Source organism: Aeromicrobium sp. 9AM (assembly GCF_902506105.1).
In the GTDB taxonomy this organism is placed as follows: Bacteria; Actinomycetota; Actinomycetes; order Propionibacteriales; family Nocardioidaceae; genus Aeromicrobium.
Genome location: NZ_LR733303.1, coordinates 337,228 through 449,955, shown reverse-complemented (window position 1 = coordinate 449,955; position 112,728 = coordinate 337,228). Strand labels below are relative to the sequence as shown.

The following is a 112,728-nucleotide window of genomic DNA, read 5'->3' as shown; positions in this document are numbered from 1 at the left end:
GTGGGAGCCCCCGGCCGCCTGATCTGTGGTCGACGGCCGGCTATCGCTGCACGCGTGCGCTGCCGCCGCGGACCAGCGCCTCGACCTCGGCAAGGGTCGCCATGGAGGTGTCGCCCGGAGTCGTCATGGCGAGCGCGCCGTGAGCCGCGCCGTACTCCACCGCCTCCTGGAGAGGACGCCCGGCAAGCAGGCCGTACGCCAGACCTGAGGCGAAGCTGTCGCCGCCACCGACGCGGTCGAGGATCTCCAGGTCGTCGCGCTGCGTCGCCCGTACGATCCCGGTCTCGTCCGACCATGCCAACGCGCCCCAGTCGTTGCGGGTCGCCGACCTGACGGTTCGCAGGGTCGCCGCCGCGACCTCGAGGTTCGGGAGGTCGGCCGCGACGGCGCCGAGCATCTCGGCATAGCCGGCGAGATCGAGTGTGGCGAGGTCTGTCGAGCCGCCCGGCACCTGATAGCCGAGGGCTGCGGTGAAGTCCTCCTCGTTGCCGATGAGGACGTCGACCAGGCCACAGATGCGGGCATTGACCTCGCGTGCGCGGTCCGCACCGCCGATCGACTGCCACAGGCTCGGTCGGTAGTTCAGGTCGTACGAGACGACCGTGCCGTGGCGTCTCGCTGCCTCGGCGGCGGCGACGACCACGTCTGCCGTGGTCTCGGAGAGACCGGCGAAGATCCCACCGGTGTGGAACCAGCGCACGCCTGCTGTGCCGAACAGGTGGTCCCAGTCCACGTCGCCGGCACGCAGCTGGCTGGCCGCGGTCCAACCTCGATCAGACACCCCCTTCGCACCACGGACGCCGAACCCGCGCTCGGTGAAGTTCAAGCCGTTGCGGACCGTACGGCCGATCCCGTCACTCGGCGCCCACACGATCCCGCTGGCGTCGACGCCGCCGGCCATAATCAGCTCCTCGACGAGATGACCAACCTCGTTGTCGACCAGTCCGGTCACCACGGCCGTCCGCAGCCCGAAGCACCGCGACAGCCCTCGCGCGACGTTGTACTCACCGCCACCCTCGCTGGCCCGGAACTGCCGGGCGGTGCGGATGCGGCCCTCACCGGGATCGAGGCGCAACATCACCTCGCCCAGGGACAGCGCGTCGTACCGGCACTGCTCGGCCGGCTTCAGGACGAGGGGCATCGCATCTCCTTCGCGAGCGCTGTCGCACCGGCCGCCAGCTGAGCGATCTGGTCGAAGGCAGCCGATCGAATCATCGCCTGCGGAGCGATCCAGGTTCCGCCGACGGCCAGGACCGAGGGGATCTCGAGGTATTCCTGCATCGTGGCGAGGCCGATGCCTCCGGTCGGGACGAAACGCACGTCCGGGAACGGCGCAGACAGTGCCGAGACCATGCGCGCGCCCCCGGCCGCCGCAGCGGGGAAGAACTTGAGCACGGACCAGCCGGCATCCCGGGCTGTCTGGATCTCGGTCGCGGTGGCCACGCCCGGAATCAGGGGGATGCCCAGCGTCGCGCACTCCCGACTCACGGCGGGCCCGAAGCCCGGCGACACGACGTAGTGGGCCCCGGCGGCGATCGCGTGCTCGACCTGGCTCGGGTGGACCACGGTCCCGGCGCCGACGACGAACCCCGGCACCTGTGCCATCTCCCGAATCGCACCGAGGGCGGCTGCGGTCCGCAGCGTGACCTCGCCCGACGGGAGTCCGCCGGACGCCAGCGCCTCCGCCAGCTGGTGCGCGTACGCCTCGTCATCGATGACGATGACCGGCAGCACGCCGAGGGCCTGATGGAACGCCGGCACGTCGATCATCGGCCGAGCCATCCCCCGTCGACGGGGAGCACCGTGCCGTGGACGTAGTCCGACGCCGAGCTGGCCAGGAACACCGCGGCGCCCTTGAGGTCACGGGCTTCGCCCCAGCGGCCGGCCGGGATCCGGTCGAGGATCGCACCTGATCGCGCCGGGTCGTTGCGCAAGGCCTCGGTGTTGTCGGTGGCGATGTATCCCGGCGCGATGGCGTTGACGTTGACGCCGTGCGACGCCCACTCGTTCGCCAGCGCCTTGGTCATCCCGGCGATGGCGCTCTTGGCCGCGGTATAGCCGACGACGTTGATGCCGCCCTGGAAGCTGAGCATCGAGGCCGTGAAGATGACCTTGCCCGATCCCCGCTCCACCATCGCTCGCCCCACCTCGCGAGTGAGGACGAACTGGCTGGTCAGGTCGACCTCGATGACGTGATCCCAGGCCTCGTCCGTGTGGTCGACGACCGGGGCGCGGGCGATCGTGCCGGCGTTGTTGACCAGGATGTCGACCGGACGATCGGCGCCGACCAGCCTCTCCGCGAGGGCCTTGACTGCCTCCCGGTCGGCGAAGTCGACCTGGTGGGCGGTGAACGTGCAGCCCGCGTTCTCGACGGCGCGCTGGACGTCGCTGCCGTCGGGCTCGAGCGAGGCGCTGACCCCGACGATGTCGGCACCGGCCTCGGCAAGGCCCGTCGCGATGGCGAGCCCGATGCCACGCCGGGCACCCGTCACCACGGCCAGCCGGCCCTTGAGGCTGAAGGCGGCAAGGCTGGTGCCGGGGATGCCGATCGTCACTGGGGCTCAGCTCCACCGCAGTCCACGAGCACCTTCATGACGGCCCCACCGAGGTCGAGGATCTCGAACGCCTCAGCGGCCGACTCGAGGGGAACGACCTTGGAGATCAACGCCTCCACCGGAATCGTCCCGGCCGCAAGCGACGCGACCGCGTCGGCGAAGTCCTGTGACTCGTAGACACGAGCGCCGACGATCTCGAGCTCTTTCCAGAACACCCGCTTCAGGTCGAGCTCACGGCGCTGGGCGTGGATCCCGACGACGACGAGCCGGCCACGAGCGCGCACCAGGTCGACCGCCGAGTCCAGGCCACCTTGAGCGCCTGACACCTCGAACACCACCTCCGCACCGGCTCCGCCGGTCCACTCCTCGACGAGGGCCGCAATGTCGACAGGGTCGACCACGTCGATCCCCAGGGCCGCGATCACGGAGCGCCGGAACGGATTGGTCTCCAGGACACGGACCTCCGCGCCCTGGGCGGCGGCCACCAGCGCGATCAGGAGACCAACAGGGCCACCGCCCACGACAGCCGCCCGTTGCCCCGGCTCCAGCCGGGCGCGTCTCACGTCGTGGTGCGCCACGGCGACGGGTTCGACCAGGGCGGCGTCCCGCAGCGAGAGCTCGGCCGGCAGGCGTACGAGCAGGTGCTGCGGCAGGGTCCACATCTCCTGCAGGGCGCCCGTCGAGTCGATTCCCACGAAGTTCAGCCGGTCGCAGATGTGCCGGTGGCCGGCGACGCAGGTCGGGCAGGTGCCGCACCACTCGAGCGGCATCACCGTGACGTGGTCGCCGACGGACCAGGCCGTGACGCCATCGCCCACCGCGTGCACGCGGCCGGCCGTCTCGTGCCCGATGACGGCCCGGGCTCCGACCCGCTCGTCCATCGCGCCGTGCAGGATGTGCAGGTCGGTGCCGCAGATGCCGACGTAGGCGACATCGATCTGCACCTCACCCGGTCCGGGCCGGCGCGGGTCGGCCTCGACGACCTCGATGCCGCCGCCACGGACGTACTGTGCTGCCAGCATCACGCCTCCAGCCAGACCGGGCCGTCGGGGAATCGGTGCGCGGCGAGCGACTCGGCCCGCATCTGGGCGCTGAACCCGGGCATCGTCGGCGCGAGATAGCGACCGCCTCGCACGATGGCGGGGTCGATGAAGTGCTCGTGGAGGTGGTCGACGTACTCGATGTACCTGCCTTCGGTCGTGCCGCTGACCGCCACGAAGTCGAACATCGACAGGTGCCGGACGAGCTCGCAGAGGCCCACGCCGCCGGCATGGGGACACACCGGCACGCCGAACTTCGCCGCCAACAAGATGATGGCGATGTTCTCGTTGACCCCGCCCACGCGGCTGGCGTCGATCTGGACGACGTCGATCGCGTCGGCCTGCAGGAGCTGGCGGAACATCACCCGGTTGTGCGCATGCTCGCCGGTCGCGACCTTGACGGGTGCCACCTTGGCCCTGATGGCGGCGTGCCCGAGGATGTCGTCGGGATTGGTCGGCTCCTCGATCCAGGTCGGGTCGAACCTCGCCAGTTGAGTCACCCAGGCGACCGCCTCGTCGATCTCCCAACGCTGGTTGGCGTCGATCGCGATGCCGACGTCAGGGCCGACCGTGGCTCGGGCGATGCCCATCCGACGGATGTCCTCATCGAGGGAGGCACCGACCTTGAGCTTGATCAGCTCGAAACCGTCCGCCACGGCGTCCCCCGCCAGTCGAGCAAGCTTGGCGTCGTCATAACCCAGCCAGCCCGGCGTCGTGGTGTACGCCGGATAGCCCTGCTCCAGCAGAGCGGCCCGGCGGTCGTCCCGCCCCGGCTCGGCGGCCCGCAGGATCGTGAGCGCGTCGTCCCGGGTGAGGGCGTCGGAGAGGTAGGTGAAGTCGACCAGGTCGGCGATCTCGTCGGAGGTGAGCCGGGAGAGCAGATCCCACAGCGGCAGGCCCTCCCGCTTGGCGCGCAGGTCCCACAGGGCATTGATCAACGCCCCGCAGGCCATGTGGATGACGCCCTTCTCCGGTCCGAGCCAGCGCAGCTGTGGGTCCGTCGTGAGCTCGCGGCCGAACGGGCCGAGGTTGGCCAGCACGTGATCGACGTCGCGACCCACCAGCCACGGCGCAAGGCTCGAGGCCGCAGCGGTCTGCACCTCATTGCCCCGGCCGGTCGTGAACGTGAAGCCGTGACCCTCGATCCCGTCACCCGCATCCGTGGTGATCACGAGGTAGGCCGCCGAGTAGTCCGGCTCAGGATTCATCACATCCGAACCGTCGAGCTCGCGGGATGTCGGGAACCGTACGTCGGCCGTGTCGATCGAGACGAAACGTGCCACCGTCGCTCCCTTCGTCTTAGCAACCTGTTCAATTCATCGGATGTTATAGCCATCATCTTGCCGTACCGGCACGTTTCAGGCAACAGATTGGATTATAGATCCGATGTTTATGGAGATGTGGGATGAATCAGCGAGTCAGCGCGCGCGGCGCAGCCACGCCTCGACGCCCGCCACGTGAACCACCATCGCGGCGTGCGCGAGCTCGGGCTCACCTGCCGCGAGGGCATCCAGGATCGCCTGGTGCTCACGCCTCGTACGTTCCTGGGCGCCGACTTCGGTGCGGCCTCGCCAGATCCGTGCGCGATTGGTCGGGCTGGAGAGCCCTTCGATGAGCGATGCCAGGACCGAGTTGCCCGACGCCACACTCACCATCCGGTGGAAGTCGATGTCGAACGACAGCAGGTCCTCTGGCAAGGAGTCCTTGCTCGAGGCATCGATGACGTCCTGCATCCGCTGCAGCTCCTCGGGCGTCACGCGCGGCGCTGCCATGGCTGCGGCCTCGGGCTCGAGGATCCGGCGCACCCGCAGGAACTCCAGCACACTGTCGTCCTGGTGGAAGTCGACGACGAACGTGAGGGCATCCAGCAGCACGTTCGGATCGAGGCTCGTCACGTACGTGCCGTCGCCCTGTCGCACGTCGAGGATGTTGATCAGGGCGAGCGCTCGCACGGCCTCCCGCAGCGAGTTGCGGGACAGGCCCAGCGTCTCGGACAAGTCGGCTTCGCGCGGGAGCCTGTCGCCCGGCTTCAGCTGGCCGCTCACGATCATTTCCTTGATCCGGAGGATGGCCTCGTCAGTCAGAGCCACGGCAACGGATCCTTCGCTCGAGCAGCACGGTTGAGAGGATCATAGGTGTCCTCGGCAGTCGCGGTGAGCACGCGGGTCCGGTCGCCTGCAGACAGCTCGTCCAGGACCTCCAGCACGACCTCGAACCACCGGCCGTACGTGCTCACGGAGGTGACGACGGGCCAGTCGCTGCCCACCATGCATCGGTCGGGGCCGAACACCGCCAGTGCGTGCTCCAGCCACGGGCGCAGCGCTTCGGTCGTGCGCGCATCGTCGGCGGCCTCGGAGGCGAGACCCGAGAGCTTGCACCGTACGTTCGGGAGTGCGGCCAGGCGGACCAGGGCGGCGGCCCATGCTGCGAAGTGGTCAGGACTGATGACGGGCTTGCCGAGGTGGTCGAGGACGAACATGACCTCGGGACACGCTGCGACCAGACGGGTCACCTCGTCGATCTGGTGCTGGCGGACGCAGAGGTCGAACGAGAGCCCGTGCATCGCCAGCAGCCGGACGCCGTCGATGACCTGCGGTGACGTGGCGAATCCCGGCGGCTCGTCCTGCAGCAGCCGTCTGACTCCGGTCACCAGATCGGTCGCCGCGAGCTCGGCCAGCTTGCCCGCACAGTCGGTGCCATGCTCCACAGGCGCGTGGGCCACGATCGCGAGCACCGGCGCCCCTGCATCGGCGAGCTCGTGCACCCACGCGACCTCGCGCATGCCCTGGTCAGCGCGGCAGTCCGCCTGGACGAACACCACGCCCACGAGGTCGAGTCGGTCCAGCTGATCCACGTCTGCGCGAAGGTGTCCCGGCAGGCGATCTTGCTGAAGCACGTCACTCTCGCCGGCCAGCCACTCGTAGTCGAAGCGCGCAAGGTTCCAGAAGTGGACGTGGCTGTCCACGAACGGGTCGTTGCCTGCTCTCACGTCGACTCCTCTCCCTTGGGTTCACCGGAACGCCTGCGCGTCGTCCCGCCGGCCGGTCGGACTGGAGGAGGTCCGACCGGCGCGGCGCTGGCTACTGCAGCTGCCAGATCACTGGAACTCGGCGACGTTGTCCTTCGTCACCATCTCGGTCCCGGTGTCGATGTTGGCCGAGACGTCGTCTCCGTTGATCGCGTCGAGCGCGGCCTGGAGGCCCATGCTTCCCATCTTGGCCGGGAACTGTGCCACTGATCCGGACTCGGTGCCGCCAGCGATCGCGGTGAGCTCGTCAGGCGAGGCATCGAAGCCGACCGTGATCAGCTTGCCCTCCTTGCCATCGGACTTGATCGCCTCGAGCGCGCCGAGCAGCGGCGGTCCGCACGCTGCGTATATCGCATCGACGTCAGGATTCGCGGTGAGGATGTCCTGGGCGGCGTCCAGACCCTTGGTCTGGTCACAGTCCGTCGGCGCCTTGGCGACGACCTTCGCGGCGTCGCCCAGCGACTCGAGCATCCCGGTCACGCGCGCATCGAGGGAGGGGTTGCCGAGCACGCCTTGGAGGACGGCGATCGATGCACCCTCGGGCAGGTTCTCGGCGAGCCACTTGCCGGCGAGCTTGCCGCCGGCCAGGTTGTCGGTCGCGACGACGGACGTCTTGCCGTCCCAGTCCGGGATGTCGTTGTCGACCAGGATCACCTTGATCCCCGCGTCAACCGCCTTCTGCAGGTCGTCCTGCACGTTGGGGCTCGTGGGCGTGATGACGATGGCATCGACCTGTTGGGTGACCATCGCCTGGATCGCCGCGATCTCGCCCTCGTCGTCGGTTCCGCTCTTGCCCTGGGCGTAGACGACCGTCGCGCCGGACTCCTTGGAGTCCCAGTCCTTGGCTGCGTCGACCATCGTGTCGTAGAAGTCGACGGGGAACTTCGTGATGAACCCGATCTTGACGGAGTCACCCTTCTTGTCCTTGGACCCCTTGTCGCCCGGGCTCGAGTCACTGCCGCAGGCTGCCAGCATCAGGGTCATCGACGCCGCAAGAGCGGCGAGAATCTGTGTCCTTCTTTTCATGTTCCTGTGATCCCTTCGGAAAGCAAGCCGTCAACGTCTCGCCCGAGCGCAATGCTGACGTGGTGGTCGGTTCGGCACGTTCAGTCAGACCTCACCTCCGACGATGAGCGAGACGAGCCGAGCCCGGTTCTCGGGAGTCGGCACTTCTTCGCCCACGGTGCGACCGCGTCGCATGACGATGGCGCGATCGGCGATCTCCATGACGTGGTCCATCGCGTGGGAGATCACGATCACTGCACAGCCCTCAGAGCGGAGCCGAAGAACGAGGTCGAGGACCTGGCGGGACTCCCGAAGTCCCAGGGCTGCTGTCGGCTCGTCCAGGATGACGACCCGCGAGGCGAACGCGGCCGTACGTGCGACAGCGATGGCCTGGCGTTGGCCGCCGGACATCATGCCGACCGTCGACGCCTTCTCGGGCAGCCGGATCTTCAGGCGGTCGAGCAGCTCGGACGAGGAGCGCGCCATGTCGCGTCGGCGCATCCATCGCATGCCGCGCGGGAGCCAGGCCGGCACCGCCTTCTCATGGCCCGCGAAGAAGTTGGCTGTCGCGTCGAGATTGTCGAAGAGCGCGAGGTCCTGGTAGACCGTCTCGATGCCGGCGGCCCGGGCCACGGCCGGGCTCGCCATGGAGGCGGGCACGCCGTCAACCTCGATCTCGCCGGAGTCGAGCTTGTGCACGCCGCTGATGCACTTGATCAGGGTGGACTTGCCGGCGCCGTTGTCGCCCAGGATGGCCAGCACCTCGCCGTGGTGCACCTCGAGGTCGACATCGTCGAGCGCGAGCACCGCACCGAATCGCTTGGTCGCTCCGCGAACCGCCAGGGCCGGGTACGCGTTCATGCCGCGGCCCCCTTCATGACCCGGAACCGGTTCTCCAGGCGCCCTCGCACCACGTCGGACTCGACCGCGAGGACGATCACGACACCGATGACGATCAGCTGGAGGTAGGCCTCGATATTGAGCAGGTTCATCCCGTTGCGGATGACGCCGATCATCAAGGCTCCGATCAGCGCGTGGCTGACGAATCCGCGGCCGCCGAGGAAGCTCGCGCCGCCGATCACGACGGCGGCGATGGCATCGAGCTCGGCGAGATCGCCGAACGTCGGCGACCCGGCATTGAGGCGTCCCGACGTGACGATCGCTGCGACGCCGGCCAGCACCCCACTGCAGACGTACACCGAGACCAGCACTGCGGAACGCGGTATGCCGAGACTCCGGGCGCCCTCGGGGTTGCCCCCGACGGCATAGATCCAGCGACCCCAGACGACCCGGCTGAGGAAGACCGACACCATGATCGCGACCAGGGCGACGAGGAAGGCCGAGTTCGGCAGCCACGAGGCGATCCAAGTGGCTGAGCCACCGCCGATGTCAGTCACGATTCCGGGCATGTTGCGGATCGGCTGGCCGTCAGAGATGCCGAGAGCCAGTCCTCTCGCGATGCTCAGCGTCGCCAGCGTGATGATGAACGGGTGAGGCAGCTTGCCGTACACGTAGACGACACCGTTGACGAGGCCGACGGCGGCGCCCGTGCCGAGCATCGCGGCCACGGTCAGCGCGCCCCCGCCCGTCGAGCCGAAGACCGTCGCACCGACGACTGACGACAGCGCGAGCGTCGAGCCCACCGAGAGATCGATGCCGCGAGTCAGGATGACGAGCAGCTGACCAATGGCGAGGATCGCGATCACGGCCGACTGCGAGAGGACGTTGCCGAGATTCTGCGACGTGGCGAACACCGGGGAGAGGCTGGACATGACCAGCACCAGGACGAGCAGGATCAGCACCGGACCGAGCTTGAGCAGCACGAGCAACGCGCCGACCAGTCGGAGCTTCGTGACGCTGACCTCGTTGTCCCGGGCGGTTGGCCCGACGGGTGCAGCCGATCCCGGATCGGCAGTCTGCTGCTGCTCCGCGCGGGGAACCTCGACGTTGCTCTCGCCGGATTCGTCTGTCGTCTGGATGTCGTGCACCGATCAGCCTCCTCGCTGTGGTGGCCGTCACACTATCCGGGAAGACATAGGATGTCTACACCCTTTCTGGAGGCTTCATGCCATCCCATGCGCTCTCGAGCCTCGTATAGGTAGGACCAGATGCGCCGTGCAACGTTCGGTCACCCGTAGCCATACGCCGTTTTCGCGCGCGCAAAGCTGCCGCAGGCGCCAGGCACCTGCGGTGATGAGCTACGCCCGCTGCTAGCCCTCGTTGGCGGCGGCCGCGCTGCGGATCAGCTCGGTGAACGCGGCATGGTCGAGCGTGTCGTCCTCGCGAATGTCGATGGCGCGGCGGGTGCCGGCGTCGAGGCTGGCGTTGAACAGGCCGGCCGGATCCGCGAGCGATGCACCCTTGGCGAACGTCACCTTGATCTTGTCCTTGTAGGTCTCGACGGTGCAGATCAGGCCACTGTGCGAGAAGGTCGGCACGCCGTCGGGGTTCGACGCCTTGCGCCACTTGGCCTCTTCCACGACGTCCGGCACCGCGTCGATGATCAGATTGCGAACGGTGTTGACGATCGTGGTGCGCCAGTCAGCTGCCATGACCGGAACTCTACTCATCGTCAGGCGTCGGGCGCATCGCCACAGGACCGTACGAAGGACCCGCCGGCCTGGCAGCCGACGGGCCCTTCGCGTGAAGCCTCGGGTTAGTCGACCTCGGCGGACGGGATGGCAGCCCCCGGAACCTCCTTGGGGAGATAGAGCTCCTTGTCACCGGGATACGGCTTGGTCCAGTTGTGCGCCTGGTACCAGGTGTACCGGTTCATCTGCTCCGGGTTGGCGTAGTCCGCCCGCGCCTGACGGCCGCTGAAGTGCTGCTTCTGCGCCCACGTGCCCCAGGCCTTGGCGAGCGGAGCCGCACTGGCCGGGACCTTCGGTGCCTCCACCTTGGAGGCCGTCGTGTCCGGGCCGCACGCGGGCGCCGGGTTGACGTTCTCGGTCAGCGGGATCTGGTTGGGCACCGCGTTGAAGGGCTTCAGGTCCGCCTTGGACCGGAACGCGTCGAACATCGGCGTCGCCGCGGCCACCTTCTGGTTCAACGGCTCGGCACCGAGGATCTGCTCGATCGTGCGGACCATCGAGATCTGCGAGTAGTACGTCGAGACCGTCTTGCCGTGAACGGCCCACGGGCTGATGACCTGGATCGGGGCCCGGTGGCCGTCCACGTGGTCCACACCGGCCTGGCTGTCGTCCTCGACCACGAAGATCGCCGAGCTCTTCCAGTACTTGCTGTGCGAGATCTCGTCGACGACCTTGCCGACTGCGAGGTCGCCGTCGGCCACCCCGGCACGCGGAGTCGACGGGCCGCCAGTGTGATCACTCGAGAGCCACAGCATCTGGAAGTCAGCCGGACCCTTCTTCTCGAAGTCCTGCTTCCAGATCTCGGACCGGTAGACGTCCGGGATCGACAGGTCGAACGGCGGCGACAGTGGATCGCTGATGGCGTTGAGCGACGGGATCACCGAGCCGTAGTCACCCTTCAGCTCCGGGGTCGTGAGCTGGGCCGGGTCTCCGCCGTTCTCGACGCTGTCGACGGCGCAGTAGTACTGCTGCCACGAGCCCGACGGCTTGCCCTCCGGGTACTCGAACTCGCCGTAGTTGCGCGCACTCTTGCGGGCCGACTGGATCGCGGTCCACAGGAAGCCGGAGCGCTGGTGGCCGAGCACGTCCTCCTCGGTGTCGTACGACCTGGTGTACTCGCCGGCGCTCGACTCGGTGTACTCCGGGTTGTCGCCCTGCATCAGCCAGTTGTGACCCTCGGCCGAGTTGGTGCCGACGTCGTACGTGTTGTCGTACAGCCCGAACTGGCGCGCCAGCGCGTGCTGGTTGGGCGTGGTCTGCTCGCCGAACTGGGCCAGCGTCGCGTCACCGTTGCCCTCGGGCATGTCCCCGTAGATCTGGTCGTACGTGCGGTTCTCCTTCACCAGCAGGAAGACGTGCTTGATCGTCGAGGGATCACCGATCCGCTTCGGCACTGGCACGGCGCGCACGTGGCGACCACCGCGTGAGTGCTTGACGTCGGTGCCAGCGTTGCCCCAGCCGTTCTGGGCGAACACCCTCTGGGTGTAGGTGTCGCGGATCTTCTGGTCACTCGGCAACGTGAACCGGGTCAGTGACGCCGTGGTGCCGTGGGTGCCCCACGCCGTCGCCGGAGTCGTGCCGAGCCCCTGGTTGGAGGTGATCTTCTGCCCCCGCGCGTCGATGCCACGGCGGTTGGCGACGACGGTCTGGCCGCCGACCGCGAAGACGTCCTCGGGGTAGTAGTCGGTCGGCACCAGGCCGACGTAGCTGACCGGGTCCAGCGCGTTGCGGCCCAGCTTGTAGACCGCGACCGCATTGGCCCGGCCCAGGGTGACCAGCAACCGACCGTGCTCGACCGCGATGCCATTCGGCTCGTAGCCGATCGCCGAGCCGCGCCACGGCTGGGTGACGATGGTCTGGACGACGTGGTCCTTCGCGGTGTCGACGACCGAGACGGTGTCGTCGTTGGTGTTGGCGACGTAGAGCACTCGTCCGCTCGCGTAGAGCGCCGTCGGGTGCAGGCCCACCTTGATCGTGCCGGCGTTGTCGCCTGCGGCGGTCGGGTCGATGACGCTCAGGGTCCCGGTCGTCGAGGTGCCGCGGTAGCCGTCGGCGGCGACGGCGGTGCCGTACGAGTCCATCGTGGTCTCGCCGGTCTTGGCCGGTCGGCCGCCCTCGTTGCTGACGTACAGCTTGCTGCCCAAGAACCGCACCTGTCGCGGTGCGACCCCAACGTTCCACGTACGGGTGATCGTGCCCGCGACCGGATCGATCGCGACGACGGTGTTCTGGCCGTTGACGGCGGCGTACAGCGTCCCGTCCGGCGCGAAGGTCAGCCCGCTGGTCAGGGCCTGCTTGGTGCCGACGGTCGGGATCGCGATCGTGGTGCCGGCTGCGAGGGTGCCGTCGGCATTGACCGGGAACCGGGTGATGCCGGTGGCGTTCGGCATGAACAGGAACTTGCCGTCCGGGGAGTAGACCGGGCCCTCCTGGCCGACGGTGTTGTCCGTCAGTTTCAGGTTGACCCCGGCGGCGGAGCCACCGCGCCAGATCAGCTGGTACGTCGAGAGGTCGTAGACCTGCAACGAGACCGAGCGGTCGTTGGACGTGGCGGCGAGGAAGCGGCCGTCCGGGCTGACGGTGGAGCCCATGATCTTCCCGTACGGCGTGGAGAGGCGCTCGCCCAGAGGCTTGAGCACCTGGTTGGAGGAGATCTGGAGGCCGTTGGCATATTCGGTGCCCACCTGGTGGTCCCCGAAGGCCGAGGTCCCGGCGACCGCCGCACCCGTGCCCACGACCGCGAGTGCCGTGGCACCGGCGACGAGGAGCGTGAGTCTGTTCTTGGTGAGGAGTCCGGATCGGACGCCCGTGACGCGAGTACGTTGACGCACCTGCATGGGTTGTTCCCTTCTCAGAGGTGATCGAGTTCAGTGCTGATCGAGCAGGTCGACGTAGCCGTCTAGCTGCCACAGGGGGTTAGGTGTGTCGCCGGTCGCGGTGCGCACCTGGAACGAGCCGTTCACCTCCTTCGGTCCGTCTCCGTCGGCGACATACCGGCCCTCGGCCGTGACGTCGAGCTGGTAGATCGCCGAACCCGTGGCCGTTGCGCCCGGGAGGCGCCAGGTCACGACGCATCGCCAGTCGTTGCCGGGGCCGTGGTCCTCGACCCTCGACCCGCCCTTGTCGCAGGTCGTGTGGGCCGCGAGCTGCGCCTCCGTCACCGCGGGGCGGTGCAGCTCGCGGGTCTGCAGCACGTAGAGGTGCGCGAACGCGGTCGACAACGAGTGCTCGAGCTTGCCCCTCTCGATGCCGGTCCCACTGGCAGGAGTCACGGCGCCGATGACCAGTGCGGTGACCCCGGCCAGTGCGGCGAGCGGCAGCGCTGCGGCGACGAGCGTACGACGACCGGCGCCGTCGTTGGACAGATCGGTGAAGTTGCGGCGTACGAACAACACGTACGCGAGCCCGGTCGCCACCGCCGCCCAGATCAGGCTGACCAGCACCCCGATCAGCAGCGGGCCGGTCGACGCCGGCTCGGTGTAGAGCCCGCGCCAGGCCAGGAACGCGTTGCTGGGCAGCGCGAGACGCACCACGACCGGGACGGGCAGCATCAGCACCAGGTTCATCGCCAGGGCGAGCGCGGCCGGGACCAGCAGGCCCATCGGCGACCGGCCCAGGACCACCGAGCCGAGCAGACCGATCGCGGCGAACGCCAGCGTCGGCGCGAGCACGCATAGCCAGGTCAGCAGCACGATCCGGCCGGCCTCCCCCGCGGCCAAGCTGTGTCCGTCCAGGCCGATGAGGGAGTGGTTCCCGACTGCCGTCAGGCCACCGACGACGCTGGACGCCACCAGGAAGACGACGAGCAGCAGGATCAGGGTCAGGCTTGCGAGCGCCTTGGCCGCGAAGATCCGGCGTGGTGAGCGAACTGCCACCAGCAGGTGGCGCCAGGTGCCCAGCCGGTCCTCGACCGCAAACACGTCGCCCGCGACCAGCGACACCAGCAGAGGCAGCCCCCAGCTGCACGCGAAGGCTAGGACCACCAGCGACCCGGCCCATCCGGTGTCGTGCATCCAGCGGCCGAACACCGTGTCGGTCGGCAACGAGCTCTGCCGACTGATCACCGAGACGAAACCGGCTGGTGCAAGGAGGCAGACCAGCAGGGCACTTCGTACGCGACCCTGGGCGAGAAGCTTGACGAGCTCGAACCTGAAGCCGGGCAGGACGCGCGCGGCTCCGACCGGCTCGGCGGCCGGTGAAAGTGTTGTGGTCACTGCGTCGGCTCCTGGCCCGTTTGTTCGTCTGCTTCGGTGCCGGTGAGGGCGAGGAACGCCGCCTCCAGCGGTGAGATGACCGGGGTGAGCTCACGTACCCCGAGACCGGCCTCGACCAGTCGTACGACGAGGGTGTCGAGCGCGAGCACCGGCCCGCGGACGATCAGGGGGTCACCGGCCTCGAGCACTCGGAGGCCTGGTGTGCCCGCTGCGACCGTCGCGGCCCGGGTCGGCTCCGACGTGACGACCCGATAGTCGAGGTCGTCGCTCTCGGCGGCCAGCTTCGCCAGCGGCCCGGTGAACACGACGCGGCCCGTGGCCAGCAGGGTCACGTCGGAGCACAGCGCGGCGACGTCATCCATCCGGTGACTGGACAGCACCACCGCGACCCCGTCGTCCGAGAGCGCGCTGATCACCCGGTGCACATGCCGCTTGCCGGCCGGGTCCAGACCGTTGACCGGCTCGTCGAGGACCAGCAGCCGTGGGCGGATGAGCAGTGCCGCCGCGAGCCCGAGCCGCTGTCGCATGCCCAGCGAGAAGCCCCGGACGCGACTGTCGGCCACGTCGCCGAGGCCGACCTGCTCCAGCGCATCGTCCACGTCGGTCGTGCCGCGGATGCCGCGCAGCGAAGCCAACGCGGTCAGGTTCTGCCGCGCGGACAGTGCCGGATAGAGGCCCGGGCCATCCACGAAGCCGGCCACACCCTCGGGGACCGCGAGGGTTCGCCGCACGGGCGTGCCCAGGATCTCAAGGGTGCCGGCGTCGGGCAGCGCAAGACCGAGCAGCAACCCGAGCAGGGTCGTCTTGCCCGCGCCGTTCGGCCCCACCAGGCCGTGCACCTGACCGGCATCGATGTCGAGGTCCACGCCGCCGAGGGCGATCACCTGTCCGAACTGCTTGCTGATCCCGCGGGCCCGAGCCGCTGGGGTCCACGTCATGTCAACGTCCTTCCCGAGGACACAGACGCTAGGCAACCGAATTGGCCGTGGGCAGACCGTCAGGCAAACAGTTGGCAAACGCAACCATTTGCCCAGATCTTTACGATACGGACTCGTTCCGTTTCGTGATACGCTCTTCGTCGTGCCAACAACCAATCCCGCCATCTCCGAGGCCCCTGCCAGGGGTCGGCCTCGCGACCCCAGCCGCGACGAGGCGATCATCGACGCAGCGATCGACCTCCTCGTACGCGACGGCTACGACCGGTTGTCGATGGAGGCCGTCGCCACCGAGGCCGGCGTCGGCAAGGCCACGGTCTACCGCCGCTGGAGCAACAAGGCCGAGCTCGTCATCGACGCGATGGCGACCCTCAAGCCTGCCTTCGAGTCCATCGACAGCGGATCTCTCGACGGCGACATCGAGCTGATGATCGCGGCCTCGTGCAGTCCGCACACCGAGCGGCTGATGCAGGTGATGGCGAGCATCTGCTCCGCCCTCCCCCGTGAGCCCGAGCTGCTCGAGGCCTTCAGGATCCGTTTCACCGAGCCGCGCATCGCGCGGATCACCGGGATCCTCGAACGCGCGCGTCACCGCGGCGAGCTCGGTCCCGACATCGACGTCGCCATGGCCGCGAGCCTCATGCCGTCACTGATGCTCCAGCGAGTCCTGATGACCGGCCAGCCGGCCGGCCGCACGTACGCCGAGCAGATCGTCAGCAGCGTGCTGCTCCCGGTGCTCGGCCGCCCCCCACGCCCCCTCTCGACCACAGACACGGAGACACCCCATGACTGAAGCACCACCCTCGCAAGCAACCCGCAACGGCGGGCTCGCCCTGGCCGTGATCTGCGTCGCGCAGCTCATGGTCGTCCTCGACGCCACCGTCGTGAACGTCGCGCTGCCCAGCATCCGCGACGATCTCAACTTCTCGCCCGACAACCTCACCTGGGTCGTCACGGCGTACTCACTCGCCTTCGGCGGGCTCCTGCTCTTCGGCGGGCGCACCGGTGACCTGTTCGGTCGCCGACGCATGTTCATGATCGGCATCTCGATCTTCGCGGCCGCATCGTTGGTCGGCGGGTTCGCCAACGGCGAGGCGATGCTCATCATCGCCCGCGCCGCGCAGGGAGCCGGTGGCGCGATCGCCGCACCCACCGCGCTCGCGCTGCTCGCCACGACCTTCACCGAGCCGGCGGCCCGTGCCCGTGCGTTCGGCGTGTTCGCGGCCATGGCCGCCTCCGGTGGCGCCCTCGGGCTGCTGCTCGGTGGCGTGCTGACCGACTACGCCAGCTGGCGCTGGGCCCTGTTCATCAACGCTCCCATCGGCGCGATCGTGCTTTTCCTCGCGCCGCGGGTGCTCAACGAGTCGCAGGGCTCGGGCACCAAGCTCGACCTGCCCGGCGCCATCTCCGTCACAGCCGGTATGTCGACGCTGGTCTACGGCCTGACCAAGGCTGCGAGCGACGGCTGGGGATCGACCACCACGCTGGTGACGCTCGCGATCGCCGCAGCGCTGCTGGTCGCGTTCGTGTTCATCGAGCTGGGCTCGACCCACCCGCTCATGCCGTTCCGGATCTTCAACAACCGCAACCGCACCGGCGCCTACCTCATCATGCTGTTCCTGGCGGCGGCAATGTTCACGACGTTCTACTTCATGGCGCAGTACCTGCAGAACGTGCACGGCTGGAGCCCGTTCCACACCGGTATCGGCTTCCTGCCCATGCCGGCGACGATCATGTTCATGTCGATCGTGGTGGTCCGGCGCCTCATCCCGAAGGTCGGCATCCGGCCGTTCCTCACCGCGGGGCCGATCCTGGCCATCGTCGCCATGATCTCGTTCGCACAGCTCGACGCGAGCAGCAGCTACTGGCCGTTCCTCGGATCGCTCCTGCTGCTCGGTCTCGGCATGGGGTGCAGCTTCGTGCCGCTGACCATGACCGCGGTCAACGGCGTCGAGCCGCACGAGACGGGCCTCGCCTCGGCGCTCCTCAACACCGGCCAGCAGGTCGGCGGGGCCATCGGCCTGGCCGCCTTCGGCACGGTCTTCGCGCACGCCGCGTCCGACCGCGCCGGCGAGCTCGGCGTGCGCGCACGCACCGCCGCAGGTCAGTCCGACATCTTCGTCGCCGGCCAGCAGCACGCGTTCCAGGCCGCCCTCGTGGTGACGGTGCTGGCGCTCATCGCGTCCCTCGCGCTGATCCGCGTCAACAAGGTAGCCCCGCCCGCCCAGGCCGCCGAGCCGGCCATGGCGGAGTGACGGCCGACTCAGCAGCGCACCGACGCGTGTGACGAAGGCCCCTGGTCAGCTTTTCTGCTGCTCAGGGGTCTTTGACGCCCCTCATGACCGGTCCTTCTCGAGGATGACCAACCCAACGAAGGTCTCCACACCGCGCGGAGGCTCCCCGTCCTCGAACTGGACGATCATCCGCCCGTCGCCGGTGGCACCCTCGTATCGTCCACTGCCGTCGAGGATCCGCCACTCGCTGGTCTGAACCAGGTGCTCCATCTGGTCAGGACCCGGTCCGAATCCGATCCGCACGGTCCCGTCCTTGCATCGCAGCTCGTTGACGGCAGGGAACCCGATGTCGGGACTCCCGCGCTCGTGGTGCAGGAGACCGCCCGGACAGAACGACGACTCTCCCAGCACCGAGCCGTCCATGACCCTGCCGTCGAAACCCGCAACTCTGTTGCGCAGCATCAGGGGTCGACCGGTTGTCGTGGCTGCGCTCGACGGGTCCGACGTCTTCGGGCTGCTCGGCTTCGTTCTCGAGTCGGTCGCTGTGGCATGGCTGTCGCAGGCGCCGAGGACGAGCATCGCGACGGCCACCGCGACACAGGCTCCACCGCGTCGCGCGCTGTTCCTCGTGGTCATCGCGACTCCTTCGCATGGATGTTGATGACTCCATGCTCGTAGCCGGGCGCGGCCAGGCCATCGGCACGCTGTCCCGATCTTCCGGGACGATCACCCGGAACCGATAGGTGCCTGTTCCCGGGTTGAAGCGATCAGGTAGTTCTTGGAACTTTGCCAACCCGTTCGTGGGTCGCATCAAGGCGACGCTCTGGACCTGGGACAGAGCGCCTTGACCCAGACGCGAGCAGGACCGCAGAGACAAGCTGCTCATGGCTGTGAGGACCGCTGGAGGTCGCAATTGCTTTGAGCCAAACCCACCCAGCTGGATTGTTCAGTAGGTCAGACCCGCCAGCAGGGGAAGCAGCACCAGCTCCACCGGCAGTGTCTTGCGCGATCCGCTCGGCCCCATGTGTGGCAGAAATGTGTACTGCGTGACGCGTCGAATGCCCAGGTGCTGGCTAGCGGCGTAGGTGGCAGAGGAGAGCAACGTCTTCGAGTCCATCCACAGGATCCAGTGCGGCGCCAAAGAAGGTCCGGGCGTGCCCGCCAACAGCTCGCCGACAACCGTTCCGGCGCCATCATGCACTGACCACGGCCCATCGTCCTCGCAGGGGAGCCGTGCCACGACTTCATCATTTGCAGCGTGCACTGCGATGGCGTCGGGGTGCTGCACCCGCAGCAGAAGAGTTTTGTCGCGGACACTTCGTGCGATCCGCTGGCCAGCGCTGTCATCGACCGTCACCGTCGCCGGCGCGGCGTTGAGAGAGCTGATCCGCGCCAACACTCGACCCTGCGCGCCGCGTAGCTCTGCATGTACGTCGTTGCCGGCGTCCATTCCGGTGACCGCCAAGACCTTCCGCATCGCCTTGGCAGCCCGGCCGCCGCGGTGAACACGGGCGGTCAGCGCGAGCAGGTCGCCGACCGACGATCGGAGCTCCCAGTGATGGCTGTCCGCATTGGCGCCGGCTTGGAAGATGGCGGTGATTCCCTCGTAGGATGCGAGCTGGTCGAGGGTGGTCGCGACGGGCTCCTCAGGCGCACTCATAGGGGAGACAATAGAGCGAACGGCGAATGCCAAGGAGTAGGCAGCCTGGCCGACTTCGGAGGCGGGGTTGGACTCGAGGTATGGCGTAAGCCATCAGCTCGGGTGGGAGTTTGCACGAGTTCTCGCAATGCACTCGGGAGGGAGTCTTGTTTAGTGCCGTCCAACCCCGCACCGCCACAGTGTCACCTTCAACCACCTGCGCGCATGACCAGTTTGAGCCTCTACCGGTCCCCTTCCGACCTACATGAGTTGCCCATTTCGCACCAACTGGAGTTGTCGTCAGAGTGGCTTGCCCTGTAGCGGCGTTCCGCTCCGACCAGTCAGTCTTGCCTTGCTCATAGAGGCTGCGCCCGGCCCGGTTTGATATCCCTTCTGCCCGCACCTCCCTCGATATCCCGAAGCTCGACGGGTGGGCGGGGCACTCGCGACGTTGAGCGCAATCGAGTCTCAGATTCGTCGCGAGCGACGTGAAGCCAGTGACATGTCGGAGCGCATCACTCATGATGGGGTGATACGTGCACCGCGTGGGCTGTCCTCTGTTCGGGATTTACGACACTTAGGACGGTTGTTTTGGGGGTCGGAGGGACTCACCAATAGAGAGGGAGCGAGATGCGCACAGGTTTTGCGTGCGCGCCGATCACAGTCGTCGCCAGAGTTATGCCCGGGGCTCGCGCCGTGAGGAGCAACTTCACGTGGAATCGATCAGTCCCGCCGAAGCCCTTACACGTGTAGTTGCCCTAACTCAGGCACCGGATGAGAGCGGATTGCTGCTGCTAGGTGAGCACGGCATCGGCAAGAGCCACCTGCTCGAACAGGTTCACTCCGCAGCATCGATCAATTCCGTCCTGATGCACGTCAACCGTTCGGAGCGGCGGTTTCCGCTCGCCGGTTTCAGGTCACTTTTCGCCGCGCTCAGTCCTGAACAGGCGTTGGAGTCGCACCGCCGTTTCACCCTGCGGTCTGAGGAGCCCGATGCCCTCTTCTCTGCCGCGCATGACTTGCTGGCCCTGATCCGCGACCTCGAGCTGCCACCGACCGTGGCACTCATCGACGACCTGGACCGGATGGACAGTGCAAGCCGCGCTGTCCTCGGAACGATCGTGTCTCACCTGGCCGGTACCTCGCTGTGGCTGGTTGCCACCGCCACCGATCCTGAGCCGGTGGAGTCCGGGTGGGGATTCGCTGCGGGAAGACTGACCCGCCTCGGCACAGACGATCTCGTCCGCCTAGCGGCCGCCGGCACTCGCCACCTCGGATCAACCCTGTACCTTCTCGCGGACTACTCAGGCGGCAATCCCCGGATCCTTCAAGAGCAGGTGGCGGTGCTCCACGCAGACCAGGACCAAGGCCAGGCTTCGCTGGTCCTGCCCCCACGCCCCACCGACACCGTGCATCTGGTGAGCGCCGCGAGCGAAGGCAGCCTGAGTGCAGGAGCCCGCAGCGTCCTTGAGCTGGTTGCGCTTGCCCCCATGTCCCATCTCGCCGCGATACGCACGCTCATTCGTGAGTCTGACGACGACGTGGAGGAGCTCATCGATGCGGGCGTGCTGCAGCGACGCGGGCAGTATGTCGTCTTCTCGGATCAGCGGCTACGGAGTCGGCTCTACTGGGATCAGGGCTCGAGGTCGCGAAGAGAACGTCACCGTGCGCTGTCGGAAGCGTGCAGCCTGCACGATGAACGATTGGCGACTTGGCACCAAAGCTGGTCGGCCGAAGGTTCCGAGAAGGTTGAGTCGCTGCTCGATGCTGCGATCACGCTCGTGCAGGAAGGGCGCGTCGGCGCTGCTGTTGAGTTCATTGAGCGTGCCCTCAGCCGAGCGGAACGGATCGAAGACCACGCCCGGCAGTTGATCGTCCTTTGCGGCCTGCTCCTGCGCGACGGCCACCCCTACCTCGCGGATCGATACACCGCCCGCGCGCACCCCACCCATCCCGAGCAGTCGATGGATCTGCTCAACATCAAGCTCATCGCCCGGTTCTTCCACCGCCAACAGGTCGTGGACGACGAGCTGCTCGCCCTCGCTCATCTGCACGCCGACGCCAACCTGGACGGAGCCTGCACGATGCTCTGCCTCGGCGCGGCCCATCGCACCGAGCGTTGGGAAATCGATGATGCACGCCGCCTCATCGACGAAGGCTTGCTACTGGCCGACAACGCCCCGAAACTCACCCAACTCAAGATGGAGGCCATGCGCGACATCATCGACGGTCTCGATGGCAGATCAGTTGAGGAGGACACGGTCCCCGACCCGGACCTCGACTCCATGATCACCGATCCGGACCTCCTACTGCTGCGGGCAAGAGGCCTGTCGGTCCGCGAGGACTATCAGGGGGCTCGACGACTCTTCACCGCTGTGAGGAACCATCCCATCGGGCACACAGGTCTTCGAGCGGATCTTGCGACTTACGGAATCATTCGCAACGAGAAGAACGCGGGCGAGTTCCGCATGGCACGCGTCGCCATCGACTCCTGGACAGCCGCAGCCGCATCACTCACCCGTGGGACCGCCACCTTCGCCTACTTCAAAGCCTGGTACGCCTACTCCCTAGGGGACTTTGACGAGGCCAACGAGTACATCGACACGTGCCTCGAACTTGCCTCCCAGGAGGCCGCCCAGGCACTGCAGGCGCGCGCACATGCGCTCCGCGCGACGATCCAACTCCTCGAAGGCGACGCCGATTCCTCCGTCACCACTCTGCGCACAGTCAGCGCAGCATCCACCCGATTCCGCAACCCGTCGCTGCTGCGCCATTGGGCCGACTACACCGAGGTCTGTGTCCACACCGGTCGCATCAAGGAAGCCGCTGCAACCGTGGCGGCCCTTGAGCGCCGGCTCTCGGTTCACCGTTCGAGGTGGGGCGATCTCGCTCTGCTTCGCTGCCGGGCCCTTGTGGAGAGCGGAGAGCCGTCTCTTCACCTGTTCGACGCCGCCGTGAAGCAGTTCGGACCTGGAGAGCTTCCCTACGAACTGGGTCGGACCCTCAGGTGCTTCGCCAATCGTCAGGATGAGCTGGGAATGAGCGCCGAGGCAATGAGGACCAGGATGACCGCCGCTGCAGCGTTCAGATCTGCCGGTGCCGATGCCTGGACAAAAGACTCCGAGGCAGGCGCCCGAGTTGCTGCGCCCCGTTCGACCCGCCAAGAGGGCGTACTCGAAAAGCTCACGGCCGAGCAGCAGACAGTCGCGCAGCACGTCGTGCACGGGTTGCGCAACCGCGAGATCGCCCAAGAGATGTTCGTATCCGTACGCACAGTCGAACTGCGCCTGACCAACATCTACCGAGCGCTGAACATCGACTCCCGGGCACAACTCGCCGCCGCCCTCACCGGCACCGCCGCCACCGCCGACGACCCGCGGAACGAAAGGTAGCCCGGCGGCGTCACTCCGCCCCGATCAATCCGCGCCTACAGGGTGAGCATTCCACTGCAGCGGTCGGCGTCGCGCAGGGCGAGGTCGTCGGGCTCGGCACGCCAGAGCAGAGCCAAGCATCACCAGCCGCAGGAGCACGATGTTCCCGATGGCTGCTGCGAGGGTTCCCCACCACTGCGGTACGCGTCGCATGCCGTGACTTGACGTCTCTTGCGGATCGGGGGACGGCGGCCTACGTTACTGGCAAGGCTGCGCACCCGTGGGACGAAGGCAGGACGAGGGATCGAACGTGGTGAAGAGGCGTCGCCGGCTGGCCTACGAGGAGCCGGTGCTGAGGGACGGGCAGAACACTGCGGTGGGTGGGCTCCCCGGTCGGCGCCTGCGACGTCGCATGGCCAAGTCGACGCGGATCGCGCAGCAGGTCGAGTCCCTAGCCCTGATCGAGCAGGCCACGGGGTTCTTCGCGGAGACCCTCGAGCTCTCCATCGACGAGGCGCGCGCTGTGCTGACCGAAGAAGCCGACGTGCTGGGCATCACGATGCGTGAAGCGGCCGAGCGGGTGCTCAAGGAGCATGACTGAGCTTTCCAGAGACGGACAACATCAGCCCGGCAATTGCGGCGGATTGCGGAAACCTCCCGAGTGGAAACGATCCCCCTTGGGGCTCAAACTCGTCCAGCGGAGGTCTGGGGCGGGCCATAGCGTACTGGGCAGTAACCGGGATACCGTTCGGCGTGCCGTCCAGGAACGCTCCGGCCTCGGCCCTCGGTTGCCAATGCCTCTCCGCTGGCATCAAGCAACGTGGAGCCCAGGCTGTAGCGGGAAACAGGATCCGCACCTTTCCCGCCACGCCAGATGCGTCAGAATCCCGACCGCATTCGCGGAAAGTCGCTGCAATTCGAGTAAGTTCGCCGACCGAACTGTCACCTAGGCTTGCGGAGCAGGTCTCTACGAAGGCTTCTTGGAGGTCACGAAACCAAAACGGCTGGAACCAGATTCCCTCTGGTTCCAGCCGTTTCCTTGGTAGCGGGGACAGGATTTGAACCTGTGACCTCTGGGTTATGAGCCCAGCGAGCTACCGAGCTGCTCCACCCCGCGTCGCCTGCTCCACTTTACGGGTCGGGGACCCACGGATCAAATCCGGGGTCCCCGCTGCCCTACTTCTTGCTGGACTTCTCGTCCGCGACGGCCTTCTGGGCGTCCTCGATCTTCTGGCCCATCTGGTTGATCTTCGACTGGTACGTCGCGAGGTCGCCATCCTTGAGCGCCTTCTGCGCGTCGTCGTACAGCGCCTTGGCGTCGTCGAGCAGCGCCGAGGCGGTCTGCTGCCCCGGACTCTGGTCGTCGGGCGTCGTCGGCGTGCCGGAGTCGTCGGGCGCAGAGCCCTCCTCGAGACCGAGCGCGACCCGCAGTGCCTCGTCGAGGGTCTGCCCGAAGCCGACGTCCTTGCCGAACGACGCGATGACGAACTGGAGCACCGGGTAGGAGCCCTCGATCGCGCTGCGCTGGATGTAGACGGGTTGGACGTAGAGCAATCCGTTGCCGACCGGCAGGGTCAGCAGGTTGCCGTACTTGATCGTCGTCGTCTTGGACTGCTGGTACTGGAGCAGTGCCTGCGAGACACCCTTGTCGGCCTGGAAGTCGTTGGCGATCTGGCTCGGACCGGAGATCTGCGTGTCGTTGGGCAGCTGCAGGATCTGCATCTTGCCGTAGTTGGCGGTGTCGGTCGCCTCGGAGTTGACCGACACGAACGCGGCGAGGTTCTGCCGGCTGTTGGGCAGGTAGACGCTGGTCACCGAGAACTTCGGCTCGTCCTCGCCGGGCCGGGCCGTCGACAGGTAGTAGGGCGGCTGCAGCGCGTTGGAGCCGGTCGGCGCGGTCGGGTCCTCGGGGACCTTCCAGCGCTGGTTGTCGTTGTAGAACGCCTGCGGGTCGGTCACGTGGTAGCGCTGCAGCACGTCACGCTGCACCTTGAACAGGTCGACCGGGTAGCGCAGGTGCTCGAGCAGCCCGTTGCTGATCTCGCTCTTGGGCTCCACGACATCGGGGAAGACCTTCATCCACGTTTTGAGGACCGGGTCCTTGGTGTCCCACTGGTAGAGCTTGACCGTGCCGTCGTACGCGTCGACGACCGCCTTGACCGAGTTGCGCAGGTAGTTGACCTGGTCGGTCGGCAGCGCGGTCTGCGAGTTGCTGCTCGTGAGCGTGTCGGCCGTGGCCTCGCGCAGCGAGCGGTGCTCGGAGTAGGGGAACGAGTTGCTGGTCGTGTAGCCGTCGACGATCCAGACCACGCGACCGTTGACGACGGCCGGGTACGAGTCGCCGTCGACCGTGAGCCAGGGGGCGACCTTCTTGACCCGGTCACGTGGCTCGCGGTCGTACAGGATCTTGGACTCGGAATTGACCCGGTTCGACAGGACGATGTTGGGCTCGGCGAACTTGAACGCGTAGAGCAGCTTGTTGAACGTGTTGCCGATCGGCACTCCGCCCTTGCCGTCGTACGTGTTCTGGGTCGCGTTCTCCTTGGTCGCCTTGTCCGACGAGACCCCGCCCTGCGGGGTGTCGACCTCGATCGGCTCCGAGCCCTTGGGCCGGCCGACGATCGAGTAGCTCGGCGACTGCTCGCCGAAGTAGATGCGGGGCGGCGTCGTGGTCTTGAGCTCGCCGACCTGCGGGATGTCCTTGGCGACGAACACCGGCTCGCCGTTGGGGCCGCGCTCGTTGCCGCGGGCCGCGACGATGCCGTAGCCGTGGGTGTAGACCGTGTGGTCGTTGGCCCAGTTGCGCTGGCTCTGCTGGAGGCCCGAGAGCTTGAGCTCACGCGCGGCGATGATGACGTCCTGGGGCTGCTGGTCGGCACCCAGCTTGTAGCGGTCGACGTCGAGCGTGGTCGGCACGGCGTAGTAGCCGCGCACCTGCTGGAGCTGCTCGAACGCGTCGGAGATCAGCGTCGGGTCGAGGAGTCGGGTGCTGACCCGCGACTCGGCGGAGTCGGCGAGCTCGGTGTCGGTGAGCTTGGTCTTGGCCGAGTAGGACTCGGTCTCGACGTCACTGATCCCGTACGCCTCCCGTGTCGCTTCTATGTTGCGTGCGATGTAGGGCGCTTCCTTGTCGGGCTCGGACGGCTTGACCTGGAAGCCCTGCATGACCGCCGGCCAGATCGCGCCGATCAGGATCGAGGTCAGCGCCAGCAGGCCGAGGCCGATCGCCGGCAGCGCCCACGAACGGATGAAGATCGCCGCGAAGAACAGCAGCGCGCAGACGATCGCGACGCCGATGAGGATGTTCTTGGCCGGGATGCGAGCGTGGTCGTCGGTGTAGGTGACGCCGTCGACCAGACCGCCCGTCGCGATGACCTGACCGAACCGGTCGAGGTAGTACGACACCGCCTTGAGCAGCACGCCGATGCCGACCAGCACCGACAGGTGCACCTGCGCGGCGCGCGTCAGCTTGGGCCCGCGACCCGCGATGCGGATGCCGCCGTAGACATAGTTGAGGAACAGCACGGCCAGGACCGTGATGACGATCAGCGCGAACGAGTACGACGCCAGGAACCGCCACCACGGGTACTCGAAGACGTAGAAGCTCGCGTCCTTGTGGAACTGCGCGTCCTTGATGCCGAACGACGTGCTGTGGCGCCACTTCTGGTACGTGTCCCAGTGGGCCGCGGCGACCGAGCCGGCGAACCCGGTGAGCACGAGGCCGAGACCGATCGCGGCAGGACGCAGCAGGGGCGTCAGGGCGAGGCGATAGCGGTAGGCCGGGTCGTCGCGCCGCATCGGAGCGGCGTCGGGACGGGTGCGGAAGGCGATGTAGAGGTTGCCGATGACGAACAGGCCGAAGATCAGGCCGAGGATGATGAACAGCGCGACACGCGTGAACAGCACGCTGCGGAACACGTCGCTGTAGCCGACCGACTTGAACCACAGGCGGTCGGTCCACACGCTCGTGAAGATCGAGCCGAGGAACAGCAGCACCGCCAGCGTGATGAGGGTCGGCACCAGCACCCGCTGACGCCGATCAGGCCCGCGCCGGGGCTCCCTGCGGGGGCGGGGGGTTCCGAAGATGTCGCTCACGTGGCTCCTGGTGACGGGGTGACAAGACTCTATGCCAGAGTGCGGCGGAGGTGTTCGATCAGGCCCGGCACGAGGTCGGGCCCCTCCAGCAGCTCGGCATCGTGGGGTTCTCTCGCGCGTACGGCGCTGTGTGCGGCACCGTCGCGCACGACGGCGGCGACGAGCCGCACCTCGCGGCGATCGGGGTGTGCGGCGACGACGGCGAGCAGCTCGTCCGGGTCGTCGGGCAGGGATTCCTCGGCCTCGGGCGGCAGCATGATGCGCTCGACGACCGCTGCGCAGCCGGTCACGGCGTCGGGCCAGACGATCTCGGTCAGCAGGTCCTCGAGCTCACGGTCGGCGGGCAGCTCCTGCTCGACCGGCGTCATGCTCGCGGGGTCGTCCGACAGCTGGTCGGCGAGGCCCGGCTCCTTGGCGATCAGGTCGGCGGTGGGCACGAGCGCGAACAGTCGCGGCGGCTGATCCCAGCCCTCGGCGGCGACGTGGGACTCGACCTCGAGGGCGGCCTGGCGCAGGGGCGAGTCGGGCATCAGCTGCATGACGGCACCTTGGCGTCGGGGTCCTTGGCCAGCTTCTCGAGCGAGGAGATGGCGTCCTTGAGGGTCGAGATCTTGACGAGCTTGAGCCCGTCGTCGTCGCCGTCCGTGGCCTCGCCGCAGTTGGCGGCCGGCACCAGGAAGATCGTCGCGCCCTTGTTGGCGGCGCCGGCCATCTTCTGCCGGATGCCGCCGATGGGTCCGACCGTGCCGTCGGGCGTCATCTCACCCGTGCCGGCGATCTTCTTGCCGCCGGTCAGCGAGCCGGGGGTCAGCTTGTCGTAGATCGCGAGGGCGAACATCGTGCCGGCGCTCGGCCCGCCGATGCTGCGGCCCACGTTGTTGTCGATCTTGATCGGGTACTGGTACGTCTCGCCGATCGTGATGCCGACCCTCGGCGTCTTCTTGTCCTTGGCATCGGCGCGTGTCACGACCGGGACGTCGACGGACTTGCCCTTGCGCTCGACCGTCAGGCGTACGGTCTGGCCCGGCTTGTGCGTGCCGACCGCCTTGACGACCTGGTCCGGCGTGGCGACCTTCGTGCCGTCGACGGCGGTGAACACGTCACCGACCTTGAGGAGCTTCTCGGCGGCGCCACCCTTGACCAGTCCGGCGACGGACGGACGGCCGTTGACGGTGTAGCCGGCGGCGCGCAGCGCAGCGACGCGCGACGAGTCCTTGGAGCCCGACAGCTGCGCGGCCGACTCGGCGGTGGACTGCTTCGCGGTCTCGTTCTCGGGATAGATCAGGTCCTTGGGGACGACTGCCTTGTCCCCGTCGAAGTACGCGACGACCGCACCCGCGAGCGAGAGGCGAGCATCGGGGCCGCCGACCCGTACCGTCGTGAAGTCGAGGGAGCCCGTCGTCGGGTACGTCTTGACGTCGTCGCCGAACGTGAACATCGGCTTGCCGTCGAAGTTGCCCAACGTGTCGTACGCCGGGCCGGGCTGCATCCGGACGTACGGGACCGGGACCATGAACGCCACGCACGTCAGCACGATCAGGGAGATCGTCGCCACGACCATCGTCGTGTAGCGAGCGCTCAGCTTCGACGGGTCGGACACATGGTGAGCCTAGTCAGTCCCGGCAACCTGTGTGCCTGCGGCCGGGGCGTCGGGCGAGCCCACCCATGCGGCATCACCTGAGGCGTACGTCTGGTGCTTCCACACCGGCACATCGGTCTTGAGCTCGTCGATCAACCGCCGGCACGCCTCGAACGCCTGCGCCCGGTGCGCCGCCGACGCCGCGACGACGACGGCCAGGTCGCCGACGACCAGGTCGCCCACGCGATGCACGCCCGCCAGGGCCACCACGTCGCACTCGGTCGCGATGCGTTCGGCGACGTCCTGCAGCCGGGCGAGCGCGGTCGGGTGTGACGAGTAGCCGAGGGCCGACACGTCCTGCCCCTCGTCGTGGTCACGCACGGTGCCGATGAACACGCAGATGCCGCCGGCCGCCGGGTCGGTCACCGCCGCGTACACCTCGTCGAGGCTCAGTGGAGCGTCACGGATGTCGAGCAGGCGTACGGCAGTCATGTCGGATTCATCGTAGGGCGAACACAGAATCCGTGGGACCCGCGCATCCGGTCGCTACTGTTGACGTATGGCCGAGAACGAGAACGAAGAGCCCGAGAACCCCTTCAAGGGCACGCCCATGGAGCAGCTGTTCGGCGCGTTCTCGGGCGGCCAGATGGACATGAACCAGATCATGGGCCAGATGCAGAAGATGTTCGCCCCGCACGAGGGCAGCGTCAACTTCGACCTGGCCAAGGACGTCGCCCGGCACACCGTGGCCGCGGCCGGCGCCGACCCGTCGCCCAACTCGGCCCAGCAGGGTGCCGTCGACGACGCCGCCCAGCTCGCCGAGTCGTGGCTCGACACCGTCACCTCGTTCCCGGTCGGCGCCACGACCGCAACGGCCTGGAGCAAGGCCGAGTGGATCGAGGCAACGTCGGGCACCTGGCAGCAGCTGGTCGAGCCGATCGCCGCCCACGTCGTCAAGGCCATGGGTGAGGCGCTGCCCGAGGAGGCCAAGGCGATGGCCGGTCCCCTCATGGGCATGCTGTCGCAGGCCGGCGGGGCGATGTTCGGCCAGCAGGTCGGCCAGGCCCTGGGTGGGCTCGCCGGCGAGGTCGTGTCGTCGACCGACATCGGCATCCCGCTCGGCCCCGAGCGCATCGCGGCGGTGCTGCCGTCCGGTGTCGAGGCGTTCGGTGAGGGCCTCGAGCACCCGGCGTCAGACGTGCTCCTCTACATCGTGCTGCGCGAGTGCGCGCACCACCGCCTGTTCCACCACTCCCCCTGGCTGCGCCCGGCGCTCGTCGGCGCGATCGAGGAGTTCGGACGCGGCACCCGCATCGACGTCGGCGCGATCGAGTCGCAGCTGTCAGGCCTCGACCCGTCGCGCCCCGAGGAGCTCCAGCAGGCGCTGGCCGGCGGCCTGTTCGAGCCCGAGCGCACGCCCGAGCAGCAGCGGGCGCTCGACCGGCTCGAGACCCTCCTGGCGTTCATCGAGGGCTGGGTGGACGAGATCGTCAGCCAGGCCACCAAGGACCGTATGCCCGCAGCCGCGCCGCTCGCCGAGGCGATGCGTCGCCGCCGTGCGGCCGGCGGTCCCGCCGAGCAGACGTTCGCGTCGCTGGTCGGCCTCGAGCTGCGGCCCCGCAAGCTCCGCGAGGCGACGACCCTGTGGGCGGCGCTCCGTGACCGTCAGGGACCCGACGCCCGCGACGCCGTGTGGAGCCACCCCGACCTCATGCCGTCTGCGGCCGACCTCGAGGACCCGCTCGGCTTCGCGCAGGGCGAGCACCGTACGCAGAGCGACGACGACTTCGACGCCGCACTCGGTGAGCTGCTCGACAACGACCCGGGCGACGCCGGGCCCGACAGCGGCTCCGACAGCCCTCGCGAGTGACGCTGCGCGACGACGCGCGCGGCGTGCTGAGCGGTTGGTCGGCGCCCGACGACGAGCAGGACCGGCTGCGCCGGCTCTACGTCGCGCACACCGAGACGTACGCCGACGCCATGAGCCGCGAGTGCCATCCCGATCACCTGACGGCCAGCGCCATCATCTTCTCGGCCGACCACGAACGCGTCCTGCTGACCCTGCACCGCGTGATCAAGCGGTGGCTGCAGACCGGCGGTCACTGCGAACCCGGTGACGCGACGCTCGCGGAGGCCGCGCTGCGCGAAGGCCGCGAGGAGAGCGGCATCGGCGACCTCGTCATCGACCCCGTGCCGGTGCTGCTGTCACGCCACGAGGTGCCCTGCGGACCGATCCGGCCGGCGCATCATCTCGACGTGCAGTACGTCGCGGTGGCTCCTGCGGGCGCGCGGCACGTCATCAGCGACGAGTCGGACGACCTGGCGTGGTTCGACGTCGACGCGTTGCCCGCCGACACGGACGACTCAGTCAGGGCGTTGACCGCTGCTGCCAGGACACGCCTTCGAGGAAGCCCTTAGCCTTCGCCGTCTCGGGATAGGCGTCGACCAGCGCCCAGAAGCGCTTGCTGTGATTGGGCTCGATGAGGTGCGCCAGCTCGTGCAGCAGGACGTAGTCGATGACCCACTCGGGCATCCCTTTGAGCCGGTCGGACAGCCGGATGCTGCGATCGACGTTGGTGCACGAGCCCCAGCGGCTGTTCTGGTTGCTGACCCACCGCACCGAGAGCGGCACGGCGCGGCCCTCGAGCCAGGCGATCGACAGCTGGGCGGCGCGCGCCTGGAGGTCGTCGTCGCTGGGGCGTACGCGCTGCTCTCGGCGATCGAGGCGCTCGACGAGGCTGCGCACGTGGCGCTCCTCCTCGGCCTTGGAGAGGTGGGCCGGCATCAGCACGATGGTCTTGTCGCCCTCGCGATAGGCCCGCACCGTGCGCTTGCGGCGTGCACTGCGCCGGATCTCGACCTCTCCCATGACGGGAAATCTATCTCGTGGTGACGATTTTTTGTCCGTCCACAACGTCGCCTGTGCAAAGCGGCTGGTCACACAGGGGCATCCGCTGCTCGTACCGGGACGACCCACAGGTTGTGCACCGCGTCGTCCACATGCCTCCTCGGCGTTCCCCACAAGTTGTCCCCATTGTTATCCACAGGCGTGGACAACAGTTGTTGGAAACCGGTTGCTGGCGTGGCCCGGCGGGCCTAGCCTGAACGCCATTCGAGGCTCCCGGCGGAGCTCGCAAGGGGAAGGCAGGCTCCGCCGGGGGCCTTTGATTTCCTCTGCGGTTCCTAGCGAGCTCTGCGAGCGGGAGCGAGCTCTGCGAGCGAAGGACAAGCATTCCGACGCGCCGAACGCGTTTACGCTCAGCTGAGCGTGAAACAGGCCTTCCACGCGTACGCTGAACGTGACTAGCACCACATCGGCAAGGAGGCCGCAATGTCGGAAACATGGAGTGGCGAGTTCTACTGCGTCAAGTGCAAGGAAAAGCGCGAGGCGACTGGAGAGGTCCACGTCAGTGACAAGGGCACTCGTATGGCCAAGGGCGTCTGCCCGGTCTGTGGCACCAAGCTGAACCGGATCCTCGGTAAGGCCTGAGCCACCAGCGGGGATCCGGGCCCCGCACTTCCCCAGGTTTTGCGGAGGATCCGACACCATGTCGGGTCCTCCGCACACTTTGGTGAGACCGAGCGAGCTCTGCGAGCTGGGGGTACCCTCGCGAGCGCAGCGAGCAGGGGGCGCGTCGAAGCAGGTTGAGCGATCGCGCCGAAGGCGCCTGATGACGAAACCGCTCGAGTCAAGCACCCAACTTGTGGATGACCTGTTCGTCATCGATGCAAGCAAGAGCAACGCTGACGGCATGTCCTTCCGACCCGCGCTCCGCCCGGGCGCACCGCTGCTGCGCCGGGATGCCACGCACCTGCAGGTCGGCACCTCCCCCGGCATCGTCATTCCCGACCGTCCGGGGCTGGTCGACCTCCTCCGCCTCCTCGACGGGGCGCGCGACGTCGATCGCCTCGTCACGATCGTTCGTACGACGATCCCCGAGCTCACGATCCCGGTGGCCGATGTTCTCGCCGAGCTGCGCGCCGCAGGCGTGGTGTTCGACGCGACGCGGTGGAGCGGTGCCGGGCGACGAGGCCTCGACGCCGAGGCGCGCCACGCCGACTTCGGCGGTGACGACCCTGACCAGCTGCGCCGCCGGCCGCCGTACGCCGTCGCCGTTCACTCCGACGCCGGCAGCAGCCGCCTCGCGACCATCGTCCAGTCTGTGCTGGCCGATGCAGGCATCGGGAACGTCGACGCCCACGATCCGGACCTCCTGGTCATCGTGTCGTGCGGCGAGCCGTCGCGCGCGGTGTTCGAGCAGCCCGTCCGCCTCGGCCTCGACCACCTGCCGGTCGTGATCGACGAGGACCGGGTGCGGATCGGGCCGCTCGTACGCCCCGGGCTGACCCCGTGCGTGTCCTGTCATGACCTGCACCGCGCCGACTGGGATCGCGCCTGGCCCGCTCTGCTGCACCAACTGGGCCGGCACACCGTGACCATGACGCCGCCGGCGATTGACGCGGCGACGACCCACGCAGCGGCGCTCGAGGTCACCGTCGAGGTGCTGGCGCACGCCGACGGCCGACCGAACCGCACGCTCGGCCGGTGCCTGGTCGTCGGACCTGCCCACGACGACCGGACGACGTGGCCGCTGGCGTTCCACCACGCCTGCACGTGCGACCTGCTTCGAGCCGCCTGACCGTACGCTCCCGACTATCCTGACGAGGTGCCCAATTCTCCCGATCGGCCCGACCAGTCCGGCTCCACCGGCAAGGACGAGCCCAAGGGACGACCGCTGACCGGCAGCGCGTTCCTCCGCACGGCACGTCTCGCCTCGCTGCCCGTCGGGTTCGCCGGGCGTACGACCTTGGGGCTCGGCAAGCGCATGGTGGGTGCGCCGGCGAACGTCGTGCTCAACGAGGTGCAGCGACGTACGGCCGACCAGATCTTCTCGGTGCTCGGGCAGCTCAAGGGCGGCGCGATGAAGTTCGGGCAGGCGATGAGCATCTTCGAGGCCGCGTTGCCGGAGGAGTTCATCGGGCCTTACCGCGAGACGCTCGTGAAGCTGCAGGACTCGGCGCCGCCGATGCCGCCCGGCACGGTTCACCGCGTCATGGCCGAGGAGTTCGGCGCCGGCTGGCGCGAGCAGTTCATCTCGTTCGACGACAAGCCGGCCGCCTCGGCGTCGATCGGCCAGGTGCACCGCGCGGTGTGGGCCGGTGGGCAGGAGGTCGCCGTCAAGCTGCAGTACCCCGGCGCGGCGAAGGCCCTGACCGCCGACCTGCGCCAGATCGCCCGGTTGGCCCGGCTGTTCGGGACGCTGGCACCCGGCCTCGACGTCAAGCCGCTGGTCCAGGAGCTCCAGGACCGGGTCGTCGAGGAGCTCGACTACAACCTCGAGGCGGGCGCGCAGAGCGTGTTCGCGGCAGAGTTCGCCGACGACCCCGAGATCGTCGTGCCCGACGTGCTGGCCTACACCGAGCGCGCCCTCGTCTCCACCTGGCTGGAGAGCGACCACTCGCTGGCCCAGGTCATCACCGACGGCACCCAGGAGGAGCGCGACAGGTACGGCCTGGCGTACGTGAGGTTCCTGTTCGCTGGGCCGGCCCGGACCGGGATGCTGCACGCCGATCCGCATCCGGGCAACTTCCGCATCATGCCTGACGGCCGCCTCGGCGTCGTCGACTACGGCGCCGTCGCGCGGCTGCCCGACGGCCTGCCCGAGCCCGTGGGCCGGTTGCTGCGCTACGCGGTCGCCGGCGACTACGACCTGGTGCTGGAGGGGCTCCGCGACGAGGGCTTCCTCAAGCGGACGACCGACCTGGACGCCGACACGATCGCGCGCTACATCGGCCCGTTCGTCGAGCCGGCGAGCGTCGAGCGCTTCACCTTCAGCCGGGAGTGGATGCGGGCACAGACGCTGCGGGTCAGCGCCCTGACGTCGGAGGGCATGGGCACCGCGATGAAGATCAACCTGCCGCCGCAGTACCTGCTGATCCACCGGGTGTGGCTCGGTGGGGTCGGCGTGCTCAGCCAGCTCGGCGCGACCGCCCCGTTCCGCGAGATCCTGGAGGACTCCCTCCCTGGGTTTGCCGAGGGTTGAGGCCGCCCGCGGCCGAACGCCCGAGGCAGGTTGAGCGATCACGCCGAAGGCGTCAGGTGACGAAACCTCGCGAGATCAGCACCCAACGCACGTGAGCGTCCCTTCGACAAGCTCGAGGAGCGTGGGCCCTACCGCGCCCTGATCAGCTCGAGCACCGAGTCGGCGTACTTCTCGAGCTTCGCCGGACCGATGCCGGGCACCTTGGCGAGGGCGTCCGGGTCGGCCGGCTTGACCTCCGCGATCGACTGGAGCGTCGCGTCGGTGAAGATCACGTAGGCCGGCTTGCCCTGCTCGGTCGCCTGCTCCGTGCGCCACGCCCGCAGCTGCTCGTAGAGCTCCTCGTCGTACGTCGCCGGGCAGTCCTCGCAGCGACCACGCTTGCGGTCGGCGACCGCCAGGACCGTGTTGCAGACGCGGCACTTGGCGACCTTGCGCTCGCGAGGCTGGCGGGCGGTCTGCCGTGCCTCGTGATCGGCCGGCAGCAGCGGGTCGAGGAAGCGGGTCGGCCTGCGGTTGCCGCGGCCACCCCGGTTGCGGGTGACGGCCCACGAGATCATCAGGTCGTGCCGCGCACGGGTCAGGCCGACGTAGAACAGCCGGCGCTCCTCCTCGACTGCCGCCGGCGTGTCGGCGTGGACGCTGGGCATCATGCCCTCGTGCATGCCGACGCAGAACACGGCGTCCCACTCCAGGCCCTTGGCCGAGTGCAGGGTCGCCAGGGTCACGCCGTCGGCAGCCGGCGCGTGCGCCTGGTCGGCGCGGCGGTCGAGATCGGCGACGAGGGCCGTGAGGTCGGCGGCCGGATCGGACTCGACCAGCTCGGCGGCCATCGAGACGATCGCGTGCAGCGACTCCCAACGGTCACGCACCGCACCGGCCCCGTTGGGCGGCTCGTCGGTGTGCCCCATCGCGGCAAAGATCGCCCGCACCTCCTGGACCAGCTCACCGCCGCCCTCGCCACCACGGGCTGCGCCACGCAGCAGGGTGACCGCCTGGCGTACCTCGGCCCGACGGAAGAACCCTTCGACACCGCGCAGGACGTAGGGGATGCCGTGCTCGCCGAGCGCCTCCTCGAACGCCTCGGACTGGGCGTTGATGCGGAACAGGATCGCCATCTCCTTGTAGGAGACGCCCCGGCGGTGCAACAGCGCGATTTCGCTCGCGACGGCGGCGGCCTCGGCCTGCTCGTCGGGGAACCCGATGTAGGTCACCGGGTCGCCGGGCCCCTGCTGCGACTGCAGGCGTACGCCGTCGGTGCCGTTGGTGCGACTGAACACGGCGTTGGCCGCGGCGACGATCTGCGGTGTCGAGCGGTAGTTGCGGACCAGCTCGATCCGCTGCGCGCCCTCGTGGCGCCGGCCGAACGAGGTGAGGATCTGCGGCGACGCACCGGCGAAGGAGTAGATCGTCTGGCGCGGGTCGCCGACGACGCAGATGTCGTTGCGACCACCGAGCCAGAGCTCGAGCAGGGTCGACTGGAGCGGGTTGACGTCCTGGAACTCGTCGACCACGAACCAGCGATATTGCTGCCGCACCTGGGCGGCGATGCGCTCGTCGTCGGCGAGGATCGCCGCGGTGATCAGGAGGATGTCCTCCATGTCGATGCGCCCGCGATCGCGCTTGACGTCCTCGTAGGCGGTCATGATGTTGCCGACCGTGGCGTGGTCGAGATCCGCGACCTCACGACGCGCGGGACCGGCCGATGCGGCATAGGCAGCTGGACGGATGTTGGACACCTTGGCCCACTCGATCTCCGACGACAGGTCGCGCAGCAGCGGGGTGTCGGTGCGCAGGCCGAGGCGCCTGGCGGCTTCGGCGACGAGCGCGAACTTGGACGCCGTGACCTCCGGGAACTCGCCGCCGTAGACCTGCGGCCAGAAGTAGCGCGCCTGCCGCAGCGCCGCCGAGTGGAACGTGCGGGCCTGGACCCCGTCGGCGCCGAGCTGCCGGAGCCGGGTGCGCATCTCTCCCGCCGCGCGAGTCGTGAAGGTCACTGCCAGGACCTCGGTCGGCTTGTAGATGCCGGTCGCCACGCCGTACGCCATGCGGTGCGTGATGGCGCGGGTCTTGCCGGTGCCGGCACCCGCGACGACGCTGACCGGTCCGCGCAACGCCTGCGCGACCTCACGCTGCTCAGGATCGAGCCCCGTCAGCAGGTCGTCAGCTTCGGGCACGCAAACTCCTCAAGGAATGGTTGAATTGGCAATGACGTTGACATCATCAAGCACTGAGATGATCCAGCCTAGTCGTCGAAGGAGACACTCCATGTCCGGCACGTTCACGATGTACTCCACCCCGTGGTGCGGGTACTGTCACCGGCTCAAGGGCCAGCTCAAGCGTGAGGGCATCGCATTCGACGAGGTCGACATCGAGCAGCAGCCTGACGCCGCATTCATCGTCGAGCAGGCGAACAATGGCAACCAGACCGTCCCGACGCTGGTGTTCGCCGACGGCACGGCACTGACCAATCCCTCCCTCGCGCAGGTCAAGGCGCAGCTCGCGTCAGTCGCCTGATCACGCGGTCCGTTCCGGTCTGGTCCACCCAGTCCAGCCGCGCTCAGCGATCAGCTCCAGCAGCCTCTTCCCTTGAGGCGCGGACTCGGCGACAAGGCCGTCGAGCAGCTCGACGAACGGCTGGTCGTCGAACGCCTCGTCCGGGGTGTCCAGCTCACCTCTTGCGGATGCCCGCTCGATGATCTCGACCATGAGGTCCGCGGCCTCCGCCAGCATCACGTCGTCCCCGCCGGCGTCCAGGACCTTCCCGAGCACCCGGTAGAGCCGGACCACCAGCGGATCCTCGAGCTGTGCGAACTTGTCCGGCATCCACTCTGCGATCCGGTCGGGCCAACGAGCGGCGACCAGGATCCAGCCGTCGCGTTCGCCGTCGATCATCCGCTCCGACACCCCGAGCTTCCGCAGCCGGTCGAGGTACGCGACCACCTCCGGCGGGACGACGAGGCTGTCGCCGGCAGCGAGCTGGGCGATCTGCGCGCGGTTGGCCTGCAGACGCTTGATCTCCTCTCGCAGTGACCTGTCGATCTCCGTGACGGCTTCGGCGAACGTCGCGTCGTCGGCCTCGAGCAGCTCGGCCACCTTCGACAAGGGCACTCCGGCATCGGCGAGCGTACGGATCTTGGTGAGCTCGACGACGGCCATGGCGCCGTAGCGTCGATAGCCCGAGTGGTCGCGCTCGGGTTCGGGCAGCAGCCCCACCTGGTGGTAGTGGCGCACTGCCCGAACCGTGACGCCGGCGTAGGAAGCCAGCTGGCCGATCGTCAACATGGACTCAGTGTGCCCGGACCTTGGTGTACAGGCTGCGCGCCCACAGGAAGCACCCGATACCGATCAACCCGCACCAGCCGATGGCCAGCCAGGCGTCAGAACCGGCGCCGGCACCCGACATCCAGGCGCGCAGCGTGTCGATCATCGGCGTGAACGGCTGGTACTCGGCAAACCAGCGCAGGCCGGCCGGCATCGAATCGGTCGGCACGAAGCCGCTGGACAGGAACGGCAGGAACATCAACGGCATCGGCGTGTTGCTCGCCGTCTCGGCGTTCGGCGCAGACAGGCCGAGGGCGACGGTTGCCCACGTCAGGGCCAGCGTCATCAGCAGCACGAGGCCGATCACACCGAGCCAGCCGAGCACGGTCCCATCACTGCGGTAGCCCAGCACGACTGCCACCGCGATGACGACGACGAATGCGAGGACGGTGAAGACGATCGCACCCAGCACCCGCCCGGTGAGGACTGCCGACTTGGCGATCGCCATGGTCCGGAATCGGTCGACGATCCCCTTCTCCATGTCCAGGGCGATCGTGTACGCGGTGCTCAGCGAGACCGAGACGACCGTCATGACGACGATCGCGGGCATGATGAATGCCATGTAGTCCGAGCGACCGTCACCGCCGGGGAGGCCTGCGCCCATCGTGCCACCGAAGACGTAGACGAACAGCAGCAGGAAGATCAGCGGCTGGGCGATCAGCATCAGCGTCAGCGACTTGTAGCGGACCATCTGCAGCAGGTTGCGGCGCAGCATCGTCCAGCTGTCGAGGACCGCGTTCGGGCCGGAGTTGACCGGGGCTGTGGTGGCAGTGACTGCACTCATCGGGCGACCTCCTCGGTCATCGGGGCTTCGGTGGTGTTCTCGGGGCGTTCTTCCGCAGGCTGAGGACGGTGACCGGTGAGGGCCAGGAACACGTCGTCGAGGTCGGGAGTGTGGACCTCCAGGCTTGCGACAGCCTCGCTGTCGAGGCGGCCGACCAGTTCCTGCAGGGCGCCCAAGGTGCCGTCGTGCGGGACGCTCAGGGTGAGCGACTCCAGGTCGGCCGTGGCTCCGGCGATGGCGCCGGCCGCCGTGCTCAGCGCGACCGGATCGACGTACGTGACGTCGACCCGTCCACCCGGTACGCGGCGCTTGAGCTCGGCCGGGGTGCCCTCGGCAACGAGCGTGCCGCGGTCGAGAACTCCGACCTTGTGGGCGAGCTCGTCCGCCTCCTCGAGATACTGGGTCGTCAGGAAGATCGTGACCCCCTCATTGATGAGCTCGCGAATGATCTGCCACAGCTCTCGCCGGCTTCGCGGATCGAGGCCCGTGCTCGGCTCGTCGAGGAAGATCAGCCTGGGTGAGGAGACCAGAGTCATCGCCAGGTCGAGTCGACGCTTCATTCCGCCGGAGTACGTGGCGGCGCCCCGATCAGCGGCATCGACCAGGTCGAAGCGCTCGAGCAATTCCTGGGCGCGGGCGCGACCCTGCCGGCGCGGCAGGTGGTTGAGATCGGCCATGAGCTGGAGGTTCTCACGGCCGGTGAGCAGCTCGTCGATCGCCGAGAACTGACCCGTGACCCCGATCCTCAGGCGGATCGCGTCTGGTTCGGTGCTCACGTCATGGCCGAGGACCGTCGCAGTGCCGGCGTCGCCGGAGATGAGCGTCGTGAGGATGCGCACGGCGGTCGTCTTGCCCGCCCCGTTGGGACCCAGCAAGGCATAGACGGTGCCCGCAGGGACGGTGAGCTCGATGCCCTGCAGCACGTGGTTGTCTTCGAATGATTTGCGCAGGTCCGTGACCTCGATCGCGGGCGCCTGCGCGGCGGTGTGTGTCGTCATGACCCCACCATGCAAGGTTGACGCTACGTCAACGTCAAGCCCACTTGCCGTGGATGGTCCCTCCGTGCCATTGCTGCAGGAGCCAGCGGGAGATCGAGACGTTGGGCGGCAGCAGCATCTCGCTGGCCGCCGTCATCTCGGTGACGTCGTCGCGCGTGAACCAGCGCGCCTCCGCGATCTCGTTCTCGTCGATCGTGATGTCCGTGGTCAGCGCCTGGCCGAAGAAGCCGAGCATCAGGCTCGACGGGAAGGGCCACGGCTGGCTTGCCGCGTAGGTCACCTCGCCGACCTGGATGCCGACCTCCTCCATGACCTCACGGCGTACGGCGTCGTCGAGCGACTCCCCCGGCTCGACGAAGCCCGCCAGCGTCGAGAACCGGCCCTCGGGCCACTGCGGCCCCCGGCCCAGCACCGCGCGATCGTCGCCGTCGGTGATCAGCATGATGACCGCGGGGTCGGTGCGCGGGAAGTGGTGCGTGCCGCACGCGGGGCAGATGCGTACGTGGCCGGCCTCGGCCATGTCGCTCGGCTGGCCGCAGTTGGCGCAGAAGCGGTGGTTCTCGTGCCACCGGGCGATGCCCACGGCGTGCACGCCGAGCGACGCCTCGTCGGCCGCGATCGTCGGGCCGAGGACGCGCAGGCTGACCGGCTCGAGCTCTGCGGGGACCCGGTCGACCATGACGGCTGCGTAGCGGATGCCGTCCTTGATGCCCAGGAAGATCCACTCGCCCTGCGGCGCCTCGTCGAGGCTGATCCACCGGATCCCGGTGCCGCCGACGGTGGCGACGTGCTCACCGCCGATGACGAGGACGCGTACGTCGGGCGTACGCCAGGCGTCGTCCTTGCGGAGGTGTGCGGCTCGGTCGTGCTGGGTGCGGTCGAAGGCGTAGTCCACGTCTCTACGCTAGTCCGAGCCTCCGCTCGAGCTCGGTGCGGCCGGGCAGGTCGTCGAACCGCTTCACCTCGCCGAGGCGTACGTAGTAGAACGCCCCGGTGACGGTCGCCGGGTCGATGCCGCGCAGCTCCGCCCAGGCGAGCCGGTAGATCGCGAGCTGCAGCTCGTCGGCGGTGGCCTGCTTGTTGGTCTTCCAGTCGACCACCTCGAAGCCTTCGGGCGTCTGGAACACCGCGTCGATGCGACCCACGAACTGTTGCCCGCCGAGCACGAGAGAGAACGGTGCCTCGATCTGCGCCGGCGTCAGGTCCGCATAGGGACTGCGCCGGAACGACTCCTTCACCTGCTCCAGCTCCTCGTCGGACTCGAGGTCGACGTCGCCGCGTCCGGGCAGCTCGGTGGGATCGAGCAGCGTCTGCTGGCCGTAGTGCGCCTCGACCCACGCGTGGAACCGGGTGCCGAACCGCGCTGCGCCGGAAGGACGTCGCGGCATCGGCCGGGCGAGGTCCTGGGCGAACTGGGCCGGATCCTTCTCCAGTGCCATCGCGGCCGTCGCCGACATCGTCGACGGCCACGGCACGGTCTGGACCGGCGAGTCGTCAGCGGCGGCTTCGGCGACCAGGAGCTCGATGTCGTTCTCGAGCTCGCCGAGGCGCCGCAGCTCCGGAGCCTCGGGATCGGTGGGCTCCGGTACGTCGAGCGCGCCCGCGAGTGCTGCCCGGACGTCGCCGGCCAGGGCATGCCTGCCGCCGAGCGCCGGCAACCCGGCCGGCCACGGGATGCCGTCGGCGAGCACGAGGTGCGGGTTGGTCTCGTCGTCGTCGGGCTGGTCGGCCCACACCGATGGCTTGACCCCTTGGCCCTCGAGGAAGTCACGGGTCTCGATGAGGAACGGCGACGGTCCGAGCGGCTTCTGCTGCGTACGGCCCCACCAGTGCCCGCTGACGACGAGCCGCCGGGCGGCGCGGGTGTAGGCGACGTAGGCCAGACGGCGTTCCTCCATCAACGCATCGGCCCGGTCGGCTGCCATGAAGTCCTTGTTGGCGGCGGGGGTCCAGTCCTCGATGTCGGGCAGGCTGGCCGCATCGCCGCGCAACGCGACTGGCAGGGTCTGCGCGCTGGTGGTCCACCGGCCGCGGCCGCGGGTCGAGGGGAAGATCGTGCCGGACACGAGCGGGACGAAGACCGTCGGCCACTCGAGGCCCTTGGACTTGTGGATCGTCAGGAGCTTGACCGACTCGGCCTCGGACGGCGTCGAGACCTCCATGCCTTCGTTGTAGAACTCCTCGGCGGCCAGGTAGGCGACCAGGCCGGACAACGAGGCATAGCGATCGGTGCCGGCGTAGGACGCCACGGCCTCGAGCAAGAGGGCGACGTTGTCGGCGCCGCCGGACACGTCACCGGCCTCGAGCTCGATGTCGAGGTCGAGCGCGCGCACAGCGCGACGGGCGAGGTCCAGCAGAGGATCGCTGACGTGCGCGCGTACTGAAGCGACCAGGTGCGCGATCTCGGCGAACCTGGAGCGTGCCTCGTCGGAGTAGGGCAGGTCGCCGGGATCGTCGACGGCGTCTGCGAGCGACACGATCTCGGTCGGGTCGGTGCCCTCCACCGCGCGGGCCAGCTCATCCGCGAGCGTGGGGTCAGCGCTGCCGCGGGACGCCCGACCGCTGAGCGCGGAGGCGCGGCGACCGAGTAGGGCAAGGTCGCGCGGGCCGATCCGCCAGCGCGACCCGGTCAGCAGGCGCAGCATCGCGGGATTGGCCGTGACGTCCTCGACCACCTCGAGCAACGACAGGACGTCGAGCACCTCGGGCTGGGACAGCAGACCGGCGAGTCCCACGATCTCGAACGGGATGTGCGCCTCGCGGAGAGCTTGCACGATGGCACCGTTCTCGCGACCCACGCGGACCAGGATCGCGATGTCGCGCAGGCGTCCCGGGGTGTTGCGGATCCCCTCGACGAGGGCGCGGACCTCGTCGTCGACCGTCGCGTGCAACGAGATGTCGACCGTACCCTGCGCGTCGACCGCCGACTCGAGCGGCTTGACCGAGGACGACGAGGCGTAGAAGGGCGCCGCGAGGTGGTTGGCCACGGCGATGATCTCGGGGGCACACCGCCGGGTCTCCACGAGTGAGAACAGCCTGCCGCGGCCCCCGTCAGTGGCCGGGAAGTCGTCGAGGAAGCCCTCGAGGTTGCCCGTCGCAGCGCCGCGCCAGCCGTAGATGCCCTGAGCAGGGTCGCCGACCGCGGTGACCGGGTGACCGCGGCCGCTCGCCGGGTCGTCACCGGAGAACAGCGCCTGGAGCAGGTCGCGCTGCGCGACCGACGTGTCCTGGTACTCGTCGAGGAGCACGACGTCGTAGCGCTCCCGCAACGCCTCACCCACCTGCGGCAGGTTGGCGAGCCGGGCACCCCAGGCCATCTGGTCGGAGAAGTCCATGACCCCGTCGTCCACCTTGGCCTGCTGGTAGCGGTCGACGAGATGGCTGAGCTCGATGCGCCGCAGCGCCGCTGATGCCGCATCGCGCAGCACCGCCGGCGGCTTGTCGGCGGTCTCGTAGGCGTGGATCACGTCGAGGTCGTGTGCGCGCAGCTGATCGGTGCTCACGAGGTGCTCGGAGAGCTGACCGTCGAGCCCCATGACCTGCCCCACGAGCGACGGGACGTACGTCGTGATGGCGCCGAGCGAGCCGTCGAACGACTCGATCGACCTCGCCATGCGCTGGAAGCGCGATGCGTCCGAGACGATGCGCAGATCGGGTTCCACGCCCAGCCGCAGGCCGTGCTCGGCGATCAGGGAGCCGGCGAATGCGTGATAGGTCGCGGTGGTCGGCTCACCGTCGAGCTCGACCCCGAGCCGCTCGAGGCTCGCGCGGATGCGCTGACCGAGCTCTGCGGCGGCCTTGGTCGTGAACGTCAATCCGAGCACGCGCTCGGGCGGCGCGCCCAGGTGTCCGACAAGCCACACGACACGAGCCGCCATGACGGTCGTCTTGCCGGACCCCGCGCCCGCGATGATGGCGCTGGGCCGGTCGGGACCCGCCGTGATGGCGTCCATCTGCGGCTGGGTGAAGGGGATGCCGAGGATCTCCCGCAGGTGGTCCTCGTCGCGTACGAGTCGGGTGGTCACGTGATTCCCTCGCTCATGCGCGCTCCGTGAGAATCGAGGCACCCTCGTCCTTGGCCGGGCACACCCGGGCGAACTCGCAGTACTGGCACGCGTCGAGCGAAGCCGTCGCCGGGAACTCCTCGGCGTCGACCGCATGCACGGATCGGCGGAGCTGCTCGACGGCGAAGAACGGCTCGTCACCACGAGGAGCGTCCTGAGGCTGCACCTTGGGATAGCCGGGTACGCCCTTGGTGTCGTTGCGGAGCTGGACCAGCTCGGCGCCTGCGGCCGGCGCGCCGGAGGCGAGGTCTTCGGTCGCGCCCTGCGCGACCGCGAGCTGGTAGAAGCCGAGCTGCGGGTGCTCGGCGATCTTGGGCCCGGTGGGCATCGTGCGGGAGGTCTTGAGGTCGACGACGTGGACGCCGTCGTCACTGAGCTCGACACGGTCCATCGAGCCGTTGAGCACCACGGGGCGGCCGTCGACGTCGGTCGTCACCTCGAACCGGTGCTCGGCGGCCAGGACCTCGCGGCCGTGCTCGAGGTGCCAGCGGCAGAACCGCTCGATCGACTCCTTGGCGGCAGCGCGCTCGCGGGCGCCGACCCACGGCGCGTACTCGAGCTGGTGCCACACCCCGTCGAGGTGCTCGGCGAGCCGATCGGGATCGGGATCGAGGCCGGCGGTCACCACCTCTGCGGCGATCGCGTGGACGATCGAGCCGAATCCCTGCGCCGCTGTGGTCCCACGTTCGCCGCGGGCCTCGTGGCCGAGGAACCACTTGAGCGGGCACTCGGCGAGGGTCGACACCGAGCTGCCCGACATCCGCAAGGGCTCGGCGGGGTCGTGCATCGGTGTGTCGTTGGTGGTGATCTCGCGCAGGCCCCACCACTGGTCAGGGTGCGCCGAACGGGCCCGCGGGTGCTCCGCGAGGCGTGCCAGCAGCTCGGCGGCCCGCGCGCGTACGGCCGGGTCGTCGGTCGACTCCCCGAGTCGGCGCAGCTCCGCCACGGCGCCGCGAAGGTTGAGTGCGCGACGTGGACGGTGGCGCGTGCCGGGCAGCACGCGACCCGTGGCGCCCATCGTGTGGGCGTGCAGCTCGCCGACGAACCGGGACGGCTGGGCACCGGCGTCGTCGCCGCTGGCCACGGCGGTCACGACGAGTCGCGACCGGGCACGGCTGCAGGCGACGTAGAACAGCCTGCGCTCCTCTGCAAGTGCCTCGCGCGCCGCGGGCGGAGGCAGCAGGCCGTCCGGGCCGAGCCGGTCGCCTTGCAGCAGGCTGCCGCGCATGCGGACGTCGGGCCACTCGCCGTCCTGCACACCCGCGACGACCACGAGCGGCCACTCGAGACCCTTGGCGCGGTGCGCCGTCATGAGCTGGACGGCCCGGGCTCCCGTGCCCTGCTGGGCGAGGTTGTCGGCCGGGATCTGCTGGGCCTCGAGCCGCTTGACGACCTCGGCGATGCCCAGGCGTGCCTGCTGCTCCTCGGCGCGCGCCGCCTCGACGAACAGGGCTACGAGCGCGTCGAGGTCGTGGTTGGCCCGGGCAGCGCCCTCGCCACCTCCGGTGGCCTCGGCCTCGAGCCGCCGGTTCCACCCGGACTTCTCCCAGATCGTCCAGAGCACCTGCTCGGCGGACTCGCGAACGGCGATCTGCTCGGCGGCGACCTTGAGCAGCCGGGCGAGCCGGGCGGCAGCAACCACCGCGTCGCCCTCGGGGCTGCCGGGTCGGGCGAGCGAACTGAGGTGAGCGGGGTCGGACAGCGCCTCGGCGACGAGGACACGAGACGGCGGGGGGTTGCTGCCGTCCTTGGCCGCGTCACGTCGGAGGACCCGGCCCAGTCGGCGCAACGACGCAGCGTCGAGCCCGCCGAGCGGCCCGGTCAGCAGGGCGGCAGCCGAGGCGGGATCGAGGGTCTGGCCGGCCTGCATCTCGTCGGCGGCGTGCACCGCCGAGAGCAGCGTGCGCACTGCGGGCTCGACGGCCAGCGGGATCTCGTCGCCGGCCACCTCCACCGGCACGCCCGCCGCCGTGAGGGCGCGCTGGAGGCGGCCGACGTGGATCCCCGAACGCACGAGGACGGCCATGTCGTGCCAGTCGACCTCGTCGTGGAGGTGGGCCTCGCGCAGCAGCAGCGCGATGTGCTCGGCCTCGGCCGTCGGCGACGAGAACGTCTGCACCGTGACCTCACCTTCGTCGCGTGTGCGAGAGACCGGAGACCGCAGTGCGGCGTATGCCTCGCCGTCGACCGCGCCGAGGACGCCGCGATTGTCGATGATCGAGCGCACGGCGGCACCGATCGTCGGGCCGTAGCGGTTGGTGTGGCGCAACGTGATGATCGGGACCCGCGCCGCGGGAGTCGAGAACCGGTCGGCGAAGTCGAGGATGCCGCGGACGTCGGCGCCGCGGAACCCGTAGATCGACTGATAGGGATCGCCGACCACGACCAGGTCCCTCGCGTCACCGGCCAGCGCCTCGAGCAGCTGGACCTGCAGAGGGTCGGTGTCCTGGTACTCATCGACGACGATCAGCGAGAACCGATCGCGCCAGCGGGCCCTGCGCGCGGCGTCGTCGAGCAGTCTGACGGCCTGGAAGATCAGGTCGGTGTGGTCGATCGTGTTCTGCAGCGCCGCGACCGAGGTGTACTCGTCGAAGAACTGGCCGGCGGCCACCCAGTCGTCACGCCCCGTCGCCTCGCCGAGTCGCTCGAGGTCGTACGCGTCGAGGCCGCGCGAGCGAGCCGTCGCCATGAGGCGTTGGAGCTCGGTCGCCATGCCGCGCGTCTGCAGTGCCTGGCGCAGCTCGACGGGCCACGTCGCGGGGTCGGCGCCGGCGAGCACCTCGCTGATGACCGCGTCCTGCTCCGGGGCGCTCAGCAGCCGCATGGGACTGGCGTAGTCGCCGGGATCCTGCTCGGCGCGCAACATGCCGTAGCAGAACGAGTGGAACGTCATGGCCGGCGTGGTCGCCGTCGTGCGGTCGAGACGGCGCGCGATGCGACTGCGGATCTCAGCGGCTGCCTTGCGGCTGAATGTCAGGACGAGGATCTCCTCGGGAGCAAGGCCTCCGAGCTCCCCTCGATCGCCCCGCTCGACCCGGTCGACGACCAGCTCGACGAGCGTCGTGGTCTTGCCCGTGCCCGGCCCGGCGAGCACGAGCAGCGGCCCGCCGAGATGATCGACGACCGCTTGTTGGTCAGCGTCGAGCACCGGAGCGACGAGCGGCTCGACGCTCGGCCTCTCCAACACGTACTCCACCGGCATACCCCCCATCCCACCAGACGGGGGTGACACTCAGCCGTCGAACCGCCAGGCCGCGTTCTTCATGTCGACCCGGCCGTTGCGGACCGGCGTGCCCTCCTCGAGCCAGTGCAGCTGTGCCTCGGCCATCAGCGGCGGAGCCATGGCCCCATCTGCTCGTACGACGCGCCACCAGGGCACGGCGTGACCTTCCATCGCCATGACCCGGCCGACGTAGCGCGGGCCGAAGCCGGCGGACAGGTGCTCGGCGATCGCACCGTACGACACGGCCCGGCCGATCGGGATCCGCTCGACCAGGTCCAGCACCCGCTCCACGAACTCACGATCCATGGGACCACTCTGCCGTGGGCGGGGCTGGATCAGTACGAGGGCTGGCTCGGGTCGATCTGGTTGACCCAGGCCACGACGCCGCCGCCGACGTGCACGGAGTCCTTGTAGCCCGCGCCCTTGAGCACGGCCAGCGCCTCGGCCGAACGTACGCCGGACTTGCAGTGCAGCACGATCTGCTTGTCGCCGGGCAGCTGCTCGAGGGCCTTGCCGTTGAGGAACTCGCCCTTGGGGATCAGGATCGAGCCGGGGATCTTGTTGATCTCGTACTCACCGGGCTCGCGTACGTCGACCAGCACGAAGTCGCGCCCGCCGTCGTTGCGCTCCTTGAGCCAGCCGTCGAGCGTCGTCACCGAGATCGTCGAGTCGGCTGCGGCCTCGGCCGCCTCCTCGCTGATCGCGCCGCAGAACGCCTCGTAGTCGTCCATCAGGCCCGTGATCGGCACACCGGTCGGGTCGCGGCGGATGTTGAGGGTCGAGTAGCGCATCTCCAGCGCGTCGTAGACCATCAGCCGGCCGATCAGCGGGTCGCCGATGCCGGTGATGAGCTTGATCGCCTCGGTCACCATGATCGAGCCGATCGAGGCGCACAGGACGCCCAGCACGCCACCCTCGGCGCACGACGGGACCATACCCGGCGGCGGCGGCTCGGGGTAGAGGTCGCGGTACTGCGGGCCCTCCTGCGCCCAGAACACCGACACCTGGCCCTCGAACCGGTAGATCGAGCCCCAGACGTACGGCTTGCCGAGCAGCACGGCCGCGTCGTTGACGAGGTAGCGCGTCGCGAAGTTGTCGGTGCCGTCGACGATCAGGTCGTACTGGCTGAAGATCTCGAGCACGTTGTCGTTGTCGAGCCGCTCGTTGTGCACGATCGTCTTGACGTACGGGTTGGTCTCGGCGACCGATGCCGCGGCCGACTCGGCCTTGGGCTTGTCGATGTCGGACTGCCCGTGGATGATCTGGCGCTGCAGGTTGGACTCGTCGACGACGTCGTCGTCGATGATGCCGAGCGTGCCGACACCCGCCGCGGCGAGGTAGAGCAGCGCGGGGCTGCCGAGGCCGCCGGCGCCGATCACGAGCACCTTGGCGTTCTTGAGCCGCTTCTGGCCCGTCATGCCGACGTCGGGGATGATCAGGTGCCGGCTGTAGCGGCGGACCTCGTCGATCGTGAGTTCGTCGGCGGGTTCCACGAGTGGGGCGACCACGGGTTCTCCTCTGTGCTTGCGGTGCGGTGCAAACGGATCTGGCGGCATAACACCGCATCCACCGTCCATTGTTCCCCGGCGACGCAACGCCGCCGGTGGGCGTCCGGATGTCGGGCAGCACCGACTACTCTGGGGCGCGTGACCGAAACCACCCCGCTGCGTCCGCGCACGAGCCGCCTGCCTCGCACGGCACGGCGCGCCCAGCTGCTGGAGGTCGCGCTCGAGGTGTTCGTCGAGCAGGGCTACCACTCCGCCTCGATGGACGAGATCGCCGAGCGCGCGGGCGTCTCCAAGCCCGTGCTCTACCAGCACTTCCCCGGCAAGCTCGACCTCTACCTCGCGCTGCTCGAGACCTCGTGCGACACGGTCATCGAGGGCGTCCGGACGGCGCTGGCCTCGACGACGGACAACCGCAAGCGCGTCCGGGCCACGATGGAGCTCTGGTACGACTACGTCGCCGACCAGGGTGCCGCGTTCCGCCTCGTCTTCGAGTCCGACCTCACGAGCGACCCGTCCGTACGCGAGCAGATCGACCGCGTCATCGAGGAGTCGGCGTCCGCGATCGCCGAGGTCATCCGCGAGGACACCGGCCTCCCGGTCGCGTCATCGCACCTGCTGGCCGTCAGCCTCGTCGGCATGGGCCATGTCGGCGCCCGCAACTGGCTGTCGCAGGACTCGAGCCTGACCCGCAGCGAAGCCGTCCAGCTCGTCGCCGGCCTCGCCTGGCGCGGCATCGGCGCATTCCCCCGCAACGAAGATGACATCAAAGGAGATGAGTGACCGTGGAGGTCAAGATCGGCGTGCAGCACGCCGCGCGTGAGCTGTCAGTGGCAACCGAGTCGACGCCCGACGCCGTGCTCAAGGCGCTCGACACCGCGCTCAAGGACGACGCGGTGTTCACCCTGACCGACACCAAGGGCCGTACGGTAGCGGTGCCGGCCAGCAAGGTCGCCTACCTCGACTTCACGTCAGACCTCGGACGCAAGGTCGGCTTCGGCCTCGCCGCGAGCGAAGCCGTCACCGCCGCCTCGAAGTAAGCGCGTGACCGAGTACGTCCTTCCGCCGACGCGGGTGGACGGCTCGATCGTGCTGTCCCCGTACGACCCTGCCTGGGCGGCGACGTACGAGACGCTTGCAGCTGGCATCCGTACGGCGTTGGGACCCGTCGCGACCGCGGTCGAGCACGTCGGCTCGACGTCGGTGCCCGGGCTGGCCGCCAAGCCGATCATCGACATCAACCTGCTCGTCGTCGACAGCGCCGACGAGTCCGCGTACGTCCCGGCGCTCGAGGCGATCGGCTACGTCCTGCATGTCCGCGAACCCGGCTGGCACGAGCACCGGCTGCTGCGCCTCGAGGAGCCACGGGTCAACCTGCACGTGTTCACCGACGGTTCCCCGGAGCACGACCGGATGATCATGTTCCGTGACCGGCTGCGCGCCGATCCGGCCGCGCTCGAGCTCTACCTGACGACGAAGCAGCGCCTCGCCGCGCAGCACTGGGAGCACGTGCAGGACTACGCCGACGAGAAATCTTCGGTCGTCGAGCAGATCCTGTCGGATTCGTAGGTGGCCCGTTCGTCGTGCCTGTGTACGACGATGAGATCCGATCGAAGGAGCAGGCATGAAGTACATGATGTTGATCGTGAGCGACCCCGAGGCCGCCGACCGCCCCAGCGACCCGGCGGTCGACAAGGTCGAGGACTGGGTGGCCAAGCACGACGGCAGCGGCAAGCGGCTCGACGGCCAGCGGTTGCGGCCGCCCGAGTCCGCCACGACGATCCGCCGGCGCGGTGGTGAGCTCCTGATCACCGACGGCCCGTTCACCGAGACCCGTGAGTGGATCGCCGGTTTCGACATCCTCGAGTGCGACGACCTCGACGAGGCCATTGCCATCGCCGCGACGCACCCGATGTCAGCAGCCGGCACCATCGAGGTGCGTCCGTTCTGGCCGTTCGAGGGCTGAGCGCATGACCGACGGTGGGGGCGCGGCGGACGACATCCGTCGCGCGCTCACCGAGGCCATGGCGGAGCAACGGCTGCGCATCGTCGCCTCCCTCATCCGTACGACCGGCAACTGGGACCTCGCGGAGGACGCGGTGTCCGACGCCGCCGAGCGTGCCCTGGTGACCTGGCCCCGCGACGGCATACCCGACAACCCTGCCGCGTGGCTCACGGCGACAGCCAGGCGCCGGGCGATCGACGTGCTGCGCCGCGCCCAGGTCGAGCGCGGCAAGCTCGCCGACCTCGCCGAGCTCGAGGAGCTGACCGGGGAGGGACCCGAGGCCTCACCGATGGGCGATGACCGCCTGCGGCTGGTCTTCACGTGCTGCCACCCGGCGCTCGCTCTCGAAGCCCGCGTGGCCCTGACGCTCAAGGTCGTCTCCGGACTCTCGACAGGCGCGATCGGGCGGGCGTTCCTGACCTCGGAGGCGACGATGGGACAGCGCCTCCTGCGGGCGAAGCAGAAGATCGCGCATGCCGGCATCCCCTACCGCGTACCGACCGACGACTTCGCCGAGCGCGTCGACGGCGTGCTCGTCGTGGTCTACCTCGTGTTCACCGAAGGCTACGCGACCGGCGCCGGCTCGCTCGCCGACGAGGCGATCCGGCTCGCCCGGCTGCTGGTCGGGCTCATGCCGAAGTCGGACGAGACGCGCGCCCTGCTGGCCTTGATGCTGCTGCAGCACGCACGGCGCGACGCGCGCGAGGTCGCGGGCGAGCGGGTGACGCTCGAGCACCAGGACCGGTCGCGGTGGCGCCACGAGGAGATCGACGAGGCGGTCGCCCTGCTGCGCCGCCCATGGACGGTGCGGGGCCCGTACGCCGTGCAGGCCGACCTGGCCGCAGCTCATGCGACGGCGCCGTCGGCGGACGAGACCGACTGGGTGCGGATCGTCGCGCTCTACGACGAGCTGCTCGACATCGCGCCGACACCCGTCATCGCGCTCAACCGGGCGATCGCGGTCGGCATGAGCGACGGTCCCCTCGCCGGCCTCGCCGCCCTCGAGACGGCGGCCGACGATCCCCGGCTGGCCGGGCACTACCTCGTCGCCGCCGCACGCGGTGACCTGCTGGGCCGCGCCGGCCTGCGCGACGAGGCGCTGATCGCCGTCGAGCAGGCGATCGAGCTCGCGCCGACCGAGCAGGAGCGCCGTCAGCTCGAGCAACGCGCGGCCGAGCTGCGCGAGTCCTGAGCCTGGGCGGTGACTTAGGGCCCACGCGCATGCTCGGCCTGGGCCCTAAGTCACCGCTCCGACGGTCAGGCAGCCAACCCCAGCTTTTCCATGCGGGCGGCGTGGGCCTCGGTGAGGCGGGTGAACATGCGGCCGATGCCGGCCAGGTCCATGCCGGGATGGTCGACGCCGCCGACCAGCACCGTGCTCAGCGCATCGCGCTCGGCGACGACGGTCTGCGCCTGGCTGAGCGCCTCGCCCATGAGCCGCCGGCCCCACAGCGCCAGCCGGCCACCGACTCGCGGATCCTTCTCGATCGCACCACGCACGGCGTCGACGACGAAGTCGGAGTGCCCCGTGCCGCTCAACGTGTCCAGCACGAGCGCCCGGGTGTCGGTGTCGAGGTAGGCCGCGATCTCGCGGTAGAAGTCTGCCGCCAGGCCATCGCCGACGTACGCCTTGACGAGGCCCTCGAGCCAGTCCGACGGCGCGGTCTGCCGGTGGAACCGCTCGAAGATCGTCGAGAACTCCTGCATCGTCTCGTAGGGATCCTCGCCGATCTCGACGAGCCGGTCACGGAGCTTCTCGAAGTGCCCGAACTCGGCCGTCGCCATCGCCGCGATCTCGACCTTCGTCTTGAGGTCGGGCGCCATCTTGGCGTCCTCGGCGAGCCGTTCGCAGGCGCTGATCTCGCCGTACGCCAGGATGCCCAGCAGCTCGATCACGCCCCTGCGGTAGACCGGATCGTCCAACGTCGAGGGCGGCGGAACGTTCTTGGAAGCCATGCTCCGCAGCGTAGCGGGAAGGCCGGGCGCTCCAGACGATAGACTGGGCCCAGAAATCACACGAGTCTCAAGAATTCGAGAAGACCCTGACTACGTTCAAAGATCTGGGCGTCATGCCCGAGATCGCCGACGCACTGAGTGACGTCGGCATCCAAGAAGCCTTCCCAATCCAGGAGATGACGCTCGGCGTCGCTCTCATGGGCACCGACCTGATCGGTCAGGCGCGCACCGGAACCGGCAAGACGCTGGCGTTCGGCATCCCCGTCATCCAGCGCACGGTCGCGCCCCACGACGCCGACTACGACCAGATCGTCGCCGGCAAGCCGCAGGCGCTCATCGTCGCGCCGACCCGTGAGCTCGCGATCCAGGTCGCCAGCGACATCGAGATCGCGTCCAAGCGCCGCGGCACCCGCAACCTGACGATCTACGGCGGCGTCCCCTACGAGTCGCAGCTCGACGCGCTCAAGACCGGCGTCGACATCGTCGTCGGTACGCCCGGCCGTCTGCTCGACCTCGCCAACCGCGGCGCGCTCGACCTGTCGCACGTCAAGTCGCTCGTCCTCGACGAGGCCGACGAGATGCTCGACCTGGGCTTCCTGCCCGACGTCGAGTCGCTGCTGGCCAAGACGCCCGAGACCCGCCAGACGATGCTGTTCTCGGCCACGATGCCGGGCGCGATCGTCGGGCTGGCCCGCAAGCACATGCGCCACCCCATGAACATCCGCGCCGAGTCCGGCGAGGACAACCAGATGGTGCCGGCGACGGCGCAGTTCGTCTGGCAGGCGCACGAGATGGACAAGGCCGAGATCGTCGGCCGCATCCTGCAGGCAGACGACGTCGGCAAGGTCCTGGTCTTCACGCGCACCAAGCGCACCGCGCAGCGCGTCGCCGACGAGCTGATCGACCGCGGCTTCCCCGCCTCGCCGCTGCACGGCGACATGGCGCAGCCGGCACGCGAGAAGGCCCTGACCCGCTTCCGCGAGGGCAAGATCAACATCCTCGTCGCGACCGACGTCGCCGCTCGCGGCATCGACGTCGCCGGCATCACGCACGTCATCAACTACAACTGCCCCGAGGACCACAAGACGTACGTCCACCGGATCGGCCGTACGGGCCGTGCCGGCGCCTCGGGCATCGCCGTGACGTTCGTCGACTGGGCCGACCTGGTGCGCTGGAAGCTCATCAACACCGAGCTGGGCCTGCCGTTCGACGAGCCGCAGGAGACCTACTCGACGTCGGACCACCTGTTCCACGACCTCGGCATCGACCGCGGCGTCAAGGGTCGCATCAAGGATCCGTCGCCGCGTGAGCCCAAGAAGGACGACGACCGCGGCGGACGCGGTCGTGGTGGCGGTGGTCGCGGTGGCGAGCACAGCGGTGGAGACCGCGGCGGACGCGGTGGCGAGCAGAAGTCGCAGCAGTCCTCGGGCGGCGACAAGCAGAGCGAGGGCGGACAGCGTCCCCGTCGCAACCGCAACCGCACGCGTTCGCGCGGCGGAGCCCCGGTCGCCAAGACCGACTAGTCACCTCAGCCCGACGTACGCTGAGGGGTCACTTTTGGCCCACTGACGGGTCAGTTCTTGCCCAGTTTGGGCGACCACAACCGACCCGTCAGTGGGCCAAAAGTGACCCGTCAGCCGTCGGCCCCCCACCCTCAGCCGTCGGGCTCAGGCGGTGACGACGACCTTGGTGCCCACCGGGGCGAAGTCCCACAGGGCGATCGCGTCGGGCAGCCACTGGCGTACGCATCCTGCGGACAGCCGGGTGCCTAGCTCGTCCTTGGTCTGCTCGAGGTTGCCGGAGTTGTCGCGTGGCACGGAGTGGAAGCCGATCGGCTCGCTGAAGCCGGTCGCGAAGCGTACGAAGTACTCCATCGATCCGCTGCCGTCGAACGCTCCGGCGTGGCGGGACTTGGACTGCACCGTGTAGGTCCCCGGCTGCAGGTTGTTGAAGCGGCTGCCCGAGACGGGATACGTACGCTCGACCGTGCTGTCGTCCTCGACGAGCCAGACCCGCTGATCGCTCTGGTCGAACACGATGCGTCGCCCGGTGCCAGAGCCTGCGGGCAGCGCAGCGACCTTGGTGACGCTGGCCGCTGCCGCACGCCGCTTCGGGGCGGGTTCGGGGATGACGAGCGTGTCGAGCGCTGCGGTCTCGATCGCGGCGGGTGCCAGCGCCGATGACGTGTCGGCCGCCGCACGGTCGGCCTTGAGCTGCGGCAGGATGCCGACGGCCGCGCCGCCGACGGCGATCGTGATGGCCACGGCAAGCCCCAGTGCGCCGACACGTCCCCGCCGGCGGACCATGCGATGGGAGGCGCGGTGCTTGGACACGCCCCCATCCTAATCGGCGCATCCCCAGCGGCTCGCAGACTTGCCAAACCCGAATTACTCTAGTTAGAGTATTTGTAGTCGAGTAATTCGAAGGAGAGCCATGAAGCGACCAGCCAACGCCCTGTACCTGGCGGTGCTGACGCTGCTCTTCGAGAAGCCCATGCACCCGTACGAGATGTCCACGACCCTGCGCCAGCGCAGCAAGGAGGAGAGCATCCGGCTCAACTACGGCTCGCTCTACGCCGTCGTCGAGTCGCTGCGCAAGAAGGGCTTGGTGTCGGCCCGCGAGACCCTGCGCGAGGGCAACCGCCCGGAGCGCACGGTCTACGAGCTGACCGACGACGGTGCCACTGCGATGCACGAGTGGCTCAGCGAGATGCTGCGCGACCCCACCCCGCAGTTCACCGACTTCGAGGCGGCACTGTCCTTGATGGGCGCCCTGCCGGTCGACGAGGCGCTCGAGCTGCTCAAGCTGCGGCTCAAGGCCCTGCGCATCACCAGCAACCAGTACGACGGCGTGCGCTCGCACCTCCCGGCCGGGTTCCCCGAGCTCTTCATGGTCGAGGGCGACTACTCCGAGGCCTTGCGCCGCGCCGAGATCGCCTTCGTCGAGAAGCTCGTCGGCGACATCGAGCACGACCGGCTCGGCGGCATGGAGATGTGGCGCCGCATCCACGAGCTCAGGGCGGCCGGACACTCCGGCGAGGAGGCGACGGCCAAGCTCATGGAGGAGTTCGGCCACCTGCTGGTCATCGACCCCTAGAGATTTCAGTGATCCCCGGCCGACGGCAATCGACCGGGGATCGAAAACCGAGCTGCAAGCAGCCCCGGCCTCCAAGCACAGGGTAGCGAGCAGCTCCTTCACAAGGAGACACACGTGAACACCCCTGGAACACCCAACCGCGCCATCGCGACGACCGTCCTGATGTTCGCCGCGTTCATGGACCTGCTCGACGTCACGATCGTCAACGTGGCGTTGCCGGCGATCCGCTCGGACCTCGACGCCAGCCCGGCCCACCTCGAGTGGGTCCTGGGCGGCTACACACTGACGTTCGCCGTCCTGCTGATCACCGGCGGCCGGCTCGGCGACATCTTCGGCCGGCAGCGCATCTTCGTCCTCGGCGTCGCGGGCTTCACCCTGGCGTCGCTCGCCGCGTGCCTCTCCGGCAACGGCGAGACGCTCGTCGCGGCCCGGATCGTGCAGGGCGGCTTCGCTGCCCTTATGGTCCCGCAGCTGCTGTCGACCGTGCAGGTCATGTACGCCCCGAAGGAACGCGCGAACGTCTTCGGCATCGTCGGCGCCGTCTCGGGCACCGCAGCGGCCGTCGGACCCCTGCTCGGCGGCTGGCTCATCACGAGTGATGCCTTCGGCGTCGGCTGGCGCAGCATCTTCCTCATCAACATCCCCGTCGGAATCGTGCTGATCGTGCTGGCGCTCAAGTACGTCCCCAACACCGTGTCGGAGTGGGCGACCCGCCTCGACCTGCCCGGGGTCGTGCTCGCCACTGCCGGCGCGTTCCTGCTGGTGTTCCCGCTGATCGAGGGCCGCGAGCAGGGCTGGCCCGCCTGGATCTGGGGCATGCTCGCCGCGTCGGTGGTCGTCCTTGCCGCGTTCGTCGCCAACCAGCGGCGCACCGAACGGCTCACGCAGTCCTCACTCCTGCCGATGCACCTGTTCGGCAACCGCGGGTTCGCGGCGGGCCTCGTGACCCAGGCCGCGTTCTCGGCTGCGATGGCCGGCTTCATCCTGACGCTCGTGATCTACGTGCAGAGCGGTCTGGACTTCAGCGCGATCCACGCCGGCCTCGTGCTGCTGCCGTTCAGCCTCGGCGCGTTCGTCGGCGTCGGCGTCTCCGCACCGTTCGGGCTCAAGCTCGGCAAGGTCATCCCGTTCACGGGCGCGATCAGCCAGGCCGCCGGGATCTGGTGGGTCGGCCAGGTCGTGTCGTCCAAGGGCGCCGACTTCGGCGGCTGGGACGCCACGCCGCCGATGCTGCTGGCCGGAATCGGGCTGGGCCTGCTGGTCGTGCCGCTGATCGACATCGCGCTCTCGACCGTGTCGACCGACGACGCCGGCGCCGCATCCGGGACGTACAGCACGTTCCAGCAGCTCGGCTCGGCACTCGGCATCGCGATCATCGGTGCCGTGTTCTTCCACGTCGTCGGCGACCGGTTCACCGAGGCCGGGCTGCGCGACGGGGTCGAGCACGCGGCATGGTGGGCGACCGGCGGCTACCTGCTGTCGGCGGTGGCCACGCTGTTCCTGCCCGACCGCAACGCCGTGCAGCGGCACGCCGAGGAGCAGGCGGCGTTGCTCGAGGCCGTCTGAGCTGCGAGGGCGTCGGGGTCTACTACTTCTTCTTCTTGCTGTCGGCGAGCATGCCGGCGGCGACCTGGCGGTAGGCCTCGGCGCCCTTGTGCGTACGCGCTGTGGCGAGCACCGAGCGGCCGATCGCCGGCGCCTCGGCGAACCGGATCGTCTTGGGGATCGGCGGCGTCACGACCGGCAGCTCGTACGTCTCGCGGATCGCCGCGAGCACGTTCTGGGCGTGCTTCGTGCGCCCGTCGTACATCGTGGGCAGCACGCCCATGATCTCCAGCGACGAGTTGATGAACTGGCGTACGTCGTGGATCGTGTCGAGCAGCTGCCCGACGCCACGGTGGGACAGCGTCTCGGCCTGCAGCGGGATCAGCACCTGCTGGGCCGCCGAGAGCGCTCCGACGGTGAGGATGCCGAGCGTCGGCGGGCAGTCGATCAGGATCCAGTCGTAGTCGTCGGCGACCTTGTCGAGGGCCACGCGCAGGCGCTGCTCGCGGCCCGTGCGGCCGATGAGACTCTCCTCGGCCTGGGTCAGCGTGATGTTGGCGGGCAGCAGGTGCATGCCGTCGTCGGTGATGACGATCGCGTCCTCGGCCTGCTTGGTGCCCAGCAGGACCTCTGCGACCGTGACGTCGAGGTCCTCCGGATCGATGCCGAGGGAGAACGTCAGGCTGCCCTGCGGGTCGACGTCGACCAGCAGGACCCGCTGCTTGAGCTCGGTCAGCGCGGCACCGAGCGACACGACTGTCGTCGTCTTGGCGACGCCACCCTTCTGGTTGGCCACCGCGATAGTCGTCGTCACGGTCGCCATTGTGTCATCACGTCGCCTGACCTCGCCGTTCGCGCGCTGGGCCGTTTGGCATGCTTGCTCCATGACACGTCGCGCGCTGGTGACCGGGGCAACCGCTGGGATCGGCAACGCGTTCGCCAAGGAGCTGGCCAAGCGCGGCTACGACCTCGTGATCGTCGCCCGTACGACCGACCGTCTCGAGGCCCTCGCGACCCAGATGCGCAGCAAGCACCGGGTCGAGGTCGACGTCGTGACCGCCGACCTGTCGACCACCGAGGGCGTACGCGCGACGGTCAACAAGCTGACCGACACGACCCGCCCGGTGGATCTGCTGGTCAACAACGCCGGCGCGTCCCTGGCCGGCTGGTTCGGTACGACCGACATCGCCGACGAGGACCGTCAGCTCGACCTGCTCGTACGCGCGCCGATGCACCTCATGGACGCGGCGATCAAGACCATGGCAGGTCGCGGCGGTGGCCAGATCATCAACGTGTCGAGTGTCGCCGCCTTCACGCCGCGGGGCGTCTACTCCGCGCACAAGGCCTGGCTGCTGAACCTCTCTCGCTGGGCCGACATCCACTACGCCGACGTCAACATCTCGGTGCAGGCGTTGTGTCCCGGTTTCGTACGCACGGAGTTCCACCAGCGGGGCGAGATGGACGTCTCGGGTGTGCCGAAGTGGATGTGGCTCAAGGCCGACAAGCTCGTCAAGGCGTCGCTCAAGGACCTCGACAAGGGCAAGTCCGTCTCGATCCCGTCGCTGCGCTACAAGGTGCTGGCTCTGCTGGCGCAGTACATGCCCAAGGGCCTCGTCACCCGCATCGCGAAGCGTGGGCGTTGACGTGAGCACGCCGAAGTCGCTGGTGCCGCCTCCGGGGGTTCATGCGGTCACGATCGAGACAAGCCGCGGCGAGTTCGCGGCGCACACGGTGATGACGGATGGCGCCATCGGCCACGTCCTCCTGATTCCCGGCTGGACCGGGTCCAAGGAGGACTTCACGGCGTTCCTGCCCCTGTTGGCAGCCTCGGGCCTCGACGCGACGACGTACGACCAGCGCGGCCAGTACGAGACGCCTGGCGGTGCCGATGACGACTACTCCCTGGCCGGCTTCGCGGCCGATGCCCTGGCCGTCAGTGCCTCGGCGACCGAGTCGGCCCGGTCCCACGTGCTGGGTCACTCGTTCGGCGGCCTCGTCGCCCAGCAGGCAACGGTCGCGGACCCGTCGGCCTGGCGCAGCCTGAGCCTGCTCTGCACCGGCCCGGGCGCGCTCGGCGAGACGCCGGGCCAACCGCCGCTGGGTCCGCTCGTCCAGGCCCTCGGCGCCATGAGCCTCGCGGAGATCCGCGCCCACATGCCGCGCGACGCGTCACTGGCCCCCGACATCGCGGAGTTCCTCGACAAGCGATTCACCTCCAACGCCCCGGCCTCGCTGCGGGCGATGACGCAGCTCCTGATCGACGCCCCCGACGTCATCGACGAGGTCGCCGCAACGGAACTGCCGTTCTGGGTCGGCCGTGGCGCCGGTGACGATGCGTGGCCCCACGACGTACAAGAGGCGATGGCCAAGCGGCTCGGCACCGAGATCCACGTCATCGACGACGCGGCCCACTCCCCTGCCGTCGAGAATCCGCAAGGGTTCCTCGACGCATGGCTCCCGTTCCTGAAGGAGAACAGCTGATGGCCAACTTCACCCGCGGCTTCACCGGAGGCGCCCGCCGAGGCGGCGACGATCGGCTCCCTCCCGGCCAGTACGACACCGGCGCCACTTGGCCGGTGCTCACCGCCGAGCTCACCCCGACGATCGACCTCGACACCTGGACCATGACGGTCGACGGCCTCGTCGAGAAGCCGACGACCTGGGACTGGCGCGGCATCCACGCGCTGCCGTCGTCGTCCTACTTCGGCGACATCCACTGCGTCACGACCTGGACCAAGTTCGACACGACGTTCGCCGGCGTCAGCGTCGATGCGCTGCTCGAGATCGCGAAGCCCAAGCCGGAGGCGACGCACGTCATGGCGACGGCGACGACGGGCTACAACACCAACCTGCCGCTCGAGGACATCACCGACGGCAAGGCGTGGATCGTCTGGGAGTTCGACGGCAAGCCGCTGGCACCGGAGCACGGCGGTCCCGTACGTCTGTTGGTGCCGCACCTGTACTTCTGGAAGTCCGCCAAGTGGATCACCCGCATCGAGCTGATGGACCACGACGAGCAGGGCTTCTGGGAGCGCAACGGTTACCACGACCGCGGCGACCCGTGGCTCGAGCAGCGCTACCAGGGTGATGCATGAGCGAGCGCCAGCGAGTGAACAATCGGGCACTCATGCGGTCGTTCTCGTATCGTGGGCTTCTATCGGGGACGACCGCATGACAGAGGCGATCGCGAGCTCGTGGACGACCGGCACCGTTCGCGAGGTGGAACGGTTCGGCGAGACGTACGTCCGGCTGCGGCTCGAGGTCGCCGATCGTCACGACCACGTGCCGGGGCAGCACTACGTCGTACGCCTGCGCGCTCCTGACGGCTATACCGCCCAGCGGTCGTACTCCCTCGCCTCAGATCCCGCCGACCCGCTGATCGAGCTCATGGTCGAGTGCCTGCCGCGCGGAGAGGTCTCCGGCTTCCTGCACGACGTCGTCGAGGTCGGCGACGAGCTCGAGCTGCGCGGGCCGATCGGGCGCTGGTTCGTCTGGGGAGGCGAGGTCCCGTCGCTGTGCGTCGCCGGGGGCTCGGGCGTCGTGCCGTTCATCTCGATGCTCCGGTATGCCCGACGGATGGGCACGGCATCGCACCTGACGATCGTCGCGTCGGCGCAGACCCGCGAGCGGCTGCCCTACATCGAGGAGCTCGAGGAGTTCGGCGCCTTCATCGCGCTGACCCGCGAGAACCACCGTGATCGCGTCGCGGCGCACATCTATCCCGACGAGCTGGCCGAGCTGTCCAAGGGCATCGAGCGGGCGTACGTCTGCGGCTCGGCCGGGTTCGTCAGCTTCGTCGGCCGCAGCCTCGGTGAGGCCGGCGTGCCGAGCGACATCGTGCGCGTCGAGCAGTTCGGCGCAACAGGCTAGGCCCGACCGAAGAGGCGGCGGTACTGGTCGGGCTCGGTCGTGTTGCCACCGAGCGGGAAGTCGACCTTGCCGGTGCCGTGATAGTCGCTGGAGCCCGTACGCACGAGGTCGAGCTCGCGCGCGATCTGGCGCAGTGCCGCACGATCCTCGGCTCCGTGGTCGTTGTGGTCGACCTCGAGCCCGTCGAGCCCCTGCTCCTTGAGCGCCCCGATGCGATCGCGGGTCAGCACGCGGTGGCTGCCGCGCGACCACGGGTGCGCCAGCACAGCCTTGCCGCCGGCGGCCTTGACCAGCCCGATCGCGGTGGGCAGGTCTGCGGCGTAGCGGTCGACGTATGCCGGCCGGCCGGGCTTGAGGTAGCGGTCGAACGCCTCGGCACGGTCCTTGACGACACCGAGGTCGATCAGCGCGTCGGCGACATGGGGGCGGCCGGTCGCGGCGGCATTGGCCGACCGCGCTCGTACGTCATCGGCCGTGATGTCGATGCCCAGGCCGCGCAGCCGCTCGAGCGTCGCCGGCAGCCGGGAGTTGCGACCATCGATGACCTTGCGCAGCTCGCGGAGCAGCTCCTTGTGCCTGGGATCGAATTCAAAACCCAGTAGGTGCACGCTCCGGCCGTCGAGCTTGGTCGAGATCTCGATGCCGTGCACCAGCGTGATGCCGACCCGCTTCGCGGCCTTGTCAGCGTCCTTCCAGCCCTCGGTCGAGTCGTGGTCGGTGATCGCCACGACGTCGAGGCCGGCCGCCTTGGCGTTCTCGACCAGCTCAGTGGGGCTGTCGGTGCCGTCGGACCGGTCGGAGTGGGTGTGGAGGTCGATCTTCACGTGGTCAGGCTACGGGGTCCGACCCCCGTCGCCGCAGTGTGCTCGAGCCGTACGTGCCGGTTGACCTGCAGAGACGCCCTCGGGCGGTGCGAGGTCAGAAGAAGATCTTGGTGCCGAGGAGCCCGCTACCGTGGGCCCGGCCGGAGAGCACCCGGCAGAACTCGATCGCTTCCATCTCGATGCGTGGCCCGCCAGATCCCTGTACGAACTTCCCTCCGGCAGGACCTGACAGGACTACCTCGACGGGTTGTTGGTGACGCCTCGCCCACTCCCCCACGGCGTCCTCGACGATCCGCCTGTCGTTGTCGTTGAGATGCAGATCGCGTCCCACTGCGCGCGAGATGTCGACCCTGTGCATGAAGACGTCGCGGCTGTAGATCACGTCCATGAGGTGGCCGAGATTGCCCCTGGGCGGCATGCCGTCGACGACCGACCCGTTGGCCTTGGTCGACATCGACGCCATGCGGAGCAGCACCGGCGTCTTCATGCGACCGCGTACGGCCGCCGGGGCGACGGTCTTCAGCGCCGTCAATTTGTCAGCCGGAGCAAGCGAAGCGTGCTCGGCGATCTGCAGTGCGTTGTACGCGTCCATCGCGTTGCCGTCGTGCTCCGACGCATGACGTATGCCGTAGACGTTCTGCCGGATCAGCTCACGCCTGGATGCAGCCGCCTTGGCACTCCCGATGAGATGCCCCACCATGTCCGTCACGCTCCAGCCAGGGCACTCCGTGGGCGCCCGCCAGTCATCGGCCGTGAGGGTCTCGAGCAGCGCGATGAGGCCCTCGTACGCACCGGTCGCGACGGCGGCGCCGTCGGACCTGCGGGTGACGGGAGTGATCTGGTCTGTCGCCGTGGGGCTCATGGTGGTCTCCTAACAGCGTTAGGATAGACCCGATCCGACGAGGGCGCCAGAGTGTTCCCGAACATCGTTAGGGTGAGTGCGTGGAGCAACGGAGTGAGCGGCATCTCGCCACGCGCGAGGAGATCCTGGCGATGGCGTGGTCCCTGAGCGAGGACAAGGGGCTGGCGGGCTGGTCTCTGCGCGAGCTTGCTGCTGGCGTCGGCATGCGGGCGCCGTCGCTGTACGTCTACTTCCGGGCGAAGGATCAGATCTACGATGCGATGTTCGGCGAGTCCTACCGGCAGCTCCTGGAGCGCAGCGTGGCGACGCCGCTGCCGGACGAACCCAGAAGCCGCTTGCACGCCATGGCGTCGATGTTCTTCGACTTCGCCGTCGAGAACCCCGCGAGGCTTCAGCTGATGTTCTGGCGGGTGATTCCCGGTTTCGAGCCGTCCGCGGAGGCGTACGCGCCGTCGCTCCAGGCGCTGACCCTCGGGCAGGAGGCGTTGGCCGGCATCGGCATCGCCGACCAGGCTGCCATGGACATGTGGACCGCCGTGCTCACGGGCTTGGTCACACAGCAGGCCAGCAACGATCCGGGCGGGGAACGCTGGCGGCGACTGCTCGACGAGGCGGTCGACATGTTCGCCGCGGCCTACCTCTAGGCGTTCCGCCACGCCGCGAGACGGAACACGGCGACCGACGGCTCAGGGCAGGCAGTTCCACTGGCGTACGACCTGGGTGCCCCGGTCCACGCCCAGCACCGACACCGTGGACGTGTCGAGCGCGAAGAGCCGTCCCTCGGACACGTCGAGGCCCAGCCAGCGGGCGGCGAGGGCGCGCAAGGAGTGCCCGTGGGCGAACACCAATGTCTTGCCGTCGGCGGCGCGTGCCCGGGCCACGACCCGGTCGAGTCGCTCGGCGACCTGCTGCGCCGTCTCGCCGCCGGGCGACGGGTGCGTCCAGACGCTCCAGTCCGGCACGGTCTTGCGGATCTCCGGGGTCGTCAGGCCCTCGTAGTCCCCGTACGACCACTCGGCGAGGTCCTCGTCGACCTCGGCATCCGGGAAGCCGGCGAGCTCCGCCGTGTGGACCGCACGCCGGCGCGGGCTCGTCAGGACGTGCACGAACTCGATGCCCGAGAGCGGACCGGCGAGCGTACGGGCTGCGGCCTCACCCTTGTCGGTCAGCGGCAGGTCGGTCGTCGACGTGTGCCTGCCGTTCAGGCTCCACTCCGTCTCGCCGTGGCGCACCAGCCAGAGCTGGTCCTCGACCTCCTCAGCGGGGGACAAGGGCCCACACATCCAGGTCGAGCAGCACTCCAGGAGCGTACTTCCCATCGTCACCACGCAGCGTCATGGTCTCGTCGCGCCCCTTGGTCGCCACGAGGCGCAGGCGCAGGGCGCCGACACCCGGCGCCGACGTCTCGGCCTTGTCGAGCACCTCCGACCACGCATAGACAGTGCCACCGGCGAAGGCAGGCGCCACGTGCGCACCGGCATTGATGGCGGCGATCAGCTGGGCGTTGGCGAGACCGTTGAACGACAGCGCGCGGGCCAGGGAGATGACGTGCCCGCCGTAGACGAGGCGGTTGCCGTCGGGCCGCGCCTCGGTGTTGAAGTGCACCTTGGCGGTGTTCTGCCACAGCCGGGTCGCGAGCATGTGCTCCGGATCGGTGAGGGTCACGCCGTCGACATGGTCGATCTTCTCGCCGACCTCGTAGTCGTCGAAGCGGTGCGGCTCCCCCGCAGCCTCGAAGTCGTACGTCGTGAAGTCGAGTCCGGCCGGCAGCACCAGGTCCTCGGCCGCCACGACCGGAGCGAGGTCGGGCACGACGGTCTCAGGGGCCGGTGCTTCGAGGTCTCGCTTGTGCACCATGACCCAGCGGGCCCAGTCGAGCACGACCTCGTCGCGCTGGTTGGTGGCGGTCGAGCGTACGTAGACCACGCCGGTCTTGCCGTTGGAGTTCTGCTTGAGGCCGATGACCTCGGACTGCGTGGCGATCGTGTCGCCGGGCACGACCGGACGGTGGAAGCGGCACTCGGCGTAGCCGAGGTTGGCGACGGCGTTGAGCGACACGTCGGGCACGGTCTTGCCGAACGCGATGTGGAACCCGACGAGGTCCTCGACCGGCGCCGGGCTCAGCCCGACCGAGGCGGCGAACTCCGCCGAGGACGGCACGGCGAAGCGGGTCGGATAGATCGCCCCGTACGCCGCACGGTCGCCCTCGGTCACCGTGCGCGGCGTGGCGTGCTTGAGGACCTGGCCGACCTCGAAGTCCTCGAAGAAGTTGCCGGGATTGGTCTTCGTCACGCCGTCGCCTCCAACAAGAACCAACGATATGGAGGCAACGGCGCGACTCGCTCACGGATCGCTCGCTGGCGCTCGCTCACTGTCATACGGCGAACGGGTCGCGGCCGGGCAGCTTGGCGAGCAGCTCCTGGCCCTGGGCGAGGAACTTGTGCTCGACCAGCACCTCGTACTTGGTCGCCACGACCTTCTGCACCGAGCTGAAGTCACGCTGCCCTCGCGTCGCGGCGTAGCCGGCGGCAGCAGAGATCACGAAGAAGACCACACCGAGCACGATGCCGCCCAGGATCGCGGCGCCGAACGAGCTGCCGTCGCTGAACAGGCTCAGCAGCAGGCCGATGAACAGGCCGAACCACACACCTGAACCGGCTCCGGCCAGCAGGACACGGCCCCAGGTCAACCGCCCGGTCACCCGCTCGACCTGCTTGAGCTCGGTGCCGACGATCAGGACGTTCTCGACGGCGAACTCGTTGTCGGACAGGTAGTCGACGGCCTTCTGGGCGTCGGCGTACTTGTCGAACACGCCGAGCGACTGGGGGTACTCGAGCGAGAAGATCTCTGCCATGGGTGGCTCCTAGAGCTTGTAGTCCTTGAGAAGGCTGCGTCCGATGATCATCTTCTGGATGTCGGAGGTGCCTTCGCCGATGAGCATGAACGCGGCCTCGCGGTAGAGGCGCTCGATCTCATACTCCTTGGAGTAACCGTAGCCACCGTGGATGCGGAACGAGTCCTGCACCACCTCGTTGCAGTACTCAGCAGCGAGCATCTTGGCCATGCCGGCCTCGACGTCGTTGCGCTCACCGGAGTCCTTGCCACGGGCGGCGCGGACGACCATCGCGTGGCTGGCTTCGACCTTGGTGGCCATCTCGGCGAGGCGGAACAGGATCGCCTGGTGCTGCGCGATGGGCTTGCCGAACGTCTCACGCTGCTGGGCGTACGCGATGCCGAGCTCGAACGCCCGGTTCGCGATGCCGACCGCGCGGGCGCCGACGTTGACGCGGCCGACCTCGACGCCGTCCATCATCTGGTAGAAACCCTGGCCGGGCTTGCCACCGAGAACCTGGTCGGCCGAGATCTGGTGCTTCTCCAGGATCATCTCGGTCGTGTCGATGCCCTTGTAGCCCATCTTCTCGATCTTGCCCGGGATCGTGACGCCCTGGGCGGTCTCGCCGAAGCCGGGCTCCTTCTCGACCAGGAACGTCGTCATGTTCTTGTAGACGCTGTCGTCGCCCTCGTCGGTCTTGCACAGCACCGCGACAAGGTTCGACGAGCCACCGTTGGTCAGCCACATCTTCTGGCCGGTGATCTCGTAGCCGTCGTCCGTCTTGGTCGCCTTGGTCTTGATCGCCGCGACATCGCTGCCGAGCGCAGGCTCGGACATGCTGAACGCGCCACGGACCTCGCCGGTGGCCATCTTGGGCAGGTACTTCTGCTTCTGCTCGTCCGTGCCGTGCTGACGGATCAGGTACGCCAGGATGAAGTGCGTGTTGATCACGCCGGACACGCTCATCCAGCCGCGGGCGATCTCCTCGACCACCAGCGCGTACGTCAACAGCGACTCGCCGAGTCCGCCGTACTCCTCGGGGATCATGATCCCGAAGATGCCCAGCTCCTTGAGGCCCTCGACGATGTCGGTCGGGTACTCGTCCTTGTGCTCCAGCTCCGTCGCGACGGGAATGATCTCCTTCTCGACGAACTGACGAACCGTCTTCAGGATCTCTTCCTGGATGTCGGTCAGACCTTCAGTGCGGACAAGACGACCCATTGCGGGGCTCCTCAAATGTTGCTGACGTTGACCTGCTGACTGTACCGACGGGTAACTCGTATGTCGTCCGGTGCGAGAGGTGACCTTGGTTACCTCCCGTTAACCTGCGCGGCGCGTCAGTCGGCCAGGACCTGCTCGGGTGGCGGGCGGCGCAGCACCACCACCACGAGACCACCGAGGATCAGGGCGAGCCCCACGTACACGCCGACCGGCGGCGTCTGGCCGAGGAAGACGCCCGCCAGAATGGCGGCGCCGGGCACCTCGAACAGCAGCAGGAGCGAGATCAGGCCAGGGCTCATGACCGCCAGCAGGTGGTTGAGCACGGAGTGCCCGAGCAGCTGCGCACAGATCGTCACACCCACGATCGCGAGCCACGTGTGCCCGGAGAACCCGACCATCTCGACCTGCCCGGCCAGGCAGGCGGCAGCAAGGGCCACAGCGCAGATGCCGTAGCAGGCGAACGTGTAGGTCGTCGTCGAGACGCTCTCGCGCACCCGGCTGCCCGCCATCAGGTAGAGCGCGGCGGTCAGTCCCCCGGCGAGCGCGAGCAGGTCACCGGCAACGGCCCGTGCCGACAGGGAGAAGTCGACACCGGTGATGACCAGCACGCCGGCGACCGCGATCGAGATGCCGAGGATGACGGCGCGAGGTGTGCGATCTCCGCGCAGCCGGTCGATCACGACGACGAACACGACCTGCATGCTCACCATCGCCGTCGCCGCTGCGACCGAGGTCATCTTGAGCGCGCTGCACCACGTACCGAAGTGCACCGCCAGCATCAGTCCCGCGAACACCGTCGCGGTCCAGCCCTCGCGCCCCAGTGTCGCCAGCTCCCGGCGGATCGTCGGTGCCGCGAACGGCGCGACCGCGACGGTGCCGAGGGCGTTGCGCCAGAACCCGATCGCCAGCGCCGGGGCGTTCGCCCCCGCCATCAGCGGCCCCGATGCCGAGACGCCGAGGATCGCGACGACGGCGAGGAAGGCATTCACCCGGACAGTCTGCCGGTATGCCTCTCCGGCAGGTCGCGCCCGTGCCACGATGACGCCATGACTGTGCTCGCCATCTGCCTGATCGCCCTCGGCCTGGCCGGCTCCGCGTACGGCGCTCTGCGGTTCGCAGCATCGCGTCGCCAGGTGCTGGCCCCCGGTGAGGTGGCCCGAGGCAACGGCCTCCCGATCATGATCAGCGGAGACGTCGCCCTGGTCGCCGGCATCCTCCTCCTGGTCCTGTAGGCCAGGGCCGCGTCGGCTCAGCCGCCGGCGCCGCAGTCCTCGCTGCCGCTGTAGCAGGGCGTGTAGTTCGACGGAGGGTCGTACGTCGGCGGATCCGGACGCCATCGATCGTGTGGCACGGCGAACACGCCGGCGACAACCAGCATCACGATGATGCCGCCGACAGCGCACCAGGCCAGGCGCCCGCTCCCGCTGACCAGCGAAAGCACGAGACCAAGCGCCATTGCCGACAGTCCCAACGTGGCCGTCCATACGTACCGCGTCTCCTCGGCGTGGGTCGGGACGACGGTCTCACCGAACGTGAAGTAGACCTCGAACTGTTGGTAGACCAGCGTGAGTGCGAGCAGGAATCCCGCCACGATGGCGGCGACCGCGCCGGCGCGCGGCAACGACCGTCCGGAGTCGACCGCCGCCCCCGAGGGTGATGACATGTAGACACCCTAGGTGGTCAGGCTCAACCGCCTCGTACGCAACTAGAACAAGTTCTTGTTTTCGGCACCGGCCGCTGGGATGCTTCGGGGATGGACCTGGAAGCGCTCGAAGACATCCGCCGGCTGAAGTATCGCTACTTCCGGTCGCTCGACCTGAAGCTGTGGGACGAGTTCGCCGACACCTTCACCGCTGATGCCGTCGGCCGCTACGGCACCAAGGTCTACGGCGAGCTGGACGCACTCGAGGGTCGCGACGCGATCGTCGGGTTCATGAGCGAGAAGCTCTCGAACGGCGTGATCACGATGCACGTCGCTCACCACCCCGAGATCGACGTCGCCGGCGACACGGCCGAGGCGTCGTGGGGGTTCGAGGACACCGTCATCGCGACGGAGTTCAAGGTCCTCATCCGCGGCGCCGGCTACTACCGCGACCGCTATCGCCGCGAGGTCGACGGCTGGCGGATCGCCGAGACGTCGTACGAGCGGATCTACGAGTCGATGGAGTCGCTCGACGACACGCCGAGCCACCAGCTCATCGCCAACCGCTGGGCCACTTCCGGCCCCTAGCCCGAGGAACGAGGGCGGGAGGGAGCGCCAGCGACCGAAGGGGCGTACGGCGAAAGGCTCGAGCGAGCATCTGACCTCACGACCCTTCGCGCCCCCTACTCGCAGAGCTCGTGGGGGGACCCCCAGCAGAGCTCGCTCCCGTTCGGCCGCGGGCGGCCTCACTAGGGAGCGAGGTTCTAACCCCAGGCCTTTTCGAGCTCGGCGAGGGACGCCTCGAGGTGCGTGAGCAGTCGCTGCAGCGAGCTGCAGCGATCAACCCCAGGCCTTTTCGAGCTCGGCGAGGGACGTCTCGAGGTGCGTGAGCAGTCGCTGCAGGTGAGGGACGGAGCGGCGGCAGCCGATGAGGCCGAAGTCGAGATAGCCCGCGCGGCTCGTCAGGGTGATGTTGAGCGCGAGGCCGTCGGTGACGATCGACACCGGATACATGCCGTCGAGCCGTGATCCGTTGAAGTACATGTCGTTCTTGGGCCCCGGCACGTTGGAGACCACGACGTTGAACGGCGGGTTGGTGTACTTCACGAATCCCGGGATCGGCGTCAGTGCGAGCGGCAGCATCTGGAGCGCCGAGAACGCCAGGATCTGGGTCGGTGACAGGTCGCCGAGGATCTTCTTGGCCTGACGGGACGAGTAGGCGATCTCCTCGAGGCGCGTGGCGCCCTGGTCGCGGTCCGTCGCCAGGTTGACGATGATCGCGCCGGTCGCGTTGCCGGTCCCGGTGTCCTTGCCCGCCGACTCGGCGCGCAGCGAGAGCGACACCGGCACCATCGCCGTCATGGGCTCGTCCGGCAGGGCATGCTGCTCCAACAGGTACTCCCGCAGTGCCCCCGACACCATGGCGAGCACGACGTCGTTGAGCGTCGTCGCCGACGACTTGGCCACCCGCTGGATGCGCTCGATCTCCCACGACTGGGCGGCGAACCGGCGCGCTCCCCCGATCGAGCCGTTGAGGATCGTCTTGGGCGCGCGTGGCAGCGTGATGTCACCCTCGCGGATGATCTGGTTGGCGATCTTGAGGCCGGCCGGCAGCAGCCCGGCGATGTCACCGGCCGCACCCGCTCCCGTACGTACGAGGGCCAGCGGGTCGAAGCCCTTCTTGTCGCCCGACGGCTTGCGCGCCGGCAACGCCCACGGCGGCAGGCAGTCGCGGGCATCCGGGTCCTCGCTGAGCGAGCGCTGCATGAGCCGCAGCGCCGAGACGCCGTCGACCATCGCGTGGTGGACCTTGGTGTAGACCGCGACCCGGCCGTCCTGCAGGCCCTCCACGACGTGCACCTCCCACAGGGGGCGGCGCCGATCCAGCAGCGACCCGTGCCAGCGGGACGTCAGCTGCAGCAGCTCGCGGATCCGCCCCGGGCTGGGCACGGCCGAGTGGCGCACGTGGTGGTCGTAGTCGATCGTCTCGTCACTCTTCCAGCGCGTGCCGACGGGCTCGCCCGGGCGCTTGCGGAACAGCGGCGAGACGTTGTCGGTCTGCCGGAACGCCTCGAGCATGTCCCGCACGAACTCCGGCCCCGACCCGTCCGGCGGCACGAACAGCTGCAGCCCGCCCACATGCATCGGATGGTCCCGGTTCTCTGCCAGCAAGAACATCGAATCCGTAGGCGGCATGAACGACATCGGCAATCCTCACGAAAAGTTGGACGTACTCGCAGTACGCTAACGATCCCATGTGGCGCAAGTCACTCTGTGTGAAATGCTCGTTAACGACTGTTTACCGCAGCGACGGGTAACCCGCCGTTGTACTGGTCCGAAGGGATTCCGATGGCTCCGCACCTGTCGCTGGCCGCTCAACCGCAGTTCTTCAGCGGCGCGAGCGTCCAGTCCCGGCTCCTCGGCTTCGGACTGCGCCACACCGTACGCCCCTTGCTCGGCGCGTGGGCCAGGCTCCCCTTCGACGTGTTCCCGCCGAACGTCGTCGAGCAGATCGCCAGGATCCTGCCGGTGCATGAGGGCACGATGTGGCGGTCCGTCGACCTCGCCGACTGCGGCAGCGAGTGGCTCCAGGCCAAAGGCGTCTCCGACATCCACGGCGGCGCAGAATCGCCGGGGAGGGCAGGCGCGATCCTCTACTTCCACGGCGGCGCGTTCCTCACCTGCGGGCTCAACACGCACCGTCGTCTCGTGTCCCGCATCTCCTACAGCGCCAAGCAGCCCGTGCTCAACGTCGGCTACCGGCAGATGCCGTACGAGCCGATCACCGAGTCCGTGGCTGACGGCGTCGACGGCTTCCGCTGGCTCGTGGAGCAGGGCTATGCACCCGAGAACATCACGATCGCCGGGGACTCGGCCGGCGGCTACCTCGCCTTCAGCGTGGCGCGTGCCGTCATGGACAAGGGCTGGGGACAGCCCGCCGGAGTCGTGGCGATCTCCCCGTTGCTCGACTTCGACCCGGCCGGCAAGCTCGGCCACCGCAACGCCAACCGCTGCCAGACATTCCCGATGAGCGCAGTCGCCCGGCTCGGCGACGTGACGCTCCGCATGGACACCCGGCGTGGCATCTCGGGCCATCGGGTCGACCCGGTCAACATGCCGCTCGCCGACATGCCGCCCGCACTGATCCACATCGGCTCCCGCGAGGTGCTGATGGCCGATGCGGAGCTCATGGCCAATCGCCTCGTCTCGGCCGGCGTGCCGTGCGACCTGCAGGTCTGGGACCGCCAGGTCCACGTGTTCCAGGCGGCTGCCGCCTGGGTGCCCGAGGCTCGCCTCGCGATCGACGAGATCGGTACGTTCGTCCGTGGCCTCGCCGAGCGGGAGGCCACCGGCACGGCGCCCGTCGCAGCGCCCGCCCCTGCGACTCGCTCGCGCCGCAGCCGGGCAGCCGTACGCTGAGCGGTGTGAACCGCACCGACCTCGTCACCGAGCTCGCCAAGAAGTCCGGGCTGCTCTGGATCGCGTACGGCCGGCGGGTGCATCCCGTGTGGCACGAGTGGGTCGGTGACGCGGTCTGCGTCGTCGCCGGTGGGTCCGAGCAGCCGCTGCCCGACATCGAACGGCACGAGACCGTCGTGCTGAGTCTCCGCAGCAAGGCGACCAGGGCACTCGTGGCCGAGGTCACCGCGCGGGTCGAGGTCGTCGCCCCGGAGTCCGAGCACTGGGTGACGGTCACGACCGCGCTCAAGGCCGGCCGGCTCAACCTCAGTGACAGCGACAACGCGATCGACCGCTGGGCCCGCGAGTCCGTCGTGGTGCGCCTCGTGCCGACCGACGACGTCTCGCTGCCGGACGAGATCGCCACCACGATCGGTCACACGTCGCCGCATCTGACGCGTTGACGCAGCGGCATCCAGGTAGGCCACACACGTAACGACCGAGGAGAAGCGACATGCCGGACAACACCATCGACGAGGACGAGCTCGAGGTTCACCACCCCAAGCGCACGGCTGCCGGTGTGACGGGCGTACGCGTGTCGTTGCAGCGTGCGGTGTCCCAGATGGGCGTCAAGACCACGGCCAGGACGCTGCTCAAGCTCAACCAGGCCGACGGGTTCGACTGCATGAGCTGCGCGTGGCCCGATCCCGATCCGGAGAACCGGCACACGGCAGAGTTCTGCGAGAACGGCGCCAAGGCCGTCGCCGAGGAGGCGACCAAGGAACGGGCGACTCCGGACTTCTTCGCCCGCCACAGCATCGCCGACCTCGCCGCCCACGACGAGTACTGGCTCGGCAAGCAGGGCCGCATCACGCATCCCATGGTCAAGCGGTCCGGCGGCACGCACTACGAGGAGATCGGCTGGGAGGAGGCGCTGCGACTGATCGGCGACCAGCTCAACTCCCTCGACAGTCCTGACGAGGCGATCTTCTACACCTCGGGCCGGGCGTCGAACGAGGCGGCGTTCCTCTACCAGCTGTTCATCCGGGCGTACGGCACCAACAACCTGCCCGACTGCTCCAACATGTGCCACGAGTCGAGCGGCACGGCGCTGACGGAGTCGATCGGCATCGGCAAGGGCAGCGTCAGCCTCCGCGACATCTACGACGCCGAGTGCATCGTGATCGCCGGCCAGAACCCCGGCACCAACCACCCTCGTATGTTGTCCGCGCTCGAGGTCGCCAAGCGGCGTGGCGCCAAGATCATCTCGATCAACCCGCTGCGCGAGGCTGGCCTGGTCAACTTCCGCAACCCGCAGAAGCCGCGCGGTGTGGTCGGCAAGGGCACCGACATCGCCGACCTGCACCTGCCGATCCGGCTCAACGGCGACCTCGCGCTGTTCCAGGCCATCGGCTCGCTGCTGCTGGAGTGGGACGCCATCGACCACGAGTTCGTCGAGCGTCACACCGCCGGCTTCGAGGAGTGGGCCGAGCACGTACGGGCCGTCGACTGGGCGGTCGTCGAGTCCGCGACGGGGCTCAGCCGCGCCCAGATCACCGAGGCCGCGGAGCTGATCCGCGCCTCCGACGCCACGATCTACTGCTGGGCCATGGGACTGACCCAGCACCGCAACGCCGTCGCCACGATCCGCGAGGTGGCCAACCTCGCCCTGGCCCGCGGCGACATCGGCAAGCGCGGCGCCGGGCTGTGTCCCGTCCGCGGGCACTCCAACGTCCAGGGCGATCGCACGATGGGCATCTGGGAGCGGGTCCCCGATCACTTCCTCGATGCGTTGCAGGCGGAGTTCGGCTTCGACCCGCCGCGCGAGCACGGCCTGGACACGGTCGACGCGATCCGCGCCCTGCGCGACGGCAAGGCGCACTTCTTCATGGGCCTGGGCGGCAACTTCGTGCAGGCCGCCCCCGACACCGACGTGACGGCGCAGGCGCTGCGCAACGCGGCCATGACGGTCCAGGTGTCGACCAAGCTCAACCGTTCGCACCTCGAGTGCGGCGACATCGCCCTGATCCTGCCGACGATGGGACGCACCGAGAAGCTCGTGACCCCAGCCGGCGAGCAGTTCGTCACGGTCGAGGACTCGATGTCGGCGGTGCACGCGTCGCGCGGTGTCTTGCCACCGGTGAGCCCCCACGTACGCTCCGAGGTCGCGATCATCGCGGGTCTCGCGGAGGCGACGGTCGGCAAGCGGCACGGCATCGACTGGTCCGCCATGGCGATCGACCACGACATCATCCGCGAGCACATCTCGCGGGTCGTGCCGGGCTGCGAGGCGTACACCCACAACGTCGACCGCCCCGGCGGCTTCGTGCTCCCCCACCCGCCGCGCGACTCCCGTACGTTCGAGACCAAGAGCGGCCGGGCCGAGTTCGTCCCGTCGCCGATCGAGCTCCTGCACGTCCCCGAGGGACACCTCGTGCTCCAGACCCTGCGCAGCCACGACCAGTTCAACACCACGATCTACGGGCTCAGCGATCGCTACCGCGGCATCGAGGACGGCCGCCGAGTCGTCTTCATGCACCCCGACGACATCGCAGCACAGGGCTTCGCCGCCGACGACCTCGTCGACCTGGTCTCGCACTGGGACGGCGACGACGTGCGGCGAGTCGCCGAGCGGTTCCGCATCGTCCCGTACGACACCCCGCGCGGCTCCGCCGCGGCCTACTACCCCGAGACCAACCCGCTGGTGCCGCTCGACTCGACCGCCACGGGCAGCAACCAGCCGACGTCCAAGTCGCTCATGGTGCGGCTCGAGCCGCATCCGGCCGCGGACTCCGCCGGTGCTGGCGCGGGCCAGGACTCGGTGGGCGCCGACGACTCGCACAAGACCGACCGCCAGCCCAGGCACCTGTCGTGACCGATCCGTACGACCTCCAGCGCTTCGTCGACGCGCAGGCCGGCGGGACGTACGAGCGGGCGCTGGCCGAGCTGCGTGCGGGTCGCAAGACGAGCCACTGGATGTGGTTCGTCTTCCCGCAGGTCGCCGGCCTGGGTCGCAGCGAGATGGCCGTCCGGTACGCCATCTCGGGGCTCGACGAGGCGCAGGCGTACGGGACGCATCCGCTGCTGGATCAGCGGTACGTCGAGTGCTGCGAGGCGCTCGTGGACCTCGGCGACGTGCAGATGGCCGACGTGCTGGGTGACGTCGACGCCCAGAAGCTGCGCTCATCGTTGACCCTCTTCGCCGAGGCGTCGCCGTCACCGCAGGCCGAGGCGCTGCTCGACCGGCACTTCAGTGGCGAGCGCGACCCCGCGACGCTCCGCCTGCTCTGACGCGGCTCAGCTCGCCGCGACGAGAGCCGCCACAGCCGCCGCGATCGCGTCGCGCTCCGGCCCCGGCGTCACGAGCCCGTCCTCGGCCAGGAGCGCACGAGGCACCGGTACGTCGACACACGCCTCCTCGACGATCCGGCAGTCGGTGTACTCCAGCACGATCCGCAGCGAGGCGTACGTGCCGGCTGAGCGGTTGAGGATCGCCGAGGGGTTGATCCACCCGGTGGGTTTCTGCGTGGTCTCCACACCGCCGACGGTCCACTCGAGGAGGTTCTTTAGGGCTCCCGGCATCGCACCGGCGTACTCCGGGGTGCTGATCAGCAGGGCCGACGCCTCGTCGATCAGTCGCCGCAGCTCGGTGACCGACTCCGGCAGCGGGTCGTGGTCGAGATCCGGATTGAAGTGCGGCAGCTCGCCGATGCCCTCGTACGTCACTGCGGTGACACCCTCGGGCATCGATGCGGCTGCCGTCGCGATGACCGCGGCGTTGACCGAACCCTGACGGACGCTGCCGCTGATCATGAGGATGCTCGACACCTCACCAGACTAGGACGCCGCGACATCAGCGCTGGTCGGCGACGTTGACGTGCCACGATCCGGGCGGGTCGCGACGGTAGAGTTCGAGCGTGAGCGCTACCCCCGGACGCATCTTCCTGTCCCGCATCGTGGGGCAGGCGGTCTTCGACCCCGCGGGCGACCAGGTCGGCAAGCTGCGTGACGTCGTGGTGGCCGTACGCTCCGCGCGCCAGCGCCCCCGCGTGCTCGGCCTCGTCGTCGAGGTGCTCGGCCGTCGCCGCGTCTTCCTGCCCATCACCCGCGTGACCTCGCTCGACTCTGGCCAGATCATCACGACCGGCGTGCTCAACGTCCGCAAGTTCGTGCAGCGCCGCACCGAGACCCTCGCGATCCACGAGCTGTTCGACCGCACCGTGACCTTGCCCGACGGCAGCGGCGGCACGGTCTACGACCTCGCGATGGAGCAGGACCCGCGGCGCGACTGGTACGTCAGCGATGTCGCGGTCCAGGGCGGCGGCAAGCGGTTCGGCCGTCGGGGCCCGCACCAGGTGCTCGAGTGGGACCAGGTCAAGGGGCTGACGACCGAGGAGCCCGGCCAGGGCGCGACCCACCTGCTCGCCACGATGGACGAGATGCGTGCGGCCGACCTCGCCAACGCGCTCCGCGATCTCGCGCCCAAGCGGCGCATGGAGGTCGTCACCGAGCTCGACGACGAGCGGCTCGCCGACGTGCTCGAGGAGCTGCCCGAGAAGGACCAGGTCGAGATCCTGGGCGTGCTCGACCCCGAGCGCGCGTCCGACGTGCTCACCGAGATGGACCCCGACGACGCCGCCGACCTGCTCGGCGAGCTGCCTCCCGCGACCGCCGAGGCACTGCTGGCGCTCATGGAGCCCGAGGACGCCGAGGACGTACGCCGCCTCCTGACGTACGAGGAGCGCACCGCCGGCGGCATGATGACGACCGAGCCGGTGGTGCTGCCTCCCGACGCGACGATCGCCGACGCGCTGGCGCGCATCCGCAACCCCGACCTGATCCCGGCGCTCGCGTCGATGGTCTACGTGTGCCGCCCACCCTTGGAGACGCCGACCGGCAAGTTCCTCGGCATCGTGCACTTTCAGGCCCTGCTGCGCGAGCCACCGTCGACCCTGGTCGGCGCGATCGTCGACAACGACATCGACTGGCCCCGCCCCGAGGCATCCCTCGAGCACGTCGCCAACCTGCTCGCGGCCTACAACATGGTCGCGCTGCCGGTCGTCGACGAGAACGCCCACCTGCTCGGGGCGGTGACCATCGACGACGTGCTCGATCACCTCCTGCCAGAAGGCTGGCGCGAGCAGGACGACACCGAGCCGGCTCCCGGAGAGGGATCGGAGGTGGTCACGCATGGCTGACCGCGCCCGCCTCGACCAGCCCCGGTCCGTACGACGCTCGTTCCGCTCCCGCCGCGAGGCCGATCCGGAGCGCTTCGGACGTTTCGCGGAGTCGACCGCCCGCTTCCTCGGCACCGCCACGTTCATCGCGTGGATGACGGTCTTCGTCGCGATCTGGATCGTCTGGAACATGCCGTACGGCCCCGACCGGCACCGCTGGGACAGCTACCCGTTCATCTTCCTGACGCTGATCCTGTCGCTGCAGGCCTCGTACGCCGCCCCGCTCATCCTGCTCGCGCAGAACCGCCAGGAGGCCCGCGACCGCGTCACGCAGGAGCAGGACCGCGACGCCAACGCGCAGGCCAACGCCGACATGGAGTTCCTCGCCCGCGAGGTCGCCAGCCTGCGGCTCGGCCTCGGCGAGGTCGCCACCCGCGACTTCATCCGCGGCGAGCTGCGCGGCCTGATGGCCGACCTCGACGAGCGCGACGACGAGGCCAAGGCCTGACCCCCGCGAATTGTGAGGTTGCAGGCGTCATCGACGCCCTTTGACGCCTGCAACCTCACGAATCGCGGCGTTAGCGGCTGCGCTGGACGCGGGTCTCGTCCCACACGGGCTCATCGGACTCGTAGACCCGGCCGTCAGCGCCGAACACCAGGAACCGGTCGAAGCCACGCGCGAACCATCGATCGTGCGTCACGGCGACGACCGTGCCCTCGAACGTCGACAGCGCCTGCTCGAGCGCCTCGGCCGAGTGCAGGTCGAGGTTGTCGGTCGGCTCGTCGAGCAGCAGCAGCGTCGCGTTGGACAGCTCGAGCAGCAGGATCTGGAAGCGCGCCTGCTGGCCGCCCGACAGCTGCTCGAACACCTGGTCGCCGGCCTTCGCGAGGCCGTAGCGGTCCAGCGCTTTGGCCGAGCCCTCGTGCCCCATACCCTTACGGTGCCCGTCGCCGTGATGCAGGATCTCGAGCAGCGTACGGCCGAGCAGGGAGGGGTGCTCGTGCGTCTGCGCGAACCATCCCGGACGCACGCGGGAACCCAGCTTTGCCATGCCGGTGTGGTCGACCGGCGGCGGGATGACGTCGCCGACCGGCTCGTGCTCGACGTCGGGCCGGGACCCGCCGCCGGCCAGCAGACGCAGGAAGTGCGACTTGCCCGACCCGTTGCTGCCGAGCACGGCGACGCGCTCGCCGAACCAGATCTCGAGGTCGAACGGTTTCATCAAGCCCGTGAGCTCGACCTGCTCGGCGACGACCGCGCGCTTGGCCGTACGTCCGCCGTCGAGCCTCATCCGCAGGTTCTGGGCGATCGGGACGGCCTCGGGCGGGCCCTCCCGCTCGAACCGCTCGAGCCGGGTCACCGCCGCCTGCAGGCGTGAGGCCATGTCGGCGTTGTAGGCAGCCTTGGCCCGGTACATCACCACGAGCGCCTTGAGCTTGGCCCGCTCCTCGTCCCACCGCAGCCGCCGCTCCTCGAGCTTGGCGTTGCGCTCGATCCGCGCCTGCAGGTATGTCGAGAAGCGTCCCGGATGCACCCACAGCGAGCTGCCGGCCGCACCGGGCTCGAGGGTCGCGATGCGTTGCGCCACCCGTTCGATCAGCTCGCGGTCGTGGCTGACGAACAGCACCGTCTTGGGCGACTCGACCAGCTGGTCCTCGAGCCACCGCTTGGCCGGGACGTCGAGGTAGTTGTCGGGCTCGTCGAGCAGCAGCACCTGCTCGGGCCCGCGCAGCAGCGCCTCGAGAACGAGCCGCTTCTGCTCACCGCCGGACAACGTCGTGACCTGACGCCACTGGGCCTTCTGGAACGGCACGCCGAGCGCCGAGACGGTGCACATGTCCCACATCGCCTCGTGGTCGTAGCCTCCGGCGTCGCCCCAGTCGACGAGCGCCTGCGCGTACGCCATCTGGTCGCGCTCGTCGTCACGTTCCATCATCAGCAGCTCGGTCCGATCGACCTCCGCCGCTGCCTTGCGCACGGCCTGCGGTGCGACCGAGACCAGCAGGTCGCGCACCGTCGACTCGTCGCGCACCGAACCGATGAACTGCCGCATGACCCCGAGGCCTCCGGAGATCGTGACGGCGCCCTCGTGCGGGTCGAGGTCACCCGTCGCGATCCGGGTCAAGGTCGTCTTGCCGCTGCCGTTGGGGCCGATCAGGGCGACCTTCATGCCCTCGCCGACCCGCAGGCTGACCTCGTCGAGGAGGGGTCGCCCGTCCGACAGCGTGAAGCTGATGGAGTTGAGGTCGAGATGTCCCACCACGACATCCTCGCACCTTCGGCTTGAACCGATCATCCTCGCGAGCAACAGTGGGAGATTCACCCGCCACCTACCGAAACGGGAGAAGCACGTGCTCACGATGACCGACAACGCCGCAGACGTGGTCCAGAAGATCGTCGAACAGACCGTGGCAGAAGACCAGGCCGGCCTGCGGATCAGTCAGGCGGCAGACGAATCGCTCGCCCTGACGCCCGCCCCGGGCTCCGAGCCCGGTGACCAGATCGTCGAGGAGAACGGTGCTCGCGTGTTCCTCGACGCCGGTGCCGCCGCTGTGCTCGACGACAAGATCCTCGACGCCAAGGTCGAGGCCGACGGCTCGGTGCAGTTCGCCGTCGGCGTCCAGGCCTGATGCCGACCCACCCTGGACCATTGAATTGAACACGTTCAATTCTTGGTCTAGGGTGGGGGCATGAGCCATCCAAAGCTGCAGACAGCCGTCATCGCGGGCGCCTCCGGCTACATCGGCCAGCACCTGACCCGCGAGCTCGCGGCCCGAGGCGTCGACGTACGAACGATCGGCCGCGGCGCGTTCAACGACGCGACGTGGGACGACCCGCCGGCTCTTGTCGACGTGCTCGAGGGCGCCGACCTGCTGGTGAACCTGGCCGGTCGCTCGGTGAGCTGCCGCTACACCAAGCGCAACGCCGATGCGATCTTCGCGTCGCGCACCGAGACCACGGCGGCTCTCGGCCGCGCACTCGCCGCCACCGCCCGGCCTCCGGAGCTGTGGGTCAATGCCAGCACCGGCACGATCTATCGCGACTCCCGCGACCGCCCGATGGACGAGGTCACCGGCGAGCTCGGCACCGGATTCTCCGTCGGCGTGGCCCGCGCCTGGGAGCACGAGCTGTTCGCTGCGCCCACACCGGTGCGCAAGGTGGCGCTGCGCATGTCGATCGTCCTCGGTCCCGGCGGAGGCGCGCTCAACCCGTTCATCAACCTCGCCCGCATGGGCTTCGGCGGACGGATGGGTGACGGCGGACAGAAGTTCAGCTGGGCGCACGTCGACGACGTCGTCGCAGCCGTCACGTACGCCTTCGAGCACCCCGAGATCAGCGGCCCGGTCAACGTCGCCGCACCGGAGGTCGTGACGAACGCCGAGATGATGCGCCAGGTGCGAGACGCGCTCGGCCGGCACCGGGGCCTCCCCCTCCCGGCCTGGGCCCTTGAGGCAGGTGCCCGCGTCATCCGCACGGAGGCCGAGCTCGTGCTCAAGAGCCGCTGGGTCGACTCGCGGGTGCTCCGGGAGTCCGGATTCGAGTTCGCCCACCCGTCGCTGGCAGACGCACTCGACCAGATCGCCGGCCACACGCCCCGCGGCCTGCTCCCCGTCGCCCTGGGCTGACAGGGGTGATTAGGTCACACTCATCCGCCAGCACAGGGCAGCCCCCGTACGATGGAGGCATGGCAGTGGTCACCGAAGAGCAAGTCCGTGAAGCCCTCAGCAAGGTCAACGACCCTGAGATCAAGCGGCCCATCACCGAGCTCGGGATGGTCGACGGCATCACGATCGAGGAAGCGCAGATCACCGTACGCCTGTTGCTGACGGTCTCCGGCTGCCCTCTCAAGGACACCCTCAACCGGGACATCACCGCTGCGGTCGCGACCGTCGCTCCGGCGCACGCTGTCGTCGTCGACATGGGCGTCATGACCGACGAGCAGCGCAAGAGCATGCAGGAGCTGCTCCGCGGTGGACGCACCGAGAAGGAGATCCCGTTCGCCCAGCCGGGCTCACTGACCAAGGTCTTCGCGATCGCGTCGGGCAAGGGCGGCGTCGGCAAGTCGACCGTCACGGTCAACCTCGCGCTCGCGATGGCCAAGCGCGGCCTCAAGGTCGGCATCATCGACGCCGACATCTACGGGCACTCGATCCCCGACATGCTCGGCGTCGGCGACCTGCGACCGACCCAGGTCGAGGACATGATCATGCCCGTCCCGGTCAAGGGCATGAAGGTCATCAGCATCGGCATGCTCAAGCCGCGCAAGGACCAGGTCGTCGCATGGCGCGGGCCGATGCTCGACCGCGCGCTCGTCCAGATGCTGAGCGACGTCTACTGGGGCGACCTCGACGCCTTGCTCCTCGACCTGCCTCCGGGCACGGGTGACGTGGCGATCAGCCTCGGTCAGCACCTGCCCAACGCCGAGGTCGTCGTCGTGACGACGCCTCAGCCCGCTGCCGCGGACGTCGCCGAGCGCGCCGGCACGATGGCCTCGATGATGCACCAGCGAGTCGTCGGCGTCATCGAGAACATGTCCTACCTCCAGGTCCCCGGCGGCGAGCGCATGGAGATCTTCGGCTCCGGCGGTGCCGCCAAGGTCGCCGAGACACTCAGCGCCCGCTTCGGCTACGACGTCCCGATGCTCGGCCAGGTGCCGCTCGACCAGACCCTCCGCGAGGGCGGCGACGCCGGCGACCCGATCGTCGAGACCGACCCCGACTCCGAGGCGGCCAAGGTGCTGCAGGGTGCCGCCGACCAGCTGAGCGGACGTTCGCGCGGACTGGCTGGCATGCAGCTCGGGCTCGCGCCCGCCGGACGGCTCTAGGCCCCACGATGTTCGGCATGGGCCTGCCCGAGATCGGGGTCGTCCTGGTCGTCGCGCTGCTCGTGTTCGGACCCGAACGACTCCCCGACATCGCCAAGCAGGCCGGTGGCTTCGTGCGTACGCTCCGCCAGATGGCCGAGAACGCCAAGAACGACCTGGGCCGCGAGATGGGCCAGGACCTGTCCGACCTCAACCTCCGCGACCTCGACCCGCGCGAGATCGTGCGCAAGAACTTCCTCGACGACGACACCACGCCGTCACCCACGAGGGAGCAACGGATCCTGCGGCCCGGCGAGACCCCGCCCTACGACCCGGAGTCGACCTAGCCTTCGTCGTCGCTCAGAACAACCCGTCACGAAATCGAGCCATGACCGCCGTTTGGCCACCACCTGCCCCGCGCACGCGTATACCTTGGGGCTGGACCAGGAGGTGCCCGTGCCGGAGAACGCTCCCGCAACCGAACCCGCTGCCGAGCTGACCAACCGCGCCCGGTTGATGCGCGTCCTGCGCAATCCGCAGGTCCGCAAGGTCCAGCTCGCCTTCGTCGGTTCGACCCTCGGTGACTGGGCGTTCGCCACCGCGATCGTCGTGTGGGCCTACCAGGAAGGCGGAGCCGGGGCGGTCGGCGCCTATCAAGCGGTCCGGTTCGTCTCGATGACCGTCGCCGGGCCGGTCGGCGGGGTCATCGCCGACCGGGTCTCGCGCAAGACGTTCATGATCGTCTCCGACGCGAGCCGGGCGGTCCTCGTCAGCGCGGCCGCGATCACCCTGGCCGTCGACGGACCTGCCCTCGTGGTCTATGCCTTGGCGATCATCGCTGCTCTCGTCGGGTCACCGTTCCGCGCGGCCCAGGCGGGCCTGCTGCCCGAGCTCGTCGAGTCCCCGTCGGACCTGACCGCCGCGAACGCTCTCGCCGGCAACCTCGAGAGCGTCATGATCTTCGCCGGACCCGCCGTCGCGGGCCTGATGATCGCCCAGTGGGACGTCCAGGTCGTGTTCTGGCTCAACGTCGCCACGTTCGCCTGGTCGATCCTGTTGCTGCTCGGCATCAAGACCCGGGCCGACGCGGCGAGCACCGAGGCTGACGAGGAGCCGCCCGAGGACAGTGCGGGGTTCTGGTCCGATCTCACGGGCGGTTTCGGCCTGGTCGTGCGCGACCGCGACCTCCGCAACGTGGCGCTGCTGTCCGGGGCCAACGGCTTCGCCTGGGGCGGGCTCACGGTCTTCATGGTCCTGTTGGCCACTGACGTGCTCGACTCGGGTCCGGAAGGGCTCGGCTACCTCAACTCAGTGCTCGGGGTGGCGACCGTCGTCGGCGGCCTGGCGATCCTGACTCGCCTCAGCGGCTCCCGCCTCGGCGAGGACATGATCATGGGCGCCTTCGGGTGGGGGCTGCCGCTCCTCGCGCTGGCGGCCTTCCCGTCCCCGGTCACCGTCGTGGCGGCCCTCGCCGTGATCGGGCTGACCGAGCCCTTGTATGCGCTCGGGTCCGAGACGATCCCGCAGCGGGTCGCGCCGGCCGACACGATCTCCCGGGTCTACACCGTCATCGATGTCTCCCTGGTCGCCCCGATGGCGCTCAGCTCGCTGCTCGCGCCGTGGCTCGTCGACGAGCTGGGGCTGCGCGCCGCGATCGCGATCGCCGGTGGGCTCGTGGTCGTGGTCGCCCTCAGTCGCTGGTCACAGATGCGCGACTTCGACCGACGGCACGCACCGCCGCCGGCGCTCGACCTGTTGCACGACGTTCCCGTCTTCGCAGAGCTCCCCGCCTCGGCGCTGGAACGGCTCGCTCGCTCCAGCGAACGCGTGCAGGTGCCGTCCGGGTCGGTCGTGCTCACCGAGGGCGACAGCTCGGACCGTTTCTTCGTGATCGCCTCAGGCGCTGTGGAGGTCACCCAAGGTGGCCGACTGCTCCGGACCGAAGGGCCGGGAGAGTTCTTCGGCGAGATCGGGCTGCTCCGCGACGTCCCGCGGACCGCCACGGTGACCGCCGCTGCCGACTGCGAGTTCCTCGTCGTCGAGCGTGCTGACTTCCTCGCAGCGGTCAGCCAGCTGGGTGAGGCGATGAACGGTCTCGAGGACATCGTCGTGCGTAGGCTCTACTCCTGAGATGCTGACCTCGTGAAGGACTGTGGATCGTGCGGCACCACCGGCCAGCCAGACGCGGCCAGCTTCTGCTTCGTGTGCGGAAGCACGCTTGCGGCAGCGGCCTGCATCTCGTGCGGCAGTGAGCTCCCGCCGGGCGGAAAGTTCTGCCCCACCTGCGGCGCCGCGCAGGACGGTGCCATTGCGACAGCAGTCGAGGTGCCACAGCCGAAGGGGTCCGCCCGCAAGATCACCAGCGTCCTGTTCGGTGACCTCGTCGGGTTCACGACGCTCTCGGAGAACCGGGACCCCGAAGAGGTTCGCGAGATGCTCACGGCGTACTTCGACGAGTGCAGGTCTGTCGTCGGCCAGTACGGCGGCGAGCTCGAGAAGTTCATCGGCGATGCCGTCATGGCGGTCTGGGGGCTGCCGATCACGCGTGAGGACGATGCCGAACGCGCGGTTCGCGCCGGCCTCGAGCTCGTCGAGCGTGTCACCGCGCTGGGCGAGCGCATCGGGATGCCTGGCCTCACACTGCGAGTCGGCATCACGACCGCCGAGGTCGCGGTCACCCTGGGCGCGACCGGCCAGGGCATGGTCGCCGGCGACGCCGTCAACACGGCCGCCAGGATCCAGTCGACAGCAACGCCGGGCGAGGTGTGGGTCGACGACACCACGCGAACCTTCACCTCGTCGTCCTTCGCCTTCGACGACGCCGGGGCCCACGCGCTGAAGGGCAAGGCGGAGCCGGTGCCGCTCTGGGCCGTACGAGCGGTGATCGCCGGCGCCGGCGGTGATCGCCGGGACGACGGCCTCGAAGCCCCACTGATCGGCCGCGACCGGGAGCTGCGCCTCGTCAAGGCGGTCTTCCACGGCGTCGAGGAGTCACTGCGCCCCGGTCTGCTCGTCGTCGACGGCGAAGCCGGAGTCGGGAAGACACGACTCGGCTGGGAGTTCGAGAAGTACGTCGACGGGTTCGACGCCGGTGTGCTGTGGCACCGCGGCCGCTGCCTGTCGTACGGCGACGGCATCGCCTACTACGCGTTGGCCGAAGCCGTCCGTGGCCGGTTGACGATCCTCGCCGGCCCCGACGACGCGCCCGACCTGGACAGCCGTGACGTGCTGCAGCGCGGCCTCGACGCCTGCGTGCCGGATGCATCGGAGCGAGACTGGTTGGCTCCCCGCCTGGCCGCGCTGCTCGGTCAGGAGACTGGCGCGTCCTTCACCCGCGAGGACCTGTTCGTGGCCTGGACGACGTTCTTCAAGTACGTCGGGCTCAGGGAAGGCGTCACGAGCCCGCCCGAGCCCGTCGTGCTGGTCATCGACGACGCACAGTATGCGGACGAGGGGTTGCTGGACTTCCTCGAGCACCTGCTCTCCGCCGCCGACTACGCGGTCTTCGTGCTGGTGCTGGCCCGACCCGAGCTGCTCGCCGACCACCACGCTCTCACCGGCAACCGGCGGGTCACGGTCGTGCACCTCGAACCGCTCTCGGCCGGCGAGATGAGCTCGTTGCTCGACGACCTGGTCGGCGGGCTGCCCGGCCCCATCAGGGATCAGCTCGTGAGCCGGGCTGCGGGCGTCCCGCTCTATGCCCTCGAGACCGTCCGCTCGCTGATCGACCAGGGCCTCGTCGTGTCTCGCGACGGCCAGCACCTGCTCTCCGACTCCAGCACGCTCGACCTCGACGCCCTCGCAGCCCCGACGACCTTGCAGGCCCTGATCGCCGCCCGCCTCGACACCCTGCCCACCGCCGAGCGCCGCGTCGTCGACCGGGCCAGCGTTCTCGGGCTGGTCTTCACCGACGAGGGGATCGCTGCGCTCTGCTCCGACGTCGACGACCTCGACCAGGCGCTCACCGGACTCTTCCGGCGCGAGGTGCTGCGACGCGAGACCGACCGGCTGAGCACGGACTACGGCAACTTCCGGTTCGTGCAGGGCGCGGTGCGGCAGGTCGCGTACGGCATGCTGTCCCGTCGCGACCGCAAGGCCGCCCACCTGACCGTGGCTCGTACGCTCGGAGCCGAGCTCGAGTCACGGAGCGACGCGTACGAGCTGGCCCCGATCATCGCGCAGCACTATCTCGACGCGCTCGACGCCGTTCCCGGCGACCCGGATGTACCGGAGCTCACCCGCGCCGCCTCCGAGCATCTCGAGCTCGCTGCCGACCGGGCCGCCGCGCTCGGCGCGCCACGCGAAGCGGCCGGGCACCTTCGCAGGGCCCTGGCTCGATGCGAGCCCGACCACCGGCTGGCCGTGCTCGGCCGGCTGGCGCATCAGCTGCGCATCGCCGGTGACCACGCGGAAGCGATCGAGCACGCCGCCGAGGCACTCGAGGGATTCGATGCCTCCGGTGAGATCGTCGACGCGGCGTCGGCGGCCGAGGACCTCGCCCTCGCCCTCTGCTACAGCGACGGAGACATCGCGAGGGCGGAGAAGGCGGTCCGTGACCAGCTCAGCCGCCTCCCGCAGACTCCCGACGACCCCGCACTGCTCGGCGCTCGCGTCACCCTGGTCCGCACCCTCACCTCCGTGGCGATGCGCAGCGGCGACGCGACCGGGCTGGAGGAGAGCTCCCTCGAGTTCATGCGGCTGGCCGAGCTGGCCGGCGACCCCCGATGGATCGCCGACAGCTGGACGAGCTACGCGATCAGCTGCGCCGGCGCGCTCCCGCGGCTCAGCGCCGTCCTGCTCGAGCGGGCCATCGAGCTGACCCGTGAGCACCGTGCCCTGCGCGAGCACAGCCTGGCCCTGCTCAACTCCGCAGCCATGGAGTCGTACAACGATCTCCCGCTCGCGATCGAACGCTGCCGAGAGGCGATCAGGACGGCCCACGAGATGGGTGACAACTACGTCGTCGCCTTCGGCGAGCTGAACCTCGCGCAGATGCTCCTGTTGACCGGCGAATGGGACGAGGCGGCCGGCCTGCTCACGCACGAGGACCTTCTCGCGTACGTACCCATCGGTGTGGACGTCTCCACCCGCCTCTCGGCCTCGGCGCGCAACGAGGTCCTGCACGCCGTCGCCGAGACGATCTCAGAGGACTCGGAGATCCTCGACGACCCGAGCTGGCGCGCGGAGTACGAGCTGGACCTGGCCCTCGAGGACGACGCGGCCGGGCGCCCGGAGGCGCCCGCGCGAGCGCTCGACAGCGTCCGGCGCATGCAAGAGGCCACGGCCCCCGCCGCGGACTTCTGGCCGATCTGGTTGCTGGCCTCCGAGATCGCCCGCGGGCACCTCGATCGCGGCACCATCCAGCAGATGCTGTCGGCGGTCGAGCCCAGCAGCGGTCCCTGGCCGGCCGGCGTGCGCGCCCAACGGTCCCGCCTGCAGGGCGTTCTCGGCGAGGACGGCTCGATCGATGCGGAGGCCGTCGAGGCGGCATACCGGGACGCACTCGCGACCGCGCAGGCATGGGGATCGACGCTCCACGAGGCTCACGTGCGAGCTGACCTCGGGGTGTGGCTGCATCGGCAGGGTCGTGTGCCGGAGGGCTCGGAGCTGGTGGCGAGTGCTCGTGCGTTCTACGAGCGGGTCGGCGCGCTGCGCTGGCTCGAGCTGCTCGACCGCCGCATCGCCGCCATCGGTTGACGGCTCAGTTCAGCCGCCGCACCAGCTCCGGCGGCTCCAGCACCACGATCCGCCCCCGAGCCAGCTCGATCACGCCGCGCTGACTCAGTCGTTGCAGCACCTGGTTGACGCTGGGACGCGTGCTGCCGACGAGCTCGGCGAGCTGCTCCTGGGTGACCGGGACCGTGACCGGCCGGCCGAGGCCGTCACTCGAGTACGTACGGGCCAGCGCGAGGAGCCGGCCGTAGACGCGTCTGTCCAGACCCGTGTACATCGCCTCGAGCAGTCGCGCGCTCAGCTCCTCGATGCGGCGCGACATCATCGTGAGGAGCAGCTCGCCGATGGCCGGGTGCTGGCGCCGCAGGTCAGCGAAGATCGCGGCGGGCAGGGCTCGGGTGGTCGCCGGCTCGAGGGCGACGACCGTGGCCGTCCGCACCGGCGCGTCACCGCCGAGCAGCGACAGCTCCCCGAACCAGGTGCCCGGTCCCAGCACGTTGAGCATCGCCGTCTCGCCGCCGGGCGTGTCCACCCGGATCGCCAGGCGACCCGACTCGACCAGGTGAAGACTGTCGGACGGATCCCCTTCGCGGACCAGGATCTCGCCACGCGCGTACGAGCGCCGCCGAGTGTGAGCCAGCAGGTCATCACGCTCTTCGGTGGACAACGAGTCGAGCAGCTGCCAGTCCATCGCCCCAGTGAAACACCCGAAGGCGGTGTGCGTCAGGAAGTCGACAGGTCTTGTGTCAGCGCGCCAACGGAACCAGACTGCGATTCGGAGAACAATGGCTTCACCTATGAACACCCACGTCCCGCGAAAAGGAGCTCCCATGCACCCCCAACATCATGACGAGACCACCGATCCAGATGTCGAGGGACACCGCGTCCTGCGTGCCACCGACGACGCCGGGACCATCGAAGACGACGTCGAGGGACACCGCGTGCTCCGCGTGACCGACGACGGCGAGGACGACGTCGAGGGACACCGCGTCCTTCGCGTGACCGACGACGAGGAAGATGACGTCGAAGGCCACCGGGTACTGCGCATGACCGACGAAGGCGATGACGATGTCGAGGGGCACCGGGTACTGCGTTGATCCATCGCCATCAGGAGGCCCCGCCGGGGGGACGGGGTCTCCTGCATGCTCCTGACCGGTGAACGCCGAGGCAGGCACCTGGCATCGACCCGAATGGAGACACCGCCTGTGCGAGGAGACGAGGGCCTGTCCAGATCCGTTTCTGCCGTGCGTCAACTGTTTGACGCCGCGGCATGTTCGTGTGCGCTCGCGAATCCGGACGGCTCGTCGCTCTCCTTCGCCGCGGCTGAGGGCATCGGGGCGGGCGCGATCATCGGCGTCGAGGTTCCGGTCGACCGAGGGCTGGTGGGCTGGGCGGCGATGTCCGGTCAGCCCGTGGGGGTCAGTGACGTACGAGCCGATCCACGCTTCGCGCGCGACATCGCCGAACGCACCGGCTATGTGCCGACAACGATCCTCGCCGCGCCGTTCTTCGACAGCGCCTGGGACGTCCTCGGGGTCATCGAGGTCCTCGACCCTGGCGTGACGGCCCCCGGCAACTGGGCCTTGGACGTCTTGGGCACACTTGCAGCGATGTTCCCGCCCCTTCTGGCGACCAACGTCGTCACGCCTGCCGATCTGCGACTCGCCCAGCTCGGGCGCCGAGTCTCAGAGCTCGTTCAGGCGCACCACGAATGACCGACAAGCCTGCGTGGTCCGACGCCTTCGCTGCACACCAGCTGCCGACCCTCCCGTCCCTCCCGCTCGCCGACGCACGTGAGTGGGCCTTCGGCGGATCGACCGGCGCCGGCATCTCGGTGGCGATCATCGACAGCGGCGTCGACGCCGACCACCCTGACGTGGGCGGGGTGACCTCCGCGGTCGCCATGGAGTCCGACACCACCCGCGACGAGGGCTACCGTGCCGTCGAAGGGCCCCACGAGGACCTGGTGGGTCACGGCACCGCGTGCGCCGCGATCATCCGCTCGCTCGCTCCGGACGTCGACCTGCACAGCATCCGCGTGCTGGGCACCAACCTCAAGGGGCGTGGACTGCTGTTCCACGCCGGCATCCAGTGGGCCGTCGAGCACGGGATCGACGTCGCCAACCTCTCGCTGTCGAGCAAGAGCGAGACGATGTACGGCCCGCTCCACGACATCTCCGACCGGGCCTACTTCGCCCGGACACTGCTCGTCTGCGCGGCCAACAACTCCCCCGGTCCGACCTTCCCCTCCGAGTACGCCTCGGTCGTCTCCGTTGCGGCTCGCTCGAGTGACGACCCGTGGTCGCTCTCATGCAACCCCGAGCCTCCGGTCGAGTTCGGCGCCTGCGGGATCGACATCCGCGTCGCGTGGTCAGACGGCGGCTCGACCGTTGCCACGGGCAACAGCTTCGCCGCACCCCACGTCGCCGCCATGGCTGCGCTGATCCTGGCCAAGCATCCGGGCCTCACGCCCTACCAGGTCAAGACCGTGCTGCAGGCCGTCAGCGAGAACGCCAAAGTCTCCTGACCGACGCCGTCGCCTCACCAGCGATGCAACGGAGGCGTTCGCCGCCTGGATCGAGAGCAGCAGCTAGGCGGCGTCGAGCCAGGCCGTCATGCGGTCCAGCCCGTCTCGTACGCGCTCGGGCGGCGAGTCGTGATGCGTGCTTCGTGGCAGCTGGGACACCGCCTGCTCGACCCGGGCACGGTCGGCGTCGGTCACGATCGTGTAGACCACGCCGTCGTCGTCCCAGGTCACGACCATGGGCTCGCCGTCGCGGACCCAGACGTCGGAGCCGCCCATCTCGGCCGGCTCGAAGTCCTTGATGCTGTCGCGATCGAGCGCACCGTTCTGCTCGAACAGGTTGAGCTTGCTGCGGCCGTTGGAGTAGCTGAGGGCGACGACCTCCTGGTGGTCGGCAAACGCACCGGAGACCCGGTGCAGGTCACCGCCGAGGGTCGCGAGACAGGGCCAGCCCGAGCCGTCGAGCTTGGTCATGGTCGCGTCCTCGATGACGTGACCGGCCGGCACGGCGGTCGAGCCGAAGAAGTCGGCGGCGTACTGGTTGAACGGCGGGGCGACTTCGTCGCCGACCCGCTGGTCGGCGCCACCGACGGCGTACGCGGTCATCACCACGGCGACCGAGGCGCTGACCAGCACGACGCCGGCACGGAAGGGCACCGAACGACGTACGCGAACCCACCAGCCGTCGCGCTCGGGTGGCGCAGCGGCCAGCCCGGCCAGCGACGCCATGAGTCCGGGCGGCGGCTCCGGAGCCGCGACCGTCGACATGCGCGACTTGAGCAGGCGCTGCTGGCGTACGGCCTTGGCGCAGTCGTCGCACGTCTGGAGGTGCGTCAGCGCTTCGCGCGTCGCGGGCTCGGACAGCTGTCCGTCCACGAACGCCGCAACGTCGGCACCCAGATGAGCCATCAGATGCCGACCGGACCCACAAACCGGGTCCGGCCCTTGCGGGGCGCACGGTGGGCGAGCGTCTCGCGCAGCTGCGTGCGGCCACGGTGGATGCGGGAGCGGACGGTGCCGAGCTTGACTCCGAGCACGTCGGAGATCTCCTCGTAGGACAGGCCCTCGATGTCGCAGAGCACGACGGCCACCCGGAACTCGTCGGACAACGAGGCCAGCGCCAGCTCGATGTCGGGGTCGAAGTTGGCGTCGTGGACGGCCGACTCCGGGAGCACCTCGGAGCTCAGCAGCTTCTCCTCGGCGCCCTCGTAGAAGCCGTCCATCCGCACGCGCGACTTGCGGCGTACGCGGTCGAGGAAGAGGTTCGTGGTGATGCGGTGCAACCAGCCGGGGAAGTTGCCGGGCTCGTAGGAGTCGAGCGAACGGAAGACGCGGATGAAGACGTCCTGCGTGAGGTCCTCGGCGTCCTGACGGTTGCCGGTCAGGCGGTAGGCAAGCCGGTAGACCCGCGCGGAGTGCTCCGCGACGATGTCATCCCAGTCGAGCGTTGCCGTGGTCACGTTGTCTTCCTTCATGCATCGATCGAACACCCCGTACCTGAGAGAACGCATGGAATCTGCTGACTGTTCCCCAGATTCCCCGAACGTCACATGGTTGAGCCTCCACGGCCAACAGCTCTCGCGCGGATAGTCTGGCCTTGACCACCACGACGGAGGAGCCGACCATCACCACCGCAGCCAGCCTGGCGTACGCCGAGGACTTCATGAGCGAGGACGATCATCTCGCCGCTGCGCGACGCCGGTCCGACGAGGTCGGCGTCATTCCGGTCGGCCCCGGCGGGGGCGCTGCGCTGTCGTTCCTGGCCTCGGTCGTGCAGGCCAAGGCCGTTGCCGAGATCGGCACCGGCACTGGCGTGTCCGGCCTGTGGCTGTTGCGCGGCATGCAGCCCGACGGCGTCCTGACCTCGGTCGACCTCGAGGCCGAGCACCAGCGGCTGGCCCGCGAGACGTTCACCGACGCGGGCTACGCACCCCAGCGCTTCCGGCTGATCGCCGGTGCCGGACTCGACGTCATGCCTCGCCTGACGGATGCCGGCTACGACGTGGTGTTCCTCGACGGCGACAAGGTCGAGTACGGCGAGTACCTCGACCAGGCGATGCGACTCGTACGCCCAGGCGGCGTCATCGTGTTCGACAACGCCCTGTGGCACGACCGCGTCGCCGACCCGGCACAGCGCGATCCCGAGACGTCGGCGATCCGCGACGTGGTGCAGCGGGTCAAGAACGACGAGCGGCTCCGCAGCGTGCTGCTGCCCCTCGGTGACGGCCTGCTGGCCGCCCAGCTGCTCACCTAGACGCGCGTCGGTGCGAGACCATCCATTCGCCCGCGGTCGGTGACACGAGGACCGGCAGCGTGGCCCTCTCGCCGCGTCGATGGCGGGCGACGGCGCCCTGACACACCCGGTTGGAGCACAGGTGTGTGGCCTCGAACGCCGTGAGCCCGTCAGCACCCACGAGTAGTGAGATGCGGTGAAGGACACCGACATCAGGCACGTCCTCGGCATCGGCGATCTGCGCTCGCGCGGCGACGCCCTCGCTCTCGAGGCGTGCCGTGTCCGAAGCGCTCTCAGGCTCGGCCCACCGCAGATGGGCGGCGAATCCCAGCATCAGGACACCGCCCAGGACGACCAAGACGGTCGCCCACCACGGCATCGAGACGACGATCGGCAGTGCCGCGACGACCAGACCGGCCAGGGCGGTCTCGATCGCGCCTGCCCGGGACACCTTCGCGTCATGCTCCGTCGTGAAGCGCACCTCGCGGAACGTTGCCTGCGGGTCGCCGCTCTCGGGTTCCACGTCGCGCGTCAGTCGTCGTCGCGCTTGTCGTGCTCGAAGCTGGCGGACGAGCGGAAGCCGGCCTTGCCGCGTACGACGGCGACGATCTCGCAAGCCTCGATCGTGATCGGCGCACTGCCGATGATCTTGGACCCGGCCGAGTCGGCGGCCTTCTTCTCGAAGCTGGCCTGGAAGGCCGCCCTCGCCTCGTCGGAGACGAACACGTAGGTGCCCTCGAACCACTCACCCTTGCGGGCGCGCCACGACTTGAACCGCAGGCCGTCGAGAGCCGCGAACTTCGCGAAGGACTCGTCCTCCACGTAGCTGCGAAGGGCCTTGAGCGTGCCCTTGGGTGCGTCCGCCAGCGACCAGCGAACGGTGAGGCCGTACATCAGACCGCTTTGAGCTGGTCGCCCAACGTGGCTGCTTCCTCGTTGTTGAGCTCGACGACAAGACGTCCGCCGCCCTCGAGCGGGACGCGCATGACGATGCAGCGCCCTTCCTTGGTGACCTCCATCGGGCCGTCTCCGGTCCGTGGCTTCATGGCGGCCATCAGTTCCCCTCTCGATCTGGAGCTCCCACCGCTACGGCGGGAAGCGTGCCTCCTATTATCGCCTATGGCCGAAGGACGTTCGACCGCAGTCCCACCAGGAGGCATTGATGACCGACCAGAGCGCACCGCCTGTCACCTACGAGGTGGCCGACGGGGTGGGCACCGTGACGTTCAACCGGCCCGATGGGATGAACAGCCTGACGCTCGCGACGAAGGTCGCGCTGCGGGATTCGCTGCACGCCGCGGCGGCTGACAGCGCGGTGCGTTGCGTCGTCCTGACCGGCACGGGACGGGCGTTCTGCGTCGGCCAGGACCTCAAGGAGCACGTCGCCGACCTGCAGGAAGGCAGCTCGTCGCTCGGCACCACGGTGGCCGAGCACTACAACCCCGCCGTGACCGCGATCGCGACGATGCCCAAGCCCGTCATCGCTGCCGTCAACGGGGTCGCAGCCGGCGCGGGAGCCTCGCTGGCCTTTGCCGCGGACTTCCGGCTCGTACGTCGCTCGGCCGGCTTCAACCTCGCGTTCGCCGGCATCGCGCTGTCGTGCGACACGGGTTCGTCGTGGACGCTCCCCCGGCTCGTCGGCTATGGCAAGGCGACCGAGCTGCTGATGCAGCCGCGGACCATCCCCGCCGACGAGGCGTACGCATTGGGGCTGGCCACCAAGGTCGTCGACGATGCCGACTTCGAGGCCGAGGTCGCCTCGCTGGCCCGCTCGCTCGCGGACGGGCCGACACTCGCCCTCGGCGCGATCAAGCGCTCGCTGGCGTTCTCGGCGACGCACGACCTGCCCGCGTCGCTCGAGCACGAGGGCCAGAAGATGGCACTGACCGGCAAGTCAGCCGATCACGCGGCGGCCGTGCAGGCCTTCCTCGCCAAGGAGAAGCCGGTCTTCGAGGGGCGCTAGACCGTTCAGGCGGAGCGGTCGTGCTGGCGGTGCTCGTTGTCCGAGGCCGTCTGCTCCCACGCGAGCAGCTGAGCACGGGCGTCGAGCTCGGCGCTCTCGCTCTCGGCAAGGGCGTCGAGCGCCCTCGCGAGGTCGAACTGGGCCGACTCGAGGTCGGACTTCGCCGCCTCGGTGTCCGCCTCGAGCGCCTTGCTGCGGGCACGCTCCTCCGACACCCGCTCGCGCACCTTGGCGAGGTCGATCTCGGCGGTGACGAGCGAGTCGCGCAGCTCGTCCAGCTGCGCCTCCCTGAGCATGATCTTCGAGCTCATGTGGTTGGCGAACTCGATGTGCTCGCGCGATCGCGCCACGGCCGCACGGCGGTTGTCGTCGACCATGACGGAACGCTCGAGGCTCCAGGTGCGGCGCCGTTCAGCGAGCTCGTTGGAGAGCAGCCGGGCCGCGATCACGCCGGTCAGGACCGCGTACGTCGTGGCGGCGATCAGCACCGGCACCGTCGAGACGACGATGCCCGCAATCGCCACCAGCACAGCTGTGATCAGCAGTCCGGTGGCACCGAGTGCCCTGCGGGACCGGGGGTTTCTCCGAGTTGAAGCCATGTCCGGATGGTAAGCGGTTGCGGCGGCGAAACCCGGGAGCCACGCCTGTGGACGCAGGGCTGGCGTGTCTAAGAATCGCCGCGGGCGGCCTCGGCTCGGGCAACGCAATCGGCGAGGTGGTCGTTGACCATGCCGGTGGCCTGCATCAGGGCGTAGGCCGTCGTGGGGCCGAAGAACCGGAAGCCCCGCTTCTTGAGCGTCTTGGCCATCGCGATCGACTCGGCCGTCGTCGCCGGCACGTCGGCATACGACGTCGGTGCGGGCGCCTGCGGCGGAGCGAACGACCACAGCAGGTCGCTGAACGACTCGTCGAGCTCGACCAGCGTGCGGGCATTGCTGATGGTCGCCTCGATCTTGAGGCGGTTGCGCACGATGCCGGCGTTGTCGAGCAGCCGCGCGACATCGGCCTCGCCGAACGCCGCGACCGCCTCGGGCTCGAAGCCGGAGAACGCCTCGCGGAAGTTGTCGCGCTTGCGCAGGATGATCGCCCACGAGAGGCCGGACTGGAACGCCTCGAGCGACATGCGCTCGAACAGCTCACGGTCGCCGCGCAGCTCTCGGCCCCACTCGGTGTCGTGATAGGCGATCATCGCCGGGTCGTTGCCCCACGGGCAACGCACGATCACGTCGCCATCGGTCGTTACGCTCACGAGTGTGACTCTGCCATCCGCCCCTGACACTCTGCGTCTGGGCACCCGGACGTTCGCGCCGGGACAGCTCGCGCTGATGGCGATCATCAACCGCACCCCCGACTCGTTCTACGACAACGGCTCGACGTTCGACCTCGAGCCCGCCCTCGTACGGCTCGGCGAGGCCGTCCGCGATGGTGCCGACCTCGTGGACGTGGGGGGCGTACGAGCCGGCTACGGTCCCGTCGTCGACGCCGACGAGGAGCTGCGCCGGACGGCCGACTTCGTCTCCGAGGCGCGGGCGCGCTTCCCCGACCTCGTCATCAGCGTCGACACCTGGCGCAGCGAGGTCGCCGACGAGCTGTGCCGGCTCGGGGCCGACCTCGTCAACGACACCTGGTCGGGTCACGACCCGGAGCTCGCCGCGGTCGCGGCGCAGCACGGGGCCGGACTGGTGTGCAGCCACACCGGGGGCATCGGCCCGCGCACCGACCCGCACCGCTCGGCGTACGACGATGTCGTCGCCGACGTCATCGAGACCGTGACGGCGCTCGCCGAGCGCGCACTGGAGGCCGGCGTACGTCGTGACGGCATCCTGATCGACCCCACGCACGACTTCGGCAAGAACACCCGGCACAGCCTCGAGCTGACCCGCAGGCTCGACGAGCTCGTGGCGACCGGCTGGCCCGTGCTGGTCGCGCTGTCCAACAAGGACTTCATCGGCGAGACGCTCGACGTCGACAAGGATCACCGGCTTCCCGGCACGCTCGCCGCGACTGCCGTGTCGGCGTGGCAGGGGGCGCGGGTGTTCCGGGCCCACAACGTCGCCGAGACCCGGCAGGTCCTCGACGTCGTCGCGTCGATCCGCGGCGATCGGCCGCCTGCCGTGGCCCGTCGCGGCCTCGCCTGAAGCGACCCGCCCACAGCTCCGCGATTTGTGGAGCTGCAGGCGTCATCCAGGCGGTTTAGCGCCTGTAGCTCCACGAATCGCGGAGGTCGGGATCCGGTCAGCTGTCCTTGGCGACGAACCACTGGACGGCCTCGTCGATGTCGTCGGTGAGGTGCAGCATGTCGATGTCGGGCTGGCCGATCTTGCCGTCGGTGAGCATCGTGGTGCGCAGCCAGTCGATCAGCCCGCTCCAGTACTCCGTGCCGAACAGGACGATCGGGAACGACGTGATCTTCTGGGTCTGCACCAGCGTCAGCGCCTCGAACAGCTCGTCCATCGTGCCGAAGCCGCCCGGCAGCACGACATACCCCTGGGCGTACTTCACGAACATCGTCTTGCGGACGAAGAAGTAGCGGAAGTTGATGCCGAGGTCGACCCACTCGTTCATGCCCTGCTCGTGCGGGAGCTCGATGCCGAGGCCGACGGACACGCCGCCGCACTCGCTCGCGCCCCGGTTGGCGGCCTCCATCGCGCCGGGACCGCCGCCGGTGATCACGGCGTAGCCCTCGCCGCAGAGACGCGCGGCGATCTGGCGGGCGGCCTCGTACATCGGGTCGTCCGGCTTGGTTCGTGCCGAGCCGAAGATGCTGACGGCCGGGCCGAGCTCGGCGAGTGCGCCGAAGCCCTCGACGAACTCGGACTGGATGCGCAGGACCCGCCACGGGTCGGTGTGCACCCAGTCGCTGGGACCGCGCGAGTCGAGCAGCCGTTGGTCGGTCGTGCTGGTCGGCCGCTGGGCGCCGCGAAGGCGTACGGGTCCCTTGCGGTGGTCGGGCCTGGGCTTGTCGGAGCTCGTCATGTGGTCAGCCATTTCTCGAGTCGGTCGCGCACCCGGTGCAGGTGCTCGACGGGTACGTGCTCGTCGGCCTTGTGGGCGAACGTGGGGTCGCCAGGGCCGTAGTTGACTGCCGGTACGCCCAGCAGCGTGAACTGGGCGACGTCGGTCCAGCCGAACTTGGGGTGCACCTCGCCGCCCACCGCCTCGACGAACGCCGCCGCGGCGGGGTGTGACAGCCCGGGGAGCGCGCCCGGCGCCGAGTCGGTGACGGTCAGCCCGAAGCCCTCGAACGTCTCCTGCAGGTGCTGGTGCGCCTGCTCCTCGCTGCGGTCGGGGGCGAAGCGATAGTTGACCGTCACGACGGCCTCGTCCGGCACGACGTTGCCCGACACCCCGCCGTTGATCGCGACCGCGTTGAGTCCCTCGCGGTACGTCAGCCCGTCGATCTCGACTGTGCGTGGGACGTACGCGTTGAGGCCGTCGAGCACGGGGGCGAGGGCGTGGATCGCGTTGCTGCCCATCCACGCGCGAGCCGTGTGGGCCCGCTCGCCGGCCGTGCGGATGTCGACGCGCATCGTGCCCTGGCAGCCGGCCTCGACACCGGCGTTGGACGGCTCCATGAGGATCGCGAAGTCGCCGGCGAGCAGCTCGGGACGCTCGCGGGCCAGCCGGCCGAGACCGTTGTGCTCAGCGGCGATCTCCTCGCCCTCGTAGAACACGTAGGTGACGTCGCGGACTGGCTGAGGAACAGTGGCGGCCATCAGGAGTGCGATCGCCACCCCGCCTTTCATGTCGCAGGTGCCCAGGCCGTGGAGGATCTCGCCGTCCAGCCGTGACGGCAGGTTGCCGTTGGCAGGCACCGTGTCAAGGTGCCCGGCGATGACGACGCGTTCGGGCCGGCCGAGCGACGTACGGGCGACGATCGTGTGACCATCGCGTACGACCTCGAGGTGCGGCAGCACACGCAGGGCCGCCTCGACGGCATCGGCGATGACCTGCTCGTCGAGGCTCTCCGAAGGGATGTCGACGAGCGCGGCGGTGAGGCTGACGACGTCGGTGTTCAGGTCGAGTGCAGGCACGGGTTCATTCCACCACGCGCCGCCTGACCGCCGCCGTCACTCGCTCGGGAAGACGCAGAACTCGTTGCCCTCGGGGTCGGCCATGATGGTCCAGGACCTCTCTCCGGCGGGCGTCAGGATCGTGGCGCCCGCCGCGACCAGGTCGTCGACAGTGGCACCGTCGAGCAGCCTGACGTCCCAGTGGATGCGGTTCTTGACCGTCTTGGGCTCGGGCACCGGGACGAAGTCGAATCCCTCGGTCGACAGTCCGGGAACCTCCTCGAGCGGCGAGTAGCCGTCGTCGTGACTGACATTGCCGCCGATGACGCCGGCCCACCAGTCAGAGATCGCGACGTGGTCGGCGGAGTCGACCACGATGGACTTGAACTTCTGCGCCGGCGGCTCGCCGTAGGTGAACACGCAGAACTCGCCACCTTCGGGGTCAGCGAGCGTGGTCCAGGCGTGCTCGCCCTCCTTGGAGATCCGCTCGAAGCCGGCGAACGGCTCCATCGACTCGGCCCGGACGTCGAGGTGCACCCGCTGCTTGACGGTCCTCGGTTCGGGCACGGCGTTGATCCACACCTCCTCACCGGCCTTGGCGCCGCTCAGGTGGGCGTCGCCGTCCTTGAGCTCCTCGACCTCGAGGCCGAGCGTTTCGGCCCAGAAGTCCTGGACCGCGGACACGTCGTTCGCGTCGATGCACAACGCTTGAAAGGTCACGAGAGGCATGGATTCAGCCTGCCACAGGCTGTTCCCTTCAGCGAGCGGGAACCGCCTCGGCCACCGGTACGCGTGCGGCAGCCCGGCGCAACATCGCGCGTACGACTGCGGGGTGCACCCGGCGCACGATCGCCGAGTAGGCGCGACCGCGGCGGTTGTGAAGACGCACCACCGTGCTGACGACGACGCGGTCGGGCTCGCACAGCACCGACGCGCGGAAGCCAAGATGACTCTGGTCGATGCCGAGCAGCACCTCGTCGTCCGTGTGCGCAACCGGGTCGAACACACCCCGGCCGGCCCGCTCGATGCCCACGAGGCGTACGAGTGACTCACGCGCCGCCAGGAGCGCGCCGACCCACAGCGGTGGCGCGTGGAACACCGCATCGGCCCAGACCTGCGGGTCCCCCGAGCTGCCGACCGGCCGCCGCACGGCGAAGGCATCGGCCCAGTCGACGTGGGGCAACGCGTTCTCCAGCAGCGGGGTCGCCGGGACCGGCACACCAGTCGCCCGGGGTTGCGTCATCCGCCTGATCTGCCGCACCCACCACGACCACCGGGCACGCCGTGCAGGCGGGTGTCCCGCGTCGGTCTCGACGCGGTCCATCAGGTCCTCGACGACGGCATCGTGCAGCCAGCGCATGGCCAAGGGCCACACGAGCCGCATGGTTCCCGTGGTGCGGCCCTCCACGACGTGCCGCACGACGCAGGACCCGGCGCCCTGCGGGACGACCTCGAACCGGTGGCTGCCGCGAAGCCCGACCCCCTCGTCGAACGTGAACACGACGCGCCGCCCCGGGACGTGCTCGGTCACCTGGTAGCGGATCGGGCCGTGGCTGCCGCGGACCCAGATGCCCAGCGGCGCCTCCAGCACCATCGGAGGCCAGGCGGGCGACGGCCACCACCGATCGTCGGCGCTGCCGACCCGGTCGAGTGACTCCCCGACGAGATCCGCCGGAACGGGGATGAGTCTTTCGTGCACATTGGTGACCATGACATTTCCTCCATACGCCTCCGTATGTGGAGGACATCCATACGGTAGCGTATGGACATGACTTCTGCCAAGGGCCCTCGCACACCGTTGACCGCGGACGACTGGAGCTCCGCTGCGCTCACCGCGTTGGAGCGAAACGGCCTCCCCGCCGTGGCGGTGGAGCCGATCGCCAAGACGCTCGGCGCGACCAAGGGCAGCTTCTACTGGCACTTCTCAGGGCGCGACGACCTCATCACGGCCGCCCTGGCGAGGTGGGAGCGCCGCGACACCGACGGCGTCATCGCTGCCGTCGACCGGGGCGCCGACGGTGCCGATCGGCTGCGCGTCCTGCTCCGGCTCGTGCTCGGCGCGGTCGTGCAGACGCCCGGGGCCGGCTCGATCGAGCTCGCGCTGCAGCCGCACGCCGACCACCCGATCGTCGCCCCCGTGCTGGCCCGCGTCACCGAACGGCGCATGTCGACACTCGAGTCCCTGTACGTCGAGCAAGGGCTGTCGAAGGCGCGGGCACGCGACCGCGCGCTGCTGGCGTACGCGGCCTATCTCGGCCACGCCCAGCTCGCGCACGCGACGCCCGACCGGTTGCCCACGGGTAAGGCGTTCACGGCGTACGTCGACCGCATCGTCGAGACGCTGATGCCCTAGACGTCCTAGTCCTGGACGGCCTTGATGATCGTGATCGCGGTCGTGACCCGGTCGGGATCATCACCGTCCTCGATCGCCCACATGGCGTTGTGCGCCTCACGGACGACGACCCAGTCACGGGCCCGGTCCTCGTCGAGCCCTGCGACGTCGACGGCAGCGTGGAACCGGCGCCGCACCGCCTCGCGGACGTCGCCGGAGGCGACGATCTCGTCCCAGCGGTTGAAGAGCAGCATCGCCACCTCGTAGTGCGGATCGCCCGAGACCGGCTGCGGGTCGATCGCCAGCCACGGCTCGCGTTCGCCGGCCAGGACGTTCTCGAAGTGCAGGTCCCCGTGGATCAGCGTGCCGTCCGACGCCGGGTCGTCGGAGAGCTCACGCCCGACGCGTACGGCCTGGTCGACGATCCGTCGTGGGATCGCAGCGTCCTTGGGCAGTCGCTCGAGGTCGTCGGTGTAACGGCGGATGTATGAGCTCAGCGTCAACATCTGTGGTGGCGCCGGGACATGCAGCCGCGCGTAGAGCCCGGCGATGACCTCGCACGCCTCGACGACGTCCATCTGCGTCAGGTCTCGGGTCGAGAGCCGCTCAAGCAGCATCGCGTTGCGCCGCGGATCGGCACGCAGCAGCCGGACCGCTCCCCTGCCGTGCCAGTGCTGCAGCGCCAGGATCTCGTGCTGGCACTCCTCGTACGGCCAGGCCACCTTGAGCACCGCTGCACGTTCGTCGGTGCGTACCGGCACGACGAGCGACGTCCAGCCGTGCATCGGCTCGCCGTCGACCACGAGATCCCACTCGTCGAGCAGGTCGCGCACGGTGCGAGGCACGCCATCGACCCACGCTGCCCATTCCGGGCTGCGCGCCGCCGCCAGGAACGCCGGCGGCAGGTCGAACGGCAGCAGGCTCACGTCACGAGCCTAGGCGGATGCGGCGCGGTCATTACGCCGCATCCCTACCCCCAACCGGCGGACGTACAGCCCCGCCAGCGGTCATCCTGCTTGCATGGCGGTCGACATGGTGGCGCTCAAGCCCCCCGCGGGGTTGCACGACCTCGTCGTCCAGCGGCTGAGCGCCGGGCCACTCGGTGACGCGGACCGGGTCCTCATCGAGGAGGTGGCCGACGAGGTCATGGGGCTGATCCGCGGCTTCCTGCCGCACCACGACTGCTCGCTGATCGAGGCCGTACGCAGGTTCCACGACGACAACTGGCTGGCCGCCTCCCGGTTCGCCGGCGGCGAGGGCAGCGCGCCCGCGCGGGCGGACGCCGCTCGTCGGCTCGTACGCGAGCGGGTCGACGCCGCCTTCGGCAGCTCGGCCGCTGACGTGCTGATGCACACCGCGATCGTGCGGGGCTGCCTCGACCCTCACGGTGGGCATCTCGTGGCCCAGCGAGAGCTGCACGTGAGCCGCGCGACGTTCTATCGGGCGCTGAGGCGGGCCAGGGGCCGTCTCAGCGACGCCGATTGACGCCACCTGACCCAACACGCCTGCCGAAGGATCGATGCCATGCGCCTGTCACGACCCGCACGTACGCTCACCGCCGCCACGATGCTGGCCGTGCTCACCGCCTGTGGATCAGGCAGTGACGGAGCCAAGACCTCGGCTTCCGACGACAAGCCGGCGGCCGCCACCACGAGCTCTGCCCCGAAGATCCCGGAGGATCTCTGCACGGCGTTCACGGCCGAGGAGTTCGGGGCCGTCGTCGGCGCGACCGTGACCACGGAGACCCAGCCGGGCGGCGGGTGCGGGTTCAAGCAGGAGGATCCGCGCGCCGTGTCGGGCTCGATCACGGCGATGCCCGACGACCCGGGCACGGGCGGGTTCGAGGGCGCGCAGTCGGGAGCAGCCGGCGCCATGGACTCACCCAAGGTCGTCGTGGTCGACGGGGTCGGCACCAAGGCGTTCCTCGCGTTCGGGACGGTCTTCGGCGGTGAGAGCCTCCAGACCGCCGGAGGCACCACTGACGGCAAGGTCATCGCGCTCATCACGCTCCAGCAGGCCAAGGGGCTCGAGCAGCCCGCACTCGAGGACCTCGGCCGCAAGCTCCTCGCGCTCGCCGACGACAAGCTCCACTGAGCCGGCCGCCCAGCCGCGAGCGAGGTCGAGTCGTGACCGGGCACCGACGCGGCGAAGAGCCGCCGAGACGTTCTTCTCGACGGCCTTCACGGAGACGCTGAGCCGCTCGGCGATGTCGGCGTTCGACAGTCCCTCGGCCACCAGTGCCACGACCTCCCGCTGCCGGGGCGTCAGCGCCGCACCCATCGGCGACGTGGCGCCCTGCGGGACGCTCGCGCGAGCCACGAGCTGGACCCGCGTGCCGACACTGAACGCGGCGAGGACCCGCGACGTGTGGACCCGCACCGTGTGGGGCGAGATGAACAGGCCTTTGGCGATCTGCGTCGTCTCCTGCCCAGCCAGTATCAGGTGGGCGATCTCCGCCTCGCGGGCAGACAGGGCAGCCCACCCGTCGCCGATCACCGGGGGCAGCCGGCGGCCCGCGCGGCCCAAGGTCTGGCCGGCGGCCCGACGTACGGCGTGATGGCCGAGTCGATCGCTGGCGGCGACCAGCTCGCGCATCGACCGGCTGGCCGTCGACAGGTCGTTGCCGGCCACGCGGATCCGCGCCAGGACGACCTCCGTCTCGGCCAGCTCGACATTTCGGGCGTCCAGCCGGCACCCCTCGACCGCCAGCTCGGCCAGCTCGATCGCACGTTCGCGGTCGCCGGCCATCTCGGCGAGGCGGGCCTTGAGCCGCTGGATCGTCGGGCGGGCGATCGGGTGATCGGCGAGGGGCTCCGCCTGGGCGCCCCAGGCCTCCGCTGCGTCACGATCGCCCAGAGCGACCGCGGCGGCGACGAGGAGCTCAAGCCCCAGGGCCCGGTCGATGATCGTGAAGCGTGACAGGCCGGCGTCGCCACCGGCGATGAGGACGAGCGACGCGCTTTGGGCCACGTCGCCGATCGCCACGGCGGCAAAGGCCGCCAGCAGGTGGAGCCCGCGACTCAGGTGGTCATCCGCCGCGAGCCCGGCCGCCTCGATCTCAGCCACGAGCGCCGAGGTCGACGTGACGTCAGAGCTGTTGCCCGAGACCAGTCCGGCCACCGACATCGTCAAGAGCCGCGTGCGCTCGCTGTCGGCCAGCGCCACAGCCTGTCGCGCCGAGCCCTGAGCCTCGTCGATACGGCCACCGAAGGCTGCGATCCGGGCGCCCGTCGCCAGCATCATGGCCCGGTAGGAATGCCCCCGCCACGACTCTGTGACCGACTCGTCCCACACCGCTGCGGCGACCCCGAGACGCGCTTGCGTCAGCGCGGCCTCGGCGACGAGGTAGCGGACGAAGTCATCCATCGCGTCGAGGGACGGACCCAACGCCGCGACGACGTCGTCCAGTGCCGGTGAGGGGGCAGTCTCCATGAGACCGGCATCCGCGAGGGCGACCACGGCGAGGGCCAGGTGATGCTCGACGTCGGACCCGGCAGCTGTCACAGCAGCGCGACCCGCACGCTCGGCCACCTCGAACTCGCCGAGCCAAAAGGCCGCCATGCCGATCATCGACCGGGCCACCGACCCGGCCTGGTCCGCCAGCTCGACCGCCACCTCTGGGGCGCGACCCTGGGCCATGAGGTCGAGCGACCGCGCGACGGTGCCCAGGTCGTCCATCACCGCAGGCTAGTGCCCTGCAGTGACAGCTGTCAGAGCGTTGACTGGATCCCGGCGAGGAGCTGGCGGGCCATGACGACGCGCTGCACCTGGTTGGTGCCCTCGTAGATCTGGGTGATCTTGGAGCATTCGGGCCGAAGCGCCGCCTGACCTGCGTGTTCGCTCCCGCTGTGTCACACGGCAGTCACACAACGCATGCCGGAGCGCGCGCCACCACGCAGCACCATGCCATCCGTTCGCCGATTGGCTTTATCTCCAGCACTGCGTCGTCATTGGCTTGCGGACGAACAACGGCCACAAGAAGCGCAAAAGTGTGCACTCGGCGAGACCTACTGTGTAACGGGTCGCTAGTCCCGGAGCGTATGCAGAGGGCCGCCCTGGCAACGACGGCCCTATCCAGCCCCTGTCTGACGAGGAGTCATCATGGCTGCAATGACCGGCACAGTCCCAGTTGAACTGACTGGAGTTGACCTCCTCATCACAAGTGACTCAGGATTAAGTTTTACCTGCTATTTCAGTTGCATTGGCGCCTACGAAGCCGCTGATTTCGCGACGGGGGTGCGCCGGGGGACGCGCTCGTGCGAGGTTCATCCGAGAGACGTCGGCACGAACCGCCGTATCTCGCTTCCGGCGCGTCGAATCAGCTCCGGCGTGCTCGCGGTCCGAATCGATGCCGGCCGAATCTGGGCTATCTGCCCAGCGGTCGCGTCGATGGATCCCGCGACGATGTGGACAGGCACTCCTGCGGCCGCAGCGCGTGATACCACTTCCGCGACAAGTTTGCCTTCGAGAGTCTGAGCATCGAAACAGCCCTCGCCCGTCACCACTGCAACCGCGGACTCCAGGCGGCTGTTGAAGTTCACAGAGTCAAGGATCGTTTGGGCTCCTGCCACCAATCGCGCGTCATACTGACTCCAGAGGCCCCCTGCCAATCCGCCCCCAGCACCTGATCCTGGAATCCCAGTCGGGTTGCGCGGGAGCTTCAGCGCAAGTTGGCGGAGACGCTTGGTCAGGTGCCTGATGTCGGAGGGGGAGGCACCCTTTTGGGCAGAGTAGATTTTGGCGGCCTCCTCGAACGGCGTTCGGACGTCACATAGGATTTCAAGTCGACTACCCCCTAGTCCTCCTGCGAGTTCGATGGCGCGAATCGCATTGAGACCGCCGTCAGTCGTGGCCGTTCCGCCGACGCCAAGCAGGATCCTGCGTGCTCCTGCTAGACGTGCGGCGACAATCAATTCGCCAGTCCCGTAGGTCGAGGCCGCGAGCGGATCCCGCTCGTCGACGTCGACTAGGGTCAATCCACTGGCGGAGGCGGACTCGATGACGGCGGTGCGATGATCCAGCCATCCGATCTTTCCGAGACACGTTCGTCCGATCGGATCGTGAACTTGAACCTCTTCAATTCGTCCGCGAGTGGCAGCGACCATCGTTTCGACGGTGCCTTCCCCGCCGTCTGCCAGTGGACACAAGTCGACGACGTCCATGCCAATGCCGCGTCCGATTGCCTCGGCGACTTCCATCGCCGAGAACGTCCCTTTGAATGAATCTGGTGCGACGAGGATGGTGGTGCCCTGAGTCATGTTGTCAGGCGGAGGGACTGTGTTAGCCACCCGATCAACCGAATGAAGGGGCGCGTTCACCGGTACGGATTACGCAACTCTTGAGTTCTGTGAACTCCTCCAAGCCGGCCCTTCCAACTTCACGACCATATCCCGATTCCTTCGTACCGCCGAACGTCATCTGCGCACCACCGTCGATGGTCGTATTGATCCAGACTGTCCCGGAGCGAAGCTCGCGCTGGAACCGCATGGCCTTGTCGAGGTCTTTCGTCCAGACTGAGTTCCCGAGACCGTATACCGTGTCGTTGGCCAGCCGAAGGGCTTCATCGGCATCAGTGAAGCGAGTAGCCGTCAGTACTGGTCCGAAAATTTCGTCGCGGAAGATCCGCATGTCGGGTGTGACGTTATCGACGACCGTCGGTTCGACGAATGCGCCCGGCCCTGATAAGGGTGTTACGCGCCGACCGCCGGCGAGGACCTTGCCACCTGCCTGGACGGCTTCATCGATGAAGTCCACGACACGCTCCGCGTGCTGCTCATGAATCATCGCGCCTACGTCCGCGTGTTCTTCGAACCCCACGGTCATCCGTTCCGTTGCGGCAGCCAGCCTTGCGAGGAATTCGTCAGCGATCTCGTCTTGAACGAGTAGGCGGGAACCGGCCACACAGCACTCACCCGAGTTGAAGAACGCTGCAAAAAGCGCGCCATCGACTGCGTCGTCCAGGTTGGCATCGGCAAACACGATATTCGCGCCCTTGCCACCAAGCTCCAGGGCAACCTTCTTAAGACGCGAAGCGGCGGTCTCTGCGATCTTCCGACCGGTGACCGTCGACCCCGTGAAGGACACAAAGTTCACGTCTGGGTGCTCCACGATGGCTTGACCCACGACGTGTCCATAACCGGTGACAACGTTGATGACACCGTCGGGAAGACCCGCCATCGTCGCTGCACGAGAGATCTCGATAGTCGAGCCCGAGGTGAATTCGGATGGCTTGATCACCGCAGTGCATCCGGCTGCTAGTGCGTAAGCAACCTTCTCGGCGTAGCTCAACGCGGGAAAGTTCCACGGCGCGATTAGTCCCACGACACCAACTGGCTCTCGCGTGATGAGACCGAGGTATGCCTCACCCATGTTGGTATAGGCGTCGCCATGTACTTCGTGAGCCAAGGCAGCGGCGTACTCAAAATGGGCGATCGCGCCGTCCACGTCTCCTCGCGCAAGAGCCAGAGGTTTGCCGACCTCCTGAGCATCAATCTTCGCGAGAAACTCCCTGTTCTCGCGAATCCAGTCGACCAGCCTCAGGAGGACCCGGGACCGCTCGGCGCCGCTTAAACGGGACCACGAGCCGCTGTCAAAGGCTCTCTTCGCGGCGGCGACAGCCTCAGCCACATCAGCAGCCGTGCCGTCCGCAAAGTTTGCGACATGAATGGTCGTCGCCGGATTCGCGCGCGGAATCAGGCCCGACCCGTTGTAATCGGCACCGTCGATCCAGTGGCCGTATGTGCGGGCGTCTTCGTTGCCTGTCATCTGTCTTCTCCGTTTGCGTGCGAGCCTGTCATGAGGCCGGTGACTGCTGAACGTGCTTGTAGAACGGCGTATCGAGTGGAGCGAGAGGCTCGTTGCCGAGGATCAGATCGGCTGCGCGTTCAGCGATCATCATCACCGGTGCGTAGATGTTGCCGTTAGTGATGAGCGGCATCGCCGAGGCGTCCACAACCCGCAGCCCTTCGATGCCCCACACGCGGAAACTCGCGGGATCGAGGACGGACATCTCGTCAATGCCCAACTTCGCGGTGCATGACGGATGCAGACCCGTCTCCGCTTCTCTGCGAACAAAATCCAGGATCTGTTCATCCGTCTGAACCTCGACGCCCGGCGAAAGCTCGCCGCCGTTGAACTCCTCGAACGCTGGCTGGGTAAGAATTTTCCGGGCAACCCGGATGGCGTCCACCCACTCTCGACGATCTTGGTCAGTTGAGAGGTAGTTGAACACCATGGAGGGATGCTCACGAGGGTCGGGGGACTTGATCTTTAGACTTCCTCGAGCGTCAGAGAACATGGGACCGATGTGCCCCTGGTATCCGTGGCCCGGCTGTGCAGTGCCGTCCACGCGGATCGCCAGTGGCAGCATGTGGAACATGAGGTTGGGGTATTCGACCTGATCGTCCCCTCGCACAAATCCTCCTGCCTCGAAGTGGTTCGTCGCCGCAGGACCCTTGTGGGTGAAGAGCCATTTGAGGCCGATCCACGGGCGATTTCTCCACTTGAGCGCGGGCGCTAGGGACACAGGCTGTTTGCACGCGTACTGGACGTATGTTTCGAGATGATCCTGGAGGTTCTCTCCAACACCTGGAAGGTGATGGATCGGCTCGACGCCCACGGATTTGAGATGCTCCGCGTCGCCGATCCCGGAGAGCTGGAGAAGTTGCGGCGAGTTGATGGCGCCACCGCACAGGATTACCTCCGCCGCGCGTACGGACTTGTTCCGTCCGAACCGGCGATAGTTGACCCCCACCGCGCGCTTGCCGTTCATGATGATTCCGGAGACAAAAGCGTTCGTCCGGATGTCCAGGTTCGGGCGCGATCTGACTGGGTGGAGATATGCGCGAGCGGCACTCAGGCGCCGTCCATTGTGGATGTTTCGATCGAACGTTGAGAAACCCTCCTGCTTGTAGCCGTTGACATCGTCGGTCAACGAATACCCGGCTTGTTGAGCCGCTTCGAAAACGGCATCGAAGAGGGGATTCTTTGCTGGACCACGCTCTACCTTGAGCGGGCCGTCGCCGCCACGCCACTCGTCTTCGCCAGCGATTGCTTGCTCCATTCGCTTGAAGTAGGGGAGGCAGTGGGCGTAGTCCCAGTTCTCCATCCCCTTCTCGTGGCCCCAACGTTGGTAGTCCATCGGGTTGCCCCGCTGGAAGTTCATGGCGTTGATTGAACTGGACCCGCCCAGGACCTTCCCGCGGGCGTGCGCGATGCGGCGCCCGAACATATGCGGTTCGGGATCGGATTCGTACTGCCAGTCGTAGAACCGTTTCCCAATGGTGAACTGAAACGCACCAGGCATATGGATGTAGAGGTCCCACGGGTAGTCCGAGCGTCCGGCTTCGAGAACTAGGACTCTGGTCGAGGGATCTTCCGACAGGCGATTGGCCAGCACGCATCCGGCGGACCCTCCCCCAACGATCACGAAGTCATAGTCGTGTTTCATACCGCGTCCGTCTGTGTTCGATGTGCTTTTCGGCATGCGAAATGCCCCTAACCCTGACTAGGTCCGCTGCCGGCGGCGGCGCGTTTCTGAACGATGAGAATGTGCTGGTCAAACAACACAGTCACGCCGTTCTGATTGACTGCATTGACCGCGAGTTCCAGCAGTCCCCATTGGTCATCCTTGTCCCGGCAGTCCGTGATCTCGATTTCTGCGTGGATGGTGTCGCCGGTGTACACCGGCGCGATGTAACGCACCTTCTCGTGTCCGTAGTTCATCGACGGGCCCATGAACTTTGGCAACTCATCTGTGATGAATCCGTCGACTATGCCCAGTACAAGGAGCCCGTGTGCGCAGACGCCCTTCAGCACGGGATGCTTGCTGCTGTAGTCGTCGTCCGTGTGGTTAGGGTGATCGGCTCCGGTAGATCCGACATGGAGCCGGATGTCGGCGTCAGTCACCGTTCGTCCGCGGCTCACGAACTTCTGGCCGGCGGCGTAATCCTCAAAGTAGAACGGTTCCCTCTTTGTGGGGTCGAGCTGGGCGTTCATGCGCGGATGGTTCCTTCCTGGCTGAGCGAATCGATCGTGGCGTGGTCGTAGCCAAGTTCTGCGAGAATCTCGTGAGTGTGCTCACCGAGCGCGGGTGGAACCTGGTGCACGGCGGCTGTGCCCGAGCTGTACTTGATCGGGTGTCCCACGACCCGGACAGTTCCCGCGACGGGGTGTTCGAACTCTTCGATTGCGTTGAGGCTGGCAATGACTTCGTCTGTGTCCAAGTCCTCGTACGTTTTCACGGGCGCGCACCAGATGTCGTGTTCGCGGAACAACTTGACCAACTCGTCCTTTTTGAAGCTGGTTAGCAGGGGCTCGAGCGCGTCATAGATGTCTTCGCGAGCGGAGAATGCCAAGTCCGGGTTTAGGTACGGCTCGAGCTCTGTCGGGGCCCCGAGTGCGGCGCTGATTTTCGCGATCGGGTTGATCGATAGAGCAACATATCCATCCGTCACTTTGTAGTACCCGTACGGCGCCTCGTGGTATGTCGTCGCTAGGCCATTTCGTGGCCTTCTGAGGTCGGCACCATTGAGGTGGTAGGCGTATACCTCGGCCTGCAGATCAAGTGATGCTTGCAGCATTGTCACTTCGACCTCTTGACCCAGTCCCGTTCGCGCCTTCTCGACCAGAGCGCCGGCAATACCTAGTGCGAGCAGTGTTGCTGCGTGCTGATCCGCTACGACAGCACCCGATGCCACCGGGGGCCCTTCTGAGCCAGTCACGGAGGCGATTCCCGAAATGGATTGGACGAGAAGGTCCTGCCCCGGCAAGTGTCTATGAGGAGAGCGGGCACCGTACCCGGAGGCGGACGCATAGACCAGCCCCGGGTTTGATTGCCGCAGGTCATCAAAGCCCAAACCGAGGCGATCCATCACTCCGGGACGAAAGTTGGAGACGACGACATCTGCCTCGTCGCACATGCGCCTGGCGACTTTCCTCCCGGCCTCTGACTTCAGGTCAAGTCCGATGGAGCGCGTGTTTCGCGTACTCATCAGGTAGAGGATGCTTTCGCCGTTCAAGAAGTGGTTCGCTCCACTCCAGCGCCGCTCATGCGGGCCGTGCCGCGGCTCTTCGATCTTGACGACATCCGCCCCCATGTCGGCGAGATACTGCGCGGCGGCGGGGCCCACCAGGAACGTTGTAAATGCCACAACCTTCACACCGCTTAGCAGCCCTAGGCCGGGCCCAGACCCGCTGGAAATCGTGGGGGCATCGCCTGCTGCGTTTTCTACGGAGGGGGTAGACATTATGCTCCTCGGCGTTCTCTGTGACGTAACATGCGTTCTTGACAGAAAACGTAATCTTGTGGTCCGCTCCATGTCAACGGGTTGAGAGGGGATCACAGAATTGAATTCGCCGAGGCGGCGGTAGCTCCAGAAGATTCCACTGCCACAGCCGGGCTTGGCATTCGCGAACGAAATAACCTTCGAGAGGTGATTAGAGTGACCGGTTCGGAGCAGCCCTTGGCTGAGCCTCTTGATGCGTTTGACGAGCGGATCGTTTGGGAGCTCGCAAGAAATTCCCGAGTCACCAACAAGTATTTGTCGGAGGTCCTCGGGATTGCGCAGTCGACGTGTCTCACGCGTATACGGAATTTGCACAAGCGCGGGGTGCTCAGATCGCATCACGCGCACCCCGACTGGGGATTGCTGGGTCTACCCCTTCAGGCGATGGTTGCTGTCCGCCTCAAGGCTCAAGCGCGCAAAGAAGTAAGCACTTACGCTCGACGTGTCATAAGACTGCCGAACGTTCTCGACGTCTTTCAGGTGGGCGGCAGCGAGGACTTTCTCGTCCACGTTGCCTGCACCTCTTCACATCAACTGCGTCGGTTCATTGCGGAGGAACTCAGCATGGATGATGCCGTCGCGTCGACCCAGACAAATCTCGTGTTCGAGCATCTCAATGGGCTTGAGCACATGAATGAAACAGGCTCGTGGGTCCACATGGAGGTTGTCCCCGCCTACATGCGTGCGAAGTAGATCAACTATCGGCGAGCCCTCGCGATAGGCCAGCAACCAGCACACCTACTAGCTGTCGGTCCCTTCACCCCACCCGCCTCCTGCTAACTCCTATTCTCTTTTACTGATTGCTACCGACTGGCTGATGATCTCGGGGCCTTCGTGTCGATCGAGGGCTTCCATTGGGATTCGTCAACGCAAAGGCGCCGCACTTTACGGTTCGCGGCGCCTCCGGTTCAGCGAATTCGGTACCTACGAGTGGTTAACACCTAGGTGCGACTCAATCTCTTGCGCTGTGTCTCGCAGCGAACTCAGTACACCCTCTCGCGCGGAATCGGAATCAAGTCGGTCAGCTGGGGCTGCAATCGCCAGCGCCGCGATCACCTCGTTGGAGTAGTCCCGAATTGGCACTGCAACGCTGGACAGGTCCGGCTCGTTCTCTCTCACGACCGATGCAAATTCGTTCGCGGCGATTTCCGCTAGTTGCTTTCGCAGCTTCGCTGGGTCCGTGATCGTGCTATCGGTAAACCGTGTCAAAGTCCCGTCCAGAACTGAATCGATCACCTCAGCGGGTTGGTACGCCAACAGGACTTTTCCAGAGGCGGTTGCGTGCAGAGGTGACTGCCGTCCTGGGGCGGCCACCATTCGAATCGGCCGGTGGCTCTCGACCCGATCGATATAGGTGACGCCCTCGCGGTCCAACACAGACAGCAACACGGACTCTCCGGTTTCGATCGCGAGTTTCTGGAGTAGAGGCCTTGTCACAACAGGGTCCAGGTCGTTACCACTCAGAACGAGAGCGCCAAGCTCGTTCAGCCGCCATCCGAGCTTGTAGCGAGACGATGAAGGATCCCGTCGAACGAATCTGAGGCTTTCGAACGTCCCCAAAATGTTGTAGACGGCCGTCTTGCTCAAACCAATTTCGCGACTGAGTTCGCTGACCCCGAGTTCACGATGCTCTCCGAGCGCTTCGAGCACTTCCAGTGCGTGAACGAGGGCCTGTACCGGCCGTACCTCGCGCCCGTTGACCGTGTTTGCCACGATTGCATTCCTCCTGAAAGCCTCGGCATCTCGTGCCCTCTCACACAGACACTCGTTTGCCTAGGCAACATACACGTCCGCGCAGGCCGAGCGATATGTGTTCTGCTGCCTAGTACGGCTAAAGCAGCCCCGCGACCTTCATGGCATTGTCGAGCGCTTGCTTCTCCGTGTCGTCGAGCGGGAGGAGGGGTGGCCGGACCGCCGTCTCATCAATCACACCGAGCAGTTTCAAACCATGCTTGATACGGGCCCTTGAGTTGCGCACCGGCTGGCCGAACAGCACCTCCGCGAGCGGTTGCATGCGCTCACGGTTCAATGTTTCGGCCCGCTGAAAGTCCTGTCCCTGGACAGCGGAGAACACTTCCACGGTCAACGACGCGGCGAGACCGGCGTATCCCAGAAGCGCTCCGTTGGCCCCAAGTACGAACGACTCATACATAAAGTTGTCGCAGCCAGAAAGGAAGGCCACTCCGCTGGTTGCGCCGCGGAGAGCGTCCCGTGACCGAACGTAGTCCGCCGCATCGAACGAAG

General features: G+C 68.3%; 112 protein-coding genes and 1 tRNA gene (2 of these 113 cut by a window edge). 46 read left to right on the top strand and 67 right to left on the bottom strand.

What is annotated here, in order from left to right:
• On the top strand, positions 1 to 22 hold the 3' portion of the coding sequence (locus BOSE46_RS02265; protein ID WP_159537856.1) for a VOC family protein. 362 nt of this gene lie to the left of the window's left edge; only the last 22 of its 384 coding nucleotides appear in the window; its start codon lies off the left edge, out of view; its stop codon occupies positions 20 to 22.
• 18 nt (positions 23 to 40) lie between these two features.
• Here BOSE46_RS02265 and BOSE46_RS02260 read toward each other — a convergent pair whose 3' ends face one another.
• The 14 genes from BOSE46_RS02260 to BOSE46_RS02195 form a co-directional block, all read right to left on the bottom strand.
• The gene (locus BOSE46_RS02260) at positions 41 to 1,141 is read right to left on the bottom strand and encodes a sugar kinase (protein WP_159537854.1); all 1,101 of its coding nucleotides are present in this window, start codon (positions 1,139 to 1,141) and stop codon (positions 41 to 43) included.
• Entirely contained in the window at positions 1,126 to 1,770 is a 645-nt protein-coding gene (gene eda, locus BOSE46_RS02255; RefSeq protein WP_201299480.1) for a bifunctional 4-hydroxy-2-oxoglutarate aldolase/2-dehydro-3-deoxy-phosphogluconate aldolase, read from the bottom strand. The genes BOSE46_RS02260 and eda overlap by 16 nt, the downstream gene beginning before the upstream one ends.
• Positions 1,767 to 2,555: an SDR family oxidoreductase gene (locus BOSE46_RS02250; RefSeq protein WP_305782080.1), complete on the bottom strand. Its 789-nt coding sequence runs from the start codon at positions 2,553 to 2,555 to the stop codon at positions 1,767 to 1,769. Before BOSE46_RS02250 ends, eda begins: the two co-directional genes overlap by 4 nt.
• Entirely contained in the window at positions 2,552 to 3,577 is a 1,026-nt protein-coding gene (locus BOSE46_RS02245; protein WP_159537850.1) for a zinc-binding dehydrogenase, read from the bottom strand. The genes BOSE46_RS02250 and BOSE46_RS02245 overlap by 4 nt, the downstream gene beginning before the upstream one ends.
• Entirely contained in the window at positions 3,577 to 4,878 is a 1,302-nt protein-coding gene (locus BOSE46_RS02240) for an enolase C-terminal domain-like protein (protein WP_159537848.1), read from the bottom strand. The genes BOSE46_RS02245 and BOSE46_RS02240 overlap by 1 nt, the downstream gene beginning before the upstream one ends.
• Before the next feature lie 135 nt (positions 4,879 to 5,013).
• Positions 5,014 to 5,685, bottom strand: coding sequence for a FadR/GntR family transcriptional regulator (locus BOSE46_RS02235; RefSeq protein WP_159537846.1), 672 nt, complete (start codon positions 5,683 to 5,685; stop codon positions 5,014 to 5,016).
• Positions 5,676 to 6,584: an amidohydrolase gene (locus BOSE46_RS02230; RefSeq protein ID WP_159537844.1), complete on the bottom strand. Its 909-nt coding sequence runs from the start codon at positions 6,582 to 6,584 to the stop codon at positions 5,676 to 5,678. Before BOSE46_RS02230 ends, BOSE46_RS02235 begins: the two co-directional genes overlap by 10 nt.
• Before the next feature lie 108 nt (positions 6,585 to 6,692).
• Positions 6,693 to 7,649, bottom strand: coding sequence for a sugar ABC transporter substrate-binding protein (locus tag BOSE46_RS02225; protein ID WP_159537843.1), 957 nt, complete (start codon positions 7,647 to 7,649; stop codon positions 6,693 to 6,695).
• Positions 7,650 to 7,733: 84 nt separating this feature from the next.
• A complete protein-coding gene (locus BOSE46_RS02220; RefSeq protein ID WP_159537841.1) occupies positions 7,734 to 8,489 on the bottom strand; it encodes an ATP-binding cassette domain-containing protein in 756 nt (251 codons plus the stop codon).
• On the bottom strand, positions 8,486 to 9,616 hold the full coding sequence (locus tag BOSE46_RS02215) for an ABC transporter permease (protein ID WP_201299479.1): 1,131 nt from the start codon (positions 9,614 to 9,616) through the stop codon (positions 8,486 to 8,488). The genes BOSE46_RS02220 and BOSE46_RS02215 overlap by 4 nt, the downstream gene beginning before the upstream one ends.
• A gap of 222 nt (positions 9,617 to 9,838) precedes the next feature.
• Positions 9,839 to 10,180, bottom strand: a complete 342-nt coding sequence (locus BOSE46_RS02210; protein ID WP_159537839.1) for a DUF1801 domain-containing protein — start codon at positions 10,178 to 10,180, stop codon at positions 9,839 to 9,841.
• A gap of 104 nt (positions 10,181 to 10,284) precedes the next feature.
• Positions 10,285 to 13,056 carry a bifunctional YncE family protein/alkaline phosphatase family protein gene (locus BOSE46_RS02205; RefSeq protein ID WP_159537837.1) on the bottom strand — a complete coding sequence of 924 codons (2,772 nt, stop codon included), beginning with the start codon at positions 13,054 to 13,056 and terminating at the stop codon, positions 10,285 to 10,287.
• 30 nt (positions 13,057 to 13,086) lie between these two features.
• Complete coding sequence (locus BOSE46_RS02200) at positions 13,087 to 14,433, bottom strand: ABC transporter permease (protein ID WP_159537835.1); 1,347 nt, start codon at positions 14,431 to 14,433, stop codon at positions 13,087 to 13,089.
• On the bottom strand, positions 14,430 to 15,371 hold the full coding sequence (locus tag BOSE46_RS02195; protein WP_159537833.1) for an ABC transporter ATP-binding protein: 942 nt from the start codon (positions 15,369 to 15,371) through the stop codon (positions 14,430 to 14,432). Before BOSE46_RS02195 ends, BOSE46_RS02200 begins: the two co-directional genes overlap by 4 nt.
• A 142-nt stretch (positions 15,372 to 15,513) precedes the next feature.
• Between BOSE46_RS02195 and BOSE46_RS02190 the strand changes: the two genes are divergently transcribed.
• Together BOSE46_RS02190 and BOSE46_RS02185 are read left to right on the top strand one after the other, a co-directional pair.
• Positions 15,514 to 16,161: a TetR/AcrR family transcriptional regulator gene (locus BOSE46_RS02190; RefSeq protein WP_159537831.1), complete on the top strand. Its 648-nt coding sequence runs from the start codon at positions 15,514 to 15,516 to the stop codon at positions 16,159 to 16,161.
• The gene (locus BOSE46_RS02185) at positions 16,154 to 17,623 is read left to right on the top strand and encodes an MFS transporter (protein WP_159537829.1); all 1,470 of its coding nucleotides are present in this window, start codon (positions 16,154 to 16,156) and stop codon (positions 17,621 to 17,623) included. The genes BOSE46_RS02190 and BOSE46_RS02185 overlap by 8 nt, the downstream gene beginning before the upstream one ends.
• Before the next feature lie 81 nt (positions 17,624 to 17,704).
• On the opposite strand, the gene BOSE46_RS02180 is transcribed toward BOSE46_RS02185, so the two are convergent.
• On the bottom strand, positions 17,705 to 18,238 hold the full coding sequence (locus tag BOSE46_RS02180; protein WP_159537827.1) for a hypothetical protein: 534 nt from the start codon (positions 18,236 to 18,238) through the stop codon (positions 17,705 to 17,707).
• A gap of 310 nt (positions 18,239 to 18,548) precedes the next feature.
• Positions 18,549 to 19,262, bottom strand: a complete 714-nt coding sequence (locus BOSE46_RS02175) for a hypothetical protein (RefSeq protein ID WP_159537825.1) — start codon at positions 19,260 to 19,262, stop codon at positions 18,549 to 18,551.
• Positions 19,263 to 19,954: 692 nt separating this feature from the next.
• On the opposite strand from BOSE46_RS02175, the gene BOSE46_RS02170 reads away from it, so the two are divergent.
• Both BOSE46_RS02170 and BOSE46_RS02165 read left to right on the top strand, forming a co-directional pair.
• On the top strand, positions 19,955 to 22,633 hold the full coding sequence (locus tag BOSE46_RS02170) for a helix-turn-helix transcriptional regulator (protein ID WP_159537823.1): 2,679 nt from the start codon (positions 19,955 to 19,957) through the stop codon (positions 22,631 to 22,633).
• 289 nt (positions 22,634 to 22,922) lie between these two features.
• A complete protein-coding gene (locus BOSE46_RS02165; protein ID WP_159537821.1) occupies positions 22,923 to 23,213 on the top strand; it encodes an ANTAR domain-containing protein in 291 nt (96 codons plus the stop codon).
• A 439-nt stretch (positions 23,214 to 23,652) separates the two neighbouring features.
• Here BOSE46_RS02165 and BOSE46_RS02160 read toward each other — a convergent pair.
• From BOSE46_RS02160 to BOSE46_RS02140, 5 genes are all read right to left on the bottom strand, one after another.
• A tRNA-Met gene (locus BOSE46_RS02160) sits at positions 23,653 to 23,729 on the bottom strand.
• A gap of 59 nt (positions 23,730 to 23,788) precedes the next feature.
• Positions 23,789 to 26,707 (bottom strand): UPF0182 family protein, encoded by a 2,919-nt coding sequence (locus BOSE46_RS02155; RefSeq protein ID WP_159537819.1) that lies wholly within the window; start codon positions 26,705 to 26,707, stop codon positions 23,789 to 23,791.
• A gap of 29 nt (positions 26,708 to 26,736) precedes the next feature.
• Positions 26,737 to 27,246, bottom strand: coding sequence for a PPA1309 family protein (locus tag BOSE46_RS02150; protein WP_201299478.1), 510 nt, complete (start codon positions 27,244 to 27,246; stop codon positions 26,737 to 26,739).
• Positions 27,237 to 28,307, bottom strand: coding sequence for a PDZ domain-containing protein (locus tag BOSE46_RS02145; RefSeq protein WP_236551590.1), 1,071 nt, complete (start codon positions 28,305 to 28,307; stop codon positions 27,237 to 27,239). The genes BOSE46_RS02150 and BOSE46_RS02145 overlap by 10 nt, the downstream gene beginning before the upstream one ends.
• Before the next feature lie 9 nt (positions 28,308 to 28,316).
• The gene (locus tag BOSE46_RS02140; protein WP_159537817.1) at positions 28,317 to 28,778 is read right to left on the bottom strand and encodes a molybdenum cofactor biosynthesis protein MoaE; all 462 of its coding nucleotides are present in this window, start codon (positions 28,776 to 28,778) and stop codon (positions 28,317 to 28,319) included.
• A gap of 67 nt (positions 28,779 to 28,845) precedes the next feature.
• Between BOSE46_RS02140 and BOSE46_RS02135 the strand changes: the two genes are divergently transcribed.
• Both BOSE46_RS02135 and BOSE46_RS02130 read left to right on the top strand, forming a co-directional pair.
• The gene (locus tag BOSE46_RS02135; protein WP_159537815.1) at positions 28,846 to 30,156 is read left to right on the top strand and encodes a zinc-dependent metalloprotease; all 1,311 of its coding nucleotides are present in this window, start codon (positions 28,846 to 28,848) and stop codon (positions 30,154 to 30,156) included.
• Entirely contained in the window at positions 30,153 to 30,704 is a 552-nt protein-coding gene (locus BOSE46_RS02130) for an NUDIX hydrolase (protein ID WP_159537813.1), read from the top strand. Before BOSE46_RS02135 ends, BOSE46_RS02130 begins: the two co-directional genes overlap by 4 nt.
• On the opposite strand, the gene BOSE46_RS02125 is transcribed toward BOSE46_RS02130, so the two are convergent.
• Positions 30,655 to 31,155, bottom strand: a complete 501-nt coding sequence (locus BOSE46_RS02125) for a M48 family metallopeptidase (protein WP_159537811.1) — start codon at positions 31,153 to 31,155, stop codon at positions 30,655 to 30,657. The two genes, BOSE46_RS02130 and BOSE46_RS02125, sit on opposite strands and share 50 nt — an antisense overlap.
• Before the next feature lie 462 nt (positions 31,156 to 31,617).
• Between BOSE46_RS02125 and BOSE46_RS02120 the strand changes: the two genes are divergently transcribed.
• The 3 genes from BOSE46_RS02120 (at position 31,618) to BOSE46_RS02110 (ending at position 34,330) form a co-directional block, all read left to right on the top strand.
• On the top strand, positions 31,618 to 31,776 hold the full coding sequence (locus BOSE46_RS02120; protein ID WP_201299477.1) for a DUF5679 domain-containing protein: 159 nt from the start codon (positions 31,618 to 31,620) through the stop codon (positions 31,774 to 31,776).
• A gap of 262 nt (positions 31,777 to 32,038) precedes the next feature.
• Positions 32,039 to 32,926 carry a hypothetical protein gene (locus BOSE46_RS02115; RefSeq protein ID WP_159537809.1) on the top strand — a complete coding sequence of 296 codons (888 nt, stop codon included), beginning with the start codon at positions 32,039 to 32,041 and terminating at the stop codon, positions 32,924 to 32,926.
• Positions 32,927 to 32,953: 27 nt separating this feature from the next.
• Positions 32,954 to 34,330, top strand: a complete 1,377-nt coding sequence (locus BOSE46_RS02110; RefSeq protein WP_371415493.1) for an AarF/ABC1/UbiB kinase family protein — start codon at positions 32,954 to 32,956, stop codon at positions 34,328 to 34,330.
• A gap of 128 nt (positions 34,331 to 34,458) precedes the next feature.
• On the opposite strand, the gene BOSE46_RS02105 is transcribed toward BOSE46_RS02110, so the two are convergent.
• Positions 34,459 to 36,504 carry an ATP-dependent DNA helicase UvrD2 gene (locus tag BOSE46_RS02105; protein ID WP_159537807.1) on the bottom strand — a complete coding sequence of 682 codons (2,046 nt, stop codon included), beginning with the start codon at positions 36,502 to 36,504 and terminating at the stop codon, positions 34,459 to 34,461.
• A 91-nt stretch (positions 36,505 to 36,595) separates the two neighbouring features.
• Here BOSE46_RS02105 and BOSE46_RS02100 point away from each other — a divergent pair, with 91 nt between their 5' ends.
• On the top strand, positions 36,596 to 36,844 hold the full coding sequence (locus tag BOSE46_RS02100) for a mycoredoxin (RefSeq protein ID WP_159537805.1): 249 nt from the start codon (positions 36,596 to 36,598) through the stop codon (positions 36,842 to 36,844).
• Here the strand turns inward: BOSE46_RS02100 and BOSE46_RS02095 are convergent, their stop codons facing one another.
• From BOSE46_RS02095 to moeZ, 8 genes are read right to left on the bottom strand one after another with little or no spacing between them, the layout of a single operon-like run.
• Positions 36,845 to 37,612, bottom strand: coding sequence for a MerR family transcriptional regulator (locus tag BOSE46_RS02095; RefSeq protein WP_159537803.1), 768 nt, complete (start codon positions 37,610 to 37,612; stop codon positions 36,845 to 36,847).
• 4 nt (positions 37,613 to 37,616) lie between these two features.
• Positions 37,617 to 38,435, bottom strand: a complete 819-nt coding sequence (locus tag BOSE46_RS02090; protein ID WP_159537801.1) for an ABC transporter permease — start codon at positions 38,433 to 38,435, stop codon at positions 37,617 to 37,619.
• A complete protein-coding gene (locus BOSE46_RS02085) occupies positions 38,432 to 39,433 on the bottom strand; it encodes an ATP-binding cassette domain-containing protein (protein ID WP_159537799.1) in 1,002 nt (333 codons plus the stop codon). Before BOSE46_RS02085 ends, BOSE46_RS02090 begins: the two co-directional genes overlap by 4 nt.
• 34 nt (positions 39,434 to 39,467) lie before the next feature.
• On the bottom strand, positions 39,468 to 40,328 hold the full coding sequence (nudC, locus tag BOSE46_RS02080) for an NAD(+) diphosphatase (RefSeq protein WP_201299476.1): 861 nt from the start codon (positions 40,326 to 40,328) through the stop codon (positions 39,468 to 39,470).
• A 4-nt stretch (positions 40,329 to 40,332) separates the two neighbouring features.
• Complete coding sequence (locus tag BOSE46_RS02075; protein WP_201299557.1) at positions 40,333 to 43,458, bottom strand: ATP-dependent DNA helicase; 3,126 nt, start codon at positions 43,456 to 43,458, stop codon at positions 40,333 to 40,335.
• Between the two features lie 13 nt (positions 43,459 to 43,471).
• Complete coding sequence (locus BOSE46_RS02070) at positions 43,472 to 46,699, bottom strand: ATP-dependent DNA helicase (protein ID WP_159537797.1); 3,228 nt, start codon at positions 46,697 to 46,699, stop codon at positions 43,472 to 43,474.
• 30 nt (positions 46,700 to 46,729) lie between these two features.
• Entirely contained in the window at positions 46,730 to 47,026 is a 297-nt protein-coding gene (locus BOSE46_RS02065; protein WP_159537795.1) for an MGMT family protein, read from the bottom strand.
• Positions 47,027 to 47,055: 29 nt separating this feature from the next.
• Entirely contained in the window at positions 47,056 to 48,276 is a 1,221-nt protein-coding gene (gene moeZ / locus BOSE46_RS02060; protein ID WP_159537793.1) for an adenylyltransferase/sulfurtransferase MoeZ, read from the bottom strand.
• A gap of 81 nt (positions 48,277 to 48,357) precedes the next feature.
• Here moeZ and BOSE46_RS02055 point away from each other — a divergent pair, with 81 nt between their 5' ends.
• Genes BOSE46_RS02055 through BOSE46_RS02035 form a run of 5 tightly spaced genes read left to right on the top strand, consistent with a single transcriptional unit; the run spans position 48,358 to position 51,422 of the window.
• Positions 48,358 to 49,008, top strand: coding sequence for a TetR/AcrR family transcriptional regulator (locus BOSE46_RS02055; RefSeq protein WP_159539324.1), 651 nt, complete (start codon positions 48,358 to 48,360; stop codon positions 49,006 to 49,008).
• Entirely contained in the window at positions 49,005 to 49,265 is a 261-nt protein-coding gene (locus BOSE46_RS02050; protein ID WP_371415492.1) for a DUF3107 domain-containing protein, read from the top strand. The genes BOSE46_RS02055 and BOSE46_RS02050 overlap by 4 nt, the downstream gene beginning before the upstream one ends.
• A gap of 4 nt (positions 49,266 to 49,269) precedes the next feature.
• Positions 49,270 to 49,794, top strand: coding sequence for a GrpB family protein (locus tag BOSE46_RS02045; RefSeq protein WP_159537791.1), 525 nt, complete (start codon positions 49,270 to 49,272; stop codon positions 49,792 to 49,794).
• 55 nt (positions 49,795 to 49,849) lie between these two features.
• Positions 49,850 to 50,191, top strand: coding sequence for a YciI family protein (locus BOSE46_RS02040; RefSeq protein WP_159537789.1), 342 nt, complete (start codon positions 49,850 to 49,852; stop codon positions 50,189 to 50,191).
• Between the two features lie 4 nt (positions 50,192 to 50,195).
• Entirely contained in the window at positions 50,196 to 51,422 is a 1,227-nt protein-coding gene (locus BOSE46_RS02035) for an RNA polymerase sigma factor (RefSeq protein ID WP_159537787.1), read from the top strand.
• Positions 51,423 to 51,487: 65 nt separating this feature from the next.
• Here the strand turns inward: BOSE46_RS02035 and BOSE46_RS02030 are convergent, their stop codons facing one another.
• Positions 51,488 to 52,186 (bottom strand): ferritin-like fold-containing protein, encoded by a 699-nt coding sequence (locus BOSE46_RS02030; protein ID WP_159537784.1) that lies wholly within the window; start codon positions 52,184 to 52,186, stop codon positions 51,488 to 51,490.
• Positions 52,187 to 52,299: 113 nt separating this feature from the next.
• Here BOSE46_RS02030 and BOSE46_RS02025 point away from each other — a divergent pair, with 113 nt between their 5' ends.
• Complete coding sequence (locus tag BOSE46_RS02025; RefSeq protein ID WP_159537782.1) at positions 52,300 to 53,709, top strand: DEAD/DEAH box helicase; 1,410 nt, start codon at positions 52,300 to 52,302, stop codon at positions 53,707 to 53,709.
• A 144-nt stretch (positions 53,710 to 53,853) separates the two neighbouring features.
• Here BOSE46_RS02025 and BOSE46_RS02020 read toward each other — a convergent pair whose 3' ends face one another.
• A complete protein-coding gene (locus BOSE46_RS02020) occupies positions 53,854 to 54,519 on the bottom strand; it encodes a L,D-transpeptidase (RefSeq protein WP_159537780.1) in 666 nt (221 codons plus the stop codon).
• A 100-nt stretch (positions 54,520 to 54,619) separates the two neighbouring features.
• Between BOSE46_RS02020 and BOSE46_RS02015 the strand changes: the two genes are divergently transcribed.
• Both BOSE46_RS02015 and BOSE46_RS02010 read left to right on the top strand, forming a co-directional pair.
• Positions 54,620 to 55,282, top strand: a complete 663-nt coding sequence (locus tag BOSE46_RS02015; RefSeq protein ID WP_159537778.1) for a PadR family transcriptional regulator — start codon at positions 54,620 to 54,622, stop codon at positions 55,280 to 55,282.
• A 114-nt stretch (positions 55,283 to 55,396) separates the two neighbouring features.
• Entirely contained in the window at positions 55,397 to 56,848 is a 1,452-nt protein-coding gene (locus tag BOSE46_RS02010; RefSeq protein ID WP_201299475.1) for an MFS transporter, read from the top strand.
• Positions 56,849 to 56,870: 22 nt separating this feature from the next.
• Here the strand turns inward: BOSE46_RS02010 and BOSE46_RS02005 are convergent, their stop codons facing one another.
• A complete protein-coding gene (locus BOSE46_RS02005; protein WP_159537776.1) occupies positions 56,871 to 57,650 on the bottom strand; it encodes a ParA family protein in 780 nt (259 codons plus the stop codon).
• 61 nt (positions 57,651 to 57,711) lie between these two features.
• Here BOSE46_RS02005 and BOSE46_RS02000 point away from each other — a divergent pair, with 61 nt between their 5' ends.
• The 4 genes from BOSE46_RS02000 to BOSE46_RS01985 all read left to right on the top strand — a co-directional run bounded on the left by BOSE46_RS02000 (position 57,712) and on the right by BOSE46_RS01985 (position 60,697).
• Positions 57,712 to 58,470, top strand: a complete 759-nt coding sequence (locus BOSE46_RS02000; protein WP_159537774.1) for an SDR family oxidoreductase — start codon at positions 57,712 to 57,714, stop codon at positions 58,468 to 58,470.
• 1 nt (position 58,471) lies between these two features.
• The gene (locus BOSE46_RS01995; RefSeq protein WP_159537772.1) at positions 58,472 to 59,308 is read left to right on the top strand and encodes an alpha/beta fold hydrolase; all 837 of its coding nucleotides are present in this window, start codon (positions 58,472 to 58,474) and stop codon (positions 59,306 to 59,308) included.
• Positions 59,308 to 59,922: a sulfite oxidase-like oxidoreductase gene (locus BOSE46_RS01990; RefSeq protein ID WP_159537770.1), complete on the top strand. Its 615-nt coding sequence runs from the start codon at positions 59,308 to 59,310 to the stop codon at positions 59,920 to 59,922. Before BOSE46_RS01995 ends, BOSE46_RS01990 begins: the two co-directional genes overlap by 1 nt.
• A gap of 76 nt (positions 59,923 to 59,998) precedes the next feature.
• Complete coding sequence (locus BOSE46_RS01985; RefSeq protein WP_159537768.1) at positions 59,999 to 60,697, top strand: FAD-binding oxidoreductase; 699 nt, start codon at positions 59,999 to 60,001, stop codon at positions 60,695 to 60,697.
• On the opposite strand, the gene BOSE46_RS01980 is transcribed toward BOSE46_RS01985, so the two are convergent.
• On the bottom strand, positions 60,694 to 61,521 hold the full coding sequence (locus BOSE46_RS01980; protein ID WP_159537766.1) for a PHP domain-containing protein: 828 nt from the start codon (positions 61,519 to 61,521) through the stop codon (positions 60,694 to 60,696). The genes BOSE46_RS01985 and BOSE46_RS01980 overlap by 4 nt on opposite strands.
• Positions 61,522 to 61,615: 94 nt before the next feature.
• On the bottom strand, positions 61,616 to 62,383 hold the full coding sequence (locus BOSE46_RS01975; protein WP_159537764.1) for a maleylpyruvate isomerase family mycothiol-dependent enzyme: 768 nt from the start codon (positions 62,381 to 62,383) through the stop codon (positions 61,616 to 61,618).
• 80 nt (positions 62,384 to 62,463) lie between these two features.
• Here BOSE46_RS01975 and BOSE46_RS01970 point away from each other — a divergent pair, with 80 nt between their 5' ends.
• Positions 62,464 to 63,027: a TetR/AcrR family transcriptional regulator gene (locus BOSE46_RS01970; RefSeq protein WP_159537762.1), complete on the top strand. Its 564-nt coding sequence runs from the start codon at positions 62,464 to 62,466 to the stop codon at positions 63,025 to 63,027.
• Between the two features lie 42 nt (positions 63,028 to 63,069).
• Here BOSE46_RS01970 and BOSE46_RS01965 read toward each other — a convergent pair whose 3' ends face one another.
• The 5 genes from BOSE46_RS01965 to BOSE46_RS01945 all read right to left on the bottom strand — a co-directional run bounded on the left by BOSE46_RS01965 (position 63,070) and on the right by BOSE46_RS01945 (position 67,426).
• On the bottom strand, positions 63,070 to 63,654 hold the full coding sequence (locus BOSE46_RS01965; protein WP_236551588.1) for a histidine phosphatase family protein: 585 nt from the start codon (positions 63,652 to 63,654) through the stop codon (positions 63,070 to 63,072).
• Complete coding sequence (locus tag BOSE46_RS01960) at positions 63,641 to 64,675, bottom strand: MaoC family dehydratase (protein ID WP_159537760.1); 1,035 nt, start codon at positions 64,673 to 64,675, stop codon at positions 63,641 to 63,643. The genes BOSE46_RS01965 and BOSE46_RS01960 overlap by 14 nt, the downstream gene beginning before the upstream one ends.
• 82 nt (positions 64,676 to 64,757) lie before the next feature.
• Entirely contained in the window at positions 64,758 to 65,237 is a 480-nt protein-coding gene (locus tag BOSE46_RS01955; RefSeq protein WP_159537758.1) for a general stress protein, read from the bottom strand.
• A 9-nt stretch (positions 65,238 to 65,246) separates the two neighbouring features.
• Positions 65,247 to 66,437 carry an acyl-CoA dehydrogenase family protein gene (locus tag BOSE46_RS01950; RefSeq protein ID WP_159537756.1) on the bottom strand — a complete coding sequence of 397 codons (1,191 nt, stop codon included), beginning with the start codon at positions 66,435 to 66,437 and terminating at the stop codon, positions 65,247 to 65,249.
• 116 nt (positions 66,438 to 66,553) lie between these two features.
• Complete coding sequence (locus BOSE46_RS01945; RefSeq protein ID WP_159537754.1) at positions 66,554 to 67,426, bottom strand: DMT family transporter; 873 nt, start codon at positions 67,424 to 67,426, stop codon at positions 66,554 to 66,556.
• Between the two features lie 57 nt (positions 67,427 to 67,483).
• Here BOSE46_RS01945 and BOSE46_RS01940 point away from each other — a divergent pair, with 57 nt between their 5' ends.
• Positions 67,484 to 67,669 (top strand): hypothetical protein, encoded by a 186-nt coding sequence (locus BOSE46_RS01940; protein ID WP_159537752.1) that lies wholly within the window; start codon positions 67,484 to 67,486, stop codon positions 67,667 to 67,669.
• 17 nt (positions 67,670 to 67,686) lie between these two features.
• Here the strand turns inward: BOSE46_RS01940 and BOSE46_RS01935 are convergent, their stop codons facing one another.
• Complete coding sequence (locus tag BOSE46_RS01935) at positions 67,687 to 68,100, bottom strand: DUF6234 family protein (protein ID WP_159537750.1); 414 nt, start codon at positions 68,098 to 68,100, stop codon at positions 67,687 to 67,689.
• Positions 68,101 to 68,190: 90 nt separating this feature from the next.
• Here BOSE46_RS01935 and BOSE46_RS01930 point away from each other — a divergent pair, with 90 nt between their 5' ends.
• On the top strand, positions 68,191 to 68,667 hold the full coding sequence (locus BOSE46_RS01930) for a nuclear transport factor 2 family protein (protein WP_159537748.1): 477 nt from the start codon (positions 68,191 to 68,193) through the stop codon (positions 68,665 to 68,667).
• Between the two features lie 252 nt (positions 68,668 to 68,919).
• Here the strand turns inward: BOSE46_RS01930 and BOSE46_RS01925 are convergent, their stop codons facing one another.
• Positions 68,920 to 70,275, bottom strand: a complete 1,356-nt coding sequence (locus tag BOSE46_RS01925) for a wax ester/triacylglycerol synthase family O-acyltransferase (RefSeq protein WP_256366705.1) — start codon at positions 70,273 to 70,275, stop codon at positions 68,920 to 68,922.
• 153 nt (positions 70,276 to 70,428) lie between these two features.
• Between BOSE46_RS01925 and BOSE46_RS01920 the strand changes: the two genes are divergently transcribed.
• Genes BOSE46_RS01920 through BOSE46_RS01905 form a run of 4 tightly spaced genes read left to right on the top strand, consistent with a single transcriptional unit; the run spans position 70,429 to position 74,769 of the window.
• Positions 70,429 to 71,499, top strand: a complete 1,071-nt coding sequence (locus tag BOSE46_RS01920; RefSeq protein ID WP_159537744.1) for an alpha/beta hydrolase — start codon at positions 70,429 to 70,431, stop codon at positions 71,497 to 71,499.
• A gap of 5 nt (positions 71,500 to 71,504) precedes the next feature.
• Positions 71,505 to 71,942, top strand: coding sequence for a hypothetical protein (locus BOSE46_RS01915; protein ID WP_159537742.1), 438 nt, complete (start codon positions 71,505 to 71,507; stop codon positions 71,940 to 71,942).
• 50 nt (positions 71,943 to 71,992) lie between these two features.
• Positions 71,993 to 74,353, top strand: a complete 2,361-nt coding sequence (locus BOSE46_RS01910) for an FdhF/YdeP family oxidoreductase (RefSeq protein WP_159537739.1) — start codon at positions 71,993 to 71,995, stop codon at positions 74,351 to 74,353.
• Positions 74,350 to 74,769, top strand: coding sequence for a DUF1810 domain-containing protein (locus BOSE46_RS01905; protein WP_159537737.1), 420 nt, complete (start codon positions 74,350 to 74,352; stop codon positions 74,767 to 74,769). Before BOSE46_RS01910 ends, BOSE46_RS01905 begins: the two co-directional genes overlap by 4 nt.
• Positions 74,770 to 74,775: 6 nt before the next feature.
• On the opposite strand, the gene BOSE46_RS01900 is transcribed toward BOSE46_RS01905, so the two are convergent.
• Complete coding sequence (locus BOSE46_RS01900) at positions 74,776 to 75,306, bottom strand: NADPH-dependent FMN reductase (protein WP_201299474.1); 531 nt, start codon at positions 75,304 to 75,306, stop codon at positions 74,776 to 74,778.
• 89 nt (positions 75,307 to 75,395) lie between these two features.
• On the opposite strand from BOSE46_RS01900, the gene BOSE46_RS01895 reads away from it, so the two are divergent.
• Positions 75,396 to 76,676 (top strand): magnesium transporter MgtE N-terminal domain-containing protein, encoded by a 1,281-nt coding sequence (locus BOSE46_RS01895; protein ID WP_201299473.1) that lies wholly within the window; start codon positions 75,396 to 75,398, stop codon positions 76,674 to 76,676.
• Positions 76,669 to 77,163, top strand: a complete 495-nt coding sequence (locus tag BOSE46_RS01890; protein ID WP_159537735.1) for a DUF1003 domain-containing protein — start codon at positions 76,669 to 76,671, stop codon at positions 77,161 to 77,163. The genes BOSE46_RS01895 and BOSE46_RS01890 overlap by 8 nt, the downstream gene beginning before the upstream one ends.
• 70 nt (positions 77,164 to 77,233) lie before the next feature.
• Here BOSE46_RS01890 and BOSE46_RS01885 read toward each other — a convergent pair whose 3' ends face one another.
• On the bottom strand, positions 77,234 to 78,916 hold the full coding sequence (locus tag BOSE46_RS01885) for an ABC-F family ATP-binding cassette domain-containing protein (protein WP_159537733.1): 1,683 nt from the start codon (positions 78,914 to 78,916) through the stop codon (positions 77,234 to 77,236).
• A gap of 100 nt (positions 78,917 to 79,016) precedes the next feature.
• Between BOSE46_RS01885 and BOSE46_RS01880 the strand changes: the two genes are divergently transcribed.
• The 6 genes from BOSE46_RS01880 to BOSE46_RS01855 all read left to right on the top strand — a co-directional run bounded on the left by BOSE46_RS01880 (position 79,017) and on the right by BOSE46_RS01855 (position 87,157).
• Positions 79,017 to 79,286, top strand: coding sequence for a Fe-S cluster assembly protein HesB (locus tag BOSE46_RS01880; RefSeq protein WP_236551586.1), 270 nt, complete (start codon positions 79,017 to 79,019; stop codon positions 79,284 to 79,286).
• Positions 79,287 to 79,346: 60 nt separating this feature from the next.
• Positions 79,347 to 80,282 (top strand): TIGR01777 family oxidoreductase, encoded by a 936-nt coding sequence (locus tag BOSE46_RS01875; protein ID WP_201299472.1) that lies wholly within the window; start codon positions 79,347 to 79,349, stop codon positions 80,280 to 80,282.
• 59 nt (positions 80,283 to 80,341) lie between these two features.
• Complete coding sequence (locus BOSE46_RS01870; protein ID WP_159537730.1) at positions 80,342 to 81,481, top strand: Mrp/NBP35 family ATP-binding protein; 1,140 nt, start codon at positions 80,342 to 80,344, stop codon at positions 81,479 to 81,481.
• 17 nt (positions 81,482 to 81,498) lie between these two features.
• Positions 81,499 to 81,807 carry a sec-independent translocase gene (locus tag BOSE46_RS01865; protein WP_236551585.1) on the top strand — a complete coding sequence of 103 codons (309 nt, stop codon included), beginning with the start codon at positions 81,499 to 81,501 and terminating at the stop codon, positions 81,805 to 81,807.
• 109 nt (positions 81,808 to 81,916) lie between these two features.
• A complete protein-coding gene (locus BOSE46_RS01860) occupies positions 81,917 to 83,590 on the top strand; it encodes an MFS transporter (RefSeq protein WP_159537726.1) in 1,674 nt (557 codons plus the stop codon).
• A gap of 12 nt (positions 83,591 to 83,602) precedes the next feature.
• A complete protein-coding gene (locus BOSE46_RS01855) occupies positions 83,603 to 87,157 on the top strand; it encodes an adenylate/guanylate cyclase domain-containing protein (protein WP_159537724.1) in 3,555 nt (1,184 codons plus the stop codon).
• A gap of 4 nt (positions 87,158 to 87,161) precedes the next feature.
• On the opposite strand, the gene BOSE46_RS01850 is transcribed toward BOSE46_RS01855, so the two are convergent.
• Both BOSE46_RS01850 and BOSE46_RS01845 read right to left on the bottom strand, forming a co-directional pair.
• A complete protein-coding gene (locus BOSE46_RS01850; RefSeq protein ID WP_159537722.1) occupies positions 87,162 to 87,824 on the bottom strand; it encodes a Crp/Fnr family transcriptional regulator in 663 nt (220 codons plus the stop codon).
• A gap of 100 nt (positions 87,825 to 87,924) precedes the next feature.
• Positions 87,925 to 88,215, bottom strand: coding sequence for a hypothetical protein (locus tag BOSE46_RS01845; protein WP_159537720.1), 291 nt, complete (start codon positions 88,213 to 88,215; stop codon positions 87,925 to 87,927).
• Between the two features lie 60 nt (positions 88,216 to 88,275).
• On the opposite strand from BOSE46_RS01845, the gene BOSE46_RS01840 reads away from it, so the two are divergent.
• Both BOSE46_RS01840 and BOSE46_RS01835 read left to right on the top strand, forming a co-directional pair.
• Positions 88,276 to 88,848 carry a GAF domain-containing protein gene (locus tag BOSE46_RS01840; RefSeq protein WP_371415491.1) on the top strand — a complete coding sequence of 191 codons (573 nt, stop codon included), beginning with the start codon at positions 88,276 to 88,278 and terminating at the stop codon, positions 88,846 to 88,848.
• Complete coding sequence (locus BOSE46_RS01835; RefSeq protein ID WP_159537716.1) at positions 88,845 to 89,660, top strand: S8 family serine peptidase; 816 nt, start codon at positions 88,845 to 88,847, stop codon at positions 89,658 to 89,660. The genes BOSE46_RS01840 and BOSE46_RS01835 overlap by 4 nt, the downstream gene beginning before the upstream one ends.
• A 63-nt stretch (positions 89,661 to 89,723) precedes the next feature.
• Here the strand turns inward: BOSE46_RS01835 and BOSE46_RS01830 are convergent, their stop codons facing one another.
• Both BOSE46_RS01830 and sigE read right to left on the bottom strand, forming a co-directional pair.
• On the bottom strand, positions 89,724 to 90,566 hold the full coding sequence (locus BOSE46_RS01830) for an anti-sigma factor (protein WP_159537714.1): 843 nt from the start codon (positions 90,564 to 90,566) through the stop codon (positions 89,724 to 89,726).
• Positions 90,566 to 91,132 (bottom strand): RNA polymerase sigma factor SigE, encoded by a 567-nt coding sequence (gene sigE / locus BOSE46_RS01825; RefSeq protein WP_201299471.1) that lies wholly within the window; start codon positions 91,130 to 91,132, stop codon positions 90,566 to 90,568. The genes BOSE46_RS01830 and sigE overlap by 1 nt, the downstream gene beginning before the upstream one ends.
• A gap of 122 nt (positions 91,133 to 91,254) precedes the next feature.
• Between sigE and BOSE46_RS01820 the strand changes: the two genes are divergently transcribed.
• A complete protein-coding gene (locus tag BOSE46_RS01820) occupies positions 91,255 to 91,911 on the top strand; it encodes an O-methyltransferase (RefSeq protein WP_371415490.1) in 657 nt (218 codons plus the stop codon).
• Here BOSE46_RS01820 and BOSE46_RS01815 read toward each other — a convergent pair.
• The 3 genes from BOSE46_RS01815 to BOSE46_RS01805 are packed head-to-tail and all read right to left on the bottom strand — an operon-like array spanning position 91,904 to position 92,945.
• Positions 91,904 to 92,413 (bottom strand): hypothetical protein, encoded by a 510-nt coding sequence (locus tag BOSE46_RS01815; RefSeq protein ID WP_159537710.1) that lies wholly within the window; start codon positions 92,411 to 92,413, stop codon positions 91,904 to 91,906. The two genes, BOSE46_RS01820 and BOSE46_RS01815, sit on opposite strands and share 8 nt — an antisense overlap.
• Positions 92,414 to 92,421: 8 nt before the next feature.
• Positions 92,422 to 92,784 carry a hypothetical protein gene (locus tag BOSE46_RS01810; protein WP_159537708.1) on the bottom strand — a complete coding sequence of 121 codons (363 nt, stop codon included), beginning with the start codon at positions 92,782 to 92,784 and terminating at the stop codon, positions 92,422 to 92,424.
• Positions 92,784 to 92,945, bottom strand: coding sequence for a DUF3117 domain-containing protein (locus tag BOSE46_RS01805; protein WP_082530405.1), 162 nt, complete (start codon positions 92,943 to 92,945; stop codon positions 92,784 to 92,786). Before BOSE46_RS01805 ends, BOSE46_RS01810 begins: the two co-directional genes overlap by 1 nt.
• 107 nt (positions 92,946 to 93,052) lie before the next feature.
• Between BOSE46_RS01805 and BOSE46_RS01800 the strand changes: the two genes are divergently transcribed.
• On the top strand, positions 93,053 to 93,853 hold the full coding sequence (locus BOSE46_RS01800; protein ID WP_159537706.1) for an enoyl-CoA hydratase-related protein: 801 nt from the start codon (positions 93,053 to 93,055) through the stop codon (positions 93,851 to 93,853).
• A gap of 5 nt (positions 93,854 to 93,858) precedes the next feature.
• On the opposite strand, the gene BOSE46_RS01795 is transcribed toward BOSE46_RS01800, so the two are convergent.
• On the bottom strand, positions 93,859 to 94,452 hold the full coding sequence (locus BOSE46_RS01795) for a hypothetical protein (protein WP_159537704.1): 594 nt from the start codon (positions 94,450 to 94,452) through the stop codon (positions 93,859 to 93,861).
• Positions 94,453 to 94,520: 68 nt separating this feature from the next.
• Positions 94,521 to 95,102 (bottom strand): DNA-3-methyladenine glycosylase I, encoded by a 582-nt coding sequence (locus BOSE46_RS01790; protein WP_256366690.1) that lies wholly within the window; start codon positions 95,100 to 95,102, stop codon positions 94,521 to 94,523.
• Positions 95,103 to 95,106: 4 nt separating this feature from the next.
• Between BOSE46_RS01790 and folP the strand changes: the two genes are divergently transcribed.
• Positions 95,107 to 95,991: a dihydropteroate synthase gene (folP, locus tag BOSE46_RS01785; protein WP_371415489.1), complete on the top strand. Its 885-nt coding sequence runs from the start codon at positions 95,107 to 95,109 to the stop codon at positions 95,989 to 95,991.
• A gap of 97 nt (positions 95,992 to 96,088) precedes the next feature.
• On the opposite strand, the gene BOSE46_RS01780 is transcribed toward folP, so the two are convergent.
• Genes BOSE46_RS01780 through BOSE46_RS01765 form a run of 4 tightly spaced genes read right to left on the bottom strand, consistent with a single transcriptional unit; the run spans position 96,089 to position 99,577 of the window.
• The gene (locus BOSE46_RS01780; protein ID WP_236551584.1) at positions 96,089 to 96,829 is read right to left on the bottom strand and encodes a TIGR00730 family Rossman fold protein; all 741 of its coding nucleotides are present in this window, start codon (positions 96,827 to 96,829) and stop codon (positions 96,089 to 96,091) included.
• Complete coding sequence (gene dapE, locus BOSE46_RS01775; protein ID WP_159537696.1) at positions 96,826 to 97,887, bottom strand: succinyl-diaminopimelate desuccinylase; 1,062 nt, start codon at positions 97,885 to 97,887, stop codon at positions 96,826 to 96,828. The genes BOSE46_RS01780 and dapE overlap by 4 nt, the downstream gene beginning before the upstream one ends.
• A 36-nt stretch (positions 97,888 to 97,923) precedes the next feature.
• Positions 97,924 to 98,595: a VOC family protein gene (locus tag BOSE46_RS01770; RefSeq protein WP_159537694.1), complete on the bottom strand. Its 672-nt coding sequence runs from the start codon at positions 98,593 to 98,595 to the stop codon at positions 97,924 to 97,926.
• Positions 98,596 to 98,623: 28 nt separating this feature from the next.
• Positions 98,624 to 99,577, bottom strand: coding sequence for a DUF2867 domain-containing protein (locus BOSE46_RS01765; protein WP_159537692.1), 954 nt, complete (start codon positions 99,575 to 99,577; stop codon positions 98,624 to 98,626).
• Positions 99,578 to 99,634: 57 nt separating this feature from the next.
• Between BOSE46_RS01765 and BOSE46_RS01760 the strand changes: the two genes are divergently transcribed.
• Entirely contained in the window at positions 99,635 to 100,219 is a 585-nt protein-coding gene (locus BOSE46_RS01760; protein WP_201299470.1) for a TetR/AcrR family transcriptional regulator, read from the top strand.
• A 5-nt stretch (positions 100,220 to 100,224) separates the two neighbouring features.
• Here the strand turns inward: BOSE46_RS01760 and BOSE46_RS01755 are convergent, their stop codons facing one another.
• The gene (locus tag BOSE46_RS01755; RefSeq protein WP_236551583.1) at positions 100,225 to 101,124 is read right to left on the bottom strand and encodes an aminoglycoside phosphotransferase family protein; all 900 of its coding nucleotides are present in this window, start codon (positions 101,122 to 101,124) and stop codon (positions 100,225 to 100,227) included.
• 94 nt (positions 101,125 to 101,218) lie between these two features.
• Between BOSE46_RS01755 and BOSE46_RS01750 the strand changes: the two genes are divergently transcribed.
• Positions 101,219 to 101,683, top strand: a complete 465-nt coding sequence (locus tag BOSE46_RS01750; RefSeq protein WP_159537688.1) for a hypothetical protein — start codon at positions 101,219 to 101,221, stop codon at positions 101,681 to 101,683.
• Between the two features lie 393 nt (positions 101,684 to 102,076).
• Here BOSE46_RS01750 and BOSE46_RS01745 read toward each other — a convergent pair whose 3' ends face one another.
• From BOSE46_RS01745 to BOSE46_RS01720, 6 genes are all read right to left on the bottom strand, one after another.
• Complete coding sequence (locus BOSE46_RS01745; RefSeq protein WP_159537687.1) at positions 102,077 to 103,876, bottom strand: LuxR family transcriptional regulator; 1,800 nt, start codon at positions 103,874 to 103,876, stop codon at positions 102,077 to 102,079.
• Between the two features lie 587 nt (positions 103,877 to 104,463).
• Positions 104,464 to 105,456, bottom strand: coding sequence for a glycerate kinase (locus tag BOSE46_RS01740; protein WP_159537685.1), 993 nt, complete (start codon positions 105,454 to 105,456; stop codon positions 104,464 to 104,466).
• A gap of 34 nt (positions 105,457 to 105,490) precedes the next feature.
• Positions 105,491 to 106,963 (bottom strand): aldehyde dehydrogenase family protein, encoded by a 1,473-nt coding sequence (locus BOSE46_RS01735; RefSeq protein ID WP_159537683.1) that lies wholly within the window; start codon positions 106,961 to 106,963, stop codon positions 105,491 to 105,493.
• 28 nt (positions 106,964 to 106,991) lie between these two features.
• Entirely contained in the window at positions 106,992 to 108,647 is a 1,656-nt protein-coding gene (betA, locus tag BOSE46_RS01730) for a choline dehydrogenase (protein WP_159537681.1), read from the bottom strand.
• Between the two features lie 47 nt (positions 108,648 to 108,694).
• Entirely contained in the window at positions 108,695 to 109,195 is a 501-nt protein-coding gene (locus BOSE46_RS01725; protein ID WP_159537672.1) for a MaoC family dehydratase, read from the bottom strand.
• On the bottom strand, positions 109,192 to 110,358 hold the full coding sequence (locus BOSE46_RS01720) for a CaiB/BaiF CoA-transferase family protein (protein WP_159537670.1): 1,167 nt from the start codon (positions 110,356 to 110,358) through the stop codon (positions 109,192 to 109,194). The genes BOSE46_RS01725 and BOSE46_RS01720 overlap by 4 nt, the downstream gene beginning before the upstream one ends.
• A 282-nt stretch (positions 110,359 to 110,640) precedes the next feature.
• Here BOSE46_RS01720 and BOSE46_RS01715 point away from each other — a divergent pair, with 282 nt between their 5' ends.
• On the top strand, positions 110,641 to 111,177 hold the full coding sequence (locus BOSE46_RS01715; RefSeq protein WP_201299469.1) for an Lrp/AsnC family transcriptional regulator: 537 nt from the start codon (positions 110,641 to 110,643) through the stop codon (positions 111,175 to 111,177).
• A gap of 231 nt (positions 111,178 to 111,408) precedes the next feature.
• Here the strand turns inward: BOSE46_RS01715 and BOSE46_RS01710 are convergent, their stop codons facing one another.
• Complete coding sequence (locus tag BOSE46_RS01710; protein WP_159537668.1) at positions 111,409 to 112,197, bottom strand: IclR family transcriptional regulator; 789 nt, start codon at positions 112,195 to 112,197, stop codon at positions 111,409 to 111,411.
• A gap of 118 nt (positions 112,198 to 112,315) precedes the next feature.
• Positions 112,316 to 112,728, bottom strand: partial view of a dihydrodipicolinate synthase family protein gene (locus BOSE46_RS01705; protein WP_159537666.1) — the final stretch only. It continues 523 nt past the right edge of the window; 413 of the gene's 936 nt are visible here — the last part of the coding sequence; the start codon falls outside the window, past its right edge; it ends in the stop codon at positions 112,316 to 112,318.

What these genes read in the sequence shown, in the direction of transcription:
- BOSE46_RS02135 (WP_159537815.1), top strand. Translation starts at nt 28,846, where the DNA reads ATGGCCGAGAACGAGAACGAAGAGCCCGAGAACCCCTTCAAGGGCACG.
- BOSE46_RS01950 (WP_159537756.1), bottom strand. Translation starts at nt 66,437, where the DNA reads ATGGGTCGTCTTGTCCGCACTGAAGGTCTGACCGACATCCAGGAAGAG.
- BOSE46_RS02120 (WP_201299477.1), top strand. Translation starts at nt 31,618, where the DNA reads ATGTCGGAAACATGGAGTGGCGAGTTCTACTGCGTCAAGTGCAAGGAA.
- BOSE46_RS02225 (WP_159537843.1), bottom strand. Translation starts at nt 7,649, where the DNA reads ATGAAAAGAAGGACACAGATTCTCGCCGCTCTTGCGGCGTCGATGACC.
- BOSE46_RS02195 (WP_159537833.1), bottom strand. Translation starts at nt 15,371, where the DNA reads ATGACGTGGACCCCAGCGGCTCGGGCCCGCGGGATCAGCAAGCAGTTC.
- BOSE46_RS01800 (WP_159537706.1), top strand. Translation starts at nt 93,053, where the DNA reads ATGACCGACCAGAGCGCACCGCCTGTCACCTACGAGGTGGCCGACGGG.
- BOSE46_RS02005 (WP_159537776.1), bottom strand. Translation starts at nt 57,650, where the DNA reads ATGGCGACCGTGACGACGACTATCGCGGTGGCCAACCAGAAGGGTGGC.
- moeZ (WP_159537793.1), bottom strand. Translation starts at nt 48,276, where the DNA reads ATGCCGCCAGATCCGTTTGCACCGCACCGCAAGCACAGAGGAGAACCC.
- BOSE46_RS01940 (WP_159537752.1), top strand. Translation starts at nt 67,484, where the DNA reads ATGACTGTGCTCGCCATCTGCCTGATCGCCCTCGGCCTGGCCGGCTCC.
- BOSE46_RS02180 (WP_159537827.1), bottom strand. Translation starts at nt 18,238, where the DNA reads ATGACCACGAGGAACAGCGCGCGACGCGGTGGAGCCTGTGTCGCGGTG.
- BOSE46_RS01870 (WP_159537730.1), top strand. Translation starts at nt 80,342, where the DNA reads ATGGCAGTGGTCACCGAAGAGCAAGTCCGTGAAGCCCTCAGCAAGGTC.
- BOSE46_RS01880 (WP_236551586.1), top strand. Translation starts at nt 79,017, where the DNA reads ATGACCGACAACGCCGCAGACGTGGTCCAGAAGATCGTCGAACAGACC.
- BOSE46_RS01725 (WP_159537672.1), bottom strand. Translation starts at nt 109,195, where the DNA reads ATGAACGCCCAGCTCGACCCCACAAAGAGGGAACCGTTCTACTTTGAG.
- BOSE46_RS01865 (WP_236551585.1), top strand. Translation starts at nt 81,499, where the DNA reads ATGGGCCTGCCCGAGATCGGGGTCGTCCTGGTCGTCGCGCTGCTCGTG.
- BOSE46_RS02220 (WP_159537841.1), bottom strand. Translation starts at nt 8,489, where the DNA reads ATGAACGCGTACCCGGCCCTGGCGGTTCGCGGAGCGACCAAGCGATTC.
- BOSE46_RS02175 (WP_159537825.1), bottom strand. Translation starts at nt 19,262, where the DNA reads ATGAGTGCGCCTGAGGAGCCCGTCGCGACCACCCTCGACCAGCTCGCA.
- BOSE46_RS01750 (WP_159537688.1), top strand. Translation starts at nt 101,219, where the DNA reads ATGGCGGTCGACATGGTGGCGCTCAAGCCCCCCGCGGGGTTGCACGAC.
- BOSE46_RS02150 (WP_201299478.1), bottom strand. Translation starts at nt 27,246, where the DNA reads ATGCAGCTGATGCCCGACTCGCCCCTGCGCCAGGCCGCCCTCGAGGTC.
- BOSE46_RS01955 (WP_159537758.1), bottom strand. Translation starts at nt 65,237, where the DNA reads ATGGCAGAGATCTTCTCGCTCGAGTACCCCCAGTCGCTCGGCGTGTTC.
- BOSE46_RS01990 (WP_159537770.1), top strand. Translation starts at nt 59,308, where the DNA reads ATGGCCAACTTCACCCGCGGCTTCACCGGAGGCGCCCGCCGAGGCGGC.
- BOSE46_RS01920 (WP_159537744.1), top strand. Translation starts at nt 70,429, where the DNA reads ATGGCTCCGCACCTGTCGCTGGCCGCTCAACCGCAGTTCTTCAGCGGC.
- BOSE46_RS01890 (WP_159537735.1), top strand. Translation starts at nt 76,669, where the DNA reads ATGGCTGACCGCGCCCGCCTCGACCAGCCCCGGTCCGTACGACGCTCG.
- sigE (WP_201299471.1), bottom strand. Translation starts at nt 91,132, where the DNA reads ATGAAGGAAGACAACGTGACCACGGCAACGCTCGACTGGGATGACATC.
- BOSE46_RS02100 (WP_159537805.1), top strand. Translation starts at nt 36,596, where the DNA reads ATGTCCGGCACGTTCACGATGTACTCCACCCCGTGGTGCGGGTACTGT.
- BOSE46_RS01830 (WP_159537714.1), bottom strand. Translation starts at nt 90,566, where the DNA reads ATGGCTCATCTGGGTGCCGACGTTGCGGCGTTCGTGGACGGACAGCTG.
- BOSE46_RS01760 (WP_201299470.1), top strand. Translation starts at nt 99,635, where the DNA reads ATGACTTCTGCCAAGGGCCCTCGCACACCGTTGACCGCGGACGACTGG.
- BOSE46_RS02085 (WP_159537799.1), bottom strand. Translation starts at nt 39,433, where the DNA reads ATGACGACACACACCGCCGCGCAGGCGCCCGCGATCGAGGTCACGGAC.
- BOSE46_RS01925 (WP_256366705.1), bottom strand. Translation starts at nt 70,275, where the DNA reads ATGCCGCCTACGGATTCGATGTTCTTGCTGGCAGAGAACCGGGACCAT.
- BOSE46_RS02040 (WP_159537789.1), top strand. Translation starts at nt 49,850, where the DNA reads ATGAAGTACATGATGTTGATCGTGAGCGACCCCGAGGCCGCCGACCGC.
- BOSE46_RS01835 (WP_159537716.1), top strand. Translation starts at nt 88,845, where the DNA reads ATGACCGACAAGCCTGCGTGGTCCGACGCCTTCGCTGCACACCAGCTG.
- BOSE46_RS01935 (WP_159537750.1), bottom strand. Translation starts at nt 68,100, where the DNA reads ATGTCATCACCCTCGGGGGCGGCGGTCGACTCCGGACGGTCGTTGCCG.
- BOSE46_RS01780 (WP_236551584.1), bottom strand. Translation starts at nt 96,829, where the DNA reads ATGACGAGCTCCGACAAGCCCAGGCCCGACCACCGCAAGGGACCCGTA.
- BOSE46_RS01930 (WP_159537748.1), top strand. Translation starts at nt 68,191, where the DNA reads ATGGACCTGGAAGCGCTCGAAGACATCCGCCGGCTGAAGTATCGCTAC.
- BOSE46_RS02035 (WP_159537787.1), top strand. Translation starts at nt 50,196, where the DNA reads ATGACCGACGGTGGGGGCGCGGCGGACGACATCCGTCGCGCGCTCACC.
- BOSE46_RS01765 (WP_159537692.1), bottom strand. Translation starts at nt 99,577, where the DNA reads ATGGTCACCAATGTGCACGAAAGACTCATCCCCGTTCCGGCGGATCTC.
- BOSE46_RS01975 (WP_159537764.1), bottom strand. Translation starts at nt 62,383, where the DNA reads ATGAGCCCCACGGCGACAGACCAGATCACTCCCGTCACCCGCAGGTCC.
- BOSE46_RS01740 (WP_159537685.1), bottom strand. Translation starts at nt 105,456, where the DNA reads ATGACTCAGGGCACCACCATCCTCGTCGCACCAGATTCATTCAAAGGG.
- BOSE46_RS01770 (WP_159537694.1), bottom strand. Translation starts at nt 98,595, where the DNA reads ATGCCTCTCGTGACCTTTCAAGCGTTGTGCATCGACGCGAACGACGTG.
- BOSE46_RS02260 (WP_159537854.1), bottom strand. Translation starts at nt 1,141, where the DNA reads ATGCCCCTCGTCCTGAAGCCGGCCGAGCAGTGCCGGTACGACGCGCTG.
- BOSE46_RS02015 (WP_159537778.1), top strand. Translation starts at nt 54,620, where the DNA reads ATGAAGCGACCAGCCAACGCCCTGTACCTGGCGGTGCTGACGCTGCTC.
- BOSE46_RS02095 (WP_159537803.1), bottom strand. Translation starts at nt 37,612, where the DNA reads ATGTTGACGATCGGCCAGCTGGCTTCCTACGCCGGCGTCACGGTTCGG.
- BOSE46_RS01910 (WP_159537739.1), top strand. Translation starts at nt 71,993, where the DNA reads ATGCCGGACAACACCATCGACGAGGACGAGCTCGAGGTTCACCACCCC.
- BOSE46_RS02030 (WP_159537784.1), bottom strand. Translation starts at nt 52,186, where the DNA reads ATGGCTTCCAAGAACGTTCCGCCGCCCTCGACGTTGGACGATCCGGTC.
- BOSE46_RS02245 (WP_159537850.1), bottom strand. Translation starts at nt 3,577, where the DNA reads ATGCTGGCAGCACAGTACGTCCGTGGCGGCGGCATCGAGGTCGTCGAG.
- BOSE46_RS02140 (WP_159537817.1), bottom strand. Translation starts at nt 28,778, where the DNA reads ATGACTGCCGTACGCCTGCTCGACATCCGTGACGCTCCACTGAGCCTC.
- eda (WP_201299480.1), bottom strand. Translation starts at nt 1,770, where the DNA reads ATGATCGACGTGCCGGCGTTCCATCAGGCCCTCGGCGTGCTGCCGGTC.
- BOSE46_RS02065 (WP_159537795.1), bottom strand. Translation starts at nt 47,026, where the DNA reads ATGGATCGTGAGTTCGTGGAGCGGGTGCTGGACCTGGTCGAGCGGATC.
- BOSE46_RS01735 (WP_159537683.1), bottom strand. Translation starts at nt 106,963, where the DNA reads ATGACAGGCAACGAAGACGCCCGCACATACGGCCACTGGATCGACGGT.
- BOSE46_RS02185 (WP_159537829.1), top strand. Translation starts at nt 16,154, where the DNA reads ATGACTGAAGCACCACCCTCGCAAGCAACCCGCAACGGCGGGCTCGCC.
- BOSE46_RS02025 (WP_159537782.1), top strand. Translation starts at nt 52,300, where the DNA reads ATGCCCGAGATCGCCGACGCACTGAGTGACGTCGGCATCCAAGAAGCC.
- BOSE46_RS02205 (WP_159537837.1), bottom strand. Translation starts at nt 13,056, where the DNA reads ATGCAGGTGCGTCAACGTACTCGCGTCACGGGCGTCCGATCCGGACTC.
- BOSE46_RS02125 (WP_159537811.1), bottom strand. Translation starts at nt 31,155, where the DNA reads ATGGGAGAGGTCGAGATCCGGCGCAGTGCACGCCGCAAGCGCACGGTG.
- BOSE46_RS01840 (WP_371415491.1), top strand. Translation starts at nt 88,276, where the DNA reads ATGCTCCTGACCGGTGAACGCCGAGGCAGGCACCTGGCATCGACCCGA.
- BOSE46_RS01745 (WP_159537687.1), bottom strand. Translation starts at nt 103,876, where the DNA reads ATGGACGACCTGGGCACCGTCGCGCGGTCGCTCGACCTCATGGCCCAG.
- betA (WP_159537681.1), bottom strand. Translation starts at nt 108,647, where the DNA reads ATGAAACACGACTATGACTTCGTGATCGTTGGGGGAGGGTCCGCCGGA.
- BOSE46_RS02070 (WP_159537797.1), bottom strand. Translation starts at nt 46,699, where the DNA reads ATGCCGGTGGAGTACGTGTTGGAGAGGCCGAGCGTCGAGCCGCTCGTC.
- BOSE46_RS02090 (WP_159537801.1), bottom strand. Translation starts at nt 38,435, where the DNA reads ATGAGTGCAGTCACTGCCACCACAGCCCCGGTCAACTCCGGCCCGAAC.
- BOSE46_RS01795 (WP_159537704.1), bottom strand. Translation starts at nt 94,452, where the DNA reads ATGGCTTCAACTCGGAGAAACCCCCGGTCCCGCAGGGCACTCGGTGCC.
- BOSE46_RS01805 (WP_082530405.1), bottom strand. Translation starts at nt 92,945, where the DNA reads ATGGCCGCCATGAAGCCACGGACCGGAGACGGCCCGATGGAGGTCACC.
- BOSE46_RS02115 (WP_159537809.1), top strand. Translation starts at nt 32,039, where the DNA reads ATGTCCTTCCGACCCGCGCTCCGCCCGGGCGCACCGCTGCTGCGCCGG.
- BOSE46_RS02000 (WP_159537774.1), top strand. Translation starts at nt 57,712, where the DNA reads ATGACACGTCGCGCGCTGGTGACCGGGGCAACCGCTGGGATCGGCAAC.
- BOSE46_RS02210 (WP_159537839.1), bottom strand. Translation starts at nt 10,180, where the DNA reads ATGGCAGCTGACTGGCGCACCACGATCGTCAACACCGTTCGCAATCTG.
- BOSE46_RS01810 (WP_159537708.1), bottom strand. Translation starts at nt 92,784, where the DNA reads ATGTACGGCCTCACCGTTCGCTGGTCGCTGGCGGACGCACCCAAGGGC.
- BOSE46_RS01985 (WP_159537768.1), top strand. Translation starts at nt 59,999, where the DNA reads ATGACAGAGGCGATCGCGAGCTCGTGGACGACCGGCACCGTTCGCGAG.
- BOSE46_RS01875 (WP_201299472.1), top strand. Translation starts at nt 79,347, where the DNA reads ATGAGCCATCCAAAGCTGCAGACAGCCGTCATCGCGGGCGCCTCCGGC.
- BOSE46_RS01850 (WP_159537722.1), bottom strand. Translation starts at nt 87,824, where the DNA reads ATGGACTGGCAGCTGCTCGACTCGTTGTCCACCGAAGAGCGTGATGAC.